The organism is Spirosoma rhododendri (assembly GCF_012849055.1).
GTDB classification, from domain to species: domain Bacteria; phylum Bacteroidota; class Bacteroidia; order Cytophagales; family Spirosomataceae; genus Spirosoma; species Spirosoma rhododendri.
In genome coordinates this window covers 288,357-403,699 of sequence record NZ_CP051677.1, presented here as the reverse complement: position 1 = coordinate 403,699, position 115,343 = coordinate 288,357, and the positions used below count along the sequence as shown (strand labels likewise).

General features: G+C 55.8%; 93 protein-coding genes, 3 pseudogenes and 1 riboswitch (2 of these 97 cut by a window edge). Of the genes and pseudogenes, 39 read left to right on the top strand and 57 right to left on the bottom strand.

Annotated features, from left to right (window positions below):
- Positions 1-1,086, bottom strand: the 5' portion of a protein-coding gene (locus tag HH216_RS26485; RefSeq protein ID WP_169549204.1) for a PKD domain-containing protein. Its footprint begins 36 nt before the window's first position; only the first 1,086 of its 1,122 coding nucleotides appear in the window; the start codon lies at positions 1,084-1,086; its stop codon lies off the left edge, out of view.
- A gap of 163 nt (positions 1,087-1,249) precedes the next feature.
- On the opposite strand from HH216_RS26485, the gene HH216_RS01610 reads away from it, so the two are divergent.
- Together HH216_RS01610 and HH216_RS01605 are read left to right on the top strand one after the other, a co-directional pair.
- The gene (locus HH216_RS01610) at positions 1,250-4,261 is read left to right on the top strand and encodes a sensor histidine kinase (RefSeq protein WP_169549203.1); all 3,012 of its coding nucleotides are present in this window, start codon (positions 1,250-1,252) and stop codon (positions 4,259-4,261) included.
- A gap of 78 nt (positions 4,262-4,339) precedes the next feature.
- On the top strand, positions 4,340-4,975 hold the full coding sequence (locus HH216_RS01605) for a response regulator (protein WP_169549202.1): 636 nt from the start codon (positions 4,340-4,342) through the stop codon (positions 4,973-4,975).
- A 2-nt stretch (positions 4,976-4,977) separates the two neighbouring features.
- Here HH216_RS01605 and HH216_RS01600 read toward each other — a convergent pair whose 3' ends face one another.
- The gene (locus HH216_RS01600) at positions 4,978-5,469 is read right to left on the bottom strand and encodes a low affinity iron permease family protein (protein WP_169549201.1); all 492 of its coding nucleotides are present in this window, start codon (positions 5,467-5,469) and stop codon (positions 4,978-4,980) included.
- A 95-nt stretch (positions 5,470-5,564) separates the two neighbouring features.
- Positions 5,565-6,041 (bottom strand): RidA family protein, encoded by a 477-nt coding sequence (locus HH216_RS01595; RefSeq protein WP_217371891.1) that lies wholly within the window; start codon positions 6,039-6,041, stop codon positions 5,565-5,567.
- Positions 6,042-6,203: 162 nt separating this feature from the next.
- Between HH216_RS01595 and HH216_RS01590 the strand changes: the two genes are divergently transcribed.
- Positions 6,204-8,588 carry an outer membrane beta-barrel protein gene (locus HH216_RS01590; protein WP_254448637.1) on the top strand — a complete coding sequence of 795 codons (2,385 nt, stop codon included), beginning with the start codon at positions 6,204-6,206 and terminating at the stop codon, positions 8,586-8,588.
- Positions 8,589-8,695: 107 nt separating this feature from the next.
- Here the strand turns inward: HH216_RS01590 and HH216_RS01585 are convergent, their stop codons facing one another.
- The 5 genes from HH216_RS01585 to HH216_RS01565 form a co-directional block, all read right to left on the bottom strand.
- Complete coding sequence (locus HH216_RS01585) at positions 8,696-9,631, bottom strand: thioredoxin family protein (protein WP_217371890.1); 936 nt, start codon at positions 9,629-9,631, stop codon at positions 8,696-8,698.
- A 308-nt stretch (positions 9,632-9,939) separates the two neighbouring features.
- Positions 9,940-10,227 carry an antibiotic biosynthesis monooxygenase family protein gene (locus HH216_RS01580; RefSeq protein WP_169549199.1) on the bottom strand — a complete coding sequence of 96 codons (288 nt, stop codon included), beginning with the start codon at positions 10,225-10,227 and terminating at the stop codon, positions 9,940-9,942.
- Positions 10,228-10,351: 124 nt separating this feature from the next.
- Complete coding sequence (locus HH216_RS01575) at positions 10,352-11,701, bottom strand: thioredoxin family protein (protein WP_254448803.1); 1,350 nt, start codon at positions 11,699-11,701, stop codon at positions 10,352-10,354.
- A gap of 125 nt (positions 11,702-11,826) precedes the next feature.
- Positions 11,827-12,429 (bottom strand): hypothetical protein, encoded by a 603-nt coding sequence (locus HH216_RS01570; RefSeq protein ID WP_169549197.1) that lies wholly within the window; start codon positions 12,427-12,429, stop codon positions 11,827-11,829.
- 67 nt (positions 12,430-12,496) lie between these two features.
- Positions 12,497-13,351, bottom strand: coding sequence for a helix-turn-helix domain-containing protein (locus HH216_RS01565; protein ID WP_169549196.1), 855 nt, complete (start codon positions 13,349-13,351; stop codon positions 12,497-12,499).
- Between the two features lie 222 nt (positions 13,352-13,573).
- On the opposite strand from HH216_RS01565, the gene HH216_RS01560 reads away from it, so the two are divergent.
- Positions 13,574-14,704, top strand: a complete 1,131-nt coding sequence (locus HH216_RS01560) for an ATP-binding protein (protein ID WP_169549195.1) — start codon at positions 13,574-13,576, stop codon at positions 14,702-14,704.
- Between the two features lie 28 nt (positions 14,705-14,732).
- Positions 14,733-16,594: pseudogene (locus HH216_RS01555) on the top strand (ABC transporter ATP-binding protein).
- 79 nt (positions 16,595-16,673) lie between these two features.
- On the opposite strand, the gene HH216_RS01550 reads toward HH216_RS01555, so the two are convergent.
- The 13 genes from HH216_RS01550 to HH216_RS01490 form a co-directional block, all read right to left on the bottom strand.
- On the bottom strand, positions 16,674-21,779 hold the full coding sequence (locus HH216_RS01550) for a putative Ig domain-containing protein (RefSeq protein ID WP_169549194.1): 5,106 nt from the start codon (positions 21,777-21,779) through the stop codon (positions 16,674-16,676).
- 1,047 nt (positions 21,780-22,826) lie between these two features.
- The gene (locus HH216_RS01545) at positions 22,827-23,357 is read right to left on the bottom strand and encodes a ferritin (protein WP_169549193.1); all 531 of its coding nucleotides are present in this window, start codon (positions 23,355-23,357) and stop codon (positions 22,827-22,829) included.
- A gap of 119 nt (positions 23,358-23,476) precedes the next feature.
- Positions 23,477-23,836 carry a hypothetical protein gene (locus HH216_RS01540; RefSeq protein WP_169549192.1) on the bottom strand — a complete coding sequence of 120 codons (360 nt, stop codon included), beginning with the start codon at positions 23,834-23,836 and terminating at the stop codon, positions 23,477-23,479.
- Positions 23,837-23,942: 106 nt separating this feature from the next.
- Positions 23,943-25,085, bottom strand: a complete 1,143-nt coding sequence (locus HH216_RS01535) for a PepSY-associated TM helix domain-containing protein (RefSeq protein WP_169549191.1) — start codon at positions 25,083-25,085, stop codon at positions 23,943-23,945.
- A 94-nt stretch (positions 25,086-25,179) separates the two neighbouring features.
- Positions 25,180-27,654, bottom strand: a complete 2,475-nt coding sequence (locus HH216_RS01530) for a TonB-dependent receptor (protein ID WP_169549190.1) — start codon at positions 27,652-27,654, stop codon at positions 25,180-25,182.
- A 262-nt stretch (positions 27,655-27,916) separates the two neighbouring features.
- Positions 27,917-29,353 carry an amino acid permease gene (locus HH216_RS01525; protein ID WP_169549189.1) on the bottom strand — a complete coding sequence of 479 codons (1,437 nt, stop codon included), beginning with the start codon at positions 29,351-29,353 and terminating at the stop codon, positions 27,917-27,919.
- Positions 29,354-29,480: 127 nt separating this feature from the next.
- Positions 29,481-31,256 (bottom strand): glycoside hydrolase family 9 protein, encoded by a 1,776-nt coding sequence (locus tag HH216_RS01520; protein WP_169549188.1) that lies wholly within the window; start codon positions 31,254-31,256, stop codon positions 29,481-29,483.
- Between the two features lie 257 nt (positions 31,257-31,513).
- Positions 31,514-33,553 (bottom strand): plastocyanin/azurin family copper-binding protein, encoded by a 2,040-nt coding sequence (locus HH216_RS01515; RefSeq protein ID WP_169549187.1) that lies wholly within the window; start codon positions 33,551-33,553, stop codon positions 31,514-31,516.
- Positions 33,554-33,668: 115 nt separating this feature from the next.
- The gene (locus HH216_RS01510; RefSeq protein WP_169549186.1) at positions 33,669-35,423 is read right to left on the bottom strand and encodes a hypothetical protein; all 1,755 of its coding nucleotides are present in this window, start codon (positions 35,421-35,423) and stop codon (positions 33,669-33,671) included.
- Positions 35,424-35,533: 110 nt separating this feature from the next.
- Positions 35,534-37,816 carry a GH92 family glycosyl hydrolase gene (locus HH216_RS01505; protein ID WP_169549185.1) on the bottom strand — a complete coding sequence of 761 codons (2,283 nt, stop codon included), beginning with the start codon at positions 37,814-37,816 and terminating at the stop codon, positions 35,534-35,536.
- Between the two features lie 266 nt (positions 37,817-38,082).
- Positions 38,083-40,314, bottom strand: coding sequence for a xanthine dehydrogenase family protein molybdopterin-binding subunit (locus HH216_RS01500; protein WP_169549184.1), 2,232 nt, complete (start codon positions 40,312-40,314; stop codon positions 38,083-38,085).
- Positions 40,315-40,323: 9 nt separating this feature from the next.
- Positions 40,324-41,319, bottom strand: coding sequence for an FAD binding domain-containing protein (locus tag HH216_RS01495; RefSeq protein WP_169549183.1), 996 nt, complete (start codon positions 41,317-41,319; stop codon positions 40,324-40,326).
- A gap of 3 nt (positions 41,320-41,322) precedes the next feature.
- Positions 41,323-41,844 (bottom strand): (2Fe-2S)-binding protein, encoded by a 522-nt coding sequence (locus HH216_RS01490; protein WP_169549182.1) that lies wholly within the window; start codon positions 41,842-41,844, stop codon positions 41,323-41,325.
- Positions 41,845-42,193: 349 nt separating this feature from the next.
- Here HH216_RS01490 and HH216_RS01485 point away from each other — a divergent pair, with 349 nt between their 5' ends.
- Entirely contained in the window at positions 42,194-43,081 is an 888-nt protein-coding gene (locus HH216_RS01485) for a sugar phosphate isomerase/epimerase family protein (RefSeq protein ID WP_169549181.1), read from the top strand.
- A 63-nt stretch (positions 43,082-43,144) separates the two neighbouring features.
- Here the strand turns inward: HH216_RS01485 and HH216_RS01480 are convergent, their stop codons facing one another.
- The 18 genes and pseudogenes from HH216_RS01480 to HH216_RS01395 form a co-directional block, all read right to left on the bottom strand.
- Positions 43,145-43,750, bottom strand: a complete 606-nt coding sequence (locus tag HH216_RS01480) for a DUF5683 domain-containing protein (RefSeq protein ID WP_169549180.1) — start codon at positions 43,748-43,750, stop codon at positions 43,145-43,147.
- 325 nt (positions 43,751-44,075) lie between these two features.
- Complete coding sequence (locus tag HH216_RS01475; RefSeq protein ID WP_169549179.1) at positions 44,076-45,335, bottom strand: glycosyltransferase family 4 protein; 1,260 nt, start codon at positions 45,333-45,335, stop codon at positions 44,076-44,078.
- Between the two features lie 251 nt (positions 45,336-45,586).
- The gene (locus HH216_RS01470) at positions 45,587-46,951 is read right to left on the bottom strand and encodes a nucleotide sugar dehydrogenase (RefSeq protein WP_169549178.1); all 1,365 of its coding nucleotides are present in this window, start codon (positions 46,949-46,951) and stop codon (positions 45,587-45,589) included.
- 50 nt (positions 46,952-47,001) lie between these two features.
- Positions 47,002-49,035, bottom strand: a complete 2,034-nt coding sequence (locus HH216_RS01465; RefSeq protein WP_169549177.1) for a heparinase II/III family protein — start codon at positions 49,033-49,035, stop codon at positions 47,002-47,004.
- 468 nt (positions 49,036-49,503) lie between these two features.
- Positions 49,504-50,114 (bottom strand): annotated as a pseudogene (locus tag HH216_RS25675) (polysaccharide lyase).
- 870 nt (positions 50,115-50,984) lie between these two features.
- Positions 50,985-52,109, bottom strand: a complete 1,125-nt coding sequence (locus HH216_RS01450; protein WP_169549174.1) for an acyltransferase family protein — start codon at positions 52,107-52,109, stop codon at positions 50,985-50,987.
- A 228-nt stretch (positions 52,110-52,337) separates the two neighbouring features.
- Positions 52,338-52,850 carry a class I SAM-dependent methyltransferase gene (locus tag HH216_RS25520; RefSeq protein ID WP_217371889.1) on the bottom strand — a complete coding sequence of 171 codons (513 nt, stop codon included), beginning with the start codon at positions 52,848-52,850 and terminating at the stop codon, positions 52,338-52,340.
- Positions 52,850-53,305, bottom strand: a complete 456-nt coding sequence (locus tag HH216_RS25515) for a hypothetical protein (RefSeq protein WP_217371888.1) — start codon at positions 53,303-53,305, stop codon at positions 52,850-52,852. The genes HH216_RS25520 and HH216_RS25515 overlap by 1 nt, the downstream gene beginning before the upstream one ends.
- A gap of 5 nt (positions 53,306-53,310) precedes the next feature.
- Positions 53,311-54,456, bottom strand: a complete 1,146-nt coding sequence (locus HH216_RS01440) for a glycosyltransferase family 4 protein (protein ID WP_169549173.1) — start codon at positions 54,454-54,456, stop codon at positions 53,311-53,313.
- A gap of 14 nt (positions 54,457-54,470) precedes the next feature.
- On the bottom strand, positions 54,471-55,004 hold the full coding sequence (locus tag HH216_RS01435) for a serine acetyltransferase (RefSeq protein WP_169549172.1): 534 nt from the start codon (positions 55,002-55,004) through the stop codon (positions 54,471-54,473).
- Positions 55,001-56,113, bottom strand: a complete 1,113-nt coding sequence (locus HH216_RS01430) for a glycosyltransferase family 4 protein (RefSeq protein ID WP_169549171.1) — start codon at positions 56,111-56,113, stop codon at positions 55,001-55,003. Before HH216_RS01430 ends, HH216_RS01435 begins: the two co-directional genes overlap by 4 nt.
- On the bottom strand, positions 56,052-56,921 hold the full coding sequence (locus HH216_RS01425; protein ID WP_169549170.1) for a glycosyltransferase family 2 protein: 870 nt from the start codon (positions 56,919-56,921) through the stop codon (positions 56,052-56,054). Before HH216_RS01425 ends, HH216_RS01430 begins: the two co-directional genes overlap by 62 nt.
- On the bottom strand, positions 56,902-58,197 hold the full coding sequence (locus HH216_RS01420) for an O-antigen ligase family protein (protein WP_169549169.1): 1,296 nt from the start codon (positions 58,195-58,197) through the stop codon (positions 56,902-56,904). Before HH216_RS01420 ends, HH216_RS01425 begins: the two co-directional genes overlap by 20 nt.
- The gene (locus HH216_RS01415; RefSeq protein WP_169549168.1) at positions 58,175-58,735 is read right to left on the bottom strand and encodes an acyltransferase; all 561 of its coding nucleotides are present in this window, start codon (positions 58,733-58,735) and stop codon (positions 58,175-58,177) included. The genes HH216_RS01420 and HH216_RS01415 overlap by 23 nt, the downstream gene beginning before the upstream one ends.
- Positions 58,736-58,777: 42 nt before the next feature.
- Complete coding sequence (locus tag HH216_RS01410) at positions 58,778-60,229, bottom strand: lipopolysaccharide biosynthesis protein (protein ID WP_169549167.1); 1,452 nt, start codon at positions 60,227-60,229, stop codon at positions 58,778-58,780.
- 18 nt (positions 60,230-60,247) lie between these two features.
- Entirely contained in the window at positions 60,248-60,952 is a 705-nt protein-coding gene (locus tag HH216_RS01405; RefSeq protein ID WP_254448635.1) for a sugar transferase, read from the bottom strand.
- Entirely contained in the window at positions 60,952-63,288 is a 2,337-nt protein-coding gene (locus tag HH216_RS01400) for a GumC family protein (protein WP_169549166.1), read from the bottom strand. Before HH216_RS01400 ends, HH216_RS01405 begins: the two co-directional genes overlap by 1 nt.
- A 39-nt stretch (positions 63,289-63,327) precedes the next feature.
- Entirely contained in the window at positions 63,328-64,116 is a 789-nt protein-coding gene (locus HH216_RS01395) for a polysaccharide biosynthesis/export family protein (protein WP_254448634.1), read from the bottom strand.
- Between the two features lie 480 nt (positions 64,117-64,596).
- Between HH216_RS01395 and HH216_RS01390 the strand changes: the two genes are divergently transcribed.
- The 5 genes from HH216_RS01390 (at position 64,597) to HH216_RS01375 (ending at position 67,780) form a co-directional block, all read left to right on the top strand.
- The gene (locus HH216_RS01390) at positions 64,597-65,646 is read left to right on the top strand and encodes a dipeptide epimerase (RefSeq protein ID WP_169549164.1); all 1,050 of its coding nucleotides are present in this window, start codon (positions 64,597-64,599) and stop codon (positions 65,644-65,646) included.
- A complete protein-coding gene (locus tag HH216_RS26525) occupies positions 65,643-66,341 on the top strand; it encodes an aminotransferase class I/II-fold pyridoxal phosphate-dependent enzyme (RefSeq protein ID WP_332871446.1) in 699 nt (232 codons plus the stop codon). Before HH216_RS01390 ends, HH216_RS26525 begins: the two co-directional genes overlap by 4 nt.
- Positions 66,332-66,727: a PLP-dependent aminotransferase family protein gene (locus tag HH216_RS26520; RefSeq protein ID WP_332871445.1), complete on the top strand. Its 396-nt coding sequence runs from the start codon at positions 66,332-66,334 to the stop codon at positions 66,725-66,727. The genes HH216_RS26525 and HH216_RS26520 overlap by 10 nt, the downstream gene beginning before the upstream one ends.
- Before the next feature lie 99 nt (positions 66,728-66,826).
- Positions 66,827-67,255: a hypothetical protein gene (locus HH216_RS01380; protein WP_169549163.1), complete on the top strand. Its 429-nt coding sequence runs from the start codon at positions 66,827-66,829 to the stop codon at positions 67,253-67,255.
- Positions 67,256-67,324: 69 nt separating this feature from the next.
- Complete coding sequence (locus HH216_RS01375) at positions 67,325-67,780, top strand: hypothetical protein (protein WP_169549162.1); 456 nt, start codon at positions 67,325-67,327, stop codon at positions 67,778-67,780.
- Between the two features lie 82 nt (positions 67,781-67,862).
- Here HH216_RS01375 and HH216_RS01370 read toward each other — a convergent pair whose 3' ends face one another.
- From HH216_RS01370 to HH216_RS25665, 4 genes and pseudogenes are all read right to left on the bottom strand, one after another.
- Positions 67,863-68,702 carry a sugar phosphate isomerase/epimerase family protein gene (locus HH216_RS01370; protein WP_169549161.1) on the bottom strand — a complete coding sequence of 280 codons (840 nt, stop codon included), beginning with the start codon at positions 68,700-68,702 and terminating at the stop codon, positions 67,863-67,865.
- A 107-nt stretch (positions 68,703-68,809) separates the two neighbouring features.
- Positions 68,810-69,708 (bottom strand): annotated as a pseudogene (locus tag HH216_RS01365) (2-oxoadipate dioxygenase/decarboxylase family protein).
- A gap of 239 nt (positions 69,709-69,947) precedes the next feature.
- Positions 69,948-70,691: an acyl-[acyl-carrier-protein] thioesterase gene (locus HH216_RS01360; protein ID WP_169549160.1), complete on the bottom strand. Its 744-nt coding sequence runs from the start codon at positions 70,689-70,691 to the stop codon at positions 69,948-69,950.
- 570 nt (positions 70,692-71,261) lie between these two features.
- Entirely contained in the window at positions 71,262-71,591 is a 330-nt protein-coding gene (locus HH216_RS25665) for a transposase (protein WP_254448802.1), read from the bottom strand.
- Between the two features lie 357 nt (positions 71,592-71,948).
- Between HH216_RS25665 and HH216_RS01350 the strand changes: the two genes are divergently transcribed.
- On the top strand, positions 71,949-72,350 hold the full coding sequence (locus HH216_RS01350; RefSeq protein WP_254448632.1) for a hypothetical protein: 402 nt from the start codon (positions 71,949-71,951) through the stop codon (positions 72,348-72,350).
- 74 nt (positions 72,351-72,424) lie between these two features.
- Here HH216_RS01350 and HH216_RS01345 read toward each other — a convergent pair whose 3' ends face one another.
- Positions 72,425-72,664, bottom strand: coding sequence for a hypothetical protein (locus tag HH216_RS01345; RefSeq protein WP_169549159.1), 240 nt, complete (start codon positions 72,662-72,664; stop codon positions 72,425-72,427).
- 88 nt (positions 72,665-72,752) lie between these two features.
- Positions 72,753-72,995 carry a type B 50S ribosomal protein L31 gene (locus tag HH216_RS01340; protein ID WP_169549158.1) on the bottom strand — a complete coding sequence of 81 codons (243 nt, stop codon included), beginning with the start codon at positions 72,993-72,995 and terminating at the stop codon, positions 72,753-72,755.
- A gap of 553 nt (positions 72,996-73,548) precedes the next feature.
- On the opposite strand from HH216_RS01340, the gene HH216_RS01335 reads away from it, so the two are divergent.
- The 3 genes from HH216_RS01335 (at position 73,549) to HH216_RS01325 (ending at position 78,147) form a co-directional block, all read left to right on the top strand.
- Positions 73,549-76,029, top strand: a complete 2,481-nt coding sequence (locus HH216_RS01335) for a ribonucleoside-diphosphate reductase subunit alpha (RefSeq protein ID WP_169549157.1) — start codon at positions 73,549-73,551, stop codon at positions 76,027-76,029.
- 93 nt (positions 76,030-76,122) lie between these two features.
- Complete coding sequence (locus HH216_RS01330; protein ID WP_169549156.1) at positions 76,123-77,487, top strand: ATP-binding protein; 1,365 nt, start codon at positions 76,123-76,125, stop codon at positions 77,485-77,487.
- 3 nt (positions 77,488-77,490) lie between these two features.
- Positions 77,491-78,147, top strand: coding sequence for a hypothetical protein (locus HH216_RS01325; RefSeq protein WP_169549155.1), 657 nt, complete (start codon positions 77,491-77,493; stop codon positions 78,145-78,147).
- Between the two features lie 307 nt (positions 78,148-78,454).
- On the opposite strand, the gene HH216_RS01320 is transcribed toward HH216_RS01325, so the two are convergent.
- Positions 78,455-78,763 (bottom strand): hypothetical protein, encoded by a 309-nt coding sequence (locus HH216_RS01320; protein ID WP_169549154.1) that lies wholly within the window; start codon positions 78,761-78,763, stop codon positions 78,455-78,457.
- Positions 78,764-79,212: 449 nt separating this feature from the next.
- Here HH216_RS01320 and HH216_RS01315 point away from each other — a divergent pair, with 449 nt between their 5' ends.
- The 3 genes from HH216_RS01315 (at position 79,213) to HH216_RS01305 (ending at position 83,380) form a co-directional block, all read left to right on the top strand.
- Positions 79,213-81,888 (top strand): ATP-binding protein, encoded by a 2,676-nt coding sequence (locus tag HH216_RS01315; RefSeq protein ID WP_169549153.1) that lies wholly within the window; start codon positions 79,213-79,215, stop codon positions 81,886-81,888.
- A 32-nt stretch (positions 81,889-81,920) separates the two neighbouring features.
- Positions 81,921-82,322 (top strand): hypothetical protein, encoded by a 402-nt coding sequence (locus HH216_RS01310; protein ID WP_169549152.1) that lies wholly within the window; start codon positions 81,921-81,923, stop codon positions 82,320-82,322.
- Positions 82,323-82,393: 71 nt separating this feature from the next.
- On the top strand, positions 82,394-83,380 hold the full coding sequence (locus HH216_RS01305) for a transglutaminase-like domain-containing protein (protein ID WP_169549151.1): 987 nt from the start codon (positions 82,394-82,396) through the stop codon (positions 83,378-83,380).
- Between the two features lie 11 nt (positions 83,381-83,391).
- Here HH216_RS01305 and HH216_RS01300 read toward each other — a convergent pair whose 3' ends face one another.
- From HH216_RS01300 to HH216_RS01290, 3 genes are read right to left on the bottom strand one after another with little or no spacing between them, the layout of a single operon-like run.
- A complete protein-coding gene (locus tag HH216_RS01300; RefSeq protein WP_169549150.1) occupies positions 83,392-83,850 on the bottom strand; it encodes a MarR family winged helix-turn-helix transcriptional regulator in 459 nt (152 codons plus the stop codon).
- Positions 83,843-84,283 (bottom strand): EVE domain-containing protein, encoded by a 441-nt coding sequence (locus tag HH216_RS01295; protein ID WP_169549149.1) that lies wholly within the window; start codon positions 84,281-84,283, stop codon positions 83,843-83,845. The genes HH216_RS01300 and HH216_RS01295 overlap by 8 nt, the downstream gene beginning before the upstream one ends.
- Positions 84,280-84,651, bottom strand: coding sequence for a VOC family protein (locus HH216_RS01290; protein ID WP_169549148.1), 372 nt, complete (start codon positions 84,649-84,651; stop codon positions 84,280-84,282). Before HH216_RS01290 ends, HH216_RS01295 begins: the two co-directional genes overlap by 4 nt.
- 211 nt (positions 84,652-84,862) lie before the next feature.
- Between HH216_RS01290 and HH216_RS01285 the strand changes: the two genes are divergently transcribed.
- On the top strand, positions 84,863-85,699 hold the full coding sequence (locus tag HH216_RS01285) for an endonuclease/exonuclease/phosphatase family protein (protein WP_169549147.1): 837 nt from the start codon (positions 84,863-84,865) through the stop codon (positions 85,697-85,699).
- A 93-nt stretch (positions 85,700-85,792) separates the two neighbouring features.
- On the top strand, positions 85,793-86,272 hold the full coding sequence (locus HH216_RS01280; RefSeq protein WP_169549146.1) for a nuclear transport factor 2 family protein: 480 nt from the start codon (positions 85,793-85,795) through the stop codon (positions 86,270-86,272).
- A gap of 113 nt (positions 86,273-86,385) precedes the next feature.
- Here the strand turns inward: HH216_RS01280 and HH216_RS01275 are convergent, their stop codons facing one another.
- Together HH216_RS01275 and trxA are read right to left on the bottom strand one after the other, a co-directional pair.
- A complete protein-coding gene (locus HH216_RS01275; protein ID WP_169549145.1) occupies positions 86,386-87,726 on the bottom strand; it encodes a D-arabinono-1,4-lactone oxidase in 1,341 nt (446 codons plus the stop codon).
- Between the two features lie 200 nt (positions 87,727-87,926).
- A complete protein-coding gene (trxA, locus tag HH216_RS01270; protein WP_169549144.1) occupies positions 87,927-88,238 on the bottom strand; it encodes a thioredoxin in 312 nt (103 codons plus the stop codon).
- A gap of 96 nt (positions 88,239-88,334) precedes the next feature.
- On the opposite strand from trxA, the gene HH216_RS01265 reads away from it, so the two are divergent.
- A complete protein-coding gene (locus HH216_RS01265) occupies positions 88,335-88,940 on the top strand; it encodes a DUF1684 domain-containing protein (RefSeq protein WP_169549143.1) in 606 nt (201 codons plus the stop codon).
- Between the two features lie 199 nt (positions 88,941-89,139).
- Here the strand turns inward: HH216_RS01265 and HH216_RS01260 are convergent, their stop codons facing one another.
- On the bottom strand, positions 89,140-89,928 hold the full coding sequence (locus tag HH216_RS01260; RefSeq protein ID WP_169549142.1) for an SDR family oxidoreductase: 789 nt from the start codon (positions 89,926-89,928) through the stop codon (positions 89,140-89,142).
- 113 nt (positions 89,929-90,041) lie between these two features.
- On the opposite strand from HH216_RS01260, the gene HH216_RS01255 reads away from it, so the two are divergent.
- The 5 genes from HH216_RS01255 (at position 90,042) to HH216_RS01235 (ending at position 97,288) form a co-directional block, all read left to right on the top strand.
- Positions 90,042-91,382 (top strand): M16 family metallopeptidase, encoded by a 1,341-nt coding sequence (locus HH216_RS01255; protein WP_169549141.1) that lies wholly within the window; start codon positions 90,042-90,044, stop codon positions 91,380-91,382.
- A gap of 163 nt (positions 91,383-91,545) precedes the next feature.
- The gene (locus HH216_RS01250; protein ID WP_169549140.1) at positions 91,546-92,922 is read left to right on the top strand and encodes a M16 family metallopeptidase; all 1,377 of its coding nucleotides are present in this window, start codon (positions 91,546-91,548) and stop codon (positions 92,920-92,922) included.
- 224 nt (positions 92,923-93,146) lie between these two features.
- A riboswitch (cobalamin riboswitch) is annotated at positions 93,147-93,348 on the top strand.
- 111 nt (positions 93,349-93,459) lie between these two features.
- A complete protein-coding gene (locus HH216_RS01245; protein ID WP_169549139.1) occupies positions 93,460-95,361 on the top strand; it encodes a TonB-dependent receptor plug domain-containing protein in 1,902 nt (633 codons plus the stop codon).
- Positions 95,358-96,416, top strand: a complete 1,059-nt coding sequence (locus tag HH216_RS01240) for a YncE family protein (RefSeq protein ID WP_169549138.1) — start codon at positions 95,358-95,360, stop codon at positions 96,414-96,416. The genes HH216_RS01245 and HH216_RS01240 overlap by 4 nt, the downstream gene beginning before the upstream one ends.
- Positions 96,417-96,649: 233 nt before the next feature.
- Complete coding sequence (locus HH216_RS01235; RefSeq protein WP_169549137.1) at positions 96,650-97,288, top strand: hypothetical protein; 639 nt, start codon at positions 96,650-96,652, stop codon at positions 97,286-97,288.
- A 240-nt stretch (positions 97,289-97,528) separates the two neighbouring features.
- On the opposite strand, the gene HH216_RS01230 is transcribed toward HH216_RS01235, so the two are convergent.
- The gene (locus HH216_RS01230) at positions 97,529-99,124 is read right to left on the bottom strand and encodes a Na+/H+ antiporter (RefSeq protein ID WP_169549136.1); all 1,596 of its coding nucleotides are present in this window, start codon (positions 99,122-99,124) and stop codon (positions 97,529-97,531) included.
- 166 nt (positions 99,125-99,290) lie between these two features.
- Here HH216_RS01230 and HH216_RS01225 point away from each other — a divergent pair, with 166 nt between their 5' ends.
- The 7 genes from HH216_RS01225 to HH216_RS26840 all read left to right on the top strand — a co-directional run bounded on the left by HH216_RS01225 (position 99,291) and on the right by HH216_RS26840 (position 107,400).
- Positions 99,291-99,821: a gluconate 2-dehydrogenase subunit 3 family protein gene (locus HH216_RS01225; RefSeq protein ID WP_169549135.1), complete on the top strand. Its 531-nt coding sequence runs from the start codon at positions 99,291-99,293 to the stop codon at positions 99,819-99,821.
- A gap of 21 nt (positions 99,822-99,842) precedes the next feature.
- The gene (locus tag HH216_RS01220) at positions 99,843-101,555 is read left to right on the top strand and encodes a GMC oxidoreductase (protein WP_169549134.1); all 1,713 of its coding nucleotides are present in this window, start codon (positions 99,843-99,845) and stop codon (positions 101,553-101,555) included.
- A 168-nt stretch (positions 101,556-101,723) separates the two neighbouring features.
- Positions 101,724-104,801, top strand: a complete 3,078-nt coding sequence (locus HH216_RS01215) for a PVC-type heme-binding CxxCH protein (protein ID WP_169549133.1) — start codon at positions 101,724-101,726, stop codon at positions 104,799-104,801.
- A 243-nt stretch (positions 104,802-105,044) separates the two neighbouring features.
- The gene (locus HH216_RS01210; protein WP_169549132.1) at positions 105,045-105,965 is read left to right on the top strand and encodes a hydroxypyruvate isomerase family protein; all 921 of its coding nucleotides are present in this window, start codon (positions 105,045-105,047) and stop codon (positions 105,963-105,965) included.
- Positions 105,966-106,145: 180 nt separating this feature from the next.
- On the top strand, positions 106,146-106,475 hold the full coding sequence (locus HH216_RS01205; protein WP_169549131.1) for a hypothetical protein: 330 nt from the start codon (positions 106,146-106,148) through the stop codon (positions 106,473-106,475).
- A 23-nt stretch (positions 106,476-106,498) separates the two neighbouring features.
- On the top strand, positions 106,499-107,110 hold the full coding sequence (locus tag HH216_RS01200) for a DDE-type integrase/transposase/recombinase (protein WP_169549130.1): 612 nt from the start codon (positions 106,499-106,501) through the stop codon (positions 107,108-107,110).
- Positions 107,107-107,400 carry an integrase core domain-containing protein gene (locus HH216_RS26840; protein WP_169549129.1) on the top strand — a complete coding sequence of 98 codons (294 nt, stop codon included), beginning with the start codon at positions 107,107-107,109 and terminating at the stop codon, positions 107,398-107,400. The genes HH216_RS01200 and HH216_RS26840 overlap by 4 nt, the downstream gene beginning before the upstream one ends.
- 223 nt (positions 107,401-107,623) lie before the next feature.
- Here HH216_RS26840 and HH216_RS01190 read toward each other — a convergent pair whose 3' ends face one another.
- Complete coding sequence (locus tag HH216_RS01190; RefSeq protein ID WP_169549128.1) at positions 107,624-107,932, bottom strand: isoamylase early set domain-containing protein; 309 nt, start codon at positions 107,930-107,932, stop codon at positions 107,624-107,626.
- A gap of 217 nt (positions 107,933-108,149) precedes the next feature.
- The gene (gene pnuC / locus HH216_RS01185; protein WP_254448631.1) at positions 108,150-108,830 is read right to left on the bottom strand and encodes a nicotinamide riboside transporter PnuC; all 681 of its coding nucleotides are present in this window, start codon (positions 108,828-108,830) and stop codon (positions 108,150-108,152) included.
- A gap of 259 nt (positions 108,831-109,089) precedes the next feature.
- On the opposite strand from pnuC, the gene HH216_RS01180 reads away from it, so the two are divergent.
- Positions 109,090-109,833, top strand: a complete 744-nt coding sequence (locus tag HH216_RS01180; RefSeq protein WP_169549127.1) for a dioxygenase family protein — start codon at positions 109,090-109,092, stop codon at positions 109,831-109,833.
- 104 nt (positions 109,834-109,937) lie between these two features.
- Here the strand turns inward: HH216_RS01180 and HH216_RS01175 are convergent, their stop codons facing one another.
- Complete coding sequence (locus HH216_RS01175; protein WP_169549126.1) at positions 109,938-111,668, bottom strand: DUF885 family protein; 1,731 nt, start codon at positions 111,666-111,668, stop codon at positions 109,938-109,940.
- Between HH216_RS01175 and HH216_RS01170 the strand changes: the two genes are divergently transcribed.
- Genes HH216_RS01170 through HH216_RS01160 form a run of 3 tightly spaced genes read left to right on the top strand, consistent with a single transcriptional unit; the run spans position 111,667 to position 113,520 of the window.
- Positions 111,667-112,545, top strand: a complete 879-nt coding sequence (locus HH216_RS01170) for an SDR family NAD(P)-dependent oxidoreductase (protein WP_169549125.1) — start codon at positions 111,667-111,669, stop codon at positions 112,543-112,545. The genes HH216_RS01175 and HH216_RS01170 overlap by 2 nt on opposite strands.
- Before the next feature lies 1 nt (position 112,546).
- Positions 112,547-113,065: a GNAT family N-acetyltransferase gene (locus HH216_RS01165; RefSeq protein WP_169549124.1), complete on the top strand. Its 519-nt coding sequence runs from the start codon at positions 112,547-112,549 to the stop codon at positions 113,063-113,065.
- 32 nt (positions 113,066-113,097) lie between these two features.
- Positions 113,098-113,520: a hypothetical protein gene (locus HH216_RS01160; protein WP_169549123.1), complete on the top strand. Its 423-nt coding sequence runs from the start codon at positions 113,098-113,100 to the stop codon at positions 113,518-113,520.
- Positions 113,521-113,607: 87 nt separating this feature from the next.
- On the opposite strand, the gene HH216_RS01155 is transcribed toward HH216_RS01160, so the two are convergent.
- Positions 113,608-113,934, bottom strand: a complete 327-nt coding sequence (locus tag HH216_RS01155) for a HesB/IscA family protein (protein WP_106136848.1) — start codon at positions 113,932-113,934, stop codon at positions 113,608-113,610.
- Between the two features lie 79 nt (positions 113,935-114,013).
- Between HH216_RS01155 and mce the strand changes: the two genes are divergently transcribed.
- Both mce and HH216_RS01145 read left to right on the top strand, forming a co-directional pair.
- Positions 114,014-114,421: a methylmalonyl-CoA epimerase gene (gene mce / locus HH216_RS01150; RefSeq protein ID WP_169549122.1), complete on the top strand. Its 408-nt coding sequence runs from the start codon at positions 114,014-114,016 to the stop codon at positions 114,419-114,421.
- Positions 114,422-114,611: 190 nt separating this feature from the next.
- Positions 114,612-115,343, top strand: partial view of a 2-oxoglutarate dehydrogenase E1 component gene (locus HH216_RS01145; protein ID WP_169549121.1) — the 5' end (the start) only. Its footprint extends 2,046 nt past the window's final position; 732 of the gene's 2,778 nt are visible here — the first part of the coding sequence; it begins with the start codon at positions 114,612-114,614; the stop codon falls past the right edge of the window.

Below are 115,343 nucleotides of genomic sequence, written 5' to 3'. Positions count from 1 at the left end.
CTGACGCCGACTGGTTGACGTCTCGTTGAAGACGTCAAGTGTAACCCCCTGTGCTCCAATGTATTTATAAGCGGGCGGGGTTTCCAGCGTCGATGTCTGCCCTGAGCCGTAGTACCATTTGTAGGATGTAGCATCGCGCGACTGATTGATGAGCTGGATGTAAGTACCATCGGCCCGGTTTACTGTCTGGTACGTGAAGATGGACGTGGGAACGGGTGGACGAATGGTAATGGCCTTCTTCACGGTCGCCGTGCCGCCCGGCCCCGTCGCTGTTAGCTCAGCCATATACCCCAGCCGACCACCGTTGACAAACGGAGATACGGCGTCATACGGCTGACTGGGACTAACGTCCGTGGCAGTCCGGTAGAGGGCCGTCGCATTGGGGTAGCTCGTCAGAATGCGCCACGAATAACTCGTCGCATTGGTCGACTGGTTTTGCAGTACGACGGTACAGGGTACGATGCAGTTATCGTTCTGAATCAGGAAGTTGGCGACTGGTGGCGGGGTTTTGATCGTAACGGTCTGGGTGGCTGAGCCACTCTTACCCTGATCGCCGTTTGCCGTGAGTTTGACGGTATACGTGCCACCCTTCGTGTAGGTATGTTTTGGGTTCGCATCGGTAGCCGTACCGCCGTCGCCAAAGTCCCAGGCGTAGGTGTTGCCGTAGGTCGACTGGTTGGTGAAGCCGATTTCGCAGGCGGCTGTGCAGTTGTTGTTCTGCACGGTAAAGGCCGCTACCGGCGTCGGGCTCTGGAGCGACACCGTAATCGTCGTGTCGGCCTGCTGATTTTCTTCGCCCGTAACAGTCAGTTTGATGGCGTAGCTGCCGCCTTTGGTGTAGGTGTGCTGGGGTGTTTCCTGCGTCGATGTGCCGCCGTCGCCGAAGTCCCAGCGGTAGCTGACGGCGTACTGCGACAGGTTGGTAATGCCCGGGTCGCAGGGGGCGGTGCAGTTGGGGCTGGCAACCCGGAAGCTGGCTTTGGGAGTGAGCGGAGCCGGGGTTTTGGTCTTACAGCCGACCAGCATAAAGAGCCCGATAAGTAGGATGTAACCCGTGTGGAGGGAAGCCTGATTGGTAACGTTCATGGCATTGGATGAGGAAAGTTTACGGCTGTAAAATTCCCGCGTAGCCATACGGAGGGCAATAACCCTTTACACCCATTGAGGAAGTGGTAAACGCATACCCGGATTTGTGTAAAAGAATCTAACTTGCTGACCGACAGCGTTACACCTAAATCAGGGCGAGGGTATGGGAAAACGGCTATCTATACTTGTCGTGGTACTGGTGCTGCACATCGGTTCCGTTGGGCGGCTCCGGGCGCAGGCACCCAACGTGTGGTTCGACCAGCTGACCGAAGCCGACGGACTGCCCGGCGGGGCCGTCTATAGCATCACCAAAGACCGGCAGGGATTCATCTGGTTCGGCACGCGCCGGTGTCCGGTCCGCTACGACGGGTCGACGTTTCGCCCCTTCCTGCTACCCGAAACCTACCTCGTTACGGGGCTGGCGGCTGATTCGGCCAACCGGATGTGGCTGGCCAGCGACCGACGGGGTATCTGCCGGATCGAACCCAACGCGCTGCACCTGACGCCCGTACCGAATACCCCCACTGCCACGGGTCGCTTCTACCGCAGTACGGCCAACGAAGGCTGGTTTGGCGATACCAGCGGCATTGGCCGGATCGACCTGCGAACGGGCGTAGTCCGGCATTATCCGTTGCGGCATACTACCTACCGGGGTATCAAGGTGCAGGATTTTCTGGAAGACAGCCAGCGTACACTCTGGGTCGTCGGGAGTGATAACGGCCTGTTCCGGTTCGACCGCCGGGCCAACCGGTTCGTCTGCGTACTTGGCCCCGACTGTGCCGATCCGGCCCGGCGGCTGTCTGTTTACCTGAGTCGGGGCTGTGTCGATGCGCAGGGGATTCTCTGGATTGGTTCGTATGACCACGGCCTGCTCCGGTTCGACCCCCACACCAGTCAGTTTACGTTTTTTACACAAACCGGTCGACCGGCCGGTATCAACTGCGTGGCGGAAGGGCAGGATGAAACCGGGCGTCGGCTGCTGTGGGTGGGTGACGAAAGCGGTCTGCTGGCGTTCCGGCCCGAACAGCAGCGGTTCGTAGCGGTGCCCGTCACCTGGCCCGATCCATTCGCCGTTTACGCGCTGTTTCGCGACCCCGGCAGCGGTATGCTGTGGGTCGGTACGTCGGATGGCGTGCTCAAATACAACCCGCAGGATAGCCGCGTTGAGCCCGTTACCCTGCCCCCCGCGCTGGTTCGGCAGCCCGTGCTGGTCAACGTCATCTGCCCCGATCAGCGCGATACCACCGGGCAAACGTTCTGGCTGGGGTTATCGCACACGGGCCTGATTCGCTGGCACCGGCCGACTAACCAGTTTACGCTGGTGCGGTATCCTGAGTCGCAGGCCGAAACGATGTGGGTGCAGCAAACCGGCGACGGGCGGCTCTGGATTGGCCTGCGCAACTGGAGTTACCGGGGCGATGGTGTGCTGGTTTACGACCCATCCGCCGGTCGGTTCGTACCCGAACCGGCGGCACAGCGGGCGGGGCGGCTGTTCTCGGTGCCCTTCGTGGATCACGGCCTGATCGACCGGCAGCAGCGGCTGTGGGTGGGCAACAACGACGAAGGGCTGCGGGTGCTGGCCATCCAGACCGGGCAACCCCTGCACTACTGGCCGGAGGCCGAGATTCGGGCCATGTACGCCAACAATAATTTCCTGACTGATATCAAAGCGGATAAAGCGGGGCAAATCTGGCTGGCTACGTATCGGGGGCCGTACTGCGTGACCGAACCCGGCCACCGGTTCGTACCTGCCGACCACCACAGCCGCCGACAGTTCGACGATCCGGCGACCAACGCGCTGCTCGTGGCCCGGAGTGGGCACGTATGGGCAGCGCGTTGGGGGAGCGTCACGGAGAGTGCGCCCGACGGCACGCTGCTCACCGTACTGACGTCACGCAACGGCCTCTACGACCGCGAAACCCGGCGGCTGGCGGAAGATGGCGCGGGCCGTATCTGGATCGGTACGTGCGATGGCTTGCAGGTTTACGACCCCCGCACCCGGCAGATCAGGCGGTTCACGGTTGGCGATGGGCTGAGCCGTACCAACGTAACAGCCGCCCTCTACATTCACCGGGGGCGCGAACTGTTTGTGGGGCAGCAAAACGGGTTCGACTACATCGTCACCGACCGGCTGCTGCACCGGGAATCACTGCCGCCGGTCGTTGTCAACTCGTTGCGTATCCAGGAGCGGGAGCGGTCGTTCGATGCGGCAAAACCCATCCGGCTTAGCCCCGCCGATAATGCGTTCAGCGTCGGCTTCAGCGTCATGACCTACGACCGCATGCCAACCAGTCAGTATGCCTACCGGCTGGACGGGTTCGACACCGGCTGGAATTACAGCGGTACGCACCACCGCGCCTATTACACCAACCTCGCGCCGGGCCGCTACGTGCTGAGCCTGAAAGCCGCCAATGCAGCCGGGCAGTGGTCGCGGCAGGTCACGCAACTGGCTATCGATGTGCTGCCGGCCTACTACCAGACGTGGTGGTTCCGGTTACTGATCGGGCTGCTGTTTGCCGGGGGGCTGTACGGGCTGTACCGCTACCGGATCAATCAGATTCTGCGGGTGCAGCGCATCCGTAACCGGATCTCGGCCGACCTGCACGACGAAATCGGTTCGTCCATCAGCGGTATCGATATTCTGGGGACAATGATTCAGCGTGGTCTGCCCAAAAACCACCCGTCGGAGCCGATGGTCGAACGCATTGTGAGCGAAGCACGGCAGGTAAGCAGTGCGCTGGACGACATCGTGTGGAGTATCAACCCAACCAACGACGGGCTGGGCAGCCTGATCGCCCGCATCAATCGCTACGCGGCCGAACTGTTTGAAGCGTCGGGAATTCAGTACGAAATCGCCATCCCCGACGGGCTCGACCGGCTCAGCCTGTCGATGGAGAAGCGGCAGGATTTTTACCTGATCGCCAAAGAAGCCGTCAACAACATGGTCAAACACGCGCAGGCTACGCAGGCCCGGCTGCTTATCAGCTACGCGCACCCGCAGCTGCATCTGACGGTCTGGGACAACGGCCGGGGTTTCGATACCAACGCCGATACCGACCGCAATGGCCTGCGCAACATGCAGACCCGCGCGCGGCAGCTTGGCGGTACGCTACAGATCAGTTCCGCGCCGGGGCAGGGCACATCGCTCCGGCTGACGTTCCCGGTTTCGGCCTGACCCGAAAGGGTTATTGACAAACCCGTACCGATGCCGGTACTTTGTTCGGCCACCCGTTCACCCCGGCCTCTTTCGACCATGACAGCGGTTTCCATCTACGAAGACAACGACGAACTCCGGTCACTGCTCCAGACAATGATCGGCAGCACCGACGATCTGCTGGTCGTAGGAGCCTACGCCAACGGGCAGCAGGTAGTGGAGCAGCTGAAGCGCGACCGCCCCGACGTGGTGCTGATGGATATCGACATGCCGGGGCGAGACGGCATCGAGTGCGTCCGGTTGCTGAAAGAAACCGACGTACGAATCAAGGTGCTGATGCACACCGTCTTTGAAGACGACGACCGGCTGTTTGCCTGCCTGAGCAACGGGGCCGACGGCTATCTGCTGAAAAAACACACCGCTACCCACCTGCTCAATGCGCTGACCGACGTGATGGAAGGCGGTGGACCGATGTCGCCCGGTATTGCCCGGCGGGTGCTGAAAACGTTTTCGCAGGTAGCCCCGCCCAAACAGCAGCCCTACGGCATCACCGATCGGGAGAAAGAGATTTTGCAGTTGCTTACGCAGGGGTACACCTACCGCATGATCGGGCATCGGTGCAGTATTTCGGTCGAAACCGTCCGGCGGCATTTGAAAAATATCTACCAGAAACTCCACGTACAGTGCGGCACCGAAGCCGTTGCCAAAGCCCTGCGCGAACAGCTTATCAATTGATCTCAGGCCGACGTTCGGGCCGTTTTTTTATCCTGCCTGCGCCGGTGTTTTTCCTCCAGCTTCTCCACGTGTATTTCCTCCGCTTCTTCGACGGAATGCGACTCCGCGAGGTTGTTTTCCTGCTGGGCTTTGTCGGCCAGCCGACCGAAAAAGTTATGGAGTGCCCGAAGCTCATCTTCACTGAGATCTTCCAGATTCAGCAGCCGGTTGCTGGCTTTCCGGTTGACCGCGATCAGTTCGTTGAGCTTGATCTGCATCGCCATTGAATCTTTGTTCTGCGATTTCTGAATCAGAAACACCATCAGGAAGGTCACGATGGTCGTGCCAGTATTGATGACCAGTTGCCAGGTGTCGGAGTAGTGAAAAATCGGCCCCGTCACGATCCAGATGAGTACGGTAGCGAGGGCCAGCAGAAACGCGGTTGATGAACCCGTTGCCTTCGTCGCGCGCTGGGCAAACGATTCAAAAAAGCGGGAAAAAGCGGTTTGATTCATGATCGTCGGTAGGGGATGAGTATGTGCATGTAGAACGAACCGACCCGGCTTTCGCCTATTAATTATGGGTTAAGGTAAGCCGGTAAACCGAACACTTACTTCTTCAGCGGTGCGTAGGCAATACAGTCGACTTCGAGGGCTGCCCCCATTGCCAGCCCGTCGGCACCAAAGGCGCTGCGGGCCGGGAATTTACCCGTTGGGAAATAGGTGCGGTAGATGACGTTGAAGGCGGGCCACTGCGCCATATCGTCGATCATCACCGTACACTTCACAATGTCAGCCGTTGTCAGATTCTGCTCCTTCAGCGCAGCCACGATGTTATCCATCGTTTGCCTGGCTTGCGCGTCGAAGTCACCGGCCAGCTTGCCATCGGGCGTTGCGCCGATCTGCCCGGAGATATATACGAAGTCACCGGCCCGCATGGCGCGGGAAAATGGGTAGTCGGGTGGTGTTTTTGTCGCTTGCGGAAAGTCGGCCATACCGGCCGTACGGTCGGCGGTGGTTGTCGATTTACCGGCCAGCAGGGTGATGGTGGTGGCCAGCAGCAGCAGAGAAAGAAACTTGTTTTTCATGGTCGTAATGGTCTTTTTACCCTAATACTACTGATGGGCAACTAGCTATCCAAATGCGTCACCGTTCGTATACAATATGTACACTAGTATATTGTTCTTCGCCATATTGCAGTCCCACCAGTTAATTTGTCACCTTCTTTTACGAACCATAACTTCATGTTTTTGCGTACTACACTTCTACTACTTACGAGCTTATGTACTATCACGTTACGTTCATCGGCACAGTCGCTTCGTATTCGGTTGCAGGATAAGCAGGCGCAGCCCGTTATCGGCGCAACGCTCCGCCTGACTGATCCGGCCGACACGACGCGCCACTTATACGAACTCACCGACACGCTGGGGCTGGCCACCTTTCAGGCAACTACAGGAAAAACATACTGGCTACGAGCCACGTCAGTCGGCTTTATACCGCTACAGAAGGTTGTGCAGGCGGGACCGAAAGCGCTGACGTTCAGAATGGATCCTGAAAATATTATGCTTCAGGGGGTATCGGTAACGGCGGCCAGACCGCTCGTAAAACAGGAAGACGACAAAACGATCGTGGACCCGGAGCCGATTGCCGCCACCAGCACGAGCGCCTACGAGATTATGGAAAAAACGCCGGGCGTATTTCTCGATCCCGACGGCAACGTGTACCTCAGCAGCACAAACCCCGCAACGATCTACATCAACGGGCGGGAGCAGAAACTGAGCGCGTCAGATATGGCGTCGATCCTGAAAAGCCTGCCCCCGAACAGCATCAGCCGGATTGAAATTCTGCGAACGCCTTCCGCCCGGTACGATGCCAGCGGGAGCGGAGGTATCGTTAATATCGTGCTCAAAAAAGGCGTTAACATCGGGCTGACTGGCTCGGTCAATGCGGGCGTCAACCAGGGGCGGTTCGGGAATCAGTTTGCCGGGGTCAATATCAACAGCATGCGCAACGGGCGTACGGCTTACCTGAACCTCAATTTTACCAACCGCAACAGCTACGAGCAGATTCAGACCAACCGGCGTTTCTCGCCCGACTCGGTGCTGCGGCAGGACGCCTACACGACTACACCCGGTCAGGTGCTGTATGTGGGCTACGGGCTGGGTTTTGCCCCCTCCCGCCGGTGGGACATCAACTTCGACGGGCGGTTTTCGTGGAATCAAGCCAATGCCGAAGCGACCAATGCCAACCAGATCAGCCGGGTCAGTACGGGGCGGCTGATCGCCGACAACCTCAACACGGTCGATAACCGGAACCGGATTCTGTCGTTCAATCAGGGGTTTACGACGAGCCTTAAACTGGACACGGTCGGTTCGGAACTGACCACCGATGTATCGTATGGTTTCATCGGTACGCGTGGGGTGCAGGACTTTTCGACGCGCTACATCCAGCCCGAAGGGCAGACGACGGTTGGCGATGGTTCGTTTACCAATCAGCGGCACCTTATAGCCGCGCAGGTGGATTTGAAGTATAAACTAACCCCCGACCTGACGCTCGAAACGGGGGCCAAAACAACCGTGCAACTGTTCACCAGCGACGCGGCTTATTTCAACGTCGTGGGGCAAACGCGCCTGCCCAGCCGCGCCCGCACCAACCAGTACGACTACCACGAAAACATCAACGCGGCTTACGTGCAGGTGTCGAAACCGTTCGGTGCCTTTCTGCTCAAAGGGGGCGTCCGGCTGGAGAATACCAACATGGACGGGCGGCAGTACGTACCGGCCGATACCACCTTTAAAATTCGGCGGACCGATCTGTTTCCGTACGTGTTCCTGAGCCGGAAACTGGTGGAGATTGCGGGCTACGAACTGCGCAGTTACCTCGTCTACCGCCGGTCGATTACCCGGCCCGCCTACGAATACCTGAACCCCTTCGCCCAGTACGTCGATCAGTATCTGTATCAGGCCGGGAACCCCAGCCTGCGGCCCCAGTTTACCGAAAATTTTGAAGCCAACATCAGCGTGGAAGACCGGCCCCTGTTTGCCATCGGCCGCAACTACACCACCGATATTTTTACTAGTGTCGTCTATCAGGACCCGGCCAACCGAAGCATTGCCTACCGCACCTACGACAATCTGGGCACCAATCGCGAAACGTATTTCCGGGTGCTGGGCGTCATTCCGCCGGTGGGTCGTTACTTTTTTCTGGCGAGTGCGCAGTACAATTACAACGACTACATGGGTACCTACGAAAACCAGCCGCTGCGTTTTCAGCGGGGCAGCTGGTCGTTTTTCACGTTTCACTCCTACAAAATCGATAAACGATCGACGGCGACGCTGAACGCTTTTTTCCGCACCAGGGGGCAGCTTCAGTTCTATGAACTCAGTAATTTCGGCGCGCTGAACCTGAGCGTGAACCGAAAATTCATGCAGGATAAACTGCTGGTGACGCTCACGGCCAACGACCTGCTGTTTACCAACTACTATCAGTTTGCGCTGCAACAGGGCAGCGTTCAGGCCAACGGGCTGCGCCGAAACGATACGCGCCGGTTTGGGCTGACGGTTCGCTACAATTTTGGTATGCGGAAGCGCGAGGAACGAACCAACATGTTCAACGTCGACACGCCTACGCAATAGTCCACAAAAAACGCCCGCTGATCCATCAGCGGGCGTTTTTGCTTCGATACTTGTTTCGTATGCTGATTGAGACCGGGCGGTGCCGAAGCCTTTTCGGCGTGGTCATTTCACTTATCACTGCCTGTCGTTTGCTGGCGGAAGTGATTTCGGTAGCCGTTGGCAATTTGCTCCGCCCGATCTGGTGGTATTGGCTTACCACGCATGGCTTCCAGATAAGCTTCGTTTACCTTAATCACCTCAGCCAGTATTGTTTCGTCTTTTTTACTGATCGCCTGTTTGAAATGGTCCTCGTTCATGGCACGTACACCACGGCCGATTGTGCTGTGCAGCGATACCGTTTCGCCATCAGTAGCGGTTACCAGCTGAAGCATTTTCGGGAAGAGTACCGCCATCAACGGTTCGCTATAGCGCTCCACATTACCGGCAATGATATTCAGCGCTGCATTTGATGTCCAGTCGGTTTTCGGAATCGCTTTAAGATACACCATCAGCGCGTCGTTGTCTGGCTTCTGTTCTGACGCACGCTTTTTCAGGTAAGCGGCCAGGAAAGCGGTGTCACGTTTGCCCGCAGCATAGTCCTGCTCCATCATAGTCAGCGTGTACGTATCCCGCTTACCCGTCAACGCCCTGTCGGCTTCTTCCATCATGACTCTGATACCTTCGTAGCCGACAGCCCGGTAGATCAGATCACCGCTTGCCGACACATAGAGGGCCGTTGGGTAGGCGTCGACGGCGTATTTCTTCGCCACCTCGATACCCTCACCTTTTTCCGCATCGAGCTGGTAATTAATGAAACTACTGTTGAATTTTTCGCCCACCTGCGGGTTGGGAAAGGCTTCTTTGGCCATCAGCTTACAGGGGCCGCACCAGGTCGTGTAGATGTCGACAAAGACGGGCTTGTTCTGCCGTTTGGCTTCGGCCAGCACGGCTTTCCACGAGCCGGTGAAGAACTTAATACCCGCCGGTTCGTCGGTGCGGGGGGCGGCTGCAAACGTAGCCGTGACGGTCAGGCAGAGGCTGAACCAGTGCAGAAATGTTTTCACAGTAATGAGCCGGGTTGACGTGAGGAGCTTGAATCGTGTTAATGGTAATTAAAGGACAAAATATAACTATATAGTTTGTATGTGGCGGTGAACTTTATGGATTGGTAATCAAGGTTTTCGGCCGGGTATACAGCGGTGTAAATGGTGGTGATTGGTGTGTGAGATGGGAAAAAAATAACCAGCGTGACGAATGAATACGTGTTTGGCTGTACATACCGGCACTGTCAAACACAAACGCCCGCTGATCCATCAGCGGGCGTTTTATTATGTACCGATCTAGGTTTAACGGCTAGTTTATGCGAGCCGGTCTAAACCGTTACCTGATAATAGTCCACGGTGGGTTTGCCGTTGAAGTAGTTGCCTAGGTGACTGACCGCCTGGCCGAGTAAACCGCTGGTTTCCGCACTGTGGCGGGCTTCTTCCGACTCCCAAACCGACACCATCAGCGCATGATGGTCTGCCGGCGCGTAGAAGCAATACCCGGACGCAAACCCGGCATGTTGCTTGAGAGCAGGCAGTATGGTGTCCTGAAAATACGTAACAGCTTCCTCGTCCGTCTCGGCCGTTAGTGAAGCGCGAACAATACGTGCGTACATAGTAGTAACGTTTATGGGAAAGTAGACTGGTGTACTGTGAATTATCGGGTAGCAGGTAAGCCGTAGCGTGTTTTGACGATAAAGCGCGAGATGACTCGTGCTTCAGGTTTATGCTGGCCTACCACTATTTCATTTCGGCGATGCCTTTTTCGTAATCGGCCACGTCTTCACCGGCCGCTTTGGCTTTGTCGAGTGCTTCCTGCTCCGTTTTTAAGGCTTCGTCTTTACGGCCCAGCTTGCCCAGCAGATGCGCGTAGGTGTCCAGATATATGGGTATGCGCTTATACTCGAGCGATTTCGCCGACCAGCTCAGGGCCTGCGCCAGATCCTTTTTGTCGGGCATCGACTGATAATACGCCCACGCCAGGCTGTTGAGCCCCATCGCTACGCGCTCGGTTTCGGCGGCTTTCATACTCTCGGCGTACTTTTTGAAACCGGCGCTGTTTTTAACCGAATCGGGCATCATCGCGGTCTGCAACTGGAATCGTTTCAGCCCCAGTTCGTTACGCGCTTTCACCGAATCGGCCGGAATATCCATCAGTTTGGTAGCCTCCGCAACGGCCAGCGGGCGGTACTTATCGTAGTTGCCGGTTTGCTGGTAAAAGCGCATACGCTGACTGTCGGCGATCTGTTTTAGGGCTGCTTCTGACTGCGGACGCATCGCGTTCATAAATTCCGCATTGTGCTTAATCGTCTGCTCCAGCTGCGTTTCGTCTTTCTGCTGGGCTGCCTGACGAAAATCGGCCTGTACGGCTTTTTGCAGGCTCATCATCAGCGGTCGGCCTGCCGGAGACATTCGCATCGAGGGTAGCCGACTCAGCAGGAAACTGTAGCCTTTTGCGTTGGCCGAGGTAAGATTCCCCATGATGATTTCCGTATTACGGTCTGACGACCAGTCGGATTCAGGAACGGCTTTCAGATAAGCGTCGAGGGCTTCGGGGCTGGGCATCCCCACTTTAGCCCGCTTTTGCAGATAAGTCGCCAGAAAGTCGGTGTCACGTTTCCCGTCGGCAAACTGCTTATCCATTTCGCTGATCGAGCCACTCTCTTTACTGGCCGATACGGCTTTCTCCGCTTCTTCCATCATGCCTTTGATACCGCCGTAACCGACAGCCCGGTGGATCAGATCACCGCTTGCCGACACGTAGAGGGCCGTTGGGTAGGCGTCGACGGCATACTTTTTCGCCACCTCGATACCCTCGCCTTTTTCGGCGTCGATCTGGTAGCTGACAAAGCTGGTGTTGAACTTCTCACCAACTTTTGGATTAGGGAAGGCTTCTTTGGCCATCAGCTTGCAGGGGCCGCACCAGGTCGTGTAGATGTCGACAAAGACGGGCTTATTCTGCCGTTTGGCTTCAGCCAGTACGGCTTTCCACGAGCCGGTAAAAAACTTGATACCCGCTGGTTCGTCGGTGCAGGGAACGGCCGACCGGGCTACGGTCAGGGCAAGGCACAGGCCAAGCGAGAGCAACATGGTTTTCACGGTAATGAGTCGGTTTGATGTGAGGATATTGTGCTATCAGTACGGTTGCAAAAGGTACGGATTCTGCGGAAAACATAGCACATTACCAGACACTTAATTGCCGATTCTGCTGTGGGTCAGGTGAGTTGAACCGGTTTTATCTCCTTCGATCGTAACCACGAAGCGACGCCCAGTAGTATCCAGGCAAATCCCCATAAACCGATGACGGCGGCTGGCCGGGCACCCGTCAGGAATCGGAGCGGAAACATGAACACAAAAGGGAAAAGGCCCGCGATGAGTGGTGCATAGCGTTTCCAGTCCGTCCAGATCGCGGCTTTCAGGCTCGCGTACCCGACCAGAATCATGCCCAGCCCGTTCAGAAAAGCACCCATTGGTGCAAAGGGAAGCAGAATCCATACGGCCAGCAGATACGACAGGGCACCCGCCATCGGTACGATAAGCAATGTTCGTTTCGGGCCAGACCCGATTGGCTCGCCCGCCTGCCAGAACGAGATGGCACCAACCAGTAAACCCAGGCTCGTCAGCACCTGCATCCAGCTCGCCCGGAAAGCTGCCAGTGGGTCGTCGAGGACAAAGAAGAAGGGCAGAACGAACCGACCGGCGGGCATTCTATCGACGGCGTGTAAAAACCAGAACGGGAAGCCAAAGACGAGAAAGGCAGCCCCGGCCAGCAGATAGCCGATTGCCGCCCGGCGGAGATACATAGCCGATTGTTCCATAGTTGTGCGATTGTCGGGCAAAATTGAGCAACGCACGTATGGAGTGCATAGTAAAAAAACGACGACTTCAGCGCAGGTGGGGGCGCAGGGCCGATGGCGCGAAAAACGCCCGATGGGCCAGTTCGTCGTCGAACAGCTGGGTCGGACTGGGACCTGCAAACTGCTGAAAGTCTTTGATCAGGTGATTGGGGTCGTAGTACTGGCAGTCGTAGGCAATGTTGAGCCACGAGCGGGTCGGGTTCAGCTCCCGGAGTCGGTAGGCTTCGCGGAAGCGGGTAATCCGGAGAAACAGTTTCGGGCTGATCCCCAGTCGTTCGCGAAACTTACGCTCAAACTGGCGGACACTCAGACAGGCGTCATCGGCGAATTTATCGAGCTGATGATGACCCATCGGCTGGAGCATCTGCCGGGCCACCCTGTCGATCGGTAATTCCGGCTGGCGGCACTGAGCCGCTTTCTGTCGAAGAAACGTATCGACGAGCCGGATCATGGCTGCGTAGCTGTCGGCTTCCGGCAATCGGTCGTGTAGGTCCCGTACGGTGTTGCCCGTAACTGCTTCCAGATCAGCGTGTCCGTCGACCAGCAGGTGCATGGGCACACCCAGCAGCCGAAACAAGCCGCCCGGCTGAAAGCTGACTTTCAGCATCAGGTAGTTTGGGTTGATGGTGATATTCATCCGGGTAAGCGGTTGCCCCACGATAATAGCCGGAGCGGCACCTTCTGGCAACGTATGGCCTGCTTTGACACTGTGCGGCTGGTCGTAGGGGTAGAAATACAAGCACTGCTCCGTCGCCGGTGGGTATGGTTTGACTGGCAGCGCGCTGCCTGCCGTGCGTGCATCTAGGCGGACATGAAGAATATGGTAGTACCGGATGAAGGATTGCAGGGACGGGTGCGGAGTGTACAAAGACGAGAAAACCATAGCCTCTGGTAGTGAACAGGTTGCATTGCGGGAATATACGTAGTTGAAACCCCTGATGCCAGCGCTGAAGCTCAGAATACTAATACCAGCAAGCGTATGATCAGCAGTCTAACCGAGTTCGAAAATCAGTCAGCTTAGCATCGGCTGAGTGCTAGGAATAGTGCCTAATCATAAATTATAGCTTATTTTTACGAGTATAGTCTGAAAAATAAGCTATAATTTATGATTAGACGGCTAATGATGAATGCTATCGAGTTGGCATTATACAAAGGAAAAGCAATTATAGTGACGGGACCCCGACAGGTCGGCAAAACGACGCTACTACGGGAAATAGCCCGACAGGCTCAACAGGCAGTTCTCTGGCTGAACTGCGATGAACCCGACGATCGGGCTGACCTCGATAATGTGAGTAGTACGCAGCTTCGGGCGTTGGTTGGAGCGAGTAAACTGGTGGTTATCGATGAAGCGCAGCGCGTGCCCAGTATCGGGCTGACGCTAAAACTGCTGGTCGACCAATTGCCCGATGTGCAGGTTATCGCCACCGGCTCATCGGCACTCGAACTGTCCGGGGGGATCAAGGAATCCTTGACAGGCCGAAAATTTGACTACCGGCTGTTACCGTTTTCAACTGCTGAACTGGCCGCCGAAACATCGGTTCGGGAGGAAGGGCGGTTGCTGGAACGACGCCTTATTTACGGTTTTTACCCCGACGTCGTGCTCAATCCTGCCGATTCCGATCGCCGACTTGCTGAACTGGCTGACAGCTACCTATACAAAGACATTCTGAAACTACAGGATATCCGCAAACCAATGGTCTTGCAAAAGCTATTGCTTGCGCTGGCATTGCGGGTAGGAAGCGAAGTGTCTAACTACGAACTGGGGCAAACCGTAGGAACCGACCCCGCAACGGTAGATCGATACATCGGCTTACTGGAGCAGGTATTTGTTGTGTTTCAGGTGCATGCGCTGAGCCGTAATCTGCGCAATGAGTTGAAAAAAAGTCGGAAAGTGTTTTTCTACGACAACGGCATTCGCAACGCTATCATCAAAAATTTCAATCCGTTGGACCTGCGCGCTGACACGGGCGCGCTGTGGGAAAATTTCATGATCTCCGAACGGATAAAAGCGAATCTGAATGCAGGGCGAAAGCCTAACTATTATTTCTGGCGAACGACACAGCAACAGGAAATTGACTGGCTGGAAGAAGAGCAGGGCAAACTAACTGCATTTGAGTTTAAGTGGAATGTGCGCGCCAAAGCACGCTTCCCAGCTACGTTCCAGCAAGCCTATCCGGGAACGGATATGAACGTCGTTTCGCCCGATAACTACATGGCCTTTCTGCTCCCGAACTAATCCCGATTGGGGCTTGTCTTTCTAGTATATGGCAAGACAAAATAAATCGACAAATACAACTGACAAAGAAGACGTTAGCTGGCGCGAGCGGTTTGCGGCACTGGGAAATCTACCCGCCTTTTTTCGGCTGGTCTGGCAAACATCGCCGGGCCTTTTTTTAGGCAATGCAGTACTGAGACTGGTCAGGGCGGCCGTGCCCGCCACGACCCTGTACGTCGGCAAGCTGATTATCGATCAGGTAGTACTGCTGAGTCGGCAATCCGGCCCCGACGATACGACGCAGCTCTGGTGGCTGGTCGGGGCTGAGTTTGGGCTGGCAATTCTATCGATGGCGATTGGCCGGGCGGTGTCGCTGCTCGACGGGCTGCTGGGCGATCTGCTCGCCAACCGTATCTCAGTGCAGCTGATGGAGCACGCGGCTACGCTCGATCTGGAACAGTTTGAAGACGCGACTTTCTACGACAAGCTCGAACGCGCCCGGCGGCAGACCTCGGGCCGGACGGTGCTGCTCTCCGGCGTATTCGGGCAGGTGCAGGAGCTGATCTCGATTGGTTTTCTGGCGGCTGGTCTGGCGGTGTACAACCCCTGGCTGCTGCTGCTGATTCTGCTGGCCGTGACGCCTTCGTTTATCGGCGACAACTACTTCAACCAGCGAAGCTATTCACTCACCCGCTCCTGGACGCCCGAACGGCGCGAACTCGATTACCTGCGCTACGTGGGGGCTAGCGATGAAACGGCGAAAGAGGTCAAGATTTTTGGCCTGTCAAATTTCCTGATCGACCGGTTTCGGTCGCTGTCGAACGAATTTTTCCAGAAAAACAAAGCGCTGGCACTTCGCCGGGCCAGTTGGGGAGTGTTGCTCACCGGACTCGGTACGGCGGGCTACTACGGGGCCTACGTCTGGATTGTGTTGCGGGCCGTGACCGGGCAGATTACGCTGGGCGACCTGACGTTTCTGGCCGGTTCGTTTCGGCAGGTACGGTCGTCGCTCGAAGGGATTCTGCTTCAGTTCAGTAGTCTGACCCAGGAAGCCATTTACCTACAGGACCTGTTCGACTATCTGGCGATCAGACCACTGATTCATTCACCCAAAACGACACGTCCGTTTCCCAATCCGATTCGGGACGGGTTCGTTTTCGAGAACGTCGGGTTCAAGTACACCAACTCGGATCGGTGGGCGCTGCGTAACCTGAGCTTTACGCTGCATGCGGGCGAAAAGCTGGCACTGGTGGGCGAAAACGGCGCGGGAAAAACAACGCTCGTCAAGCTGCTGGCCCGGCTCTACGACCCCAGCGAAGGCCGGATTCTGCTCGATGGCTACGACCTGCGTGAGTACGATCTGGACGAGGTGCGCCACAACATCGGCGTTATCTTTCAGGACTACACCCGCTTCAAAATGTCGGCCGGGGTCAACATTGCGGTGGGGATATCGACGAGCGAACCAATCAGCCGCGCATCGAAACATCGGCGGAGCGAAGCCTGGCCGACACGGTCATTGCCAAGCTGGCCGGGGGCTACGATCAGCAACTGGGCCGTTCGTTTGGTAAAGGCGTTGAACTGTCGGGTGGGGAGTGGCAGAAAGTCGCGCTGGGGCGGGCCTACATGCGCGATGCCCAGCTGATTATTCTGGACGAACCCACTGCGGCTCTCGACGCCCGGGCTGAGTACGAAGTGTTTCAGCGATTCGCGCAGCTCACGGAAGGGCGATCGTCGGTGATTATTTCGCACCGCTTCAGCACCGTCCGGATGGCCGACCGCATTCTGGTGCTGGGAAGCGCCGGGCCGTCGTCGGGCGGCACGTTGCTCGAAATCGGTAGCCATTATGAGCTGCTGGAAAAGGGTGGCCGCTACGCCGAACTGTTTGGGTTGCAGGCGCGGGGGTACCAGTAAGCGGTTCCGGTAGTATATAAACAGGGAAGGCCCGACTCAGTAGTGAGTCGGGCCTTCCCTGTTTACTAAGCAGACTACATTACTGCTTCAACACTTTCACCGTTTGCAGCTGAGTCGGAGTCGAAACGCGCAGCAGATAAATACCCGCCTGACTTCCCAGCTTAAGCGTCTGGTGCTCAACAGCGCCAGCACTCTCAACCGTGTGCTCGCTAACCGTGAAGCCCTGCGTATCGGTAATCATCAGGTGCAGGCGCTGGCCCTCGGCATGCTGAATATCAACCGATATCGACTCGTCGCGGGTTGGGTTGCCCAGTACCCGAACGTCGAGTGGCGTTTTCGCTTCGGCAGACACCCGAGCGGCTCCGCAGCCAGCTATTGGGCAAACCTGACGAATGTTGAACACATACGAGGTACCGTAGACGTAGCTACCGTTGACCAGTTGCCGGACCTGAATCTCAATCGGCGCGGCATCGCAGGCGGTGCGGGTTTCGCGGTCGATGATCTGCTGGCAGTTGGTGGTCCAGTCGGTAACGCCGATGGCTCTGAACTCGATAGCTCCACCGTTTGGATTACCACCGGTGGCGGTAAACTGAATGTTGCCCGAGGCTTTGAGCTGCTCGCAGTTAACGTTCGGTGCCGTAGCCTGTAGAGCGGAACCGTTCAGGTTGGTGCTGCCGCAGGTTTGTGGCTGTGGCGTCGTTGGTGGCTGCGTCGACGGATTCGGGTTGACCGTGATCGTGAAGCTGGTCGATGCCTGGCCACCACTGTTGTCGTAGGCCGTTACCGTTACCGAGATCACTTCCGCCGTGGTTGGGTAGGCCCCGAAGAAACCACTACTGAACGTGAAACTGTCGGGCAAGCGGCTCGCCGTATACAGCAGCTCGTCACCGTCAGGATCAACAAACGCGTTGGCCGGGATAGCGTACTTGAATTCCTGACCAACCGTTGCTACCTGATTTGGGATACCCGCGCTGACAACTGGTGCACGGTTTGGCGTTGGCAGGCCACCGCAACCGGCTATCGGACACTCTCTGCGGATGTCGAACACATACGAGGTACCGTAGATGTAGCTACCATTGACCAGCTGACGAACCTGAATCTCAATCGGCGCGGCATCGCAGGCGGTGCGAGTCTCACGGTCGATGATCTGCTGGCAGTTGGTGGTCCAGTCGGTAACGCCGATCGCCTTAAACTCGATGGCTCCACCCGTCGCGCTACCACCGGTGGCGATAAACTGGATGTTACCCGAGGATTTCAGCTGCGTGCAGTTGAAGCCTGGCATGATCGCCCGTAGGGGTGAGCCATCCAGATTCGTGCTGCCGCAGGCTGTCGTCGGTGCCGTCGGATTGACCACGTTCAGCACGAAGCTGGTGCTCACGCTAGCCTGTTGCGGATCAGTCGCTGTCACGATGACGGTGAATGGCGCACCAACCGTTGTCGAAGCCGTACCCGAGATCACACCCGTTTGTGGGTTGATAGTGATCCCCGCTGGCAGCGGACTAGCTGAGTAGGTCAGCGTGCCGCCGTCCGGATCGCGGAAGGCCTGGGCCGTTGGCGTCGAGAAGCTCGCGCCCACCGTAGCTGTCTGCGGACTGGTGATACCTGTACCCGTCAGCACCGGAGCCTGGTTACCAGCCGCCGGGTTGACCACGTTGAGCACAAAGCTGGTGCTCACACTAGCTGACTGGGGGTCCGTTGCCGTCACCGTGACGGTGAATGGCGAGCCCACCGTTGTCGAAGCCGTACCCGAGATCACCCCCGTCTGTGGGTTGATGGTGATCCCCGCTGGCAGCGGACTAGCTGAGTAGGTCAGCGGTCCACCATCCGGATCGTTAAACGCTTGCGCCGTTGGCGTGGTGAAACCGACACCCACCGTTGCCGTCTGCGGACTGGTGATACCTGTACCCGTCAGCACCGGTGCCTGATTGGTTGGCGTGGTGTTGCCACAAGCTGCCAGCCAGTTGTAGCTGAAGCTAGCCTCGTTCGAGCTTCCAGCCTGCGTAGCCCGCAACTGAATGGTCGGGTTGTCGGTGTATAGCCGCAACGTGTAAGGACCGGCAGCGGTGGTTGGCATAGTCTCGTTGACTACCCGGAAGGTAACCGTCTGCCCATTAAGTCCAGCGTAGTTCGGCGTAAACGTTACCTGACGTTCCCCGGCAAATATCACCTGACAGTTGTTCGTTGTCACGCTCGTGATGCTAAACGGAGCACCCGGATTGACAACCGCAGGGTTGACTACGTTCAGCACAAAGCTGGTGCTCACGCTGGCTGACTGGGGATCGGTTGCCGTGACGGTAACCGTGAATGGCGAGCCTGCCGTTGTCGAAGCCGTGCCCGCGATCACCCCCGTTTGCGGGTTGATGGTGATACCAGCAGGCAGCGGACTAGCCGAGTAGGTCAGCGGTCCACCATCCGGATCGTTGAAGGCGTAGGCGGTTGGCGTCGAGAAGGCCGCACCCACCGTGGCCGTCTGTGGGCTGGTGATGGGCGTACCCGTCAGCACGGGTGCCTGGTTTGGCGCTACCGGATTGACTACGTTCAAGACGAAGCTGGCACTGACACTGGCTGACTGTGGATCGGTCGCTGTCACCGTGACGGTGAAAGGCGCACCCACCGTTGTCGAAGCCGTGCCCGAGATCACCCCCGTCTGCGGGTTGATAGTGATACCAGCAGGCAGCGGACTAGCTGAGTAGGTCAGCGGCCCACCGTCGGGATCGTTGAAGGCGTAGGCCGTCGGCGTGGTAAAGGCTGCACCGACCGTGGCCGTCTGTGGGCTGGTGATGGGCGTACCCGTCAGCACGGGTGCCTGATTTGGCGCTACCGGATTGACTACGTTCAAGACGAAGCTGGCACTGACACTGGCTGACTGTGGATCGGTCGCTGTCACCGTGACGGTGAAAGGCGCACCCACCGTTGTCGAAGCCGTGCCCGAGATCACCCCCGTCTGCGGGTTGATGGTGATCCCCGCTGGCAGCGGACTAGCCGAGTAGGTCAGCGGCCCACCATCCGGATCGTTGAAGGCGTAGGCGGTTGGCGTCGAGAAGGCCGCACCCACCGTAGCCGTCTGTGGGCTGGTGATAGGCGTACCTGTCAGCACCGGTGCCTGGTTGGGCGCCACGGGGTTGACCACGTTGAGCACGAAGCTGGCACTGACACTAGCTGACTGCGGATCGGTCGCTGTCACCGTGACGGTGAAGGGTGAACCGACCGTCGTCGAAGCCGTGCCTGAGATCACACCCGTCTGCGGGTTGATGGTGATGCCAGCAGGCAGCGGACTAGCCGAGTAAGTCAGTGGCCCACCATCGGGATCGTTGAAGGCGTAGGCGGTCGGCGTCGAGAAGGCTGCACCGACCGTTGCCGTCTGCGGGCTGGTGATGGGCGTACCTGTCAGCACTGGCGCCTGGTTGACTGGTGAGACGACAGATACACTGACGACCGTAGCCGCACTAACGCAGGGTGCGTTGGTACAGACAACCGAGTAGTTGTATACGCCAGTCGCTGTAGTTGCGACAGAGAAGTCACCGGAACCGGTAATTCCTCCCGTGCCTGTATAGCTCGACGTACCACTGGCGCAGCTTACTGTGAATAATACGCTACCCGTGTTCTGAGTAACCGACAGTGAGCTTACCCCTGCTGGATAGGTGCCACCCGTAGTTGTGACAACCGTCGGCGGCTGTACGGTATTGACGCTTACGGGAACCTGGACAGACGCTACCGGCGCGCCCGCAACACTGGCCGTGACGGTCAGGTTCTGGTTACCGGCTGGCAGGCCAGTGATCGTAATGACACCGTTGTTGTCGATCGCGCTGGCCGATATACCAACCGGTCCGGATACAGCAATCGAAACGATGCCATCAGCCAGATTGAAGTTAGCCGGTAATACGGTAAGCGACAGGGGCTGACCCAGGCAGATAGCTGCACTTGCCGATGCTGAAATGATCGGCGTGACGACGTTCACGTTGACGATGGTCGGCAGGCCCAGACAAGTGCCATTCGAACACAGCACCGTCAGGCTCTGTGTACCAGCGGTGAGGGTGGGCACAGAGATGATGCCGTTGCCGATGAGCGCCCCCGTAGTGAGGGTAGTACCCGTTGGGCACAGGCCTGTCAGCGAAAGCACGCTGCCCACCGTCGTGGTGATGGTGCCGGGCTGGGCGGGTGCCGCTGGCTGAGCCAGTACATTCACGCCGACCGTGGCGCTAGCCAGCGGAACGTTGTTGAGCAGGGCAGTAACGGTGACCGAGGTGGGGTTGCCCACGGTGAGGTTACCCCCGCTGACGGTGAGCACACCGTCGGGTCCCAGGGCACCGACCGTCAGGGCACCCGATGGGGTAGCGGCCGTCAGGGTGATGCCGGCTTGCGTCAGGTCGATGCCCGTTGGCAGCAGCGTCAGCGAGAGGGGTTGACCCACGCAGATACTAGCCGTTGGCGCAGCGAGCGATAGGCCAGCGATGTTAGGCAAAGCCAGAGTAGTTGGCTGTCCGGCGCAGGTACCATTACAGGCAATACGAACAGATTGGCCAGCTACGCTGGCGTCGAGTAATAGCGGAGCTGTGCCGCCAGTCGCAATGACCGCGCCTGTGCCGCTATTCGTAACCGTATAGCTAAGTGCACTGCCAATCGGACAACTACCCAATGTCAGCAGTGAGCCAACGGACGCAGCAACCGGCTGTGTAATGGCCGATACCACGGGTAATCCGGTAACAGTAATAGGAACATCGACCGTCAACGTAGGTATGCCCAAGAGCGATGCCGTTACCGACAATAACTTGGTGCCCGTCGTGAGGGTAGGTGATGTGGCAACACTAATCGTCGCACTGGTGTTGCTTGTCAGCGCGTTAACCGTAGCGGTCAGCCCGGCTGGGGCTGTTGCCGTGATTGCCAGCGCATTGAGCGATGTTCCCACCGGAAGTTTAATCGCAACATCCAGCGTCGTAGATTGCCCTGCGCAGATGGACGTCGGCGTAGTAACGCTGATAAGCTGCGCGTGGGCTCCCATCGGCAGGAAAAGCAAGAGCGCGAAGCCAATCGCATAGAGCCGGTTTTTGGTAGCTATCGATACGTAGAGAAGCTGATGCCACAACCGCAGTTGTGTTGACTGATAAACTGAACTAGCCGTAGGCCAAAGAAGACTACGCACGTAGCTTCGTAGCTGGCCTACCAGCAGAAGTAAGAACTCAATCATAGCATGTGTGGTAAAAACAGATTAGCCAAAACAGAGAGAATTGGTAGTGCTGAACCCTGGAGCCGCAGTCATATGCGGTACTGCCCGAAGCAATGGGCATAGCTGTATCCGGCGGTTAATCGCGGACGTTTTTTGAAAACGTACCGGACTAACCGGGGCTGCTCCATTCGATAAGCCGACGCATGAACGACTCGCTATCCCACCGGGCCTTTATTGGCGACGTAAAGGGGGCGTCACTCGGATAGCCAATGAGTCGGGGAGGGTGTCTGGCAGTCATTGCCATACCCGGGCATAAATCAGTGGGCTGATTTCTAATAGTCTGGAAACCAGTAGGTGTTAACTTAGTCCACCTGAATACTGACTTGCCTGATCGCGGATTAAGTAATTTTTGTTGTCATAAGAAGTTGATCTGTTTTGATAAAAGAAGAGTACATGTTTATCGATCTGTAAAATCGATATCATCATATATACGCTAAGCTATGTGCAAGGTTTTATGTATACCTGATAGGGAATAGATAAATAAAGTATTGGCAATAAGTGTCGGGTAGAAAAAATTTTATTGTTTGTTTTTTACGATTAATAATAAAAAGCCCCTGCATTATTATAGGCATACATTGAGACTATCAGGGTTCGATAATTACTGGCTGCTACAGCGGAAAAGTTATATTTTTATGCCGCTCGCTAAGAATAGAGAAAATCACAAAATCGATTCCTTTTTCGTGGTAAGTCGGTAGTAAAATGATTAATAAATCGAGTATACTTGTATAGTTAAATTATTGCAAATCAGTAAGTTGTGATGAATTTTTAAAATTTTTTATAGTTATTAATAATCAGGCAATTTTTTGATACATTAGTATATAATGGTAATAAAAATGTATACTTGTAAATGCGTAATATTGGAATAGTTTTATCAAAATAGTTGAGTATTTGTACTTAATAAGGTGTTTGATTGGTGATATTTTATGTGTCTTTTTATTTTTTTATGGTAACAAAAAAGGGGCCGGTAAAACTCAGTTTCACCGGCCCCTTTTTTGTTAGTCTGATTGGCTACTCAAACGGATTACCGTCGTACGTAACGCTGGCAAGTTGCTTGTCGAGTTCGAAGATTTGGTCGGCCGGAATTTGGTCGAACAGGTCGAGGCAGCGACGGGCGATGTATTCCTCTTCCATTTGCTCTTTCACATACCACTTCATCAGTTCGTCGGTAGCGAAATCATTTTCCCGGCGACAAACCATGATAATGCGGTTGATCGAATCCGTTACAGCGACTTCCTGCTCCAGCGCGCCCTCGAATACGGCCCGCAGCGAGTCGAACTCCTGCTCGACGGCCGGTACTTCGGGCGAATGCGCCGTACCGCCCTGATCGCTCAGGTAGTGGAAAATTTTCATGGCGTGGTTCCGCTCTTCGTCCGACTGTTTGTAGAAAAAGCCCGCGCTGTAATCGAAGCCGTTGCGGTCGCACCAGCCTGCCATCGCGAGGTATTTCGAGGATGAAACCATTTCCATCTGAATCTGCTGATTCAGGGCCAGTTCGACGCTCTCCTTAACCGACGAACGGAGTCTTACCAGGTCTTTCATTTGTTTTCTAGCTTAGTGGGTAACTGCGGTTTCGCCCTGTAAAGAAAGCACGATACGGCAGTCGTATGGATGGAATTGACTGATTGTAAACAAAGATAGAACTAGTCCAGTCGTAGCTGTCAGGCCAGCGAGCAGCCGCATTCGCGGAGCATACTGTTCAGCTCCAGCATAAGCTGGGCACCGTTGAGCAACTCGCGCAGATGAACGACTTCGCACAGCGTCAGTACGTAGCAACGCTCCGAACGGGGGGGCGTCAGAATCTCCACGTCGTACTCCGAATCGGTGCTGAGGGCCATTTGCCGCACATCGACGGTGTCGACCATGCGCCGGAACTGAGCGAAATCGCGCGCCGAAAACGCCGTATGCGTGTCCCAGAATTCGAGAATCAGTCGGCTGGTACGGTCGCATTGGTAAACGCTTCCCTTGTCGGTTCGGAAAATCTCAATCCAGTGGGCAGAGGGCGTAGCAACGACAGGCACGATAACGAACTGATTACGGGTGAATGCTGACTATGACCCAAAGTAACCGATTAGATCGATTCTAAACAAGCTATTTAGAAAGATTCTTCACTGTCAAGTCGCTGGGCTACACCGGCGCGATCTGTTGCGGGCGTATGCGTATGGGCTTCGGCCTGCTTTTCCGGTTGCGCTTTTGCCACCACATGTAAGCACCGGAGAGGGGGAGGGTCGCCGTCAGCAGGGCCACGAGCAGGGCGATGAGTTTGGTGGGCCAGCCGAACATACTACCCGTGTGAACCGGGAAAATGAGCCGCCGGGCTTTGAAGCCCCGCGTTTCCTCGTCGTAGAGCCGCTGCCCGGTGGGGAGGCCGGTGCGCAAATCGAAATACAGAAAATCGACGATGTTGCTGACCGCGGCTGTTTCGTCGACTTTCGCGACGGTCAGCGACAGGCTGTCGGTTTCGGGAAATGTCAGCGTAATACGGCCGGGGTGGGGGAGTTGCTTGTCGGTCTGGGCCAGCACCTGCGTTAGTCGCCCGGTAGCTGCTTCGCCCGGAGCAGATGCGTTGGCTGGGGCTTCGCGTTTGGTCTGTGGTTTACCGTCGAGGGCCAAAAACAGCAGGTTATTAACCCATTTGTAGCTCCAGATCAGCCCGGTCGATGCGATCAGGAAGATGAACGGCAGCACGTAAAAACCCACGACCGCGTGCAAATCCCAGTTGAGCCGCTTGAACGATGCGTTCCACTTAATCCGAAACCGCTGCGCCCGGTTTTTGCGGTTCGGCCACCACAGCACCAGCCCCGTCAGCATGATAACCAGGAACAGGCTGCACGAAATGCCGGTGATGACTTTGCCCGTTTCACCCAGACACAGGTACCGGTGCAGTCGCAATACGGTCGGGAAAAAGGCTGATTCTTCCACCCGCGTCGCCACCACCCGCCCGGTGTACGGGTCGAGCGCGACGGCCAGCACGTCCTTTGCTTTTTTGCTTTGCTTCAGCTCAACAATCACCGTCCGGTCGGGCTGGTCTTCCACGATCACCTTACTAACTGGCTTGCCCGGAAACTGCGCCGTCGCTGTCGCTACCAACAGATCGAGTGGTCGTCGCGGCCCGTTCGTCGGTGACGACACCGTAAAAAACCGGGCGTTGGTCAATGGTTCGAGCTCGTCCCGAAACGCGAGCATTGACCCCGTCAGGGCCACGATAAACACGACCAGCCCGGACGCCAGCCCCAGCCACAGGTGCAGTTTGATAGCGAGGTGCTTCATGGTATGGGGTTCAAGGTTCAATGTCTACTGTTTAAGGTTGCCTGTCAACTGGTTAATAACCTTAAACGTTAGACGTTAAACATTGAACTAGCAATTAGAAGGTATATGATACGGTTGTCATCAGGTTGCGGGGGGCACCGGGGAACAGGCGCAGGTAGTCGTAGCCGCCTACCCAATAGGTTGCGTTGGTCAGGTTGTTAACGTTGAGCTGAAGCTGAAACTTGTCGATGCGGTAGTAGGCGGCTGCGTTGAGCAGGGTATAGGCAGGGATCGTCTGCGTGTTATTGAGCGACAGATTCCGCTGATCGACAAAGTTGCCACCGAACCCGATGCCCAGTCCCTTCAATGCTGGCGCGGTGAAAACGTATTTCGTCCACAGGCTACCCTGATGCTTTGGCGCGTTGGGCTTTTGCAGGTTCACCAGTACCTGATCGGTCGACCGCGTACCGGCGTCCGTGATTTTGGCGTCGTTGTAGCTGTAGGTTGCAATCAGATTCCAGTTGGGTAGCAGGTTGCCGGTCACGTCGAACTCAACGCCCCGCGCCCGCTCCTGCCCGATGGCGATCATCAGGTTTGGGTTGTTGGCGGCATTGGCCGAATATAGCGTGTTGCTCTGCGTGATGTCGTACAGGGCCAGGTTGGCAACCAGTCGACCATCGAGCCACTCGGTTTTCAAACCGGCTTCCAGCAGGCTGCTACGGATCGGGTCGAACGGGCCGCCCGACAGTGGGTCGCTCTGCGTAGTGGGGTCCTGCGGATTGTAGCCTTTCGTGTAGGTGCCGTACACGTTTACGTTGGGCGTCAGCGTGAACACCGCGCCGATGCGGGGTAGCAGGGCGTGCTGCGTTACGGGCGTTTCGGCGGTCGTCGTGTAACCTTTTTTGTCGATGTACGTGTCGAAGCGCAGACCGAGCAGCAGTTGCAGTCGGCTGATTTTCAGTTGCTCCTGTACATACAGACCATGCAGCGAATAGAACGTTGCCGACGTCGCGTTGTTGGTAACGGATGCGTAGGTGTACTTGGTCGGGTCTTCGAGAATGTTGTTTTGCAGGGTCAGATCGTACGACGGCACGTTGGGTCGTGGAATGCTGCGGCTGACGCCGTTGCTGGTGTAGGTGTAGAACTGGTACAGACTGGCCTGTCTCGGGTTGTAAGCCGCTGACCCGCCCGCTTTGAGCAAGTAGCCGCTCGCCGTTTGCTGCCCGGCCCCCTTCGGCGTTGTCGACTGAATGTAATCGTACCCAACCACCAGCTTGTGTTCGGTCTTGCCCAGCGTGGCGTTGTGGTTCAGGAACACCGACAGATTATCCATGAACGACTTCGTTTGCCGCACGAATACCTGTCGACCCACCAGATTCTCAATAGCGACCCCTGCTGAATCAACGGCGTTGACGTTGCTGCTCCGGTGTTCGAGCAAGTCTTCCGTGTAGCCCGTCCGCAGATGCGCCAGATTGATCGATGTGCGGGGTGAAAACTGGTGGTTAAGCGAGGTCGTAATCAGGTATGTATCCTGATTTAGATAGTCGTTGACGGCGTTGAGCGCGGTAGCTATCGAACTCGAATACAGGTCGTTGCCCCGGACGGACTGGCCCCGGTCGAGTCGGCTGTTTGATTTGTTGTAGACCAGATCGACGTTAATCCGGGTGCGGTCGGTGGGCAGAAACGATACCGACGGCGCAATGACGAGGTTTTTGTCGAACTGCAAATTGCGGAACGACTGGGCATCGACGTAGCCGATATTCAGGCGGTAGAGCAGCGTTTTGGCGTCGTTCATCGGCCCCGTAAAATCGGCCAGTACACGGGTCGTATTGAAGCTGCCCATGGTAAACATCAGTGATTTCTGCGGGGTGGTCAACGGCTTTTTCGTTACCCGGTTGATCGTTCCGCCCGGCGACGAGTTGCCGTACAGTGCTGACGCTGCCCCCTTCACCACTTCGACCCGCTCCAGGTAATTGACCGGCGACTGTTTCCAGAACCCCGAGAACGTCCGCAGCCCGTTGAAGAGTTGGGTAGTGCTGCCACCATTCATGCGAAAGCCCCGGATAGTCAGGTCGTCGTAGAACGTAAACTGGTTGACGCCACTCATATTTTTCACCGCGTCGCCCATCGTGAACACACCCTGATCGCGCATAACCTCCTTCGTTACGTAAGCGATAGACTGCGGAATATCTTTCAGGGGCGTGGCCGTTTTGCTGGCAATGAACGACACGTCGTTTTTGTACGTCGTTTCTTTCCGACCGACAATCTCGACCGTTTGTAACTGCTGCATCGACTCGCGCAGGACCAGCTTAATCGTCGCTTCTTTGCCCTCACTAACGGTTACGCTGTGTTTGATTGTCTGATAGCCGACACCCGTCACGATAAGCTGATATGAACCGGGCTGAAGATTGCTAAGCTGAAAATCGCCCGTTGCTGAAGTTGATGTTCCTTTGTCGGTACCACCGATCTGAACGTGTGCCGACTCGATTGCTTTTCCCGACTCGTCGGAGATGGTGCCGGTGATGACACCCCTTTGTGCAAATAAGGTTGTGCCGTAAAATAGAAGACAGACGGTAAAAAAATGCTTCATTATGAACAGGTTGTGCTTGAATGGTTACTTCGGCACAAACCTATTGCATATTTAGATTAATTACAAATAGTGTTATTGGAACAGCGTGTTAACATGAATTGAGGGAATGCTGGGAAGTGTAGCCTGGACCTCTAGGTCCGGGTGGCCGTCAGGCCAACAATGTAAGGCGGCAGCTTCTTGGTCGCTATCGCGCCCACCCGGACCTGGAGGTCCAGGCTACACAGCTGGAAGCTGCCGGGGACAATGTAACCACTCAAGACAGCTACACGTTACCCAGCTTGCTTTTCTTCCGGCCGTAGGTGTAGTAAATAGCCAGACCGATTGCCAGCCAGATGATAAGCCGCAGCCAGGTTTCGCCGGGCAGCGACACCATCATCACCAAGCAAGTTAGAATGCCTAGGATTGGCACGACAGGCACCCAGGGTGTGCGAAACGAGCGGGGGGCGTCGGGCTGCTTTCGGCGCAGAATCAGTACGCCGAGACAAACCATCACGAAGGCAAGCAGCGTACCGATACTGGTCATTTCCCCAACGACGTTAATCGGGACGAAGCCCGCAAACAGGCCGATAAACGCGCACAGCAACAGGTTCGACTTCCAGGGCGTGCGGAAGCGCGGGTGAACCTCGGAGAAGGCAGCGGGCAGCAGACCGTCGCGGCTCATTGAGAAAAATACGCGTGACTGCCCCAGCAAATCGACCAGAATTACCGACGTGTAGCCGATCAGGATAGCGCCGATAATGAGTTGCCCCAGCCAGCGGTAGGGCGTTTTCTCGATGGCGATGGCGACCGGGGCCGCGCTGTTTTTAAACTCGGTGTAATTGGCCATGCCCGTCATGACGTAGCCGAACAGCACGAACAGGATTGTACAAACGATCAGCGACCCCAGAATACCGATGGGCATATCGCGTTGGGGCTTTTTGGCTTCCTGCGCCATTGTCGCCACAATGTCGAAGCCGATAAAGACGAAAAAGACGACGCCCGCCCCACGCAGTACCCCGCTCCAGCCGAATTCGCCAAACGTGCCGGTGTTGGCGGGAATGTAGGGTTGGTAATTCGCTGGATCAATGTATTGCCAGCCCAACGCAATGAATACAAGCACGACCAGCACTTTCAGGGCCACCACGATGGCGTTGAACAGGGCCGAGCCCGACGTACCCCGGATGATAATGGCCGTAATGGCTACAACGATCAGCACGGCGGGCAGGTTGACGAAACCCGATACTACGTCGCCATTAGCCGCCGTTGCCGTCTCGAAGGGCGACAGCATCAGTTGAGGTGGCAGGTGCAGGCCGTAATTGCTCAGAAACCGGTTGAGGTACTGCGACCAGCTAATGGCCACCGTTGCCGCCCCAACGGAGTATTCGAGCACGAGGTCCCAGCCGATGATCCAGGCAAACAGTTCGCCCAGCGTGGCATACGCATACGTGTACGCGCTGCCCGACACGGGGACCATTGCCGCAAATTCGGCGTAGCAAAGGGCACTGAACGCGCAGCCGATAGCGGCTATGACAAACGACAGCGTAACGGCAGGACCGGCGTGGTTAGCGGCTGCGATGCCGGTGAGTGAAAACAAGCCCGCGCCGATGATAACGCCAATGCCGATGGCGACAAGGTTAAACGCGCCTAACGACCGTTTCAATGAGTTCTCGCCACTCTGCGCGGCTTCCTGCCGAAGCAAGTCCAGGGATTTAATACGCATGATACGGTAAAAAGCCAATCACGCGTATTGGTTCCATGCGCCCGGCTGATTTGTCTTGTCTCAAACAGCATCCTGCTGTTTGCCAATTGCTAGTGACAGCAAACAGCAGGATGCTGTTTGAGACAAATTACTTCTTCCGACTACTTGTCGTTTGTTCCTCCTGAAGGGCTTCGAGGGCCGTCGTCAGGTAGACGAGTGGGGCGTTCCAGTTAATGGCGATTTCGTTGGACGCGTAGGAACAGTCGGCGTCGAGGTAGACTTCGTCGGGGGCGGTGCTGGTGTAGCCCGCGCACTTGTCCTGCTGCGCGGCTTTGGCGTTGGTACCACCCGACAGCAGCCCCGGCACGGGCGCGTCGATACCGTCGGCGATGGATGGGCGGTGGTGGGGGTGAAGCGGTGTTTTGGTGCCGAAGCCCGTTACGAACGAATAGCCAATGGCGTTGCGACCCAGCAGGTAGTCGAGGTTGCTCAGGGCCGAGCGCAGGTACTGCTTTTTGTTGGGGCCGCTGGTGTATTTGTAGGCAACCAGCAGCGCAATGCCCTGATTGGCCGCTTCGGCGCTGCTACCCCAGATGAAGTCACTGGCCGACTGCCCCATTGCCGTGCCGTACGGTTGCCGCTCGGTACCGTTGCTGATCCGGTCGGCGAGTTCCATCAGGTGCCGTTTCACCATCGGCAGATCGCGCTTGCCCAGTTGCGTCAGCGAAGCCGCATTCCGCACCAGCGCGTAATAGGCCAGCGTGCGAACCTGCGCCCACGATGGCAGCGGGGTTTTATCGTCGGGAAACAGTTTGACGGCTTTGTAATAGGCATCGTCTTTGGTCGTCACGTACAGTTCGGTAGCCGCCCACATGCGTTCGTCGCTGGCATCTTTATCGCCGTAGGCACCGGTCACGACGTCGGGTTTGAACCGCTTGTTCATGGCATCCTGATCGTAGAGCGTGTTGGGATTGGCTTCAGCCCACTGCCAGGCCAGCTTAGCCGCCTGCAAGCATGAATCAGCCAGGCCGGGCAGTTGCTTTTCGTACGGTTTCAGCACCCGGCTGGCCTGCGCCATAACGGCCGTAAAATCAAGTGCGGCCGTCACGCTTTTCTGCACCACGTAGCGCGTCGAGGTGGCTTTGTCGGGCATAATCATCCCGTCGAATTTGGCGTTGGTCAGCTTGTGGTAGACGCCCCCGTCGTTGGGGTCCTGCATGGTCAGCATCCAGCGCAGGTTCCAGAGCGTTTCGTCGAGCAGGTCGGGCAGGGCGTTGTCGGTTTCGGGAATGGCGGTTTTCAGCGCTTTGGCGGTCGTCGGGAAATCTTCCAGCACCGACAGCAGCGTCCCGACGGTAATGCCCGAATTGACGATGTATTTGTTGTAGTCGCCCGCGTCGTACCAGCCGCCCGGCGACGAAATGATGGTTCCTTTGGGTCGCTTGTCGGACGCGGCCGAGGGGTGAATCTGCACCTGCGTGTCGGGGTGACCGGCGGGCCGCGCCCATTCGCCCGCAAACTCAGCAGGCAGGGGCGTTGAAACACGCTGGTAGTAGAAGCCTTTCAAACTGCCAATCGCCAGCGGGCGGTACACATTGGCTTTGATTGCGAACGGCTCCGACTGCGTTTGTTTGCTCAGCGCGAACACGTACTTACCGGGGCGGGTAAAAGCCGAGAAATCCGCGATCTGCACTGACTTCCCCGACAACGAGTCTTTTCGGCCGTCCTTGAATTTACCGGAGAAAACGACCTGCTTACGGTCGGCCGTCATGATTTTGAATGTCTTGGCCGAGTCGCTCAGGACAGCGATTTGTTTAGTGGCATTGGGGTAATAGCCAAGCTGATTTAATCGGATGCTGTCGGACTGGCCGTAAATGATGTGTGTGGTGAGTAGGGAAATAGAGAGGAGCAGGTATCGGGTCATAAAAGAGGAAATGGAAACGTCCGGCATTAGCTAAGTAGATAATGCCGGACGTGGAGAAAAATTGTGTTGAGGGGTTTACCTCACCCCCAGCCCCTCTCCTAAAACAGGAGAGGGGTGCATCCAATCGCTATTCGAGTGGATGCTATTTTAGTCCGCAGATAAATCTGTACCATAGACTCGAAGCAACGAAACGGTGCCTGTCGTTAACGACACCCCTCTCCTGTTTTAGGAGAGGGGCCGGGGGTGAGGTAAAACCCCTACTTCACTACCTTGATCGTGCCGCGCATGAGCGATGCGTGGCCGGGGAAGCTACAGATGTACTGGTAGTCGCCGGGTTCCGACGGGGCAACGAAGTAGATCGCTTCCGATGATTCGGGTTGCAGGATGTTGGTGTGATAAACCACGTTGCCCGTCATCGGTACGTAGTTGAGCTTGGGGCCGTTCAGGTTCAGCTTGAGAGCTGCGTCGCCCACCGCGTCGGCCATGCCGGGTTTGGTGATGACGCAGTTGTGCAGCATGTCGTCGTTGTTGTTGAACACCCACTTTACACGGCTACCGGCTTTCACCTCGACGCTCTCGATGTCGAATTTCAGGCCCGGCTTGGTGCCGATGGTCACGGTCTGATCGGGGCCGTTAGTCCAGTCGGCGGGTTGCTCGGTGATACGTTTTGCGCTGGCAGCGGCACGGGCGGTTTTCGTGGAAATGATGCCTTTACCACCTTTCCCCGCCATGCTGCCCGGCCCCGCTTTGGTCGACGCCATCGCGCTCATGTCGTGCTGGTGTTTAACCGGTGCGGCAATCGCCAGTTTCTCACCGGTTGCAATGTTGTTCAGTGTGTAATAGCCGACCGTGTGCAGCAGCGGTAACCCCGACGCCGACTTGACGCCTTCAGCTTTCAGTTCGTGGATATACCCCAACCGCAGCGTCGTATCGGCCACGATGCGGGCTTTCAGGCCGTCGTCCGACACAACCACACCCCGGATAGGGACGGGCTTCGCGTCTTCGATGGGACTGCCATAGGCGCGGTGATACTGGTAGGTGAAGCTATTCATCGCGTAAGACGCCGGATCAGCTGCCGTTTTCTTGTCGACGGGCATCGTAAATTCGACTTCAAAGCCGTCGGGCATCGACCGGATGGCTTTCATCTCGAAGGGCGTTTTTCCCGTCCAGACTAGGCGTTGCACACCGTAGGGCGATTTACCCGTTGCCGACCAGCCCCGGCTCGTCATGCCTACGAACATCGATCCGTCGACACCCCACGCCATGCGCAGGATACCCGACTGGAAGCCTTCGCGGAACGGGAAACACACGCCCTGCAATTTGCCGCCAACCGTTTCGGTGAACACGCGCATGACCTTGCTGTGACCCTGATCGCCGACGAACAACTGCCCATCAAACGGGCCGAAGCGGTTGGCGGTGGTGTCTTCCACGATGTCGGCCGTCGAGATGCCCATGATCGTGTGCGGAAACCAGACGACCGGGTTTTTCAACGCGGGAATCGTTTTGGCGACTTCGTACAATGGCTTATCCGTGCTGGGAACGTCTTCCGGCTTAAGCGTAAGGGGCGAACCCGGCTCGCTTGTCCATTTCAGACCGGCGGGGTTCCCGGCGAACGTGCCCTTGTCGAGCTGGGTGATCCGGCCCGAACCAACCCAGTCGCCCTGGTTTTCGGAGTAAAGAATTGCGCCGTTGCGAAGCTGCGTAAAGCCCGACGGCGACCGCAGGCCCGTTGCCCAGGGAGTCAGTTCGCCCTTGTCGTTGAGCTTCAGCATCCAGCCGCGCCACTTCGATAGACTGGCGCCGTAGCCAATCCAGCCGAGGTTGAGCGTCACGAGCATATCGCCGTCGGGCAGGGGAACCGGGCCGTAGCTGTATTCGTGGTAGTTACCCGCCAGCGGCCACTTCACCAGCGACTGGTAATCGTCGGCCACACCGTCGCCGTCGGTATCGATCAGCTTGGTCACTTCACCGCGCTGCGTCGCCAGTATTTCGCCCCGGCGGTATGCCAGGCCCAGCGGTTCGTGCAGGCCAGTAGCGTAGCGCTTATACTGCGGCTGCCGCGACCCCTGCATGTACGGGTTGCTAATCATCCAGACATCGCCCCGGCGGGTCGAAACCCCCAGGCGTCCGTCGGGCAATACAGCCATGCCGCCCACTTCCAGCAAAACGCCTTCGGGAATGGGTAGGGTGACCATGTGGTAGTAATCGTCTTCGGTCATCGGCCGGCTGCCTTTGGGCTGGGCCAGCAGGCTGCTGCCGCCAAGCAGCAACAAACCAAGTAAGCTAAGTCGGGACATTTTACAATGGGTTTAAGGTTTGTGGTTTAACGTTTAATGTTCCTTCGGATGGAAGTAGCCGCTGTGAATCAGGGTTATAGCCTTAAACTTTGGACGCTAAACGTTAAGCCCGCCCCTACCAGATTAGTGCGTAGTTGAGTGTGGTGTTGCCTTTCATGGGCATGACGAGTTCCTGCTTGCCGTTAACGGTACGGATGCTCACTTTCTGCTTCGGATCGAGCCGGACGTAGTAGCTGTGGTCGTCGATGGCGTACAGCCCTTTGCCGAGATCGTCGATGGCTTTGCCAGCCGCCAGTCGGCAGTAGAGCGGGTCGTTGCTGCTGCCGTTGACGGTTACGGTGCGGGTCAGCGACTTACCGTCAGCGTCGGGTAGGAGCGCGTCGGTGACGGCTGTGCCCCGGTAAGTGTAGCGCATCGTCGGGTTACCCTGCTTATCGAGTTTGTAGCCGCCATAACGCAGGTCAGCATCCGACACACTGTCGGGCCATGCCTGCTGCGCGTTGGCGAGTTGCGCGACAACGGGCGTCGGAGCTGTGCGGACGGGCGCACCCAGCGGTTCGAGTAGTTGCGGTTCACCCCGCTCGTACCACATCTGCGTGGCGTCGGCGAAGCTGCCTTTCCACACCTGCACCAGCGCGTCCTGATTCAGGTCGACGGTATAGTTCAGGCCCGATGGCGTACCGACCGACAGACAGTGGGTGCGCTTGCGGGCTTCGTCGGGTAGTTGGATGAACGAACGGATTATCACCGGCTCGTTTTGCACGGCCACGTCGATGGCTCCCACCGGGTCGGGTTCGGGCAGTGACGTGGGTGTGTGCAGCGCCTGCGGCTTGGTGTCGGGGGCGGCAATGAACAAGCCAAAGCCGGGCCGGGGCCACGACCGACCGAAAAACAGCGTGAACGGATGCGAACCCGCCGTCAGGTTGATCCGTGCGCTTTTAAGTTCGCCCAGATCCATGCGGCTATTGGCCAGTACGGGTTTCTGGTCGACCTCCAGCGAGCCGAAGCCACCGTGCTGCATCGTGAGCGTATATATGCCGGTTTTGTCGACGATCAGGTTACCGGTATACAGAATCGCGTGCCAGCGGGGTTGCCCGTACGACACTTCGTATGTCAGCGCGTTCAGCGTATCTTCCTTGAATAGCTTCAGATTCTTGATCGCTGCGGGTTCGGTCGTTTCGGTTTTGGCTTCGTAAAACTGATACCGCAGGTTCGCCAGCCGCGCGACCTGACGTTCAGAAATAAGCTGGTAGCCGACGTTACGCACGGCCACCGTACCCGCGTTGACGTTTAGCACCACCGAACCAACTGCCGACGCAGGTAGGCTGGGCAGCACCAGATTTTCCTGCACGAGTACCCCGTTGATTTTCAGTTGCGCCAGTACGGCCGGGCTTTTTCCGGCTTCCATCGACAGGTCGATGCGCTGCCACAGGCCCGGTGCTTTGCCGACGCTACGGCTGGGTAGTTCGGCGCGGGGCGTCAGTACGGCCCCGGTTGTATGGTCGTTGATGGCGCTACTGCCCCAGTTGTCGGCCAGCCGGATTGTGGCTCCGCTGACGTTCAGGCTGGCATCGGTGCCGGGGGCCAACATCACGTCCATCAGCAGGTGAATGTCTTTGCTGCCTGTCAATAGCGTGATGGGCTGACCGGGCGTCCCGACCAGTACGGTAGTACCCGATTCGCTTTTGACACCCGATTCCAGCCCAATACGGACGTTGCCAGCGGTTTTCCAGTTGGCCGGTGTGCCGGTCAGCTTGTCGGGCGTAATGCGGGTAATTGATTCGTCGGTCGACTGGCTGCGGGCCAGCGTTCCGGTAGCGATCAGACCGGCAAGCAACAGCCGACTGACTACATTCGATTGTAGGCGCATTGAGGGTTTACGGTTTACTACTTAACGTGCTGTTTCGTCGCCGGTATATGTCCCACTGCCGGGAGACAGATGTCAGAACTACGCACAAGTACAAAACCCAAATTTACCCATTATTTACCGCTTCCCCACCCGAAATTCGGCGATGATCCCATCGTCAGCGTGAGGGTGCCACCCCGCTGAATCGTCGCGTGGTCGAGGGTGGGCTGCGTAAACGGTTTGCCGTTGAGCGTGGCCGACTGAATGTATACGTTCTGCGGGCTGTTGTTCCGCGCTTCGACCACGAACGGCTTCGCCCCCGCCCGGATCGTGACGCGGTCGAGGGCGGGGCTGCCCAGCACGTAGTCGGTGGTGCCGGGGCAGACGGGGTACAGCCCCGCCATGCTGAACACCAGCCAGGCCGACATCTGCCCGCCGTCTTCGTTGCCGCTCAACCCGCCGGGGCTGGTATCGTATTCGTCGGTGATAAGCTGCCGCACGCGGGCCTGCGTTTTCGGGGCCGCACCCGCCAGCGCGTAGAGGTAGGCGATCTGATTATTGGGTTCGTTGCCGTGCCAGTAGTGCCCCCCGTCGAAGAGCGTGTCGAGTTTGGCGACGAACTGGGATTTACCGCCCATCAGCCCGATCAGGCCCGGCACGTCCTGCGGAACGAAAAAAGTGTACTGCGCCGGTGAGCCTTCCGTAATGAACGACGACCGCTGCGCGAACGGCTTGAAATCGGCAATCCAGCGGCCGTCGGCGTAGCGGCCCCGCACATAAGTCACGGCCGGGTCGAACACGTTGCGGTAGTATTGGCTGCGTTGCTGAAGCTGCTGCGCGTCGGTGGCATGGCCCAGTGCGATTGCCAGTTGGCCGAGACAGAAGTCGTCATAGGCGTATTCGAGCGTGCGCGACACCTGCTCCCGCTTGTGAAACGCCTGCCAGACCGAGTCTTCAAGCGGTATGTAGTGGTACTTCTCGTACGACGCCAGCGCCCGCCGACCCTGCCCGTTGGCGTAACTCTGCGGATCGGTATTGACGTCGAATGCGTTCTTGCGGAGGTATTCGTAAGCCGTGGGCACGTCGAAATTGCGGACGCCTTTCACGTACGCATCCGCAACGGCCGATAGCGCATGGTCGCCGACCATAGCCGCCGTATACGAGTTCCAGCAGGGAAAAATGGGCATCCAGCCGCCCTGCTCCGCTTTTTTTACCAGCGACTGCATCATCTCCCCGTTGCGTGTCGGGTCCATCAGATTCAGCAGCGGGTGAACGGCCCGGAAGGTGTCCCACAGGTTGAAATCGCAGTAATAGGCGAAACCGTCGGCCTTGTGGATGGTGCTGTCGTCGGCAAAACCGGGGTAACGACCGTCGACGTCCGAGAAAATGCGGGGTGTCAGGCGGGTACGGTAGAGGGCCGAATAAAACAGGGCTTTGTCGGTGTCGCGCCCCTCGACGGTCATCTTGCTGAGTTCGTGGTTCCAGGCGGCTTCGGTTTGCTGACAGAGGTTGGCCAGATTCCAGTCCGGGATTTCGGCGCGGAGATTCTGCCGGGCACCGTCGAGACTGACGAACGACGTACCCACGCGCACCCGCACAACCTGCCCCGGCTTCCCCGTCCAGCCCACGTAGCCGCCCATCGATTCGTTGCGGGCTTTTCCCTGCGCTGATCGCTGATTGGGTGTCGGAGTATTCTGCTGCCAGGTGCCGAACGTTGTAAAGGGCGTGTCGAACTGCACGACGAAGTAGCCGCTGAACCCGGCCGATTGGCCCGCGCCCTGATAGATGCGATACACCGGGTTATAGCCCACGATCTCGCGCCGGGCCGGGTCGATGGACACGAAACCCTGCCCTTCGTCGCTGTTCGGCTCGACCAGTACGTAGTTGTCGCCACCCCGTTCAAACGTGAACTGCATCAGACCAGCCCGCGTGTGGCCCGACAGTTCGGCCCGGATGGCGTAGTCGGCCAGTCGGGTGCGGTAGTAGGCGGGGGTTGCCTGCTCGTCGGTATGCGAATAGGTCGAGGCACGGTCGGCGGGGCGGGTTTTTAGTGGTCCCGACAGGGGCATGATCGTCACGCTGCCGTAGTCCTGTACGCAGCTGCCGTTCATCCAGTGCGAGCCGCGAAAGCCGCTGATGCGCGTGTCGTTGTAATAGTAGGGCGGGATGCATTTTACTTCGGTAGCCTGCGTCTGCGGGGTCCAGTTGGTCATCGCGTGCGGCCGCCCGACCATCGGAATCGTCTGCCCTTTGAGTTCGCTGCCCGCTTCACTGTGGCGCAGGGCCGTAGGCGTCCGGCTGGGTGCCGACCCAATCAGCGGGTTGACGTAGGAGACGGGTGTACGCGGCTGGGCAAGGGTGGTGAGGTGAGAGAGAAGCAGCGCGGTTAAGTAGAACGGTAGAAAACAACGGGTCATGGCGGTTGTATCAATTCGCCAAAGAAAGGGCGATTTGGGCAAAACCTACCAGCGTGGATTTACCCCCCGTCCCCCTGAAGGGGGTGAGGACTCGGCACAAGCCGTTTCATTAGGATCCTCACCCCCTTCAGGGGGACGGGGGGTAAAAACGCAACTACAAAACCGCCTAACGGTCCGCGTTAACTCAAAAACAAAATCCCCCGGCCACTCGACCGAGCAACCGGGGGACTACCGTATACCGTAAACTGAAAACCGTATACCGAATCTTACAACAACTTGTCCAGCGTGATGGGCAGGTCGCGGACGCGTTTGCCGGTGGCGTGGAAAATGGCGTTAGCAATAGCGGCCGGTACACCGACGATACCAATTTCGCCCAATCCTTTTGCGCCCAGCGGGTTGACGATGTGATCGACTTCATCGACGAAAATAACGTCGAACTCGTGGATGTCGGCGTTGACGGCGACGTGGTACTCGGCCAGGTTGTGATTCATAAACCGGCCGTAGACATTGTCCATTGCCGTTTCCTCTTCCAGGGCCTTGCTAAGTCCCCAGACCATACCGCCCAGAATCTGGTTGCGGGCCGTTTTGGGGTTCAGCACACGACCACCCGCGATAGCCGACACCATGCGCGCTACTTTTACGCTGCCCAGCTCTTCGTCAACCATCACCTCGACAAACACCGCAGAGTGCGTGTTGCGGGCGTATTTGCGCTGTTCGAGCAAATCGGGCAGGGCCGTTGCGCTTTCGGTGACGGCCTTACCACCGTTGGCCGCTACGATGTCGACGTACCGCACCCCGGCACCCGGATTGCTTTTCAGGCGAATGCGCGAATCGGCAAATTCAATATCTTCCAGCTTCGCTTTTTTCAGCGGTGACTCAGGCATCTGCTGCGCCATCTTGAACAGCTTCTTGCCCAGATCCTGACAAACCAGTTTCACGGCGGACCCCACCGACGCGGCCGTCCATGAGCCACCGGAGATCAGCGAGAATGGCATCTCGGTGTCACCCAGGCGGAAAATAACGTCTTCCGTGGGCATACCCAGTGTTTCGGCCGCGATCTGTGTCATGATCGTGTAGGTGCCGGTACCGATGTCGGCGGTGGCACTGCTGACGCGCAGCTTCCCGTTGACGGTCAGCACCGCTTCGGCCGAGGCAAACATCTGGTTGGCGTCCCACATCCCCGTTGCCATACCCCAGCCAATCAGGTTATGATCTTTCTTCATCGACCGGGGTTCGAGCGGACGATTCGACCAGCCAAACCGCTCCGCCCCCTGCTTGAAACAGGCTTTCAGTTCCTTGCTCGAATACGGCAGGTCTTCAGCGGTGTTGCGGTCGGAGTAGTTTTTCAGCCGGAAGTCGAGCGGGTCGACCTTCATGTTGTAGGCCAGTTCATCGACGGCGATTTCCAGCGCGGCAAAACCCGTAACGCCACCCGGTGCCCGCATGTCGAGCGGGGTGTACGTGTCGAGGTCGACCAGTTTGTAATCGTACTTCGTGTTGGTGACCGGGTAAAGCATGGCACCCCAGTTCACAACCACCTCAGTGTAGTCTTCAAAGCGCGACGTTTCGGCGTGCGCGTCGTGGTAGAGCGCGTTCATCGTGCCATCCGTCGTGCCGCTAAGCGCAATGTTTTGAACGGTAGCCGGGCGGTGCCCAAACGTAAACATCTGCTGCCGGGTCAGCACGAGTCGGACCGAACGCTTCAGTTCACGGGCCGCCATCACCGCCAGAAACAGCTGATATTGGGGCCGCAACCCCGATCCGAAGCCCCCGCCCATGTACGGCGAAATGACCCGTACATCGTCGTTCGACATGCCGAACACCTGCGTCACGTACATTTTGCTGTTCGTGACGCCCTGCGTTTTGTCGTAGATCGTCAGCTTACCGTTTTTCTCGTACACCACCGTCGACGCAAACATCTCCATCGGGTTGTGGTGCTCCACGGCATGAACGTACGTGCCGCGCATCTTCACCGGCGACTCGTGGTACACCTTGTCGAAATCGCCCTGCGGCTTCGGCGGTGGTGGCTTCAGTAGCGACGCAATACCCGTCGATGGCTTGTGGCCCCGGTCAATGTGTTTTTCCAGCCCGGTTTCGTGCGGTTCAACGTCGTACGTTACTTCGACCAGCGATGCAGCGTAGCGGGCCAGTTCAAACGTTTCGGCGACGACCAGCGCAATCGGCTGACCGCTGTACTTGATTTTGTTATCGTAGAGGGGCCGAAAAGGCGAGCCCGGCGGGGCGTCCTGATCGTTGTACGAAATATCGAACCAGGCTACTTTGGGCCGGTTTTCATAGGTGAATACCTCCAGTACACCGTCGAGACTTTTGGCCGCGCGGGTGTCGATGTGGTTGATTTTTCCTTTCGCTATAGTGCCTGATACGACGTAGCCGTAAGTCAGGCCGGGGGTGTTGAATTCGGCTGCGTACTTAGCTTCCCCGGTTACTTTGGCCCGGCCGTCGACGCGGCTCAGGGGTTTTCCGATTGCATTGCTCATGGGTCGGGTTTATTCGGTTGGCTCCTGTTTGGCGGCTATGCCCAGTGCCCGCACGATGGCGCGGTGGGCCAGCTTGATTTTAAAGCTATTGTGTTCGAAACCGCGTGCTCCTTCGAGCAGCGCGTCAGCCAGCTTTGTGTAGTTTTCTTTCGTCGCTTTTTGCCCAATCAGCAGGGCTTCGGCGTCGGGCTTGCGCCAGGGCTTGTGGGCCACGCCACCCAGCGCCACGCGGACGTCGGTCACGGTGTCGCCGTCGAGTTCGAGGGCTACGGCAACCGACACCAGCGCAAAGGCATAGGACGCACGGTCGCGCAGTTTCAGGTAGGTGTGGTTCTCCGAAAAGCCTTTGGCTGGCAGATCAATAGCCGTCACCAGCTCGTCGGGACCGAGCGTGTTGTCGTACTGTGGGTCTTCGCCGGGGAGCCGGTGAAAATCCGCAATGGGTACGGTGCGCTCGCCGTTGGGCCCTTTCACGCGAATGGTAGCGTCAAGAGCCGCCAGCGCGACACACATATCCGAGGGGTTAGTCGCAATGCAGGAATGGCTCGTGCCCAGAATCGCGTGGATGCGGTTGTAGCCGTTGAGGGCCCCACAACCCGACCCCGGTTCGCGCTTGTTGCAGGCCGTAGCCAGATCGTAGAAATAGTAGCAGCGGGTTCGCTGAAAGAGGTTGCCGCCATTAGTGGCCATGTTCCGCAACTGGGGCGATGCACCGGCCAGAATGGTTTGCGATAGCAGCGGATAACGAGCAATGACCCGTTCGTCGTAGGCGGTGCTGGCGTTTGTTACCAATGCGCCCAGCCGCAACCCACCGTCTTCGGTGTCGGTGATTTCGGCCAGCGGCAGGTGATTGATGTCGATGAGCCGTTCGGGACGCTCAACGTTTTCTTTCATCAAATCGAGAATATTCGTGCCCCCCGCGATGAATTTGGCCGCTGTTGACTGTTGCTGATCGTCGATGGCCTCGGCAACGTCAGTGGGCCGGGCGTAAGTGAAGCTGTTCATAGGTCAAGGTTTTTCGGTCACGTGCATAACTTCCTGAATGGCATCCACGATGTTGGTATACGCACCGCAACGGCAGATATTACCGCTCATCAGTTCGCGGATGTCAGCGGTCGTTCTGACCTTGCCTTCGCTGATCATACCCACCGCTGAGCAGATTTGTCCGGGCGTGCAGTAGCCGCACTGGTAGGCGTCGTGGTCGATGAATGCCTGCTGAACAGGGTGCAGTTCGCCGTTTTCAGCCAGCCCCTCGATGGTTGTGATCGACGCGCCTTCTTTCATGACGGCCAGCGTCAGGCACGAGTTGATTCGTACACCGTCGACCAGTACCGTGCAGGCCCCGCATTGGCCGTGGTCGCAGCCTTTTTTGGTGCCGGTCAGGTGCAGGTGTTCGCGCAGGGCGTCGAGCAGGCTGGTCCAGGGAGCCAGCATTAGTGTGTGTTCGGTGCCGTTGATTGTCAGCCGAACCGGCTGGGGCGTTGGCACCGACGGGGCCCGGTCGATGCTGATAGGGGCCAGTGTTTCCATAGGGCAGGAGTTATAGAGTTGACTCAACCATCGGACCACCGAAGCGGCACCATGCCGGTTGAGGCAGTATGGCGTGAACCACTGCTTGCTCACAAAACATACTAGCTACTCTAGTAAACTACTGGAATTTTGCTTTGTCTGACCAAACCCATTTTTGTCTAGTAAATGGGTATAAATAATCCCCTTTGTGCCTGATTATCAGCTATCGACCTAATTAATACAGAATGGATTTAAATAAGCTGTTAAACCAATGTCTGTCTATATCACCTAATTTACAGCCCGAAACGCGTTGAGTACTTGTCGCAAGGCACGGGCAGGCGTTACTCACTATTTTAATTGATTGATTCCAATGACCCTTATCAACCAAAACTCCCGGCGCGACTTTCTGAAAGTTGGTGCGCTGGCTACGGCGGCTGCGCTGCTGCCCCGGACGAACCTGCTGGCGGCACCCGCTACGCAACACGCTGGCCTGCAACTCTATACGCTCCGCAACGAACTGACGAAAGATCTTGAAGGAACGCTGCGTCAGGTAGCAAAGATTGGCTACAAAGAAGTCGAGATGTTTGCTTACAACGGCAAATTCTTCGGCAAATCAGCGGCTGAAATGAAAGCGTTGCTGAAAAGCCTGAACCTGTCGGTGCCGAGTGGTCACTACACGGTTGGGAAAGCCATGAAAGGCAAGGGTACGCTGCTGGATGGCTGGAAGGAGGCCGTCGACGATGCGGCAACGCTGGGTCAGAAATACATGGTCTGTGCGTACCTGTTTCCCGATGAGCGCACCAAACTCGACGATTACAAAGAGTACGCCGACCTGTTCAATAAGTCAGCGGAAGTGTGTAAGTCGGCCGGTATTCAGTTCTGCTACCATAACCACGACTTTGAATTCAAGGAAATGGACGGTCAGCTGCCGTACGACCTGTTGCTGAAGAACACCGACCCGAAACTGGTTAAGCTCGAACTCGATCTGTACTGGGCGACCTTTGCCGGACAGGACCCCGTCGCGCTGTTCAAGAAAAGCCCCGGCCGCTACCCGCTCTGGCACGTAAAAGACATGGAGAAAGAGGGCGATCATACGTTTGCGCCCGTCGGCACCGGCTCGATCAACTTCCAGCGCATCTTCGACGCCAAGAAAATTGCGGGTATGACCCACTACTTCGTCGAGCAGGATCAGACTAAAGGCCCCGCGCTCGAAGCGATCGCCACGAGCTACAAAAACCTCGGCAAGCTGAACGTGTAAAGGTGCCGGTAAGATAAACACCCGCCGATGAAGCCAGTACCCTACGGGTGCGTAAAGTGGGCTTCATCGGCGGGTGTTCATTGTCAGGCGGATGCCCGGCGCAAAGCCAGTGACGCCGGTTGGTAGTAGCGACGGGGCAACGCGCAACGACAAATCATCCGACAGATCGAAACTCATCAGGTGGGCCGCAACGTTGGCTTCGACCGCATTTAGCGCCCACCCGACAACGGTAAGAATAAGCGTCAGATCGCGTTGTTGCCGGTACTGGTCGCTGGCGCGTTTCAATTGCTGTACACTCAGCACATACCCGTCTACGACGGCAGTCTTCGTACCAGTGGTGGTAGACAAATAAGCCGCCCGGTAACCAGCCAGGTACTTGTCGTACAAGTGCTGATTGGTTTGAAAAAAGTAAAAGGCCGCACCAGCCCCGCCATAAATCAGCCCCAGCTTCCAGGGCTGACGATTGTAAAGCTGCCCTAATCCGGGAAGTAACAGCGAACGCACTGTTGCGCTACGAGGATCACGCTTCGTGGTGGTATTCGGTTGCTTTAAACTATCCCCAATCAGGCAGTGATAAGCTGACGCGGACATAGTCACCGGGCGCGCTCCCAGTACGCCGATGGGACTGGCAAGCGCGCCAAACAGGACAAACAGGAAATAGTGCTTCATGCGAAGACAACGCACACCCGCCTGTCTATCTGCCGAATAGCAGTCGCCTTTTAAGATGCTTTAACAGGCTGTAATCCTGCCCAAAAAAAACCACCAAATAGAACCTCCCCAGATGTAGCCGTCAAACGTGCGTAGGGGATGGCGATAAAGTAGTACTACTATTTTATAAGACAAATTTAAAAATAGTAGTACTATTTTAAAAATGTTGGGCAGGATTACAGCCGGGCCGCCGTCGCGGATTGACAGGATTTAACCATTTTTCTAAATCCTGTCAATCCGCGACGGCGGCCCGGCTGTAATCCTGCCCAAAAAGTCAGCGTGCTGGCTACTCCTGCAATCCTGTCGATAGTACCGGTTGCGGAACCGATTGCCGTTGCCGGAATGTGCTGAGCAGTTTATCATACACGCCCAGCAGTTTACCCCGCTCGTGTGACCACGACAGTTCATTCAGGACGCGGTTGTAGCCGAATTCGCCCATCTGCTGCCGTACCGCTTCGTTGTCAAGCAGGTACGTGATCTTGTCGGCGAAGTCGGTGATGTTGTGGGGCTCGGCGTAGAGCGATGCCTGCTGCGCCGAGAACCGCCCTTCCTTCAGATCGAACTGAACAACCGGCTTTTTCAGGGCCATGTACTCCATGATCTTGTTCATGGTCGAAAGGTTGTTCATCTCGGTGGGCCGGTCGGGGTTCACGCAGACGTCGGCTGTGTTGAGCACCTTCAGCAGTAATTCGTCGGGTACGCGGCCGTAGAAATCGACGTACTCGGTCAGGTTCATGTCGGCCGACAGCTTTTTCATGTCGTCCAGACTGGTGCCACCCCCTACGATGGCGAACTGCACGTCCTGCCGCTTCGCCACGATCTGCTGCACCGCTTCCAGCAGGAGGTCGATGCCTTCACTTTCGCAGATTACCCCCAGATAGCCGACCAGGTACCGACGGCCCTTTTTACAGGCTTCGTCGCCGGGCATAATCCGCAGCCGGTCGAGTTTGGGGCCGCTGCGCACGATGGTCACATCGTCGGGGTGCATCTTACCCCGCTGAATGGCGATCTGCCGGTACGACTCGTTGGTGGCAATACTAACATCGGCGATGCGGTAGGTGATCCGCTCGAAGAGCAGCATGAGCCGGTAGAAAAAGTCTTTCCGCTCGAACTTGGCGATGTAAAACTCGGGGTTGATGTCGTGGTGATCGAACAGGTATTTGACGCCCAGTAGCTTGAACGGTAGTGCGACGGTGAAAATCAGGTCGGGCGGGTTGCAGCCGTGGATGACTTGAAACCGCTTTTTTGCAAAAATCTTGATGGCGTACCAGTACCACCAGAAAATCGACGTGCCGTATTCGATCAGATACCCTAGCGGCCCCGATGCTTCTACGGGCAGCGGATGGCGATAGATCTCGATGCCATCGAGTGTTTCGCGGGGCGTTGTAAAGCCTTTCATCCGGGGGCAGATGATGCTGACCTCGGCACCAGCTTCGCGCAGGGTGGTGGCTTCCTGCCAGACCCGCCGGTCGAACGGCACCGGCAGGTTTTCCACGATAATCAGCACGTGTTTTCCGATAATGTTTGAGTAGGGAGTTGTATGCATAGGGAGGGAGATTATGGATTGGGGGGCTGTTGACCTCACGGTTGCGGTTGCCCTCACCCCCGGCCCCTCTCCTAAAACAGGAGAGGGGTGACGTTAACGACAAGCAACGTTTTGTTGCATCAAGCTTATAAATTTATCAGCGGGTTAAACCGGTATCCGCTCAAACAGCGATTGGATGCACCCCTCTCCTGTTTTAGGAGAGGGGCCGGGGGTGAGGTCAGCCGCTATCATGAGGTCGGCCGCTTAAACCCCTACCGGTACAAACCCATCGTGGGTACTTCAGCCGCGTCCTGCGACCAGTTGATGCCGATGTACTGACTGCTGGCGTCGATGTCGATGGGGAGCCGGACGAGGTCGAGCACGACTTTGCCAACGGCTTCTTCGGCGAGGGTGATGAACTCGGTTTCTTTCGTGCAGATCACCAGTACGTCGGCCCAGTTCATCAGGTCGCGGGCATCCTGCACCATCAGCCGCGACAGGTGCGGAATGTGCTGATCGATGTACTCTTTGTTGGTACCCGTCAGCTTGGACGTGTGTACGTTACGGTCGTAGATTTTCAGCGTGAAGCCTTTGCCCAATAGCGTTTCGGCCAGTTCGACGGCGGGGCTATTGCGCAGGTCGTCGGTGCCCGCCTTGAAGCCAATGCCCAGAAAACCGATGTTGCGATGACTGTAGCGCATCAGGAGTGCAATGGCCCGCTGCATCTGAATCTCGTTGGTCCGGTGAATGCTGCTGATGACCGGCACCTGCAAATACAGGTCGTGGGCCAGCGTTTGAAGTCCTTTCAGATCCTTTGGCAGGCACGATCCGCCGTAGGCAAAACCCGGTTTGAAGTAGTAGTTCGAGATGTTGAGCTGCTTGTCTTTGCAGAAAATATCCATCACCTCGTGCGAATCGATACCCAGCGACGAGCAGATATTGCCGACCTCGTTGGCAAACGAAATCTTCAGCGCGTGGTACGTATTGTTGACGTACTTCATGATCTCGGCCGTCTTGGTTTCGGCCACAACGACCTCGGCAGGCAGCTCGTCGTATAGCCGACGTAACAGCTTACCCGCCCGCTCCGACTCCGTGCCGATCAGGGTAAGTGGCGGGTGGTAATAGTCGTGAACAGCGGTGCCTTCGCGCAGAAATTCGGGGTTGCTCACCACCGCAAAATGAACGTCACGGATCAGGCCCGACCGGCTTTCGATCATAGCCGCGATCTTGGCGCAGGTACCGGGCATGACCGTCGAGCGGAGTGCCACGACGTGAAACGCGCCGGGTTGCTGTTCGCTCTTTTCGCGCAGTACGTCGCCAAAATGGGTGGCTACCCCCATGATATAACTCAGGTTCAGATGCCCCTGCGCCGTTGTCGGTGTTCCGACGGCGATAATCGACAGGTCGGTATTGAAAATAGCTTCTCGAAAATCGGTTGTGGCCCGAATACGTCCCAGCAAATGTTGCGTCGCGATGATCGCGTCGATATCCTTTTCAATAATCGTCGGGCGACCCGTGTTGATCTGGTCGACTTTCGTCTGATTGACATCAACCCCCACGACCTGATGTCCGTTCTGCGCCAGACAACCCAGGCTGACGCAACCCACGTAGCCCAAACCAAAAATGCTGATGTTCATACCGAAACCGGTTGTAGTGGTTATAAAAAGTTGGATAAAGTAGTTGACTGTCAGTGGCGTAACTCAACGGAGTCGGTAGCCTGAAGTGCCGGGGCCGCCGTCGGCAGGCCAACCGTAAGGCGATGCCGCAGCGTAATCGACTGGCCGGGCAGCAGTGTCAGCCAGGTACGTAGCGTCGGGCTGGGTTCGCGATGGTAGAACCCGTCCGAATACCAGCCCAGCGGTACGGGATCGATCTGCCCAGCTACACATTCAGTGTTTAGGGCGGAAGCAACCGTAAGCGTTAGCCGACGCGGTGTATCGGGATGAATCAGATTGAACGTTTGCCCGGCCTGCCCGATCCGGATGGCGGGGCCAAAGTGAAACACAATCTCGACCTGCCGGGCCTGCTTGCCCAGATTCGAGACGTAGTCGATGATGAGCAGCGTGTCGGTATCTTTCTCGAAGCGCAGCGACCGCGTATGCTGGCAGCGCATGGCCCGGTAGCCGTTGTGGGTGGCCGTCAGCTCGTCGGCCTGCTCGTCCGACTGGCTGTTGAGTACGAGCGGCTTGTATTGGTCGAGCCAGAGCATAGCCCCCGCCTGCCGCGCCTGATTCTGCCCGTCGAAGCAAACCGTGTTGTGGGCGCGGGTGCTGATAAAGTAATTGCGCCAGAGTGGATCGGTCTGGTAGCTGTAGGTGCCGGGGTCGGCCAGAAAGACACAGCCGTCGATGTGTAGCAGAAACGACAGCGCATCGGCGTGGCCGTGGGCTGCGATCGACAGGTAGCCCAGCGGGGCTGCGTCAGCATGGATGTAAATCTCGTCGGGGAGTGGCCGGGCGGGGTTGTGCGTCTGTTTCCGAAAAATAAAATGGCCTTCGCCAGGGTACAGCACGCTGCCCAGCAGCGCCGTCGTCGGGAGTACAGCGTCGTACCGGTCGCGCCCCGCTTTACCGAATAGAACGTAGTTTTTCAGATCGAAACCGGGCTTGGCGCTTTCCTCGGCCCGCTGTTTTAAAAACGGGTCGCCGAACAGGACGACACCCGACGCCAGCAGCGATCGGAAATTGTTGAACGGACGATACTCATCGAGCATTAGCACCCGGCCGTCGTCTTCGTCGCCGTAGCGCGGAAACGTACCGTTCACGTCCAGAAACTGCGCGATGTACGTCAGGACTTTGTGCAGCGTAGACTGATATGTTGCGGAGAGCGGTTTGCCCGCCCGGTCGGCCGTGACCTGCGCCAGCAGAAAAAAATCGGTGATAAACTGGATGTATTCGGCCGCTTCTTCGCGGTTAATACCCTGCGCGCTGTGCTGCCGGACAATCTCTGTTTCAAGCCCTTTGCGGGCGTAAGCTTCCCAGTCGGCCGACTCCGGAAATTGCCAGAACGTAGCTGCAACGAACAGACCCGCGTACTCAGCAATCAAATGGTTATTGGCCGATGAGAAATACGACGGGTTGGCCCGGCTGTATGTGCAGTGCTGGTAAATCAGCGGCACCCAGCAACTGTCGACAAACGTGCCGAAGGCCGGGTCGGTCTTTGCCAGCGCCGACGCGTCGAGGATATTCCAGCATACAAACCAGTTCAGCAGCCGAATATTTACTTCGATGTTGCTGTACCAGTTCAACCCCGTCAGGTACGGGTTTTCGACCTGCCACGATATGGTAGTCGCTACCAGCTGATCGAGAAAACGCCGGTCGCCGGTCTGCCGGTACTGTACGGCCAGTTGTGGCAGGAACAGCAATCGGTTGATTTCCCAGGCGTATTTGGCACTACCATTGTTGCCCGTTCTGACGTCGACGTCGTGGGCGTAGAGCAGCGGAAACCGCTTACCGGTACTGATATCGAGGTGCCAGTCGATGGGCTGGTCTATTGATTGCGTATGGCGAAAAACGGGCTGGTCTGGCGAAAAATGCACCGGGGGTGTCTGCGCCGGATCGAAGGGTAACAGCGGTGGCGGCAGCGCGTCCAGCCGAACAAACGGTAGCCAGCCCATACGTCTGCGCGCGTGTCGCTTCTGCATCGACTGCTGCGCCCGAAATGCCAGCTCGGCGGGTGACATGGAGCGCAAACGGTTGTAAAACCAGCGTAGCGTAGTCATATCAGCAGGCTATCGTTTATGGGGTGAGCAGTAGCTGGTTGCTTGCGATACTGGCTTTGTGAATGATCCGGCTGGCTGCCTGCCGAAGCGTGCCATTCCGTAACGGCGGGGCCTCCAGGACTTAGCAGCGGAGTTATCCCGCCAACTGTTTTAGGTAGGTACAGACTGTTACGCATACGTTCATAGGGTTAGAACCGTATGAGGAAATACGGTCTTTATTAATTCTTATTAATTTACCTTTTTGTAAAAGTGTTTACTAAAAGATGAAATTAGTTTTCAATATGTTGAATAGTAAAAACTGTGCCAGTAGACTAAGTCGTACCTGCAAACCGTGATATAATCGGATAATAATCAGGCTGTCACACGTGGGTAAATGCATAAAGCGGCTGTGGCCAACTCTGTCTCAGAGTTGGCCACAGCCGCTTTACTATATAAGTGTAGTTACGGTGGGTACTGATTTTTAATGGCTTAGTTAGCCTGACCTGGTTTTACCGTGTCGTAGGTGGCTGAAGCGTTGCCGATTGTTACGTCGTCGTAGTACAGAACCCGCTCAGCGTACTTCGACTTGCCCGTCCAGGCGTAGATACCGGCTTTCCAGTAAGGCTTATATTTCTGGGGGTAACCGATGTTAATGTTTTGCTCGTTGGCCACCTTCTTTCCGTCCTGCCAGATCTCTAGGATGCCCGTATTGCCGCTTGGATCCCACTTGATGTGCACTACGTAGTCAACCCATTTGTCGTAGGTGGCCGTGCCTAGGCGCAGGATCTTCTGGGCGGTTGGCAGCTGCTGGGCTTTGGTGATGGCCACGTCCGACGAGCGGTAGTAGGCTTTGATCTGGTTGTTTGGCTCCAGGTAGAAGGCCAGCGGGGGTAGGTATCTTCTTCGCCGGGGTTGGCTACACCGTGCCACTGGCTGAAGACGATGGTTTCGTTGTCGTTGGCCATCTTGTCAGACGGCATGTAGACACTGTAGCCGTACCAGCGCTCAACTTCACCATTCTTCAGCGCGTCGGTGCCCAGCTCAGAGTGCATCGACGTGTTGGTGCCGTCGTACTGGCTGGGCATCCAGCCAAAGCGCATCGACTGCTTGCCCGAGCGGGCGAAATCGGTGCTGATCGTACCGGCGGTGGCGGTGCGCAGTTCAGGAATCCAGAAGTTAGAGAACCAGCTACCCTCGAAACCATCGGCGTTGATGAGGTGGCTGTTGGTGCGGGCGGTCGACTGGGTTATTTCGTTCTGCGGAGCGATCGTATCCGACTGCGAGCAGCTCGTCAGGCTAAGGTTGGCAAACAAGGTTATCAGAGCCAGCATGATCGTTACGCGAACCGATTTTACAGCGGTGAAGGTAGCGTTTTGAACGGTTTCGATGATGGAATTGCGTTGCATAACTCTGGTCTTTTCTGCGTTTGCTTGACCAAAGTTGGCTCATCGGAGGGGGGTGGATTGGGCTAATTCGATGAACGACGGGGAACGCCGGTTTTTCGGTAGGAAAAACCGGTTTTTAGGAAAAGTGTAAATTCATTGTTTTCGATAAGAGATTTTATGAAAACAAAAGCACTACATCGGTGCAGTGCGATGCGCGGCTTATTGTTGACTTAATTGTTTTATAAATTATTGATAATCAATATATTGAAAGGTAAATAGATGGATTTTTACAGTCCGAAAATCTGTAATTTATCACATAAAAAGTAATAGCGGAGAGCGAATAATCGTATCTGAAGCTCTAAATGTGAACAGGTACTATTGGTAAAGTTATACTTTGTGTAGGAGCGGTTCGATACCCTGAAGCGGTGCGGTTTCCGGTTGCACAGCCCGTCGCTGCTTCGATAAGCGGTCTGCGAAATCACAAACAACCTCGCGAACCTGCCGCAAAAAAAGCGTCCTGTTTCGGGGTGTCGATCAGCCGATCGATAGCCCGAAACAGGACGCATTGATGAGGAGCAGGCTGGCTTAACTGACAGACGGCTGCGACCCGATTGGCGGGTCGGCGGTGGGTACGGTTGTATCAACCGTTGAGCCGAAGCGCCGACGAAGGCCAGCGGTGGGTTTTTCAACGTACTGATAGCTCAACACGCTGAGCAGCAGCCCCAGCGGTACGGCCACCAGCAGCCAGGTTGAGTTCAGCCGTTCGCTGCCGACCAGTTGGTCGGCTACGCAGACGCCCAGCCAGTGAAACAGGTAGAGCGAGTAACTTAGTTTGCCCGTCAGAACCAGCCAGGGGCGGCACAGACCCTGAGCCAGTCGGGTATAGGCGGGGTTGTATACGATGGCCGGTATCAGTACACTCAGCGACAGGCCCTGTAGCGTGTACCGCCAGCTCTCGCGGAAGGTACCGTCGCGGAGCAGGAATGTGCTGAGCAGCAGGAGCAGCGCCCCGGCCGCAATGATTGGCTGGGTACTCTGGCGCACCCAGTACCCGGCCCGGTCCTGACTGACAAGTACGCTGACCAGACAGCCAAACATAATGGCGTCGAGCCGGGTATCGGTCAGGTGGTAGATGCGGTACACGGTCAGGTCGTTCAGGCCGTGAGTCGCGATCAGGTAGAGCCGCCAGGCCGCCACCGCCACGATCGTCAGTACCATCAACCCGATAAACACGCGCGGGCGTCGCCAGGCCGCCATAAACAGCAGCGGGAAAAACAGATAAAAGTGCTCTTCGATCCCCAGCGACCACGTAATGTCGAACACGTGCCGACACAGGTGCGAGGCCGGACTGTCGCCGTAGAGCATATAGTAGTTGCGGTAATAAAACAGCGTCGACAGCAGGTCGCCGGTTAGCAGGCCACAGCCGGCCAGCAGCGAAAAGCCGATGGCCAGTGCCGCCATAAACAGCAGGGCCGGGTAAAGCCGCAATAACCGCCGGAGGTAAAAGCCGCTCAGGTCGATACGCCCGGTTTTGGCCCATTCGGCAATGAGCAGCCGGGTAATGAGAAAGCCACTGATAAAGAAAAACAGCGTTACGCCGAACCCGCCCGGAATCCACCGCCCAAACCCGTAGTGGCTGACAACCACGACCAGAATGGCCAGTCCGCGCAAGCCATCGAGCACGGGGAGGTAACTTTTATGAGGAAGCATATAGGGATTTGATTAGCGGTATTCGGTATTCGGTTTACGGTTTTCAGTTTTCGGTGTAGCCTGGACCGGCCCGCCGGCGCGGCTCCAGGTCCGGGTGGCCGTCAGGCCAACTACGTAAGGCGGCAGCTTTCTTGGTCGCTATCGCGCCCACCCGGACGTGGATCGCACCGGCGCACCGGTCCAGGCTACAGGTCCATCGTAAACCGTGAACTGTAAACTGTAAACCGGTTACAGTTTTTCGATCCAGAATGAGCCGGGTTCGCGGTGCGGCTGAGTAGCCAGAATCGGGCAGTTGGCCAGTAGCAGATCGGGGTAATGGTGCTTCAGGTAATTGACAGCCCCGATGATTTTGAAAGACCGGTTGAAGCTCAGGAATGCTTCGAGCAGATACTGTTCGTTCCAGAGAAAATGCTCTTTGTAGACCCACTCGTGCAGGTAATCGCAGGGGGTGAAGATGTCGTGGATATGCACCCGGACGCCCACATTCAGGATCGGCAGAATTTCCAGATACTCCGTCAGTACATCGCCCTGTGGCCGGATAATGTGCGATGAGTCGATGAACAGAATATCACCCGCCTGCAAGCTGGTGAACACCGACCGGTCGACATCCTCAACCTTCGCCCGCTGCACGGTCACGTTCGTCTGCTCCAGCCAGGGCATTTTGTAGGGCTCGATACAGATGTGTTCGCAGCTGTAGGTCGGGTCGTCGTGGTGGTTCCGGGCAATGGCGTTGATTGCCATCAGGGTTGAGTTGCCGCTGCCGATTTCCACCAGCCGCCGGGGCGGGTGTGCCGAATCATGCTGTACAGGTACTCCGAATCGCCCGACGCAAACGAACCGTTGTTGTAGTAATAGGCCAGTTCGGCTGGTTTGTTCATTGGAAACTGGCGCAACTCGTCGGCGTAGTGAAACTGCCGCAGCAACGTCAGCTGTTCCGCCGTGTTGAGGTCGATACCGGGCAGTGGCCGTTCCTGCCTCAGCGACTTGGTCAGGTGCTTACCGGGGTTGATGAGTGGCTGATAGAAATGGTCGCGAATGGGCAGAAAACCGAAACGGAGAAACGTCGATTTCGTGAGGGGCATGGTCACGAAGCTCTTCCGCACCACAAACGCCATCCAGATACTGCACAATAACGTGAAGGGTAGCAGCAGCACATCGGCTACCTGCCGGGACCGGTTGATGAGAAGCGCTTTCATGAGAACTAATCTGGTTTTTTCGTCAGCAAGTCATTATACAGTTGATTAAGGCGGGGTAGTACGACTTCGGGCTGGTAACCGGCGATGAGCCGGGCCGATTCATCGCCCATCTGATTGACCAGGTCGGGGTCGTCGATGAAGCGCATCAGCCGCTGGCAAAGTGTTTTTTTGTCACCGGGCGTTACCAGAAAACCGTTGACGCCGTCGTGGACCACCTCGGCCGTACCGCCGACGGGTGTCGCGATAATGGGCAGGTGATAGTTCATGGCTTCCAGAATTGAGAGGGGTAGCCCTTCGTTATACGACGGCAGGATAAAGACGTCGCAGGTGCTGAGGAGTTCGTGTTTGCGGATACCCGACACCCAGCCCTCAAACCGCACGATTGACTCCAACCGGTGCTGCGCGATGTAGCTTTCGAGTCGTTTGGTGTCGCCGTTGCCACCCACATACAGCAGCAGCCGCCCCTCAAACGAGTCGCGATACTGTTGGATGCCGTCGAGCAGATCGAAAATGCCCTTGCGCTGCCCGATCGCCCCCAGAAACAACAGCCGGACAGGCAGTTTTCCGGCGGGCCGGGTCGGGAAACCCGCCGACAGGTCGCGCTGATGGATGATGTTGCTAAGAATTTCCAGCCGACGCACCCGAAACTGCCGGTTGAAGTAATCGCGCCAATATTCCGACAGCACAATCACAATATCTGCCCGCTCGACCAGAAACCGGATCAGCCGCTGACTGAGCGGACCGCTCTGCTCGTAAAACTCCACGAAGCGAGAGCCGTGCATGTGGTAGATGGTGCGTTTGCGGAAGGCGTAGCGGGCCGTTAGAAACAGGACAAGCTTCCGGTAAAAACTGCCGTGCGACGAGGCCTGAATATGCACGATGTCGATGGCCGGGTCGCGCAGCAGCGTTTGAATGAAGCGCAGGTACTGCCGCAGAAAAAACAGGATCAGCTGGCCCTTGCCCATCACCCGGTGGGTCGTGATGCACTTGTAGGTGGCAAAATGCCGGGCGTAGACGTTCATGACGCTACCGATACCACCCCGGTAATTGATGTGATCGGGGCCCACCGTCAGCACCCGCTCGGCCGTATCGAGGGGAATGAGCCAGTCGGGAGGGGCGGATACAGCAGTAAAAGGCCGGGAGTCGAGCATAACGTTGGTGATAACTAAGGCGCGGGGCTAAACGAGGAAATGAGGTCGGTATGGGCCGGATGACGGCGCAGAATCCGGGCGGGGTTGCCCACGACCGTGCAGCCCGTCGGGATCGATTTTGTCACAACACTTCCCGCGCCAATCACAACATTATCGCCGATGTGTACCGGGCCGATGATGCAGACGTTGGAACCGATGTCGACGTTGTTGCCGATGATCGGACAGTCGTTGCCCCGGCCTGCATTGCCGATCGTGGTCGATTGCCGGAGAATGCAGTTGCGGCCGATGCGGACGTGCTTATGTACGACCAACGCCTGCCCGTGGTAGATGCGCAGGCCGGGGCCGACTACTGTGTTGTAAGGCAGTTCGACGCCCAGCGTCCACTCGACCAGCAGGCGGTACAGCAGCTGGTAGGGGGTTAGCAGCAACCGGGCTACGGCGCTACCCGCCCCGAAGTTGGCCAGCCGGAACAGTACCCCCAACAGGCGCCCCTTCGAGTTGCTGGTGTTGGCCGACCAATCCTGAAAAATAAATGAAACAAGCTTCATGCCGGAGAAAAATAAGTGCTCGGATCGAGGGCTTCAGCGGGTGGTGCCGTTCGGTTGGTAAGCAGCTGCTGGTACAGATCGACGTACTGGTTGGCCATCGCCCGGATCGAGTACGCCCCATCGTTGGTCAGCGCTGGCACACCCACCAGGTCGGTAACGGTTTGGGTTCGGTACGCCCGGATCAGCCGCAGCAGCGCGTCGACGCACGAACCGGCATCTTCGGTCGTAAAGAGCAGCCCACCCGCCAGCGACCGGACAATCTCGGCCGGTCCGCCCGCGTCGGACACCAGCACGGGCAACCCCGCTGCAAGCCCCTCAACAACAGTCAGGCCAAACCCTTCATAGATTGATGGTTGAACCAGCAGATGATACGTCGAGAGGTTAGCCTGTAGCCATGTCCAGTCGCGATGGCCCCGGAAACGCACGTAGCTGTCGAGCCGCAGCGAGCGGGTCAGTTCGTTGAGATAGGTCAGGGAGTCGCCTTCGCCGATGAAGTCGAGTTGCAGCCGCGTTTCGCCGTGCTGATGTACCAGCAGCGACAGGGCTTCGAGCAGGATATGCTGGCCTTTCTTTTCGTGCATCAGTCGCCCCGTCTGCACAATGCGGATCGGCTCATCGGGGCCCAGGCTGTACTGCGTCCGGCGGCTGAACCGCTGAATCGGCACACCATTGTGAATAACCCGGATGGGCAGGTCGGTACGCTGACGGACGTCGTCGGCAACGGCCTCGGAAATGGCGACCAGCGCGTCGTAGCTGGCGAAAGTGTCGGCCGGAATACGGACGTCGTGGACAGTATAAACCGTTTTGGCCCGGCTGGTTTTCAGCAGCTGAACCATCTTGCGCTCATGGCAGTGGACGATGTCTGGTTTGAGCTGATGCAGCAGCCAGTTGAGCCGCAGGATAGGCAGGGGGTTACGGCTTCCTTCCTGCCGTTCGAGAAAATAAACCTGTACGCGGTGATCGAGCCCGACCAGCAGCGACGACATGTACTGATCGTTGACAACAATCAGCGACACATCGTGCCCGTCGACCAGTTCGTTGAGTAGGTTAAGCGTCAGGATCTGCGCTCCGCCCGTGCGCAGGGTGAACAGACAGTGAACGATATGCATGGCGTTGGTTGAGTAGTGGGCGCAGCCCGGTTAACAAGCGATAAAGAGGAGTATAGCGAAGTGCTTCACGCAGGGATCCGTAGTGGGTCCGCAGTACCGTTGGGGCATACGGCCCCGCCCCGTTCCGCCGGAGCGTCTGTCGGATATCGCGCAGAAACCGGCGACCACCCGTACTGGTTTTTGAGGCTTCCCACCGCCGGAAGGCCGCCATGGCCGGGCCATTGTCGTAGTAGATCGGGCCCTTCGTCAGCAGCCGCAGCCACAGGTCGAGGTCCATGCAATAGTGAATGGTATCGTCCAGATAGCCCACCTCGCGCACCTGCCGGGTTGCGTAGAACGAACCCTGCTGTACGATGTCGGTGCACTGATTGAGCAGAAACGCCCGGTCGGGAATGGGCAGAAAGCGGTGCCCCGTGACCTGCCCGTCGGCATCGATCCAGTCATTGGCAGCCCCGTAAAAAATCGTGCCATCGGGATGCTGCTGATATAGCTGTACGATGCGCGCGACACAATCGGGATAAAGCAGATCGTCGGAGTTGAGCCACCCTACCAGTTCGCCCGTTGCCAGCCGGAATCCTTTGTTGATAGCGTCTGACTGCCCCCGGTCGCGCTCATGCACGACGATGTCGATGCGGTCGCGGTACTGCGCCACCACCGCCATCGTTTCATCCGTCGATCCGCCGTCGATCAGGATGTATTCGATGTTGGGGTATGTCTGCGCCAGCACCGATTCAATCGTCGCGCCGATAAAAGCACCCTGATTGTAGGAAGGGGTGACGATCGAGACTTTAGGCAGGCAGGCGCTCATACGACAGCGGAATGGTGGTTAGGGGTTGTGGCTGAATGGGTTGACGGCGCGGTTCGGGCCGGGACTCGTAACAGCCGGGGTGGAGCAGGCTCAGAAAGAAGGTGAGCGGAAACAGTATCTGGATAAATCCGGCCGCCCCGTTGTAGACCGTACCCCACAGGAAGGGAGCGAGTAGCCAGAACAGGCCCACTGCCAGCATTGGCCGGCTGTTGCCCGCCCCGAACCGGTTGTAATGGCGGATTATTTTGCCGTACAGCCAGTAAAACAGCACCACGGCCACTAAGCCACTCTGCAAGGCGAGGGAAAGCGTCGCCGAGTGAGGGTCGCGCAGTCGGTCGTCGGTTGCCATGGCTTTCTGGTTGTGGGCAAAGTAGTTTTCCGTGCCGTAGCCCGTCAGTGGCTGCTCGCCGATACCTTCGACCGCAAACCCCCAGATCGCCATGCGAAACAGCATATCATCGCTGGTGTGGTAGTCGCGGTTAGCGTGGATCGTCTGCCAGCCCTCGTTGACGTAAAAGCCAACCACCAGCAGCCCCACCAGCGTACCGAACTTCCAGCGGCTCGCCCGCGACAGGTGCAGAAAAATCAGGAGTGAGTAGGAGAGCCCCACCCCGCCCCACGAACTCCGGCAGTCGGTCAGCAGCAGAAATACGTTCAGCGTCAGGAAGATAAGTCCGTAGTACAGCCGCACACTTTTCGACCGGCTGACGATCAGTTGCTCCAGCGCAAACAGGGCACCTATACCCAGCAGCATGGCCGTGTGGGCGTAGTAGAGAAGCCCGCCCAGCCGGAGGTTGTTTTCCTGAAGCCGGTCGGGAAACAGTACCAGCGGCCCTACTTTGGTCAGGTGAATGTAGGTAGTGAGGGGCAGGAAAATAAACGCAATAAACAGCACGAGCAGCGCCATTGTCCGCCGGAAGGGCAGTGAAAAGCCCAGCATCGTCAGGCCCAGGATAATGCTGTACGTCAGCGTGATCGACGCCATATTGTTGATGCCCGCGCCCACGTCACCCCGAAACAGGCCCACCCCCGTCAGGACCAGCAGAAAGCTGATAAACACGCCCTTAAACGGTCGGAAAACCTTTAGATAGCCCATCAGGCCACTGACATAAACGGTACCGAGCAGTAGTGGTACGTACAAAAGCAGAAACTGCGAGTTCGATCCGCTTTCGGCGGCCTGCTCTTCGTTGATCTGCCCCTGCCACCTGCCAAACTGAGCCAGCAGGGCGGTCAGGAACAGCAGAAACAGGAAGCTACGTTGTTGCTGGTGTTTCATAAGGATGGTTGCTAATGGGGTAAGCGGATTCGGGGCGGTAGCGGACGATTCGGGCGGGTACGCCCGCGACGATAGCGAAAGGTGGTACATCGTCGCGCACGACGGCTCCGGCACCGACCACCGCGCCCCGGCCGATGGTTACACCGGGCACGATGACCACGTGCGACCCGATCCAGACGTCGTCTTCGATCACGATGGGGCCGCCAATGGCCGGTGCAAAGCGCATATCCGGGCGGGTATAATCGTGGGTCAGCGAGGTGATGGCCGTGTGGGAGGCAATCATCACCCGGTTGCCGATCCGAACACCATTGTGCCCCCAGATGTGGGTGTACGCATTGATGGCGGAGTATTCACCAACCTGCACTGACTTGCCGCCCAACACGGTCACGTACCGGTCTATGGTGGTGCCCCAGCCGCAGCGGCCCAGTCGAAAGCGGTAGAGCCACCCGCGCAATTTCATCGTCCGCATCGGGTAAAAAGTGTCGATCTGTGCGTTGGAAAGCCCCAGCCGACGGAGGATAGTACGTGCGTAGCCCATTGATTGATGGATAAAGCGTGATGGTCGTTTTGCCGACCGATGTTAGCTGAGCCAGGCTTTGAAGCGGTGGCGTAGCCGGACCAGCAGCAGCAGGTAAATCAGCAGGGCTCCGCCGATAGCCAGCCCGATACGGATCTGCGGCACGTGCACCTGCAACAGCGCGACGAGCAATAGCCCGGCAACGAAACCAATGCCCAGCCAGACCGGCCACTGCCGCCCATCGGCGGGTATGCGCAGCCAGCCCAGGTACCGGTGCTGATACAGCAGACTCAGCGTGAGCGACCCCAGAATCGCCAGCACGTTGGCCAGGATGATGCCGTAGAAACCCAGCGTGTTGTATGTCGCCAGAATAACCAGTCCATTGACGATCACATTGGTCAGCTGGAGCCAGACGGTTTTACGTACGTGGTGCTGACTGAGCAGGTAGTAGTAGAACGGGAGCGCCAGCGAACCAACCGTGTGAGCTGTGCAGATGGCGATTGTGGCTACGACAACCAGTTGGTTTACCCCCGGAATCCAGAGGGGCATCAGGTCGGGCATAACCAGCGCAAACAAACCGAGAAACGGAACCAGCAGCACCAGCATACTGGTCTGGTAACCACTCACCAGGCGGCTGATCTGCCGGGTGTCGATCTGCCGGGCGATGCGCGGATAGATGGGGTAAATAGCTTTGGTCGCCAGTGTCCAGAGCTGCGCCCTGACCCGGTAGGCAATTTCCAGATAACCCACTTCCCGCACGCCGATCAGCCGCGACACCAAAATTTTTGTCATCGGCTCAAACAGCATGTTAAGCAGCCCGGCCGCGTACAGATTCAGGCTGAACGCCAGCTGTTTCCTGACCAGCCGATGCACGTTGCCCCGCAGCCCGGTCAGGTCGAGCGACCCCCACGAACGGCGGGCGGCTACCAGCACGAGGCCAAACCAGATCAGGGCTGCCAGCAGAATCACCCCACCAATCATCGTCAGGTCGTACCCCAGGCTGACAACCGTAATCAGGCCACCCCAGTAGAGTACGCTGTAAACAAACTGGTAGCCGTTGGTACGGTAAATCTGCTCCTGCGCGTCGAGCACCGTCGTGAATGTCTGCCCCAGCATCAGGACCAGATTGGCCGCAATGACCAGCTTATAAAGCGTAGCGACCCGCTCGTACAGCCCGCCCGACAACCCCAGCCACTGCGTCAGGATATGTTCTTCCTGACTGATGGCCAGTGCGCTCAGCGGCAGCAGGATGCTCAGCAACAGACCCAGCGTCACAACGATGTCGTGGTCCGACTCGCGCGTTTTCCCCTGCTCCGATAGCAATCGCAGCAGCGACGTATTCAGCCCCAGATTGGCCAGCAGATTAAGGTTGCCCGCCAGCGTGACGATGGAAAACGCACCGTAGGCTTCTTCGCCCAGCACCCGGATGAATACGGGAATGCTGACGAAGGTGAGCAGTCCTGTCAGTACCAGCTGTCCGATCCCACTCAGCGAATTTTTGTAGGTCAGCTTCATAGACGTGTGCGGTTGGTACTACCAGGCTTTATCGTCGCCCCCGATCATGTTGAGCACCGTCCAGATGCAGATCTGTATGTCGAGCCGGAACGACTGCTTGCGGATGTAGAGCAGGTCGTACCGGACCCGGTGCTGCATCTGAATCAGTTGAGCCGTTTCGCCCCGGCACCCCCGCGACTGGGCCAGCCCCGTCAGGCCGGGCCGGATGGCATAGCGGTCGATGTAACCCGGCATCGTGTGCCAGTGCTGGGCGTCGAGCCGGAGCGGGTGGGGGCGGGGGCCAACCAGACTCATCTGCCCCAGCAGGACGTTGATAAGCTGGGGCATTTCATCCAGGCTGGTCCGGCGCAGAAACGCGCCCAGTTTCGTCACCCGTGAATCGTTGCGTACGGCCTGCCGGAACTCGGCGTTCCTGGTGTAGGTCATCGTCCGGAATTTCAGGCAGCGAAACGGAATTCCGCCCCGGCCCATTCGTAGTTGCATAAACAGCGCTGGCCCCGGCGACGTCAGTCTGACCAGCAGGCTAACCAGGGGCATCAGCCAGCTAAGAATCGCCAGTAGCAGCAGGAACGACACAACAATGTCGAATGTACGTTTGGCCCAGGCCGTCCGGTCAGGCATTGGCACACGGACGGGTGGCTGACTGTAAGGGGCATCAGTAAAAGAAGGAAATGAGATGTCCATCATAAAGCGGGGAGTTAGGGCAATTACGAATCGACGCATCAGCGAATAGTCCGGGTTGGGCGTTTGTCGGGCTTATCCGCTTCTTCGTAATAGCCGCCGTAACCGTAACCGTACTGGTACGATGTTCCCGCACCCACCGCGTTGAGAACCAGATTCAGGCGATGGAACCGGTTTTCGCGGTACAGTACATCGATCATTTTCAGGTATGACTTGGGGGTGTGCTCCTGGCGCACCATAAACATGGTGGCGTCGGCATGGGGAGCGATAAGTTGCGCGTCGGTGACCAGCCCGATTGGGGGCGAATCGACGATGACGTAGGCATACCGCGCCCGCAGTTCGGTCAGCAGCTGCTCCAGCATCGGGCTGCTGAGCAGTTCCGACGGGTTGGGCGGAATCGGCCCGCTGGTAATGATGTGGTAGTTCGGGAAGCCCGGAATCTCCTGAATGATATCGTCCAGCGTAGCTTCCTGAATCAGGTAGTTGCTGATGCCGACCGAGTTCCCCATCTTCAACACTGAGTGCAGCTTGGGCTTACGCAGGTCCATCTCCAGAATCACCGTCGGGCGGTCGACCAGCGCGAGGCTCGCGCCCAGGTTGAGCGACATGAATGACTTGCCCTCTCCGCCAATGCTCGACGTGAACAGAATCACCTGACTGTCGGTGGGGTGGCTGCGCAGAAATTGCAGGTTGGTCCGCAGAGCGCGAATCTGCTCGGCAATTACCGACCGCTTCCCCGACACCATGACCAGCGGATCGACGTTACGCGTAGCTGCCACTTCGCCGATGATGGGTACCTGCGATGCGGTTTCGACGTCCGACCGGCGGCTTACCCGGTCGTTGAGCGCATCCCCGGCGGCAATGACGCCCACCGGCAGCAGCAGGCCCAGCAGGCCGAACAAAATAAACACGGTACTTTCAACGGGTTTTACCGGCTTGCGGCCCGTGCGGGGCGGGTCGATGGTGCGGCTGTCGGCTACCGTCGATGCATACGACAGGGCCGTTTCCTCCCGCTTTTCGAGCAGGTAGGTATACAGGTTGTTTTTGATCGACTGCTGCCGGGTGATGTTGACCAGCGCCCGCTCCTTACCGGGGATGGTTCTGATCTGGCTTTCCAGCCGCCGGTTGGTCTGCCGGAGTTTGTTCTGCGTGTTTTGCAGGCCCTGCTTGATACCGGCAATGTTTTCCGACAGACTGGTTTTGGTGGCCCGAATCTGCGAGTCGAGGCTTTGCAGGATCGGGTTGTTGGTGGCCGTTGTCCGGGCCAGCTGATCGCGCTGGAGTTCGAGTTCACTGAGCTTGCCCACCAGCCCGATCAGGACGGGGTCGTTCAGGCCGAGCATGGCCGGTGCCGCTCCCCGGCTGTTGCTCTTGCTCTCAACGTACGACTCAATGCCGTTGATCGAGCTGAGCTGTAGCGAAGCCTGATTCAGTTGCGTGTCGTTGTCCTTAACCGTTTCCAGAAACAGCTGCGCCTGCGAACTCAGGTCGGTAATGCCCTCCGACGATTTAAACGATTCGACGCCTTTTTCCACCGTTGTCAGTTCTCCCGCGATCAGCCGAAGCCGGTCGTCGATGAAGTTCAGCGTGTTGGAGGCTACCACATTTTTGTCGACAATAGCGGCCCGGTTGTATTCACCGATCAGGTTGTCGAGCAGGGCTTCGCCTTTGCGGGGTACCGCGTCGAGCAACGTCATCTGCAATACCGTCGAGGCTTTGCTGCTGGGTTCAACGGTCAGGTTTTTCAGGTACTCATCAACCGCCACGGCGCGGGGCAGCACCTGCACCACGATAGGGTCGGTAGCGACTTTAAGCGGCTTGCTGGCGAAAACACGCAGCTGCCCAAATGCCGTTTTGATGCTTTGGTTGGTGGCATACAGCTCGTCGTTGATACGGACACGATTGGGGCCTACCGCCAGCACTTCCAGTTTGGTGTCGTAGATAGACGGGTTGGCCTTTTCCACGATCAGCCGAAAGGGCGCGGTGTTGTAGATTTCGCGGTTGCCGGTACTGGTGGGGCGGAAATACTGCACGTCGAGCCCCATGCTACCCACGACTTTGTTCATCAGGGCATACGACTTCAGGATCTCCATCTCGTTCTCGATCACCTTCTTGGGCGAGAGAATGTCAATTTCTTTCAGGATGCTCTCTTCGCTCAACCCTTTCTTATCGTCTTTGATAAGCAGGCTGGTCTGCGTTTTGTAGATCGGCGTCTGGAATTGCAGGTACGCATACGCCCCGACGCCCGCCAGCAGCAGCGAGCCTAAAAACCATTTCCACTGTCGCACATAGCGCATCAGTACCAGCCGCATGTTCGGGCTGTTTTCCGCTTCGTACAGTTGGTACGAAGTGTAGGTGTACGAGTTCTGATTCGACATAGTTGTGTCGTTGGATAAAGGATGACTGGTTGTATTCGGCTAAAAACGGGAGACGAGGATGGCCACAAACGACAGGGCGCTGATGGCGATGGGGGCCAGCTGCATCGTCCGGTCGGCTGTTGCAGCCCGCACTTTGCTGGGCTCGACGTACACGACGTCGTTGGGGTGCAGGTAGTAGTAAGGCGAAGCAAACAGATCCCGGCGGGTCAGGTCGACGTGCCCAAATTTGCGCTGGCCGTTTTCCTCGCGAATGACCAGCACATCGGTCCGGCGGCCGTAGATCGTCACGTCACCGGCCAGGCTGAGCGCTTCCAGCAGCGTCATTTGCTCGTTGGGAACCGTAAACAGCGAGGGCCGACTTACTTCACCCATTACCGACACCCGGAAGGTGAGGTTGCGTACGTTTACGGTTGGCTCCTTCAAGTATTCGCGCAGGGGCTCCCGCACGCGTTCCCGAACCTGCGCCATCGTTAGTCCTTTCACCGACAGCTTGCCAATGACGGGCAACTCAACCGCCCCGTCCGGATCGACCATATAGCCGCTGACGGGTTGCAGGGGAGAGGTTGTCGTGGGAGTAACGGGCTGACTGGCGCGATCGGCAACGGCGAACGAGGTGTACGGATTGAAGAACGTCGACGCTTCCGGGTTCAGACTGCTGATCTGAATCGAAAGGATATCGCCCGCCTGCACGGTTGGTGTGTAGCGACTCAGCGTTGCCACCTGATCCGGCGACCCGGCACTTTTCTGGAAGTAAGACAGGTCTTTGGTTGATGCACAACCTGTTAGCAGCCCAATAGTGCCCAGTACCAGCCAGACACGAGATAGCATAGAAAATTGGCTCATACGAAGCGATTGATCAAGTTGGAAGAAAGCAGATGTGATGGATACGGATGAAAGCGACATGGAAACGTTGTGTGTAGCCCGGCCATTCATCAGATGAGGCAGAACGCCTTCTTGACAAAGATACTGAGCTTTATGTTTACGAAATGCTTCAAACGTTAATTTATAGTATAAATATACAGTCTCGGGAGAACCAATTTTTGTGCCATTGTTGGCACTGATGCATGTCATGAAATCTAACGTATGTACACTGATTAGCACTTATTTATATCGAATAAACATTGTTTTGAACTATACAGTACTCTTTGAAACGTTTACTAAAAATGAGTATACTTAAATTAATTTCTTGATGATGTTAACAGTAATCGCAAAGCAACTACTTAATAAAGTCGGTTGGCTACGGCTCGATTCTATGCCCGAGTTGCCCGGCCGGTGGTAACTTGCGGGTATATATCAGATGAAGTGGTTATGCACCTACACCTGCACCCGGTCGACCTGCGGCTGCGGCACACCTTTACCATTGCCCACGACAGTCGTGATGTGCAGCCGTCGCTGATCGTGTCCCTCAGCGACGGTCCCGGCGGGCCGGTCGGGCTGGGCGAAGCAACAGCAACCAAATACTACGGTGTCACTATAGCGTCGATGACGCAGGCGCTCGAAGCAATCCGGCCCATTATCGAAAGCCATGACCTGGCCGACCCCGCCCGCTTCTGGTCGCTGGTACAGCCATACCTGGCAAACAATCCATTTGCGCTTTGTGCCCTCGATCAGGCCGCCTGGGATCTGTGGGCCAAACGGCAGGGCAAGCCGCTCTACCAACTCTGGAACCTCGATCCCGCCCGCGCTCCGCTCACCAACTACACGATCGGTCTCGACACGCCGGAACGCATGGCCGATAAGCTGCGCGAATGGCCGTGGCCCCTCTATAAAATCAAGCTGGGTCGGCCCGACGAAGACCTCGAACTCGTGCGTACCCTGCGGAAGCAGGCTGATGCTATGTCTGGCCCAGCTGGCCCGGCCCGTTTTCGGGTCGATGCTAACTGCGGCTGGACGGCCGAACAAACGCTGGCCTTTGCGCCCGAGCTGGCTCGTTTGGGAGTTGAGTTTATCGAACAGCCCCTGCCTGCCAGCGACATCGACGGTGCGAAACGGGTGTTCGAGCGAAGCGAGCTGCCTATTATAGCCGACGAAAGCTGTATCGTGGAAAGCGATGTCGACCAATGTGCAGGTCTGTTTCACGGTGTTAATATCAAGCTTACCAAGTGTGGTGGACTGACCCCTGCCCGGCGCATGATTGATCGGGCGCGTGAACTGGGCCTGCGCGTGATGGTTGGCTGTATGACCGAGTCGAGCGTCGGGATTTCGGCCATTGCGCAACTGCTGCCCCTGCTCGACTACGCCGACCTCGACGGGGCTCTGCTCATCGCCAATGATCCGGCGACCGGCGTTACGTTTGCCAATGGGCGGGTACACTACGCCAGCGAAGCCGGTACGGGCGCACGACTTATCAACGCATGAATTCGATACTCACCATTGATCGGCTACCCGACCGACAGATTCGGTACAACGACCGCGACTACCTGTTTTTCAGCGGAACGGCTTACCTCGGTATGCAGCAACTCCCGGCGTTTCAGCAGCACGTTGCCGATGCGCTCCGGCAATACGGCACCGCGTTTGGCAGTTCGCGCAACGGAAATCTGCGATTAGGTATCTATGAGCAAGCCGAAGCACAACTGGCCGCGATGCTCGGCGCACCCGACCACCAGCCCGAAATGGCCCTGACGCTCTCGTCGGGGATGTTGGCCGGGCAGGTGATGGTCGACCGGCTGCGGCAGCAATCCACGCAGTTGCTGTACGCGCCGGGTGCGCATCCCGCGCTGTGGGACGGTCAGGCTACGCAGCTACCCAACCAGTCGTTTGCCGACTGGAGCCGCCAGATTGCCGAACAAATTCGGGCGATTCAAACGCCACAGCCCATCGCTATCCTGACCAATTCGCTGGATGCCGTCCGGTCGGAAGCGTACCCGTTCGACTGGGTTCACGACTTACCCGACGATCGGCTGATTACGCTGGTTGTCGACGATTCGCACGGGCTGGGCCTGCTGAACGACGGACGCAGTATCTGGCCGCAGTTACCCCGGCGTGATAACCTCCGGGTAGTGGTGACGGGGTCATTGGCGAAAGCGATGGGCCTGCCGGGGGCGTGGTGCTGAGCGATGCCGACACGATTGGTCAACTGCGGCAAACGGCTTATTTCGGTGCCTGTTCGCCCATGCCACCCGCTTATCTGGCCGCGTTCATGCAGACGGTTCCGCTGTACGCCCGGCAGTACCAGCAACTCCGGCAACGCGTCGACACCGCAGGGGCATTGTTACTGCCAACGGGCCTGTTTCAGCAGGCGGCTGCTTACCCTGTTTTCTACACCAGACACGACGATCTGTACGCGTTTCTGCTCGACCGAAACATCCTGATTTATTCCTTCGCCTACCCAACTCCCACCGACCGGCCCAACACGCGCATCGTTATCAGTGCTTTTCATGAAACTACTGACATACAGCAGCTTGCCGATGCTGTCCATGAGTACGCATATACCGTTTAATACAGAAATAGGATTAAAAAACGCCGGCGCGGGCTGGTCGTTTGAGCAATCGGAATGAATTTTGACAACAGTCGTTCAGCGCAAACCAACTAGACTGTAATGAAACGATTTCTTGCTTACCTGCCCCTGCTGGCGTTGATGGCCTGCGGAGGTGGGGCCGACCCCGAACCCGATATATCAGGTACCTACGAAATGACTGAATATGTCACGCCCGGTGCGGGTGGATCGGGTACCGTTACGTACACATTCCCGTACACCAATCCGCAAAATAATCTGGTTTATACCGGCAAGGTAAAAGTAGTCAAGAGCACAGAAAGCCGCCTTGGCATCGTCTACACCATCGGCGTTGAGGGCCGCACGTCCCTGACTGACTCGTTGACCCTGTCGATTCGTTCGGGCGGGGGGCAATTCCAGATGTACGACGGCAACACAAAAGTGGGAACAGTCGACGCAACCAGTTTCCTCTATGATAGCCGTACGCAGGTCGGCACGCAAACGCTCCAGTTCATCATTAAAGCAAAGAAATAAGCAAAGTTTCAGGCTTTCTGACACAGTGGCTCGTTCATCAGCGTATCTGAAGAAAATAGACACTGCGTTATGAAAAAAGCGTTTCCCTTCTTTGCCTTCATCGGCCTGATGCTGGCTTTTGCCGCCTGCTCTAAAAAAGACGACGTCGCACCCGCTATCGATTCCGCCACGCAGATAGCCGGTACGTACGTCATGAACAATTTTCGGTATGATTCGGCCAGTGTCAGCGTTTACAACTACACGTTGCCGGTGTCTTCCGGTAGTAATACCTTGTCAGGTACGATAGTAGCCCGGCGGGATTCCGCCAGCGTAGTTTACACGACTTACACGCTCAAACTGACGGGCTACCCCGACGATAACGAAACGATTGGGCAGCTTAAACTGCAAGGGACCGCTGCACCGTATGACCTCTACTACGGCACTACTAAAGTTGGTACCGCCGATGGAAGCAATTTTACGATTGATTTTTCGTACACCGATGGGGGAATAACGTACCGTCAGGTAATCAGCGGGAAAAAGCAGTAGGTCCAGACGAATCTCAGAAGGGAGCGCAATGAAATGAACGCACCGCTTTTCGGTTCGCCATCCTCCCTGATGGATGGGTGATCTACCGCAACCCCTCCAGATACGACACGCTGGCGGGTACCTGCTGCAACGCCCTCGACGATTCATCTTCGATAAAAAAGTGCTTCACGCCCGACTTGCGAGCCTGTTTCATAATGGCCGCGATACCCACGTCGCCCTGCCCCAGCGTCACGTTTGATTCGACGTCGGCATGGCCGGTATTGCTGTCGGGCGTGCCGGGTTTGCGGTCTTTGAGGTGCATGAGCAGAAACCGCTTCGGGTACTTTTGGAGCAGCGCGACGGGGTCGTAGCCGGGCTCTTTCACCCAGAACACGTCCATCTCGAAATTGACGAATTTCGGGTCCAGATTCTCGGCCATGTAGTCGAAGAACGTACCGTCTTTGTAGGTCTGAAACTCGTAGCCGTGGTTGTGGTAGCAGAACGTCAGGCCGTTTTCGGCCAGCAGGCTCCCCGCCGTGTTGAACACATCGATGGCTTTCTCGACATCGAACGCGGTAAACTGATCGCCGTAGTGCGGTATCCAGGTGCAGACGACGTACTTCGCCCCAACCGCTTTGGCTTCGTTCACGACTTTCGGGATGTTGGTGGCCAGATCCTCGAAACTAGCCCCCGTGCTGATGGCCTTCAGCCCGTTCTGATCGAGCAGTTGCCGGTAGGCCGGTAGTGATAGGCCGTACGTGCCCGCCGTTTCAATCTCCCGAAACCCCATCTGCCTGACCTTCGCCATTGTGCCCGGCACGTCTTTGGCAAACGCGTCGCGGAAGCTGTACAACTGCAAGCCAACCGGAGCGGCCTTCTGGGCAACCGTTGGCAGGCCCGGCAGCAGGGCGATGAGCAGGAGAAAACTACGTACGTGTTTCATCGGTAGTGAATGGTTATTACATGCCTGGATCGGGGAAATCAGAGTACCGCCGATGACAGAACAGCTTGACAACAGCAGACAAGTATAAATCGAAATCCGGTACGCTTCTACCGGTTCGTTTGCGTCGTGAAGGTGCTTTCAAAAATTTTATCGGCGTTGGCGGCTTCGAACCCGTCGCGTCGCTGCGCCCGGCCAATCTGATCGGCGGGCAGGTCGGCAAACTGGGGCAGTACGCGCCGTTCGGCAAATTCGACGTACGAACCGGCAATGCGGAAGGTCTGTCCATCGGCGAAGTCGGCGTTGGTCATCTGCGCTACCGTCGATGCCTGCCGCAACCCCCCGTCGGGACTGACTTTGATAACGCCCCCGCCGAGTTGAGCCGGATGCCCTGCTGCTCCAGAAAAGCGACGAACTCGTCGATCGTATTGTAGCCCGGCTTCAGGTTGTGCACGCTGATCGTGAAGTGATTCAGGTAGTACCGATTGTAAATGACCCAGGCGGCATACTCGCTTTCGGCCAGCAACGTCTGGTAATCGGTCAGCGTTGGCAACGGCCACAGCGACTGGTGCAGAAACCGGTCGACAGCCGCGCCGTCGTTTAGGTCGAGCGCATCGACCAGATCGCTTGTTACGGCATCGGTATACTTGTGAATGATTTGCTGCGCCTGTTCAGAGAGTTCATGAACGCGCAGTTCGCTGGCGAAGATGCGGGGCAGATTGCGCCCATCAGCGGGGGGCGCATACCAGTAAGCCGACAGCTTTTTCTCGGCAAAATTGTACGGGTCGCGCTTCTCGTAGCCGTAGTGCTGGAAAATCTTCTCGAACGACGCTAGTCCCAGGTTCGGCACACCCATCGTCCGAAAAGCTATGTGGTCGTTTTCAATCTCGTCGGGCGAGTTGATGATACTTTCGGTCAGCATCGCGTCGATGATGCGCTGCACGTCGGGAACGCGTTCGCTGTACCGGCGCATCAGGCCGTTTAGTACGGTGTCGAGGGTAAGGTTCATAAACGGTATCCAGTTTCGGTTTTCAGTTCTCGGTATACGGTTGGATCAACTGTAAATCAGTATCGGTAATTAGCAGCAACGCCGTAAACAGTAACTGTACTGAGCAGTTGTCCCCGGCAGCATCCTGCTGCCGGAGCCGACAGGCTAACGTGCTGAGATTATGCTAGCCGCTATCGCGGCTCCGACAGCAGGATGCTGCCGGGGACAGTATCATCAACACTATATACAGACTACCGCATTTATCGCCACGTACTCCGTGCCAGCAGCACATCCTTGCCCGATTCGGCCTGCTCAATGCGGTGGAGCAGCGCGTCGGGCGCTTCGATGGCCTGACTCATGCGAAGCCGGTCGTGCCAGTGACTTTCCGTACGGAAAACTAAATCAAGTTCGGCAATTTCCCGCGTTTGTAGCCGGTCGTCGCCCGCGTTTTCCAGCAGCCACTGCACATAAGCCACGTTGTTGACATGCTGATTCTGATCGATGCTGAACCAGCCGACTTCGACCTCGCCCGTTAGCGTATAGGGTAGTGCGTGCGCCAGGAAATCGGGCTTGGTCGCCAGTTTCGGCAGGGGTTCGACGGTGGTCGGCGGGGTAAGCTGCCGGATAAACGGGGGCAACGGAATCATGGTGCGGGCTTCCTTCGAAAACACCAGCCACGTGCTCGACGCATCGGCCAGCAGCGTGCCATCGTCGGCCAGCACCTGAAAATCGCGGTAGATGAAGTATTTCTCGACGCTCGTCGGGTAGGTTACGACCCGAATTTCCTGCCCGTAAGTAGGGTAGTGGTGCATCCGCAGCCGAAACCGCATCAGCATCCACCCGACACCGTGAGTTGCCAGATCGGCGATGCCGATACCGTAGTCGAGTGCATTGCGGTTTGCCGATTCCTGCATCATATTCATCAGCGCCGGGATGCTGAGCCGCCCGTTAGCGTCGCAGTCGTAGCCGCGCAGCACGTAGGTATCCGTCTGGATAAATGTCATGCAGCAAAGGTACGGCTGTGTACAAAAAAACGTCCCGGAAACGGCTGGCGTTTCCGGGACGTGTCAGTTGTTAAGGGCTTTCCATGTCATCTTGTTTCGTTACGAAACAAGATGTAGCTTTACCTGCTTACACCCACCATATAATGACGCGGAAACAAATCGGACAGCTGATATCCCTGCATCAATCAAGATTGCAACGAGTTATGGCTATTCTTAGAACGTGTTTTGAAATTATGTTTGGTTTGTGGCTGGCAAACGCTGCAACATAAGCTGAATGTTGGCTAAATAAAGCCAGCATACCGAAGAAGATGTGGTGTACTCATAGTCCTTCACCAACCGACGGAAAAAATTAGTCCACGCGATGGATCGTTCTACGACCCATCGTTTGGCGATGGGAACGAAGCCACGGACCGATTCGGGTCGGGAAGCTTTCTCAAATTTAATGCTCCAATCAGCTAACGCTTCTTTGAATACGCCATTGTAAGCCTGGTCGCCACAGATTACTTCTAATCGTTCACCGCATCGCCACAGCACATGGCTAATTAACTCGACTGCCGCCGATCCGTCGGCCTAGTTTGCTCCGTGTACCCCAACCACCCAAAGCCGCCCCTGGGCATCAACGACCCACTGCCGCTTGCGTCCATTAACGGCCTTGTGGACATCTAAGCCGCGTGCTTGGCTGCCCATTGGGGCTAGCTTAACCGATTGTGAATCAATGCAAAGTAACGAAGGGAATGCTTCCCGGCCAGCTCGGATTCGGTCGTCCTGATTCAAGGCGGCATTGAGTTTTTCGATGGTTCCGTCCAGTTTCCAGCGATGGAAGTAGTAGCAGATGCTCTGCCAGGGCAGGGACTCGAATGGCAGATTGCGCCATTGACAGCCCGTGCGGAGTTGCCACAGCAGAGCGTTGACAATAGGGCGGAAATCATGTTTTCGTTTGCGCTGAAGCGGTAAAAAAGGCGAACCGGGTCGCCGGAGCGATTGCCGCCCACTGAGAGTCAGTTAGTGGGCTCCACTGATGAGTCATTGTTTGTAAGCTTGGTCGCTACAAAGATGACCTGACTCTCAGATTTCAACTATTCCAAAACACGCTCTTAAAATTAATTACGAAGAACTTGAGCAGGACGACGTGCAATATGATTACTGGATAGACGAACTCAGGAAAGAAAAACAAATAATGGAGTGGCTCACCAACCAAACACCCGATGATTAGCCGAACAAAAGTCTCGGCTCGTTACGGTAAAAATCTATATAGCTATGATCACTGAAGCAAAAACCCTGTCTTACTTACTCGACCTGATTGGTCGTATGAAAACGGCTGACGAAATTGAACACATCGGTAAACTGAAAGAGGAGTTTTATCAACATGCTACTACTGATGAAGCCGTTCAGATTGGCGACGCTATCCGTGACCGGTCCAAAGAACTTATCGAAACGGCCCGGCGGGAGTCCGATGAGAGTTTAAGGATATTGACAGAAGCCGGAATAACGCTTGATACATCACAATGGCTAACGATAAAGCGGTATGCCGAACGATATGGTATCACCATGCAGGTCGTAACCAACTGGATTAGCCGTGGGATCATCCCCGCTGACTGTACGATGACAGTGCCGGAATTGAACGATCTGCGTCTGGTGAAAAATCAGGCCTATCGATGAGAAGCTGTCGTCCGTTAGTGACGCGATACGCTACGAATGAGTAAGTATTTTGGGCACTGAAATAGTGGCTGAGATCATAATGCCTCCCTACGCTCTTCAATGGCGGCATCGCTGAATGAACTCTTGTAGTCTTTCAACGCTTCCTGCGACTTTCGAAATGAAAAGTCGTCCAGCGTCAATCGCTTTGGGATAGGCTGTGCTACGCGTTTCTCGTTCAGAAACGTGACAATGACTTTCGTGTCGTTCTGAACCGATACGGTATCATCCAGGCGAATTTGCCCGTCCTGATACACTCCTTCAACGGATACCAGCATAGCGTTTATGTTTTGGTCAAATATAACAAAAAACACCCCCGACACGTCAGCCGTATCGGGGGTGTATGAATGCCTTGCGGGACGTTCCTTACTTGGTGCCGTAGCGCTTGCGGAACTTGTCGACGCGGCCAGCCGTGTCGAGCAGTACGTTCTTACCGGTGTAGAACGGGTGCGACTGCGAGCTCACTTCAAGCTTAACGAGTGGGTAGGTTTTGCCTTCAAACTCGATCGTGTCGCGGGTCTGAACGGTCGAACGCGTCAGGAACTTGTAATCGCTCGACAGGTCGTGGAATACCACCTCGCGGTAGTCCGGGTGAATGCCCTTTTTCATAATCTTAGTATCAGTTTCTTGTCATCTTCTCGGTTTCCGACCGAAAAGGACTGCAAAGATAATGGATTAGGATGGGTCAGTCAAATTCTTTTTGTCGTTCTTTTTCGGCTTGATAATCAAGTGACTACCACTGTCCCGTTCCCTAAATCGGGCAAAAAAAGCGTGCGAAATAGCTTGTTACTAATTACTCTTTTTTGCAACTTACCCCGGTCAGTTATGTTGGCTACCCGCCCGGCAGGTCATGAACGGCTCCGGGTGACCGGTCTGTAAAATCACCGATTTTTTTATTCCACTTTTTACGCGTCCCCCTCGAATTGTAAGTCGCTAAGGATTACGGCTTAACAATTTAGTAACGTATTTTCCTGATTGGATCTTTTCCAGATAAGGCACTATGAGCGAACCTTCAACCTTGGTTTTTCGTCCAATTGAAGGCAACTTTAACTCGCCATCCTGATTGTTTACACCCCGCGAAATTCGTGCTGGCTGTCTGAATAAAAACCTATTGATTATATAGTTTACTAATTAAAAATCAACGCTTTAACCCCAATCGATCATGTTTGTAGTCAAACGCGACGGTCTTCGGGAGTCGGTGAAATTCGACAAGATTACCGCCCGGATTGAAAAACTATGTTACGGCCTCGACCCGGCCTATGTTCAGCCCGTCGATGTCGCCATGAAGGTTGTCAGTGGCCTTTACGACGGCGTGAAAACGACCGAACTCGACAACCTGGCTGCTGAAACGGCCGCGTCGATGACTACCCGGCACCCCGACTACGCCATCCTGGCCGCCCGGATTGCTATTTCCAACCTGCACAAGGAAACCAACAAGTCGTTTTCGGGTACGATCAAAAAACTGTACCACTACGAAGATCCCAAGACGGGTGAAAATGCGTCGCTGATTTCGAAGGAAGTTTACGATGTCGTGCGGACCCACGCAGCACTGCTTGACTCGACCATCATCTACGATCGCGATTACGGCTACGATTATTTCGGCTACAAAACGCTGGAGAAGTCGTACCTGCTGAAAACCGAAGGGCGGATCGCCGAGCGGCCCCAGCACATGCTGATGCGCGTAGCGGTGGGCATCCACATGGACGATATCGACGCTGCCGTTGAAACCTACAATCTGCTGTCGGAAAAGTGGTTTACCCACGCTACACCGACGCTGTTCAACGCCGGTACGCCAAAGCCGCAGATGTCGAGCTGCTTCCTGCTGACGATGAAAGACGACAGCATCGATGGTATCTACGACACGCTGAAGCAGACCGCCAAAATCTCGCAGTCGGCGGGTGGTATTGGCCTGAGCATTCACAACGTCCGGGCAACGGGTACGTACATCAAAGGGACCAACGGTACCTCCAACGGTATCATCCCGATGCTGCGCGTATTCAACGACACCGCCCGGTACGTCGATCAGGGTGGTGGCAAGCGCAAAGGCTCGTTTGCGATCTATCTGGAGCCGTGGCACGCCGACGTGTTCGACTTCCTCGATATGAAGAAGAACTCGGGTAAGGAAGAAGCCCGCGCCCGCGACCTGTTCTACGCCCTCTGGACGCCCGACCTGTTTATGAAGCGGGTGGAAGACAACGATGTATGGTCGCTGTTTTGCCCCCACGAGTGCCCCGGCCTGTCGGATTGCTACGGCGATGAGTTCGAGGCCCTGTACACGCGCTACGAGCGTGAAGGCCGCGCCCGCCGGACGATAAAGGCGCAGGAACTGTGGTTCAAGATTCTGGAATCGCAGACCGAAACCGGCACGCCGTACATGCTATACAAAGACGCGGCCAACAAGAAGTCGAACCAGAAAAACCTCGGTACGATCAAGTCGTCGAACCTGTGCACCGAGATCATCGAATACACCGCCCCCGATGAGGTAGCGGTTTGTAACCTTGCGTCGATTGCGCTGCCCAAGTTCATCACGCGCGGTACCGATGGCGTCATGCGGTTCGATCATCAGAAGCTGTACGAGGTAACGAAAACCGCCACGCGCAACCTCAACAAAATTATCGATCTCAACTACTATCCGGTCGAGGAAGCCCGGCGGAGCAACATGCGTCACCGGCCGATTGGTCTGGGGGTGCAGGGGCTGGCCGACGCATTCATCATGCTGCGGATGCCATTTGAGTCGGACGAAGCGCGCCGGTTGAACGAAGATATTTTCGAGACGATTTACTTCGGTGCCATGACGTCGTCGATGGAGCAGGCGAAGGAGTCGGGCCCCTACGAAACCTGGAAGGGATCGCCCATTTCGCAGGGTATCTTCCAGTTTGATATGTGGGGCGTGAAACCCAAGTCGAACCGCTGGGATTGGGAAAGCCTGCGTAAAGACGTGATCGAGCACGGCGTTCGGAACTCGCTGCTGCTGGCTCCTATGCCTACCGCATCGACCTCGCAGATTCTGGGTAACAACGAGTGCTTCGAGCCATACACGAGTAACATCTACACCCGTCGCGTACTGTCGGGCGAGTTCGTTGTCGTGAACAAGCACCTGCTGCGCGATCTGGTAAAGCTGGGTCTGTGGAACGATACGATGAAGAACAACCTGATTCTGGCCAACGGCTCGGTACAGGCAATTCCGGGTATTCCGCAGAACATCAAAGACCTGTACAAAACGGTCTGGGAGATCAAGCAGAAGCACGTGATCGACATGGCTGCCGACCGGGGTGCTTACATCTGTCAGTCGCAGTCGCTGAACATTCACATTCAGGATTCTAACTTCGGCAAGCTGACGTCGATGCACTTCTACGCGTGGAAGGCGGGGCTGAAAACGGGTATGTACTACCTGCGCACGAAGGCCGCTACCGACGCCGTGAAGTTCACCGTCGTACAGCCGCAGGCCGAGCCGCAACTGGAGCCGGTGATGTCCGAGGCCGCACCCGTTGAAAAACCACTCGACTATGTGCAGTACGCCAAGGAGCACGCAACCAACGCCCAGCCGGCCCCCGTACCGATGGTCACCGACCTCGAACAACAATACGCAGCGATGACCTGCTCGCTCGACGACCCCGAAGGTTGCGAGATGTGCGGGAGTTAAGATTTTGAAATAGCAAAAAGAAACCCTCCGCTGGAGGGTTTCTTTTTGCTATTTCAAAATCTTAACTTTTACTTGCAATAAATTTTTCATAAAATGAAGCTAAAAAGTGTAACAATTAATGACTATCATCAATTTGCAAGGCTCAAACTTGATCTGACGTATCCTATAGGTCACAAAAAAGCGGGACAGCCTTTAGAAAAAATTTGTATAATAGGGCAAAGTGGAACGGGAAAAACAAGTTTACTATCGTTGATTAAAAATTTCATTAAGCAATTTCCATACATAGGCTTTCCATTGCATGATGCTGTTGATCTACCAGAAGGAGAGTATAAATTTTGTGGATCCGATAACTATAAAGATGAGGTAAAAGTTGTCATAAACCCTAAAAATTCGAAAGAAACGTTTCGCACTTTTAGCGTGCTATATAATGATAAACCGTTCATAACCACTAGTAGTCGAAGTTTCGAGGATATGTACAAGATAATGTACGACAAGAAAATTTCGAAAGCTACAAGTGATAGTAATTATAAGTTTATTTACTATCCTGCTGATGTGGCTACCATTGGTAAAAAAAGAACTAAGAAGGTTACTAAAAACTTAGAAAGCGTTGACTTTTCGGAAATAGATGCCTTTCAAATGTGGGCAAAAGTAAAAGAAAAGCTTACTCAATACAGAGAAGTTGAGATACAGAAGAATTTAGAAATATCCAAGGTAGCTCTAAGGGAAAGTGTAAGTATAGAAGAAATAAACAATGTGCAAAAAGAATTTTTAGAATGGCAAAGGGAGCATCCATCGCCAGTAAAAATACTTGCTGAAAAATATTTGAATAAGTTTTTAAATAAGTTCGGATTAGCAGTAAGGACATCTCTTGATTTCGAGCGTAAGGATGACATAGAAGGTATAAAGATAGAAACTCTTAACGGCGAGGAAGTCCCTAACCTTTTCTGGAGTACAGGGACGCAACAAGTAGTAATAACTACTATTCCCCTTTTTACTTTATCTCCCGTCAACAGTGTAATATTTTTTGATGAACCAGAAAGATCTCTTTATCCTGATGTGCAGACAGAAATTGTCGATTTTTACACCTCAATGGCTCCGTCGTGTCAATTTTTCTTTGCAACACACTCTCCTTTGGTAGCTTCATCGTTCGAACCTTGGGAAGTGATTGAGTTAAAATTCGATGCGGGTGAGGGTATAGTCTATCAAGAACAATACTTCGAAGGAGAGAGGCATGTTGATAACTATTTTGTAAATCCTCGTCTTCTGCCATATGAGGGCATACTCACGAAAATATTTGATCTAGACCAAGAAGCAAGTCCAGCGAGAATAAAATCTTTGATGCGTTTGGCTCAATTGGAAAAGCAACTTAAGATGACAGATCTTAGTCATGCGGATAAACAAAATAAATTAAATGAGTACAGGAAATTGGGGCAACTTTTGGGGAAGTTTGAAAATTGAAAGGTGAGAAGGATTGATAAATCAAAAATCCCATCAACAGATTATAAAAAATGGGAGAAAGAGTTGGAGAGTAAAAATAGAATACACCCTAAATATTCTGCAAATCACAGATTTTATTTAGATGTAATAATGAGTTTGTATAGTTGCCAAGATGGCTTGTGTGCATATACAGAAAGACGTATATGTGAGGTTAAAGACTATAAGGTTAGCTGTTGGAACCTGCATAAATTCACGGGTGGGAAGCCGAAACATTACGGAGAATTAGACCATTTCGACGCTAGCTTGAAGGTTGAGAAGGGGTGGCTTTGGAGTAATTTCTTCATGGTAGATGGTAGAGTCAATCGGTTAAAGTCGGAAAAGAGTATAGGAGATATTCTTAAACCAGACCTGTCTAGCTATGATCCATTCGAGATTTTTGAATATGATTTTGAGACTCACATGTACATAGCGAACACAAATAAGTTTGATGAAAAAAAGCAAGATGAGATTAATGAAATGATTTTTGAATTAGGGCTTAATTATGTTGTAGGGCCTAGATCGAGATACTTGAACGAAAAAGTACAATTGATAGAAGATTTTGGTATAGAGACTTGGGATACAATTAAGATCGATGAATATCCTACAGCATTCGCTTTCATCAGAGCAGAGCGTAGTAAATGATGAAAATAATACCATACCCATGCAACCACGTTTAGACCGCACTGCTTTTCACGCGGGGACACATATGGAAACTGAGTTATACCATATTCGTTGTCAACCGGCAACATACAATGACAGATTGCGGATGGCTGCTTACCTGAATAGTGTTGCATTCAATTACGATCAGTCGAATCCGCCACGCTTGGATAGAGAAATTTTTGCTACTCGGAGACACGAGCACCGAGATAATCGCGAGATGTGCGGTAGCTAGTTTGCTCGTACGTTGATATAAAAAGCGGGTTTCGTGATTGGCACGGAACCCGCTTTTTTATTGGGGCTGATTGGGCTGGTAAGAGAACTGGATAATCACCTGTTGCTCGTCGTCGGGGTCGATGGGGAGATCGAGGAGGGGCGGGTTGGTGAGTTCATCAATGTCGACGGTCGGGGTAGGTGCGCCCGGCTGCTGTACCGCATCGATGGCAAACTGTTTGGCAGTCTGATGAATCAGCGACAGCCGGGAGTGCATAGACGGCTGACCGGATAGCCCCGCAACCCGAACAACCTCGCTCATCCGGGTGCTGAACTGACCAAGAGGGACACTGATCGTGTGGTAGCGGGACTGTTCGGAATCGGTCATGCAAACCTAACCGGTCAATTAGCTGAACAGTTTATGGGCAACCGCTTGATAGATAAACGATATGGCGGAAAAAGTTTAATTAGATAGTAACACGCTGGCACGATATAGGTACAAAAATCATAACGCAGCCGTTAAGTCAACAGAGTAGCCGAAAACCAGTACTAGTACATTTGTAAATACTGGGATAGACCAAAACTGATAGATAGTTTAATACGTACTTATACAAAGTGATATAATGTAATCTGTGGTTACATTCTTGATAAGTAACTAGTAACTTGCCGAAAAGCAACCTGGTCGGAGATCCCGGCTAAGAACCGGGTTAACGAATGAACAAATTTTGCGGGGGGAATCGCATGGATTGGCCCGGTAGGTACTGCTTACCGACTGGAAGCTGGTATCGATACTGGTTAAGTATCGTGCTGCTGTTTGGGTGTGGTATGAGTCAGCTGATGGCAGCAGCTACACCAACCGCCCAGCGGGGCGTACTCGACCTGCGGGGTATTGACGTAGATCGGCGGAAAATAATTCTGGATGGTCAATGGAAGTGGTACTGGCACCAGCTCAGAACCCCCGGTCAGCCCGAATCGAGCTTCGAGTACATCGCATTTCCGAAGCTGTGGTCGGCTAGTGAGTGGCGTGGAAAACCGGTTTCAAGCCAGGGATACGCTACCTACGCGCTCACCGTATTGTTGCCACCGCACGAGGAGCGGATGGGGCTGGAGCTAGGAACTCAGTACACTGCTTACAAACTGTTTGTCAACGGGGAGGAAATTACGGAAGACGGACAACCGGGCACGACACCCGCCACGACCACTCCCTACTGGTCGACGCAGCTGGTTATGTTGCCGGAAGCCGATACGCTACAGATTCTGTTTCAGATTGCCAACTTCGACCACAGTAAAGGGGGGCCCAACGAAGCGCCACGGCTGGGTGGCGTAAACGCGCTTCGTGGTCAGCGATACACGGCGCTGGCACTCGACATTCTGCTGACCGGCTGTTTGTTTATGAGCGGTCTGTTCTTTCTGGGACTGTTCAGCTTCAACCGCTACGACCGGTCGATGCTTTATTTCGGGCTGTTCTGCCTGCTGTACAATTACCGCGTCATTGGCGTCGATACCTACGCGCTGCACGTATTATTCCCCAATATACCGTGGTTAGTCACGACCCGGCTGGAATACGGGTCGCTGTACTTATCCATAGCTGCCTTCGGCCTGTACACCCAGGCACTGTACCCCAAAGACACTCACAAGTGGTTTGTTCGAGCGGTGTACGGCTTGTGCCTGCTGTTTACCGCCACGCTGGCGCTGCCGTCACTGGTTTTCACCCGGTTCATGCCGTTCTTTCTGGTGCTGTCGGTGCTGTGTATCGCGTATGTGGTGTACGTGTACTGGCTGGCTGCCCGTCGGGCCCGGCCCGGTGCAACCTATTCACTGATGAGTACGGTCGTACTGATGGTTGTCTTTTCGATGCTGTTGGGCAATTACCTGCACGTGCTCAATGCCCCCCGGCTGCTGCTGACGGCGGGCTATATGACGTTCTTCTTTTTTCAGTCGCTGGTACTCTCGTATCGGTTCGGGTTCATCATCAACGAAGCAAGGCGCACGGAAAAGCAGTTTCTGGCCAATATGAGCCACGAAATTCGTACACCCCTCAACGCAATTCTGGGCTTTTCCAGCATGCTCGAAACAACCCCGCTTGATAAGGAGCAACAGGAAGCGGTGGGCTTCATCCGTTCGGCGGGGCGAAATCTGCTGACTATCGTCAACGATATTCTCGACATCTCGAAAATCGAAGCGGGCATGTTATCGCTGGAATTGATTCCATTCAGCCTGAGCGGGTTAGTCGATTCGCTGCGGACGATGATGAACCCGGTAGCGTGCGAAAAAGGATTGCAGCTGATCGTGGAAACCGACCCGATGCTGCCCAATGTCGTGCAGGGTGATCCTACCCGGCTGACGCAGATTCTGCTGAATCTGCTCAGCAACGCCATCAAGTTTACGAAGCAGGGACGTGTTACCGTGACGATGCAGCTGGCCAGCGAAACCGATGATACCATTCAGGTACGCATCGTGGTACAGGACACGGGCATCGGTATCGACAGTGATGCGCTGCAACACATCTTTGAACGCTTCCGCCAGGCCAGTGATTTTACCACGCGCTACTACGGTGGCACCGGGCTGGGGCTGAACATCGTCAGGTCGTTGATCGAGATGCAGGGAGGATGGATTAAAGCGGATAGTAAACCGGGTGAAGGGTCCCGTTTTACGCTGGAGATTCCGTACCAGAAAACCGATGAAAAAGTTGCCAGTGCCGACTGGAGCGAGGCTGTGCAACTGGCCGACGCTGAGCCACTAACGATTCTGATTGCCGAAGACAACATGATGAATCAGAAGCTGGCGGTACAGGTGTTGAAGCGCCTGGGCCATGTGGGGGTGGTTGCTGAAAACGGGCAACGGGCTATCGAGCTACTCCAGCAACAGCCGTTTGATCTGGTACTGATGGATATTCAAATGCCTGTACTGGATGGGTACACGACAACGCAGCACATCCGCTCGGTACTGCACAGCCAGGTGCCCATCATTGCGATGACGGCTCATGCGCTGGCCAGCGAACGGGAGCGCTGCCTACAGGCTGGTATGAACGACTTCCTGCCCAAACCGTTCCAGATCAATGAGCTTCAGCGAATTATTCGTAAATACGCTCCTTCATCGGTGCAATCTGCTCCGGTGATAACGCAACCGATGGCCATAGCGCATAATCAGCCAACCAATTTTTCATTTGACTACCTCGTACAGTCTCTGGATGACGACCTGCCATTTGCCATCGAACTACTCGACCTGTTTCTGATGCAGACACCCGGCGAAATCGATCAGATCCGGCAGGCGCTGGCGCAGGGCGACGTGAGTACGATAAAGTATGTTCTTCACGCGCAGAAAGGGCCTATTCAGACACTGGGGCTGACGAAGACAGTAGCTGAGAACAAGGCGATCGAAGCGATACTGACAAGCGATAAGCCCACCATCGATCAGGCTTTGGTTGAGCAGTACCTTTGCACGCTGGAGGCCGAACTGGCTGTAATTAAAACCAGTGTAGCCGAGAAGCGCAACCACATCGTAACCGAATAAAAGCGTAGGTTTGGGGCCACAACTCAACTTCTATGCGTTCGTTATCAACCCTCCTTATCCTGCTGGTAACCATCAGCTTCACTGTTGCCCAGACGCCGGACCCGGCGGTCGAAAAAGAAAAATTCGCGCTGCTCAACAACGGAGCAACGGTGGGTATGGTCATCAAATCGGTGATCAAAGCCGATACGAAACGGCTGAGCCTGACCGAACAACAGGTGCCCAAAGCCCGGCAAATCATCACCGATGCGACGGTCAAGTTCAACGAAGGCGTCAAGAAACTGAAAGCGTCGGGGATGAACCAAAAGAAGCTGCGGGTACTGGCCGTCGATGTCGAAACGGGTAAACTGCTGGCGTACAAAGCCATTCTGACACCCCAGCAATACAGCATCCTGCTGGCGCAGCACAAGAAAATGTACCCCGAAAGTAAGGTGTAAACAGCCCTCTTTTCGTGAACGTTGAACCGCCAACACTGAACGTATTCTAGCAAGCTGGTGGTTTACTACCTATGCAGTTGATTCGTATTGCCCGGTGTACCGTTTCGGTTCTGACTATCTGTTGCCTCCTGAGTAGCCTGCTGGCCCTACGCCCGGCCGTCGCCCCGCGCGAGCGGACGGTGGCGTTCACGTACAGGGCGCTGATTCCGTCGGAGCCGGGGCAAACCGATCTCTGGTTGCCCATTCCACACGACAGCCCATTTCAGCGCATCACCGGACTGACCATCAGTTCGCCCGTTCCGTACCGGATCGATACGGGTGCTTACGGGAACCGTGTGCTGCACGTGAACATCCCCGCGAAAGCTGATACGGGCCGTATGGTAACGGTTCGGTTTACGGCGCAGCGGCTGGAGCATAGTCAGCCCACGACGCCACAGCCCGGCCGTAAGACGCTCAGCGCGGCCGAGCGTACCCGGTGGTTGCAACCCGACCGGCTTGTACCCATCGACGGAAAGATAAAGCAGTGGGCGGACGAAGTAGTGACAAAGGCCAACGCCCGAACCGATCTGGAAAAGGCGCGGGCCATCTACAACCACGTCATCAGCACGGTACACTACGATAAGTCGGGAACGGGCTGGGGCCGGGGCGACATCTACTACGCCTGCGACGCCCGGCGCGGTAACTGCACCGACTTCCACGCTATTTTCATCGGCTACTGCCGGGCGGTGAACATCCCGGCCCGCTTCGCCATTGGTGTGTCGCTCCCCACCGACCGGCCGGAGGGGCAAATCAGCGGCTACCACTGCTGGGCTGAGTTTTACCTGAACGGCGTCGGCTGGGTACCAATCGACGCGTCGGAAGCGGCCAAGAACCCGGCGAAGCGCGATTACTTCTTCGGTACGCACGACGAGAACCGCATCGAATTCAGTGTCGGCCGCGATCTGCGGCTGTACCCGGAGCAGGCCGAGCCGCTCAACTTTTTCGTGTACCCCTACGCCGAAACGGCTGGGCAGCCAGTAACTGGCGTGAAAAGCGTGTTTGCATACCGGGCCTTGTAACCAGGTAACACTCAGCCGCCCGATGCCGCGAGCAACTGGCGCAGTAGCTGGTTGAAAACGGCCGAGTCTGGCTCAATGGCCTGGAAAAAGCCCGCGTCGACCTGCCCGACCAGCGCGTATGCCTCCCGAAGTACTGCTTCGCCCGTCTGGGTCAGCTGGAGTCGTTTCGCCCGGCCGTCCTGCGGATTGTCGGACCGGAGCAGAAATCCCTTGCTTTCCAGCGTCTGCAACACCTTCGAGGTCATCATCTTGTCGGTATTGGCATACGTGGCCAGCCGCTGCTGCGTGACGAGTTCGCCCTGCCGGTCGAGCCAGTACAGCCCGGCCATCAGTGAGAACTGCGTCAGCGTAATACCCACTCCGCGTAACCGCTGGTTCATCAGCAGATGCCACCGCATACTGACCTGCCAGAGCAGGTAACCGTTGTTTTCTTCGGGCTGATTGTAGGTAAAAATCGGAGAATCAGGCATGGCTGTGGTTGGTCATTGCTGAGCGAATCAGATCGAAATCGGCTTTTGGAATGGCGAAACAACCAAACCGGAACGAGTACCCCCAACTGGCTTTATTCTGAATAAAACTCAACTGCTCGATCAGCGGCTGAACAGGCGTTGCAGTAACGGATTCGTCGTACGTAACCCGGCGACGGAACGGTTGGAAGTCGTCGGTTACCGTTATCTGATACACCGGTTCGTCGGCCACCGTTCCGACGGCAATGAACTGCTGAAGCGGCTCCTTTTCCCCGAATGTTTGCTTGGGTGCATAAATCAGCACACCATCGCCGGGCTGCATCCGACGCAACGGGGCTTCTTTGCCGTGATTGGCCTGCACGATACCCTGCTCAATGCCGGAACGGGCATGGTCGCGTGCCGCCACCACGACCCAATACTGCGTTTCACAATTCATCGGTTCGGCGATTCCTGTATGGTGAGCCAGTAACCATCGGGGTCGGCGATGATAGCCGTATTCCCAAAGGGCGTAGCCTGCACACCGCGTATCAACGTAGCCTGTCCGTCAATGCGTTGCAGGAAATCGTCGAGGCTATCGACCGCGAACCAAAGCCCGACACCCCAGCCAAGCTGGTCGGTCTGGTTGAGGTCGACCAGTGGTTTGCGAATGGCGAAGGTCGCTCCTGACTGCGTAGCGAAAATGCAGGCGTCCGGTGGGGACTGCGGCACGGGCTGGAACCCTAGCGTGTCCCGGTAAAAGAGGGTAGATGCAGCCAGGTCGCTGACCTGTACTGAAACGAAGCCGAGTTGTGTTGGCGTTGTCATGGTTGATAATTTAGTAGTCGTGACTACTAATTAACCGACGTGCCGCCCGGTTAGTTTCGCAACGGTGAAAAAATAAGGCTGATCAATGTCGCCTGGCAGCCGGTGATCTTTTCGTTAAGTCGTCCGAAACGCCCTGACTGGTCGCCCGTATTTTGTTGGTGCCCGGCTATCTTTGGCCCGCCCGCAGTGGGCCTGACTAAACTCAATTGTTATGCGAATTACGTTACTGCTGATCGCCTGTGTGATAGCTTATACCGCTGTGGCCCAGCCTGCCAACACCATGCGTGTTGCTTCGTACAACCTGCGATACAACACGCCAAACGACGGTGCCGACGCCTGGCCGAACCGGATCGAGATGGTGAAAAGTCTGATTCGTTACCACAAAATCGAGCTGTTTGGTACACAGGAAGGGCTGCGCGGACAACTGAATGACGTTGCCCAACTACCCGGCTGGGCGTTTGTTGGGAAGGGGCGCGACGACGGAAAGGAAGCGGGTGAGCACTCCGCCATTTTCTACAAAAAAGACCGCTTCGACCTGCTTACCACCGGCGATTTCTGGCTGAGCGAAACCCCCGATAAACCCGGTAAAGGCTGGGACGCTACCTGCTGCAATCGTATCTGTACGTGGGCCCGATTTCGCGATAAACAGACCAAAAAGGAGTTTTACTTTTTCAGCGCTCACTTCGATCATCAGGGCGTTGAGGCCCGGCGGCAGTCGGGGCGGCTGATGGTTGAGAAGATCAAAGCCATCGCCAAAAACGAACCCGTTATCTTCGTCGGCGACCTGAATTCGACGCCCGATACCGAGCAGGTCAAAACGATACAGGCGTCTCTACAGGATGCGTATCAGGCCACGAAGCAGCCGCCTTACGGCCCGGTAGGTACGTTTACCGGCTTTAAATCCGACGCCCCGCTCAACGACCGTATCGACTACATTTTCGTTAGCAAAAGCATCGACGTATTATCCTACGCAGCCCTGACCGACCGACTCGATCAACGCTTCCCCTCCGACCATCTGCTCGTTGTGGCTGATGTTGTAATCAAGTAGCGGGTGCTTGATATACTGGAAATAGTTTAAAAAATTAGTTGTTTAAGCTAATTTTAAACGATACCTTTCTTGTGTACTAACTCTCGCATTACTATGAAAAAATATCTGGTAATGACCGCTTTATTGCTGGCAGCAGTGACGGTCGGGTGGGCACAGTCGGAGGACAACGCGATCAAGCAGGTTCTCCGCAACGAAACGGAAGGGTTTTTTAAGCGCGACAAAGCACAGTGGTCGAATGCATGGGCACACACGCCCTACATCCACTTTGCGGCAAACCTCTACGGCGGTGATTTTATGCTGGTGAAAGGCTGGGATAAGCTGGAAAAGCATTTCGCCAGTCAATTCAAAAGCTCGAAGATAAGCGACAAAGTATCGGTGCAGAACGCCAACTATACGATCCGGCAGAAGGGCGACATGGCCTACGTTGCCTACGATCAGACGCTGGTCGACAGTCACGGCAAGACAACCTCGAAAGAGTCGAGGGTACTGGAGAAGATGAACGGGCAGTGGAAGATTATCGACGTCACGGCCCTGACGAACCTGAAAAATTTTGGGCTGGCTCAGTCGAAGTAGAGTTTGTGATTCACCCTCACGGCTGCGGCCGACCGTCCCAACCGAATCGTCGGACCGCCCCTCTCCCAAAACGGGAGAGGGGCTTTTTGTATCTCGGACGTCTACACGCTTACCTACACGTTACCAAACAGGTTCGTGTTTAGAAAGGCGTTGCGGAATTTGCCGCTGGGGTCGTATTGGGTGGCTAGCTGGCAGAAGGCGGGCATCTTTTCGTAAAGCGACTCAAGCCGCGAGGGGGCCATTGTAAAGAGCTTGCCCCAGTGCGGCCGGGCCTGAAACGGTGCCAGCTCCCGCTCGATTACGGGTAATAGCTGCCGAACGGCGGGCCACTCCGGTTTCCACGTAAAGTGAATCGCGATGCTCGGTTGCTTGTAGCACGGACTCATCCACAGATCGTCGCCGTCGATGGCGCGGATTTCGGAAATCAGCAGGTGCGGATTGACCTGAGCTTTCAGCTTCTCGACCGCCAGAATAGCGTCGACGGCGTGTTTGCGGGGTACGAAATATTCTGATTGCAATTCCTGCCCACTGCTGGGCGTAAAGCCCATTTTGAAGTGGGGCATCCGCTCGTACCACGGCCCCACGACGCCCAGTTGATCGGTGCAGTTTTCGGCCGATATACCCACAATAGGGTGCAGGTTCTTCGTAGCAGCTGTGGCACCGTAGAAGTCAGTTTTGGGCGGTGCTTCGTCGGCGCGGCTCTTTACCCACACTTCGCTGACGGTGTCGTTGAGCCAGTTGGTAAACAGACTGACGCTGTAGCCGCTGCTCATGATGGCGTCGAAATTTTCTTTCAACTGCGCCAGCGGCAGGTTTTCGTAGACTGTCTGCCGCATCGTGAACGTCGGCTGCACGGCCAGCGTCACCCGCGTTACGACGCCCAGTGCACCCAGATGCACGACAGCCGCCCGGAACGCATCGCCGTCGCGGTCAGCAGTGAGTGTACGGGTTTCGCCGTTGGCCGTGATAAACTCAATACCCCGTACTGCCGTCGACAGGTTACCGTTTTTCATGCCTGAGCCGTGGGTGGCTGTGCCGATTGCCCCGGCCACGGAGATATGGGGCAACGACGCCAGATTGTGCAGGGCAAACCCTTTGCTGTCGAGGTACGGTACCAGTTGGCCGTACTTCATGCTACCATCGACGGTAACGGTTTTGGCGGTGGTGTCCAGCGAGACAACCTCGCTCATCGGCATCAGCGATAGAAACTGATCGGTGCTGTCGGCGATGGTGTTGAAGCAGTGACGGGTGCCCAGCACTTTGAGTTTCGGGTATTTTCTGACCAGTTCCTGCACGTTGGCCACCGACGTACACTCGGCCAGTTTGTCGGTGCTGTAGGTTAGATTGCCCGCCCAGTTTTTGAATTTTTCACCGGGCACAAGACCCTCGAACGGTTTTAGAAAGGGAGTGGCAAGCATCGCCGACGATAGTTTGAGAAAGGTACGTTTTTGCATACAGCAGTAGGTTAAGACGCGAGTAGTCAACTGCTTACCCGTCTGCTCCCAAAAGCGCGGCTGCTGGGCGGTTTACTGTGTTGGGGATGTTTCCGTGGTGCTAGTTGATTTTTGTCATTCCGACGACAGGAGGAATCTTCGGTAGTTGGACTCTTCCAGTCTATTCCCGAAGATTCCTCCTGTCGTCGGAATGACAAAAATCAACCCCCAAATTGCTTAACCAGTCCTTCCAGCGTGTGCAGTGGTTGTACACCCGACTGACGCCAGACGATCTTGCCGCCTTTGAACATAATCATGGTCGGGATGCTGCGAATCTGGTATTGGTTGGCGGCTTTCTGCGCCTTGTCGACGTTTATTTTCACAACCCGTACCTTATCGCCGGCGCGGTCGGTGAGTTGTTTCAGAATGGGCGCCTGCTGCTTGCAGGGACCGCACCAGTCGGCGTAAAAATCGACCAGTACGGGTTTGTCGCCCTTAATAATGTCGCTGAATGATTCGGTTGGCTGGCTCATAGGTACTTGTGTTTACGAACCAATCGTGGTTCTTTGTGTAAAACAACACAGGGCTGACAACGGTTCGAGCCGGATCAATCAACACGCCATACACGCATGTTTACACGATTTTTGTTTACCATCGCTTGCCTGTGGTGGGCGGGCTCGGTCAGCGCACAGACCGCATTTGCCGATCAGATCGCCCGGCATCGCGATACCTACCGGAAGGACTTTCTGACCTCGACCAGCAGTCCGCTCCAATCAAAAGAAGCGGTCGACAAGCTCAGTTTCTACGCACCCGATTCTACGTACCGGGTCGTGGCCGACGTGCAGCGTATCGAAAAAGCCGAACCGTTCGATATGCCGACCTACAGCGGAAAAACGCAGCCGTACGTTGCCTACGCTACGGTATCGTTCGCGTTGCGTGGTCAGCTGCAGCAGCTCACCATCTACCGCAGTCTCAACCTGCAACGTATGCCCGAATACCGAGACTATTTGTTTCTCCCCTTCAAAGACGCGACTTCCGGCAAGGAAACATACGGCGGTGGCCGCTACCTCGACCTGCGGCTGGGTGAGATCCAAAACGGCAAGCTGACGCTCGATTTCAACAAAGCCTACAATCCCTACTGCGCCTACGCCGACGGCTATTCCTGCCCCATACCGCCGAAAAGTAACGTGCTGCCAGTAGCGGTGGCAGCGGGGGAGAGGGTGTACGAGCATTGACCTCACCCCCGGCCCCTCCCGCGACGGCGGACCGCCTAAAACAGGAGAGGGGTGACTAGCGCTCCCACCGGATGCCGTCTACACCGGACCATAGTGAGGGAAGCCAACGACGTGTGTATGGGGTGCTCCCCTCTCCCGTTTTGGGCGGTCCGCCGTCGCGGGAGGGGTCGGGGACGGTCGGCCGCTGCCGTGAGGGTACCTAATATCCCCAAGCCAGCATACCACCATCGACGGAGAGGGTTTGGCCGGTGATGTACGACGAAGCGGGCATGCTCAGGAACGATACGGCCGAGGCTACTTCGACCGCTTCGCCGACGCGCTTCATGGGTGTGCGGCTCAGGATACCGGCCAGCTTGTCAGGGTTGGTCAGGACGGGCTGGGCGAGTGGCGTGTTGATGTACCAGGGGGCCACGGCGTTGACCCGGATACCGTCGGCGGCCCATTCGACGGCGAGGTTGCGTGTTAGTTGGAGCATGGCCGCTTTGCTCATGCCGTAGAGCGACCCACTGCTCGTGTGCGTCAGGGCCGATACCGACGATACCATCACGATACGCCCGTTGCCCGACGCTTTCAGCAGTGGGTATGCCGTCTGGCAAAGTTCGTAGGTCGATCGCAGGTTGGTCGTCAGAATGTGGTCGTACTCGGCTGGGGTGTATTCGGCGGTCGGTTTGCGGATGTTGGTGCCGGTGTTGTTGACCAGAATATCCAGTCCGTTCCAGGCGTTCGTTACGGCGTCAATGATGCGCCGGGCCGCATCGGGTTGTCCCAGATCAACGGCCAGACCCTCGACGGTGTGCCCCTGCTGCCGGTAGTCGGTGAGTTGCTGTTGCAGCAGGTCGTTGGTGCGGGCGACGATGAAAACTGATGCGCCGAGGTCAAGAAATTGCCGGACGATGGCTTCGCCAATGCCTTTGGTGCCGCCCGTGACGAGGGCGCGCTGACCGCTCAGCGACCAGCCGACTAGTGAGGTGGGGAGAGTCGTGTTCATGCCGGGTCAACACGATTTCGCCGTTCATTGTCCGGTTTTCGCCGAATAAAAAATGGCGATTGCCTTTCCGGCGTGGCCGTCGTAGTTTACGATGTTCATTAACACGATCATCCATGAAAAAATCCACCGGGCTGCTGGTCGGTCTCTGCCTGTCGGCGGGGGCGTTGCTGGCGCAGAACAAACCCAAACCGGAAGACGTACACACCTTCACGCTCAAAAACGGCATGAAGTTCATGGTCCTTGAAGACCATTCGATTCCCAACGCCAACTTTTATACCTTCTGGAAAGTCGGGTCGCGCAACGAGGTGCACGGCATTACGGGTCTGTCGCACTTCTTCGAGCACATGATGTTTAACGGGGCGAAAAAGTACGGTCCCAAACAGTTCGACCGGACGATGGAGGCCAACGGCGGCTCCAACAACGCTTACACGACCGAAAACAACACCGTGTACACCGACTGGTTTCAGAGCGGGGCGCTCGAAACGATTTTCGACCTCGAAGCCGACCGCATCCGTGACCTGGCCATCGACCCGAAGATGGTCGAGAGCGAGCGCGGAGTGGTGCTGTCGGAGCGGAGCACGGGGCTGGAAAACTCGAATTACCGGCTGCTGGGCGAACTCGTACAGTCGACGGCCTTTACCGAGCACCCGTACATGTTTCCGGTTATCGGCTTTGAATCCGACATCAAACGCTGGACGCAGGCCGATCTGGAGCGGTATTTCAAAACTTACTATTCGCCAAACAACGGCGTGGCGGTGATTGTCGGCGACGTGACACCGGCGCAGGTCGAGAAGCTGGCCAAGCAGTACATTGAACCGATTCCGGCGCAGAAATTACCCGACAGCCTACGTACGGTGGAACCCCCGCAGAACGGCGAACGGCGCGTAACGACCTACAAAGACATCGCCACGCCCAACATCATGCTGGCCTACCACGTACCTGCCACTCGACACCCCGACTATTACGCCCTCGACCTGCTGAGCGGGGTGCTGAGTTCGGGAAATTCGTCGCGGCTCATCAAATCGCTGGTGCTCGATTCCACGATTGCGTCGCGCGTGTCGTCGAACATGGAAATCGCGCTTGATCCCACGCTGTTCACGATCTACGCCATTGCCGCCAGCAACATATCGGCTGAGCAGCTTGAACGGTCGGTCGAGAACCAGATTGAGAAGATCGTTGCGAACGGCATTACCGACGTGGAGTTGCAGAAGCTGAAGAATCAGAAGCTGATGGAGTTTTACCACACGATGGAAACCATCAACGGCAAAGCCAATTCGCTCGGCACGTACGAACTGTACTTCGGCGACTACAAAAAGCTCTACGAAGCCCCGTCGCTCTACGAAAAAGTCACCAAAGAAGACGTACAGCGCGTCGCGAAAACCTACCTGACCATGCGCAACCGCACCGTCGGCTATTTATTGCCGGAAACGAAAAAAGTGGCGGGCGCGAATTAAATATACCCTCACCCCCGGCCCCTCTCCCAAAACGGGAGAGGGGGGTGGCACGTCCTGCCAATTAGCTCCCTGTGGGTACCAATCCGCTAGTCACCCCTCTCCTGTTTTAGGAGAGGGGCTGGGGGTGAGGTCAATCGCAGCCGTGAGGTCAAACCGATATACCATGAAGAAACTCATCATACTCGTTACCACCCTGCTCGTGGCGGGGTTGGCGCAGGCACAGACGTTTAAGGTGCCGCCATTCCAGAAATTTAAACTCAAAAACGGGCTGACTGTCTACCTGATGGAGCAGCACGAAGTCCCGCTCATCAACGTGTCGGCGGTGTTCGACGCGGGGGCGGTGGACGACGGTACGCGCTACGGGCTGGCCAACATGACCGCCGATGCGCTGCTGTTTGGCAGTTCGCGCTACACGAAGGAGGAACTCGAAGCCAAAACCGAGTACGTCGGGGCCAGTATCGACACCTACGGCGGCAAGGAAGTGGCCAAACTGACGGCTTCGTTCGCGGTGAAAGATCAGGATCTGCTGTTTGACATTTTCCAGGACGTACTGACCAAACCGACGTTTAATCAGACCGAGTTTGACAAGTACAAACAGCGGCTGTTGCTTCAGCTGACTCAGCAAAAGGAAAGCCCCCGCTCGGTGATCGGCTCGTATTTTGGGCGGTTCGTCTACGGCGACAACCCCTACGCCAACCCGATTTCGGGGACACCTGCGTCGGTGTCGGCGATTTCGGCGAATGATGTTCGGCAGTTTTATCAGAAAAATTATACCACCGACCGGGCGGCTATCGCCATCGTCGGCGACTTCAACACGGCCGCGATGAAAAAGCGCATGACCGATCTGTTCAGCAACTGGAAAACGGCGGCTTCCACTACGCCCCGGCTGGACGAACCGGCGTTGGCGTTCAGCGGTCCTCGTGTGCTGCTGGTCAACAAAGACGACGCCCGCGAAACGACGTTTATCATCGGTGGTAAGGGTATCAAGCAGAGTAATCCCGATTTTATTCCCGTCACGGTTGTCAATACGATTCTGGGTGGGCGATTTACGTCGTGGCTCAACGATGCGCTGCGCGTGAACTCCGGCCTGACCTACGGGGCCAACAGTCGATTTGCGACGTATCGGAACAGCGGTACGTTTGTCGTATCGACATTCACGAAGAATAGTAGCACGATCCCCGCGATTGACTTGGCCGTTCATGTGCTCGACAGCCTGCACCGCACCGGTATCGACGAGAAGACGCTGACATCGGCCAAAAACTACGTCAAAGCCGATTTTCCACCTCGCTATGAGTCAGCGAGCGAGTTGGCCAACCTGCTGACGGATATGTTTAGCCTGGGGTACGATGAGTCGTTTATCAACAATTTTCAGAAGAACGTCGACGGGCTGACGGTAGCCAAAACGCGGCAGATCATCGACCAGTATTTTCCTGACAAGAACCTGCAATTCGTGCTGATCGGAAAGGCCGATGCGATTCGGGATAAGGTGAAAAAATACGGTGCCGTTACGGAGAAAGAAATCAAGGCAGAAGGCTTCTAAGTGGCCCTCTTTCGTGATGAGGTTACCGTTCGCGAACCCGTTTGCACCGCTCAATCAATAAACATAGGACGGAGTGAGGGGGCTACATACGTTTGACCATCTGGCAGGTAGTGGGTATTTACCCATGACTGACCAAGTAACGAGGTAGTCTTTCCGTTACTATTCCACCTGTTCAATAATTCAGCCCCGAGCAATCGGGGCTGTTTTTTTAGGTGATTCCCGTACCTTTGTCGCGAGTTATCGGTGCCTGATGCCGCTCCGTAGTGGCGTTCATGGCTTAAAAGGGAAGTTGGTGGAAAACCGACGCTGTCCCCGCAACTGTAAGTCTGTACAAACCCGGTTCAATCTGCATGGCCACTGCCTACGGGCGGGAAGGCCCGGACCGGGACGACGAGCCAGGAGACCTGCCGATGACCATCCGCTGCCGAATCGTTCGGAGGAAACGGCCCGGTCGCGTGCTGACGCAAACACGCACGAGAACTGAATCAGATTGTGAAAACCCACGGATGGTTTTGGGGGGCTGTTGGGCTTTCGCTGATGGCTAGCTGGCCTGTTGGCGCGCTCGCCCAAACCACCACAACCGTACCCGACTCCGCCGTGGCGCTGTCGGCGGTGACGGTGCGGGCTATCGCGCCTGAACGGTTTCTGGCGGGGCAAAAAATTCAGCGCATCGATTCGACCACACTGCTTCAGTTTCGGTTCAGCACCATCACCGACCTGCTGACGTACAATACACCCCTGGCGTTTAAGAGCTACGGCCCCGGTCAGCTGGCTACGGTATCCTTTCGCGGTACGTCGGCCAACCACACGGCGGTTCTCTGGAACGGCATCAATATTAACCAGCCGAACCTCGGCCAAACCGATTTCTCAACCGTGCCCGTCGCGGGTTTCGATAAACTGGCTGTGCAATATGGCTCAGGGGCCAGTGCCATCGGCTCCGATGCCGTGGGCGGTAGCATTCTGCTGGGAAGTCAGGCCGACTGGCAAACGCGGCTGGGCGTGACGGTGGGGCAGCAACTGGCGTCGTTCCGTAATAATCAGACGCAGTTGGGGCTTCGCTACAGCAGTGCGCCGGGGGCAAACTGGCAGGTGTCGGGCCGGACGTACCTGTACCGGAGTCAGCTGAACAACGACTACCCGTACCGCGAATTTCGTAACTACTTCGTCGATCAGGCCACGACGGCGCAACGGGGGCTGGTGCAGGATGTGTACGTGCGGCACCGCAACGGTCAGCAACTGTCGGTCAATGCCTGGTTGACGGATAATGATCTGATCCTGAGCCCGCAGGATGCCATTGCGCGGGAGCGAACCCGTACGCAGTCGGCGCGGTTGCTGACGACCTACGCAGCCGGGGCCACAACCGTGCGGCTGGGCTGGATCCGCGACGTGCTCGATTACGCCAAAAGCGACTTTACCCGACCCGATCATACCGAAACCGACCGGTTTATTGGTCGCGTCGAACGCGAGTTCCGGCTGTGGCCCGGCCTGACGGGGGCAGCGGTGAACCTACGGACGGGCGGGGAATGGTCGCACTACCGCACCCGGACGGACGGTTATGGCGGGCAGCTTATCACCGAAAACCGGCAGGACCTGTACGCGCTGCTGCGACTGCAAACGGCGCGTTGGCTCGTGTCGGCTAATGTCCGGCAGGCGTTTGTGACCCGCTTCAACCCCCCGCTGACGCCTTCGCTGGGTGCTGAATACAAACTGCTGATGCAGGGATCGACGACCCTCACGGCGAAAGCATCTGTCGGGCGGAGCTACCGGGTGCCGACCCTGAACGAACGCTACTGGATCGAACTCGGCGACCCGAATCTGAAACCCGAATCGGGCGTTAATCTGGAAGGTGGGCTATCGCTGGTCAGTGCACTGTCGCCCACGCTGAACCTAACCACCGACCTGACGGCATACCATAACCGCGTCGACAATTGGGTGCTCTGGAACCCCACGACCGACTACCACGTCGAAAACCTGCAACTGGTGGTGGCACGGGGTGGCGAACTAGCAGGCACACTTCGCTACGCGCAGTCGGGCTGGCAGGCGGGGCTACGGGTCGGCTATGCACTGACGCGCACGTCGCAGGAGCGGGCCTACGACAGCTACGCCCGCGACGTGATCGGTAAGCAGTTGCCTTACGTGCCGGTGCATACGGGTACGCTCAACGCCTGGGTGCAGCGCGGCCGGTCGCGGCTGTCGGTGCAGATGCAGACAAGTTCGCGCCGGTACATCACCGCCGACAACACGCAGTATTTTCAGGGTGTCCTGCTGGCGAATGTGCTGGCCGAAACGCAGGTGCGGGTCGCCAAAGCCGCTTTTCGGGTGCAGGGTCAGGTCAATAATCTATTCGACGCGCTGGTCATCAGCGTTCGGCGCAACGCCCTGCCGGGCCGAAATTTCGCCATCAACGTGCTTTTTACTTTACCATCCAATAATCTATGAACAAACACATTACAACCGGAATCGTCGCCAGCGTATTAACGCTTAGCCTGTGGAACTGTAAAACCACCGACCCGGAGGCATCGCCTTACGAATCAGGAGCTTATATTGCCAATCAAGGTAATTTTTCGCAGAATAACGGGTCGGTGACCTATATCCCGACGGGTAGTAATACGGCGCAGACCAGCATCTTCGCTACGGCAAATTCTGGGCTGACGATCAGCGGTGGCGTTCAGGATATTACGGATGTCAACGGCAAAATGCTGATTCTGGTCGATAACACGGCGGCCGGTCAGGACAAGGTCGAGATCGTGGAAGACGGTACGTTCAAAAGCCGGGCGACGCTGAAAACCCCCGACATTGAGAACCCCCGCCGGGTGATCTACGCGGCTCCCAACAAAGCGTATGTTAGCTGCTGGGATGTATCGGGTAGCTTCAGCGCGGGTACGTTCTATAAAGATCCCGGTTACGTGGCGGTCGTCGACGTGAACTCGGGTACGGTGACGAAGAAAATCTCAGCCGTTAAGGGAGCCGAGGGTATGGTTCTCGTCGGTAGTGAAGTATTCGTTGGTAGTGCCGGTTACAGCGGTGGGAATGCGTTGGCCATTATCAATATCAACACCGACGAGGTGGTTCAGAAGGTCGACATGGGTGGCGAAGCCGAACCGATTGCCGTCGATGCCAATGGTAAACTGTGGGTACTGGTCGGTCAGACGATGATCTGCTATAACGCCGGTGCCCGAACCGTTGAGAAGCGCGTACCGCTGAACGCAACCCCAACGGGCGTGGCCATCAGCCGCGACAAAAAGAGCTTCTACTTCTCGACCAGCAACCGTACCTACCGGTTCGCCATCACCGACACCAGTGTACCAACGACGGCCGTTCAGAACCGTTCGTTCAGCGCCATCGGTATCGACCCAAACAGCGGTACATTCTACGGTAGTCAGAACCCGGTCAGCTACAGTCAGGCGGGGTACGTAATCCGCTACCAAGAAAGCGGTGCCCTGATCGACTCGGTCCGCGCCGAAATCGCTCCGTCGCGGTTCTTTTTCCGGTAATGGGGCGGGTTTCCCTCACCCCCGGCCCCTCTCCCAAAACGGGAGAGGGGAGCGTTAAATGGTATGCAATAACAGGTTGGGTAAAGCGAACCGCTAATAATGTATAGGTAAACTTCCGCGCAACAGGTTGCCCGTCCCGAAACAGAGCGGGTTTTGCTCGTTATGCGGTTTCGGTTGACACAGCGAACGCCCCGGTTTGGTAGGTTTCTCTCGACATGATAAACTTGAGAGTTATGGAAAAAGAAATATTTGAAAAAGCTTTCAACGAAAGTCTAAACAAAAACTTCCAAAGACAATCAAAGTATTTCGAATTTGACTTTTATGTTTTCTCTGAGCTGGGTGGTTTGATATTTGAAATCAACAAATGTCTAATTCTTGATTTTTATCGGGCGTCGATAACTTTGACAAATAATCTTTTAGAGCGATTACTGAAGCTAGCTTTAATTTATAACGAGACTGGGATTGGCCCTCAACCAATTGAAGACTGGAGTTCTACTTTTTCTATACCTAATGAAAAGTATAGCTCTATTCCATTAGGTAATTCGATAGAGAAATGTAGAAAGGAAGGTTTAATTACAGAAATTGAAAAAGATATTTTATTCAATACAATTCGAGAATTAATGCGAAACGGATTCTCGCACGCAGACCCAAGCAAAATATTACAAGACCTCCCAGATGAAATGCCTCTTTTGCAGGGTAGTTTCTTAAATCCCACAGAATTGAAAAAAGTTGAAATTAATTACAAAGTTATCCCGATCTTTCAGTCTTTACAGATGGATACCTTTGCTAGAGAAAATGCTTCAAGCTATTTTGATTTCGTTTTCAGGCTTGTGAAAGAAATAGATAAAAAAATTACTGATAAAAATAAGTGAAAGCTGAAAGATTGCACTGTTAATTCGATCCACATGTGCAGCTTGTCGGGCGCAGGTCGCAGTGTCATGCACAGCAGCCTAAGTGTCCAAATTCACAGTGCCTTATGCCATTGGTAAACTTCTTCAGTAAGGGCGTCTACTAAGCCAAGAGAAGGGTACGATAGATAGTCCGCTAGTCACCCCTCTCCTGTTTTAGGAGAGGGGCGGGGGGTGAGGTCGGCCGCTGCCGGTGAGGGCAAACTACTTTTCTTCCAACTCCAGCCGCCCTTCTTCCAGATCCAGTTCGAAGAGAATCGAGCGGAGGACTTCGTCGTCGTGTTCGCCAGTGTGGCGCAGGCGGGTGGCTTCCTCGCGTTCGAGCTGGATAATGCCCAGTTGAATCCGGCGGGTTTCGCGTAGCTCCGATTCGTTGATGTTTTTCCGTTTGTTGCCGCCCTGCCGGAGCCGAAGCCGGTCGATCCGGGCTTCGTATTTGTGCTTCAACACGCTCAGCACTTCGTCGGACACCTCGTCGTTCATCGAGTGCTCGGCTTCCAGGTGTTCGATGGCCAGCGACGCCAGCCGAATCCGCAGCTTTATTTCGTTCTGCTCGGCCTGCAAATCGGGTTTAATGTTGAGGGTCCGAATCAGGAACGGCAACGCCAGCCCCTGCAAGACGAGCGTGACGAAAATGACGCAGTAGACAATGAAAATAATGAGGCCCCGGTACGGAAATGGCGACCCGTTGCTGAGGGTCAGCGGCAGGGCGAGGGCCGTTGCCAGCGACAATACCCCCCGCATCCCCGTCCAGGCCACCACAACGACCAGCTTGAGCGACGGTACCAGCACGTGTTTGTAGCGGCTTATAAACAGGCGCGGGGTGTAGTGAATCAGAAAAACCCAGATGAACCGGGCAATTACCACCGCCAGGCTGACGATGGTACCATACAGAATCAGCGTGCCGGGCGAATACTGCGCGTTGGAAAACAGAATCTCCCGCAGCTGAAGGCCCATCAGTACGAATACGGTGCTGTTGAGCAGAAACGTCAGTACATTCCAGACGCCCATCGTCTCCAGATGCCCCCGGCGCGACATATACTCCGACGACCGCAGCGTCAGATACAGCCCCGACGACAACACCGCCAGCACGCCCGACACGTGCCATTGTTCGGCCAGCAGATAGCCCGCGAAGGGCGTAATAAACGATAGCGTCGTTTCGACAACCGGCGTTTCTTTCGTCAGCTTATGCACCTGCCTGACCAGCCACGCCAGGCCTAACCCGATGGCGATGCCTTCCACCACGCTCAACAGAAAATCCTGCCCCGCTTCCATCAGCACAAACTGCCCCGTCGTGACGGCCAGCACGGCGTAGCGATACACGACCAGCCCCGTCCCGTCGTTAACCAGGCTTTCACCCTCCAGAATCACCACCACCCGCCGGGGTAAGCCCATCTGTTTGATAATGGCCGTACCGGCAATGGGGTCGGTGGTCGAGACGGTAGCCCCCAGCACAAACGCCAGCGGCCACGAGAAGCCGGGAACAAACGTATGCGCTACCCAGGCGACGCCCACCGTCGTGAAGATCACCAGCCCAAACGCCAGCAGGAAGATGGGAGTGAAACTGGCTTTAAAATCGGCCCACGACATATTCCAGGCCGACGCGTAGATCAGCGGGGGCAGAAACAGCAGAATAACGACTTCGGGGCTCAACGCTATGTTGGGCAGACCTGGCACCAGACTAATGGCGATACCGGCCAGCACCAGCACGATAGGCGAGGCAATTCGGACGCGTTCGGCAGCCGCTGCCAGCGCGGTGACGAGCGCCAATAGCCCTACGAAAAGAGGAAGTTCATGCATAGAATAGGTATAGGTCCGGTGGTTAAGGCAGATTTTTTAGCGAACATAGATGATAAACAGCCGACTGACGTCTTTATCTAATCGGTTTCAGGTTTGGGGTTCAACGTTCGACGTTGCTTGCGCACGAACTTTAAACATTGAACCTTAGACATTGAACTATAAACTGATGAATCGTAGAGAAGCAATACAACACGTGGCACTGCTGATGGGTGGTGCGCTGGCGGCTCCGAGTATAGCCGGGGCAATGGGGCAGGTGCTCAATACGGCACCCAGCCTTACCGTAACGCCCGAACAGGAAGCCCTGTTGGCCGAAGTCGCCGATGTGATCATCCCGACCACCGGCACACCGGGTGCGAAAGCCGCCGGTGCCCAGAAATTCATCATCCGCGTCATGCGCGACTGCTACCCGAAAGCCGATCAGGATGCATTCTACAATGGGCTTGCCAAACTCGATGCCGATAGCAAAACGAAGTTCGGCAAAGGGTTCATGGACCTCGACAACGCGCAGAAAACCGAGATGGTGAAGCAGACGACCACCGCCGACAAGCCCTTCTTCCTGCGCATGAAAGAACTGACGACGCTGGGTTATTTCACCTCCGAAATCGGCGCGACAAAAGCATTGGCTTACCTCCCCGTTCCCGGTCAGTTCGACGGTTGCAAACCGATGGAGCCGGGTCAGAAAACGTGGGCTTTGTGATAACTCTTCAACTCCAAGAAAATGAATTTAAACATAGATGCCGCCAAGGAAATGACTTACGATGCCATTGTAATTGGCTCCGGGGTGTCGGGCGGGTGGGCAGCCAAAGAGCTGACCGAAAAGGGATTGCGCGTACTGATGCTTGAAAAAGGGCATCAGCTTGAACACGTTACGGGCTACCCCAACGCGACCAAAGATCCCTGGGAACTCAAGTACAACGGGCGGCTGACGATGGAGCAGAAGGAAACGCACCCGAAGCTGATGCGCGACTACCCGTACAACGAAAACACCGAAACGTACTGGATGAAAGACACCGACTCGCTCTACAAGGAGGAGAAACGGTTCGACTGGTACCGGCCGAATATCGTCGGGGGGAAATCGATCATGTGGGGGCGTCAGTCGTACCGGCTCAGCGACATCGACTTTGAAGGCAACCTGAAAGATGGCATCGCTGTCGACTGGCCGATTCGCTATAAAGACGTCGCGCCCTGGTATTCGTATGTCGAGAAAGTGGTTGGTATTTCGGGTGAAAAGCTCAACCTGCCGCAACTCCCCGACAGCGATTTCCTGCCGCCGATGGAGATGTACTGCGTGGAAAAGGAAGTGCGGAAGCGCATTGAGAAAGATTTCCCCGGCCGTACAATGACCATCGGGCGGGTAGCCAACCTATCGAAAGCGACGGAAGCGCAGTTGGGTATCGGTCGGGCTCCGTGTCAGTACCGCAACCGCTGCGCGATGGGTTGCCCATACGGGGCCTACTTCAGCACGCAGTCGTGTACGTTGCCCTACGCTGGGAAAACCAACCGGCTGACGTTGCGCCCGGATTCGGTCGTGACGAATATTCTGTACGACGAAAATCAGAAGCGGGCCACGGGTGTACGCGTAATCGACGCCAAAACCTTGCAGGAGCGGCAGTATCAGGCAAAACTCATCTTCGTCTGCGGTAGTGCCCTCGGCTCGACGGCTATCCTGCTCAACTCCACGTCGAACCGTTTCCCCAACGGCTTCGGCAACGATTCAGGTGAACTGGGCCACAACCTCATGGACCACCACTTCCGCACCGGCGCGTCGGGCGTGTGGGAAGGCGACCTCGACAAGTACTATGTCGGTCGGCGGGCCAACGGTATTTACGTGCCGCGTTACCGCAACATCGGCACCGACAAACGCGACTACCTGCGTGGCTTTGGCTATCAGGGCAGCGGCAGTCGGCAAAACTGGCAGCGCGAAATCGCTGAACTGAGCTTCGGGGCCGACTACAAAGAAGACATGACCAAGCCCGGTCCGTGGACGATGGGCCTGAGCGGCTTCGGCGAAACGCTGCCGTACCACGAAAACCGGATGTTCCTCGACAAAACCACCAAAGACAAGTGGGGAATGCCGGTGGTCGTCTTCGATGCGGAGTTCAAGGACAATGAGAAGAAGATGCGGAAGGATATGCAGAACGACGCGGTCGAGATGCTGGAAAAGGCGGGGCTGAAAAACGTGAAAGGCTACGATAACGGCTCATATCCGGGCATGGCGATTCACGAAATGGGTACCGCACGCATGGGTCGCGACCCAAAAACGTCGGTTCTGAACGGCAACAATCAGGTACACGGCGTGAAGAACGTGTTCGTCACCGACGGCGCATTTATGACCTCAGCCTCCTGCGTGAACCCGTCGCTGACGTATATGGCAATGACCGCCCGCGCAGCCGATTTCGCCGTGAAGGAGATGAAGAAGCGGAATATCTAGTCACGGTGCTCGCCGGGGCGGTCGCGTGTAGGCATAAGCACACGCATATTCTCCAAGGTCTGTGTCTTCACAGACCCTCGTGCGTCAGCAAGTAATCAACCTGCCGGATATGGGTCTGTGAAGATACAGACCTTGGAATGAACAGAAACGGTTAACCAACCAAACCACATGAAAACGAACGCGCTGCGGATGTCGGCGGCCGGGCTACTGGCTGGGGGGCTGCTGATCGGAGCTTACCAGAATCACAACCTCAACCTCGCGTCGAGGGACTACCTTAAGCGGTTGTTTACCAGTCTGTCCGACGACGACAAACACGACCCGAAGTATGCCGTGGGTAGCTTGAACGTGGCACCGGGGCTGGAAGCGACGCTGTTTGCCGCCGAGCCGATGCTGGTGAACCCCACCAACATCGACGTCGACGCGAAGGGGCGTGTCTGGGTGTGCGAAGCGTACAACTATCGACCCGCCATCAACGGTAACCCCACCCGGCCCGAAGGTGACCGCATCGTGATACTCGACGACGAAAACCACGACGGGAAAGCTGACAATAGCAAGGTGTTTTTTCAGGACCCCGCCATCGAGTCACCACTTGGTATCTGGGTGCAGGGCAATCAGGTTATCGTCTCCGACAGTCCTAACGTCTGGCTGTTGACCGACGACAACAACGACGACAAAGCTGACCGGAAGGAACTGCTCTTCACCGGCATTGGTGGCGAACAGCACGACCACGGTATGCACACCTTTGTGGCCGGACCAGACGGTAAATGGTATTTCAACTTCGGCAACGAAGGGGGTCAACTGCTCGATAAGGATAAAAAGCCGGTTGTCGACATCGCGACGGGCAAACCCATTGACAGAGAACATTTCCGGCAGGGGCTGGTCTTCCGTTGCGATCCGGGCGGGAAAAACGTCGAACTGCTCGGGCAAAATTTCCGCAACAACTACGAAATCGCCGTCGACTCGTACGGTACGCTCTGGCAGTCGGATAACGACGACGACGGCAACAAAAGCACGCGTATCAATTACGTGATGGAGTATGGCAACTACGGCTACACCGACGAGATGATCGGTGCGGGCTGGCAGGCCAATCGCGAAAACCTGGAGAAGGAAACACCACAGCGGCATTGGCACCTCAACGATCCCGGTTCGGTACCCAACCTGCTGCAAACAGGCGCGGGGTCGCCAACGGGCATACTCGTGTACGAAGGAAAGCTGCTGCCGCCCGCTTTTCAGAATCAGCTCATTCACTGCGACGCCGGGCCGAACGTGGTGCGATCGTACACGGTGCAGAACGACGGCGCGGGCTACAAAGCCAGTATCGTCAACATCCTCGAAGGTGCCCGAGATCAGTGGTTCCGCCCGGCCGATGTGTGCGTCGCGCCCGATGGTTCGCTCATTATCGCCGACTGGTACGACCCCGGCGTGGGTGGGCATCAGGCGGGTGACCAAAGTAAGGGCCGCGTGTACCGCGTGGCTCCGCCCAATTCGCCCTACACAATTCCCAAAACTGATCTAACGACGGTCGAAGGAGCCATTGACGCGCTGCAAAGCCCGAATATGGATGTTCGCTATGCCGCCTGGAACACCCTGCACGGCATGGGTAAAAAATCGGAGAAGGCATTGGCGACCATGTACAAAAGCAACCCGAATCCGCGTATGCAGGCCCGCGCGCTGTGGCTGCTAAGTAAGGGCGAAAACGGGTCGAACTACGTAACGGCCGCGTTGAAAAACAGCAACCCCAACCTGCGCATCACCGCGCTGCGGGCGGCTCGTCAACTCGGTGCTGACCCGACGATTGCGGCTGTCAAGCAACTGGTTTCTGACGCTAATCCGCAGGTGCGCCGTGAATGTGCTATCGCGTTGCGTAACAGCAAATCGGCCGACGCGCCGGAACTGTGGGCGAAACTGGCCAGTAAGCACGACGGTACGGATCGGTGGTATCTGGAAGCGCTGGGTATCGGCGCGGACGGCAACTGGGACCGGTTTTACTCCGCCTGGATGAAGCAACAGGCCAACGACCCGACCACAACAGCCGCCGGTCGCGACATTATCTGGCGGGCGCGGACTAAGGAATCGGTGCCAATGCTGGCGAAGCTGGCTAGCGATTCGCGCACCGACCTAAACACGCGGCTACGCTATTTCCGGGCCTTCGATTTCAACCCCGGTGCCACCGAAAAATCGAACGCGCTGCTAACTATTTTGAAAGAAAACAGCGGGTCGACCGACGTGAGCCGCCTGGCCCTGCGCCACCTCGACCCCGACTTTGTCCGGCAAAATCAGATTGCGCAGCAGGCGTTGGCCAAACTGCTCGATCAGACCTACGGCAAACCCGAATACATCGAACTGGTCAGCCGGTACGAACCGGCGTCGGAAAACGAGCGGCTGCAAAAACTCGCGCTGGCGAAGTACGACGTCGGGATGGGCCGCGATGCCGCCCGGCAACTGCTGCGGCAAAAAGGCAGCGACCTGGTGTGGGCATCGATAAACGGTAGTAATGCCGACGATGCGATACACATGGTCACGGCTTTGCGGAACGTGGGCAGCAAATCGTCGATTGACATCCTGAAAACCGTCGCGCTGGACGGTAAGCGGTCTCCTAGTCTACGTACCAATGCAACCCGTTCGCTGGGCGGCAGTTCGGAAGGTGCCGATATGGTGATCGCGCTCCTTAAAACGGGTGACATCACCGGCGATTACAAAAAAGCGGCTGCGCAGGGTGTTAGTGGCGACTGGCGCAAAAACATCCGGGTACAGGCTGCCAGTTACCTCGACGGTGCACAATCGGGCGACGGCAAGAAGCTCCCCGGCCTGTCGGAGCTGATGGCGATGAACGGCGACGCAGCACGCGGCCTGACGGTGTTCAAAGCCAATTGCGCGATTTGCCATCAGGTCAACGGCGAAGGCATGGACTTCGGGCCGAAGCTGTCGGAGATTGGCTCGAAGCTGTCAAAAGAGGGAGAATACCTCGCCATTCTGCACCCCGACGCGGGCATCAGCTTCGGCTACGAAACGTCGGAAGTGAAACTGAAAGATGGCACAATGCTGACGGGTATTATCTCAAGCAAAACCGAAACCGATCTGCAAATGAAGTTCCCCGGCGGGGTTGTGCAGAACTACAAAATGTCGGACGTCAAATCAATCAAAACGACCGAAACGTCGATGATGCCGTCGGGCTTGCAGGAAAGCATGAGCACGCAGGAACTCGTCGACCTGGTCGATTACCTAAGCACGCTGAAGAGAAAATGATTCTGAACCGCCGGGCGGCCCCGTGTGATTTTTTTGATTACGCTGATGGACTATGATTCTTTTTTTGAAATCAGCGAAATCACATAATCAAATGAATCATAGTTCAGACAATCTTGAACTGTGATTCATTTGATTACACAGATAGGCTGTGATTCAAACAAAAAAATCAGTGCAATCAGCGTAATCATAAAAATCACAGTTCAAGACAATCAAGAAATAACCAAGAAAATCACTACTCAAAATATGCAACGACGCCATTTTGTAAAGTCTACAGCTGGACTCGCGGGGGTAGCCCTCGCCGATCAACTGTACGCCGAACCCATTCCACAGGCGAAGCACAGCTTCAAACTCAAATACGCCCCGCACATCGGTATGTTTGAGAATACGGCGGGTAAAGACCCCATCGATCAGTTGAAATACATGGCTGATATGGGCTTCACGGCGTTCGAGGATAATGGCATGATGGGCCGCGATGTAGCCATGCAGGAGAAGATGGGAAAAGAGATGGCCCGGCTCGGTATCACGATGGGCGTTTTTGTGCTCGACAAAGGCGGCAACGGTGCGAATACGCTGGCGGCCGGCAAACCCGAATATATCGATATTTTCCTGAACGGTTGCCGGAAAGCGGTCGAGACAGCGAAGCGCGTCAACGCCAAGTGGACGACCGTCGTACCGGGGGATTTCGAACGGCGACTACCGATTGGTGTGCAGACCGGTAATGTGATCGATGCGCTGCGCCGGGGTGCCGAAATCCTTGAACCCGCTAGCCTGACGATGGTACTGGAACCGCTGAGCGACACGCCGAATCTATTTCTGCGTACCTCCGATCAGACTTATGAAATCTGCCGGGGTGTCAACAGCCCGTCGTGTAAGCTGCTGTATGACATTTACCATATGCAGAAAAACGAGGGTAACGTAATCAGTAACATCGACTGGACGTGGCCTGAAATCGCCTATTTTCAAATCGGCGATAACCCCGGCCGGAAAGAGCCAACAACGGGCGAGATCAATTACAAGAAAGTGCTTCAGCACGTGTACAAAAAAGCCAAGGCCGAGAATAAAGAGTTCGTGTTTGGCATGGAGCACGGCAATTCAATGCCCGGCAAAGACGGTGAAACCGCCGTCATCAATGCCTACGTCGAGTCTGACAGCTTCGCAGTGTAGAACAGTAGGAAAGCACGGGAACAAAGTGCTCGCTTTATCCCGTGCTTAACATAAGACTGATTATACAACACATCGTATGCTACTGAATTTAGTCAACACTAAATCAGTAAGCCAATGTATATTAGCGTATTACAACGAAATAAGAAAACTAGAAAATCGCTCCATTTTAAGCGACGCGTCGTGTCAATCTACCGGGCCGAAATTGCTCAGCCGGCCGACATCCAGCAGTACCTGCATATTTCGCTCAAGGAATTGCGCCAGCTCAACCGCTGGTATTACAAACACCGACTAGCTCCTTTTCTGTATCCTTACCGGTATTTCAAGCGGATGAAAAAGCACAATCAGGAGGCCTACATCAAAGCACTTGAGCGACGATTGAGTGCTACCGAAGCCGAAAATCAGCACCTCAAACTCAAAGCTGAAGCCTTCGAAGCGGCTATCCAAATTGCCGAAGAACAACTCCAGATCAAGATCCTAAAAAAGTCTGGCACCAAACCGTCGACCAACTGACTCGTCGCTATCCCCTGGTGGGCATGGAGCAGTTGTGTGGGCTGTTTGGATTAACACGATACGCCTGGTATGCGGCTACCAGGCGACAGCAAAAAGCGGGTTTTCAGGCTAGCCTGGTGTTGGCCGAAGTGATGCGGCTACGCCGACAGGTACCCGGCTTAGGAACCACTAAATTACATGAAATGATGCAGGCTTTCTTGGCTGTTCACCAGATCAAGTTAGGTCGTGACAAGCTACATAACCTATTAAAAATCAATGGTTTGCTGCTAGTCAAGAAACGAGCATACGTGCGTACGACTGATTCTGGACATGGCTTGAAGACGTATCCTAATCGGGTTAAAGATCTCAAACCAACGGCTGCCAATCAACTTTGGGTAAGTGATCTAAGCTACGTTCGAGCGGGTACTAGCTTCGCCTATGTATCAATTATTCTGGATGCTTACTCGCGCAAAATCGTGGGTTGGTCAGTGCACAAAACATTAGAAGCCAAGGGACCGCTGGCGGCTCTAGAGATGGCACTGGGTGATCGAGGACAGACCAGCAAATCGCTCATCCATCACTCAGATCGGGGCGTTCAGTACTGTTCAGGGCTTATGTGGCCCGGCTTCGTCAGGCAGGCATTGTTATTAGTATGACCGAATCAGGTGACCCAAATGAAAATGCTTTAGCCGAACGGGTCTTTCGCACGTTGAAGTATGACTTTCGACTGCATGGCTTTGTCAACTTTGGCTTGGCCGAGACGACCGTTGGCCAGGCTATTCGGACTTATAATTCACTGCGTCCTCATGCGTCACTGAATTACCAAACTCCAAACCAAGCTCACCGGCAAGTTGGTCATCAGCGGTTAAAATGGTATCCTTACAAGCGAGTTCGGTTTGGAAATGTGCCACTGCAAATCGACAAGCCGTTTTGTTCCCCTTTGTAAACCTATTTCAGTAGCATACGCTTCTGAAAAATGTACAAATTGTGATTTTTCGTATCTATTGCATTCTGCTTATAATAGCGATTTAAAAATAAGGGGGTAAGGAGATTGCTATTATTACAGAAAGTACACTTATTTAACTGATTCGTTCAGGTTTGAAAGTGATCAAATAAAAAGTGGGCGGATAAACTTCTAAGTTTATCCGCCCACTTTTTATTTGATGTCCTTACAGAACAACTACTGAATTTTCGTCTCCCGAAACACCGCTGGCTACATACTTATCGGCAGCCCAATCGTTTTCCCATTTCGTACCGTCGAGGATGTACCGGTATTGGTACTCGCCACCAACGGGCAGTTCAACCGTCGTCTTGTACGAACCGTCCTTTTGCTTCTTTAGCGCTTGAGCTGATGCGTCCCAGTTGTTGAATTCACCGGCTACGGCAACCGTTTTCGCACCATTGACTGCTTCGGCTGACAATTCGAACGTTACTTTGGCAACAGGCTTACTTTTCAGAAATTGTTTGGCAACTGCCATAAGAGGTTTTCGTTTGGTTTTGTTGCAAAATTATATAACTTAAAAAATAAGTTCATAGTTATCAGTGGGTTACTGATTGAAATTCTTTAAATAGTTATAGTGGATGTATTTAGGGTTATACTCGTTACGCCAAGTCGAGTAAGACAAACGATACCGAAAATAACGTACTGACTACCAGATTAATAAGACAATTGCCTGACGAAATAGGCCACCAATTCTACAAATGAGCGGGTTGCCGATCTGTTTGGTACGACCGGTATTCGCGGGTCCAGTGCCAGGCTCCCTGAAACGCAATCAGGCAGAAAACAGCGTATTCAATCCCGACCAGTTTGACGCCCTTGATGAAGTAGATATAGGTGCTGATAAGATCGATCACCAGCCAGACCCACCAGCATTCCAGCTTTTTCTGGATCATCATAAACGTGCCGACGATGCTCATCACCGTCGTGAATGAATCGAGATACGGAAACGCGCTGGGCTGGCTGAACAGGACCGGAAACAGCCGGTGCAGGTTTTGCGCCAGTGCGCCCAGCCCCAGCGTAGCTACCAGTCCGCTTGCCAGCGTCAGGATCAGCGGGCGACCCGTCAGGCGGGTGATGCGGAGTTCGTTCTGTTTATCGGCTTCCCCGGTTTTGGGGTGTGTCCAGCGCCACCAGCCGTACAGGTTTGTGATGACGAAAAAGACCTGCAAAAACATGTCTGGGTAAAGCTGAATCTGGTAGAACAGAAAAAAGAACAGCGTTACGCTAGCTGCCCCGACCGGCCAGCTCCAGATGTTAGCGCGGGCCGCCAGCCAGGTTGCCAGTCCGCCCGACACGACGCCGAAGAACTCCAGGTAACTCATGGGATACCCCCAGACGGTAAACAGGATGGTATGAATGTCGAAGAAAGCAGCCACGTTGGGGGAAGGAGTCGATTGTGATGACGAAAATACGCGCTACCAACCGTTCTGTTGCCCTTTCAGCAACAGATCCCAATTAATGATGACTCGCTGCAACGCTTTGCGTCGGACATTCGTACTGCCTAACAAACCTATTTTCGGGTTCACCGACACATTCAGGGCATTAACCGCTTAGTCTGTAGTCGGCGCAACGGAGGGTGATACATGGGGCGTTATCCTGGCTGAAACAAGATCATTTATAACAAGAAGGCCAGGCATGGAACGGAAAGATTTTTTGAAACGCGGTTTTGGTAGCCTGCTGGGCATCGTCGCCATTAGTAGCTGCAACCAAACCGATATCGAACCCACGTCGACGACATCGACAGGATCAACGACCACGTCGGGTGGATCGACAAACGGGAGTTCGGCGAGCAACTGCACCGTGACCAACTCGGAAACGGAAGGGCCGTTTCCGACTAAATCACCGGCCAAGTTTGTCCGTAAAGACATTCGCGACGACCGGACCGGCGTAGCCTTTACGATGAACATTACCATCAAAAACGCGAACGCCAGTTGTGCAGCCCTGTCGGGTGCCTTGGTCGATGTGTGGCACTGCGATAAAGATGGTAACTATTCGGAATACGGCGGGACCGGCATGCAGAGTACCAACTATACCAGTGTCGATTTTCTCCGTGGCCGTCAGACAACCGACTCGAACGGACTAGCGTCGTTCACGTCAATTTTCCCCGGTTGGTACGGTGGTCGCGCTCCGCATATTCACGTCCACGTATACAACTCGTCGGGCAAGTCGCTGCTGGTAACGCAGATTGCTTTTCCGTACGACATCTCGAATGCGGTGTACACGACGGCCCAGTCGTATGGGTACACGAAAGGCGCGCAGGATACCCTGAACGAACGAGACAATGTCTTTGGCGATGGCTACACCAACGAACTAGCCACCGTATCGGGGAGTATTTCGAGCGGCTACACCCTGACGCATACCATCGTAGTCAGCGCCTGATCCGGCAAGACAGCAGATACGAAATGACCCTTCAGATTTTGTGGCCGCAAGGTCACACGTGTTGATAGAGTGCTACTGGATAAGCCCGGCTCCTTGGCCGGGTTTTATTTTTTCGGGCCATTCAGATCATAGAACCGCCAGCTCGTCTTGAAATCCCGGCGCAGCGGCTGATCAATCAGAATGGCGCGGATCATCTCGACGGGCAGCGCGTTCATCCGCATGATCGTGTCGTGAAATTGCTTGTTGGTCATTTTGCCACTACCGACGAGTTCTTTCTGCAAGGCGTAGAACTGAAATCCACCCGTCATGTAGGCCAGCTGGTACAGCGGAGGATAGCCGCCCACAAACGACCGGCGCACCTCGCCCTCAGCGTTGGCCCGCTCGAAACCTACCCGGTCGACCAGAAAGTCGATGCACTGCTGGGGTGACCACTGCCCGAGGTGATAGTTGAGCGAGAAAATAATGCGGGCGCAGCGGTGCATCCGCCAGAACAGCATCCCGATCCGGTCTTCGGGCGATTGCGGAAAGCCTTTGTCCCACAGCAGCATTTCCCAGTACAGCGACCACCCTTCGACCCAGAACGGTGTGTCGAAATTGCGGTAGGTCTTGTATCGGTTGTTCATGAAAAACTCCAGATGGTGCCCCGCGATGAGTTCGTGATGCACCGTCGAGCGGGAGAAATGGGGGTTGTTGCCGCGCATACTCATCAGCTTGTCGGCTTCGCTCATGCTGCCCGTGGGGTAGGAGATAATGATCTCTTCACCACCCAGAAAAAACGGATTGACCCGCTGCCGTTCGGGCGACATCATACTCATGCGCCACGTTTCTTCGGCCACCGGCGGAATGGTGATGAGGTCGTTCTTTTTCAGAAAATCAATCGATTCGTTGTAGAGCCGTAGAATCAGTTCGGGCTGGTGGCCGGGCGCGACATAGCTGTTTTTGACTTTCTCCTGTGCGGCTTTCCAGTTGTCGCCGAAACCCATCTCGCGCGACGCTTTTAGCAACTCCCGGTCACACCAGGCAAATTCACGGTTGGCAATCTGAATCAGCTCGTCGGGCGAGTAGGGGATGAGTTCGTACTGAAGCTGCCGCACCAGTTCGTCGCGCCCGACGGCCGTACCGACGATACCGCTGCTGTCGGTTTTGGCTCCCGAACTACGCTTCGCCCGCCGACCAAACAGAGCGGCATAATTGGCCAGCAAACTGTCGGCCCGTTGGTACGGCTGCGGTACCCACCACGTAAACTGCGGATCATATTCGTTGTAAAAATTGAACACCGATTCGAGGGCCGTTTTCAGCCCAACTGCCGTCCGGTTCGCGCGACGCGCAATGGCCGGATCAATCGGCCCTAGTTTCTCGACCTGCCGATGAGCGGCTTCAACCTGCGCCGATAGGGCTGTCAGGTCGGCGGCTACCTGCCGGGCGTCGAGAACCTTACCGCGTCGCCGTTCTTTTTCGAGCGTATACAACGTACCGGCAAAGGAAAACCACGGCTGAATCTGCTTCATCTCGGCTTCTTCCTGTTCCAGTTTGGTCAGGTCGTTGCGGAGGTTGCGCTGAAATAGTAAGTAATCGACCCGGCTGTCAGTGTTCATCTGGTCGAACGGCAACGCCTGTAACTGAGCCAGGTAATCGGTTCGTAGCTTCTTGAACCGCTCCCGACGTTCGGGCGAGTTTTCGATCACATAGAACCGATTCAGGCTACCCCGGTCGGCGTCAAATTGCACCATGAGCGGATGCACGGCGCTGGTTTCGTAGCTGATTGAGGGGGCAGGTTGTGCAGAAAGTGAACCGGCGGCAAACAGGAGAGCAAAACAGGTAGTCGTAAAACGCATGCAGGAAAGGGTTGCCAGGAGTATGAATCCTGTTGGGAGTAGACAGGCAATTTCGTTTCTTGCGCGCAAAGTTCCAGACGGGTCAACCAAACAAATGTGGTTAACAGATAAAAAAATCGTAGTTATTGGCGGTACAACGGGCATGGGGCTGGCAGCAGCACAGTCGTTTGTGGCCGAAGGGGCGCAGGTCGTAGTCGTTGGCCGCAACCCCGAAAACGGTGCCAAAGCCGAACAACAATTGAGTGGCAACGGTCTCGCTATGTCGGGCGACGCGGCCGATCCGCAAACGGCCCCCAAAGCAATAGGGCTGTGTCAGCAGATTTTCGGTGGCTTCGACGGACTCTATCACGTGGCCGGAGGCAGCGGTCGGCGGTTTGGCGATGGCCCCCTGCACGAACTAACCCTCGACGGTTGGCAGTATACGATGAACACCAACCTGACGGCCATGATGCTGTCGAATCAGGCGGCTGTGCGGGCCTTTCGCGCGCAGGAATCGGGTGGTACCATTCTGAACATGGGCTCGGTGCTGGGGCAATCACCATCACCGGCTTATTTCGCGACCCATGCCTATGCTGCTGCTAAGTCGGCCGTGATCGGCTTTTCGCGGTCGGTCGCATCGTACTACGCCAGTCAGAATATCCGGGTCAACGTGCTGGTGCCGTCGCTGGTCGAAACACCCATGTCGCAGCGGGCCGTCAACGACGATAAGATCATGGCGTTCATCCCGTCGAAACAACCACTTGATGGGGGACGCATCGGCCATCCCAACGATTTGTCTGGTGCAGCGGTCTACTTCATGTCCGATCAATCGCGCTTCACCACCGGGCAGGTGCTAACCATCGACGGGGGCTGGAGTGTGAGCGAAGGACAGTACTGATTTGTCAACCCGTTGCCATGCTGACTACCCCCGCCTGACGCTGCGCCCGCTGACGCTACCCGAACTACGGCTGCACATCGCCGATAGCTACCGGCTGGAGCAGGCGTTGCACCTGAGAACCGGCCCCCGCGTTGTGACGGAGCCGCTGCTGAGCATTATTCGGGGATATACCATCCCGCGCCTGCTCGACCCCCGCTTCGATCCGCTCTTCCACACGATCTGGGTCGCGATTGATGACGAGCGGCAGCAGATCGTAGCTGAAGCTAAATTCAAGGGGGAGCCCGACGAAACGGGTACGGTGGAGATTGGCTACGGCACCTACCCGTCCCGGCAGCGGCAGGGCTACATGACCGAAATGGTCGGTGGTCTGGTCGATTGGGTGCTGCAACAGCCGGGTGTGCTGCGGGTTACGGCCGATACCAATGTGGAAAATGTAGCGTCGCAGCGGGTGCTGGAAAAAAACGATTTTCACCTCTTCGACCGTTTTGAGAATATGCTGTGGTGGGAATATCCGGGCTGAACAGGTACATTGCGTGATCTCATAAAAACAGTATGAAACTCAACGCAAAAACTAGTCTTGCCTTCCTGCTGGTAGGCTGTTTCTCATGTGATATCTCAAATCCGCTTGGGCTGGATAGGTACGGGGATATGGGAACGTTCGATTCAAAGTTCGACGCGCAAAACGCAACGCTCAACCACATAGCAGGCCGGTTTAATCGACTACCTTCCGACGACTTCTACCGGGTGATGTATTCGTTCCGCGACAGTGACCCAGCGCAGGGAAACCGACACGCAATCTGGTACCATAAAACTGAACAACGCTTGGGCGTTGAAGTAGACGTAAACAGTGGCATGACTTGTACTTGGTACGAGGTAGATAGGGTAAAATTAGAGGAGATCGTAAAAACTGGAAAGGGTATAGCGGGTGTCGATTCGCTGGCCAAATCAGTGTATGATAATAAGCATTGCCGCTAGCTAGATCGCCCCGTAGAAAACAAAAAAACACCGTTGTCAGCGGTGTTTTTTCTGTCTCAAACAGCAAGACGCTATTTGACAGTCACTCTATACCGCGAAGCTTTCGCCACAGCCGCAGGTACGGCTCGCGTTGGGATTCTTGAATTGGAAACCTTTGCCGTTGAGGCCGTCGGAGAAGTCGAGTTCGGTACCGGCCAGATAAAGCAGGCTCTTCCGGTCGACCAGAATTTTGATGCCCTTGTCTTCGACGACGTGGTCAGTAGGCTGCTGCGCTGTGTCGAATTGCAGGTCGTACATCAGGCCCGAACAGCCACCACCCTGCACAGCTACCCGAATCGAATAATTGTCGGTATAGCCTTCTTTCTGGCGCAGTTCGATAATCTTGTCTTTTGCTATGTCTGAAACCGTAACCATGGTTGATTGTGCGTCTGCCGACGGCGAATTAGTCGTTACTTCCTTAACTTACCCCCAATCAGAAAAGTTCTTACCCGCTATGCTTACCAACATCGAACATATAGGCATCGCCGTTCGCGACCTGGCGCAGGCCAACGACCTGTTCGCCCGACTGCTCAATGTGCCGCCCTACAAGCAGGAAACCGTCGAATCGGAAGGTGTGACGACCTCCTTTTTTCGCATCAACCAGACCAAGCTTGAACTGCTTGAAGCCGCCAATCCCGACAGCGCAATTGCACGTTTTCTGGAAAAGCGGGGCGAGGGTGTTCACCATATTGCGGTTGAAGTCGATGATATTCAGGCGGAAATGGAACGGCTGAAAAGCGAAGGATTTACCCTGCTCAGCGATCAGCCAAAGCCCGGTGCCGACAATAAGCTGGTGTGCTTTCTGCACCCCAAAACCACCAACGGCGTCCTGATTGAACTGTGTCAGGAAAAACACAGCTGACGTCTGGAATTTCACGTCAGGCGGGAGTCGGAGCGGCCCCATTGAAATCTCAACTAAACGGTACCCAATGGCGTTATGCCTGTAAGCGCGCCGACAGCGGTATTTTATAGGATAAAAACCATAAATTTTGCGGTTAAGTATCTGAACGATACGCTACCTTTGCCCCTCAAAACAACGACGCGCCACCGTCATGGATCAGTACTCATATATCGCCAATTCTGATGTAGCCTATATCGATCAGCTATATCAGTCTTACAAAAAAGACCCTCAGTCGGTCGATGAAAGCTGGCAACAGTTTTTCAAGGGATTCGACTTCTCTTCGACCTACACCGATAAACCCAACGGGAACGGAAAAACCAACGGTGCCGCCGTCAATGGCGTTGCCTCGAACGGCGCGGCAACAGCGGCAAAACCCGTCGATGCGACCCACGCCGAGAAAGAGGTATCAGTGGCTAGTCTGATCAAAGCCTACCGCTCGCGGGGGCACCTGCTGGCAAAAACAAACCCGCTGAAAGAGCGCAAAGACCGGCAGCCCCGCGTCGACCTGCCCGACTACGCCCTGTCGGACGCCGACCTCGACACCGTATTTGAGTCGGGTAAGCTGCTTGGTATCGGACCCGCCACGCTTCGCACGATCATGGAATCGCTGCGTAAGATTTACGCGGGCAACATCGGTTTCGAGTACATGTACATCCGCGAGATGGACGTGAAAAACTGGCTGCGTAACAAGATCGAGAAAGAAGCGCTGGAGTTCAGCCCGTCGCTCGATGAGAAAAAGCGCATCCTGGAAAAGCTGAACGAAGCCACCGTTTTCGAAAACTTCCTGGCCACGAAATACCTAGGGCAGAAGCGATTCTCGCTCGAAGGCGGTGAGTCGACCATTCCCGCGCTCGATACGATCATCAGTCAGGCGGCCGAACTG

Excerpts from the sequence above, each read along its gene's own strand:
- HH216_RS01435 (WP_169549172.1), bottom strand. The coding sequence starts at position 55,004 with ATGAAGCTTGTTTCATTTATTTTTCAGGATTGGTCGGCCAACACCAGC.
- HH216_RS01390 (WP_169549164.1), top strand. The coding sequence starts at position 64,597 with ATGCACCTACACCTGCACCCGGTCGACCTGCGGCTGCGGCACACCTTT.
- HH216_RS01155 (WP_106136848.1), bottom strand. The coding sequence starts at position 113,934 with ATGGTTACGGTTTCAGACATAGCAAAAGACAAGATTATCGAACTGCGC.
- HH216_RS01255 (WP_169549141.1), top strand. The coding sequence starts at position 90,042 with ATGAAAAAATCCACCGGGCTGCTGGTCGGTCTCTGCCTGTCGGCGGGG.
- HH216_RS01400 (WP_169549166.1), bottom strand. The coding sequence starts at position 63,288 with ATGTCGAATCAGAACTCGTACACCTACACTTCGTACCAACTGTACGAA.
- HH216_RS01470 (WP_169549178.1), bottom strand. The coding sequence starts at position 46,951 with ATGAACATCAGCATTTTTGGTTTGGGCTACGTGGGTTGCGTCAGCCTG.
- HH216_RS01560 (WP_169549195.1), top strand. The coding sequence starts at position 13,574 with ATGATTAGACGGCTAATGATGAATGCTATCGAGTTGGCATTATACAAA.
- HH216_RS01230 (WP_169549136.1), bottom strand. The coding sequence starts at position 99,124 with ATGCATGAACTTCCTCTTTTCGTAGGGCTATTGGCGCTCGTCACCGCG.
- HH216_RS01275 (WP_169549145.1), bottom strand. The coding sequence starts at position 87,726 with ATGCAAAAACGTACCTTTCTCAAACTATCGTCGGCGATGCTTGCCACT.
- HH216_RS01605 (WP_169549202.1), top strand. The coding sequence starts at position 4,340 with ATGACAGCGGTTTCCATCTACGAAGACAACGACGAACTCCGGTCACTG.
- HH216_RS01200 (WP_169549130.1), top strand. The coding sequence starts at position 106,499 with ATGGAGCAGTTGTGTGGGCTGTTTGGATTAACACGATACGCCTGGTAT.
- HH216_RS01375 (WP_169549162.1), top strand. The coding sequence starts at position 67,325 with ATGAAAAAAGCGTTTCCCTTCTTTGCCTTCATCGGCCTGATGCTGGCT.
- HH216_RS01550 (WP_169549194.1), bottom strand. The coding sequence starts at position 21,779 with ATGATTGAGTTCTTACTTCTGCTGGTAGGCCAGCTACGAAGCTACGTG.
- HH216_RS01395 (WP_254448634.1), bottom strand. The coding sequence starts at position 64,116 with ATGCTATCTCGTGTCTGGCTGGTACTGGGCACTATTGGGCTGCTAACA.
- HH216_RS01430 (WP_169549171.1), bottom strand. The coding sequence starts at position 56,113 with ATGCATATCGTTCACTGTCTGTTCACCCTGCGCACGGGCGGAGCGCAG.
- HH216_RS25515 (WP_217371888.1), bottom strand. The coding sequence starts at position 53,305 with ATGAAAGCGCTTCTCATCAACCGGTCCCGGCAGGTAGCCGATGTGCTG.
- HH216_RS01565 (WP_169549196.1), bottom strand. The coding sequence starts at position 13,351 with ATGGTTTTCTCGTCTTTGTACACTCCGCACCCGTCCCTGCAATCCTTC.
- HH216_RS01320 (WP_169549154.1), bottom strand. The coding sequence starts at position 78,763 with ATGACCGATTCCGAACAGTCCCGCTACCACACGATCAGTGTCCCTCTT.
- HH216_RS01450 (WP_169549174.1), bottom strand. The coding sequence starts at position 52,109 with ATGCTTCCTCATAAAAGTTACCTCCCCGTGCTCGATGGCTTGCGCGGA.
- HH216_RS01410 (WP_169549167.1), bottom strand. The coding sequence starts at position 60,229 with ATGAAGCTGACCTACAAAAATTCGCTGAGTGGGATCGGACAGCTGGTA.
- HH216_RS01535 (WP_169549191.1), bottom strand. The coding sequence starts at position 25,085 with ATGAAGCACCTCGCTATCAAACTGCACCTGTGGCTGGGGCTGGCGTCC.
- HH216_RS01505 (WP_169549185.1), bottom strand. The coding sequence starts at position 37,816 with ATGACCCGTTGTTTTCTACCGTTCTACTTAACCGCGCTGCTTCTCTCT.
- HH216_RS01280 (WP_169549146.1), top strand. The coding sequence starts at position 85,793 with ATGAAAAAATATCTGGTAATGACCGCTTTATTGCTGGCAGCAGTGACG.
- trxA (WP_169549144.1), bottom strand. The coding sequence starts at position 88,238 with ATGAGCCAGCCAACCGAATCATTCAGCGACATTATTAAGGGCGACAAA.
- HH216_RS01160 (WP_169549123.1), top strand. The coding sequence starts at position 113,098 with ATGAAACTCAACGCAAAAACTAGTCTTGCCTTCCTGCTGGTAGGCTGT.
- HH216_RS01335 (WP_169549157.1), top strand. The coding sequence starts at position 73,549 with ATGTTTGTAGTCAAACGCGACGGTCTTCGGGAGTCGGTGAAATTCGAC.
- HH216_RS26840 (WP_169549129.1), top strand. The coding sequence starts at position 107,107 with ATGACCGAATCAGGTGACCCAAATGAAAATGCTTTAGCCGAACGGGTC.
- HH216_RS01480 (WP_169549180.1), bottom strand. The coding sequence starts at position 43,750 with ATGAAGCACTATTTCCTGTTTGTCCTGTTTGGCGCGCTTGCCAGTCCC.
- mce (WP_169549122.1), top strand. The coding sequence starts at position 114,014 with ATGCTTACCAACATCGAACATATAGGCATCGCCGTTCGCGACCTGGCG.
- HH216_RS01210 (WP_169549132.1), top strand. The coding sequence starts at position 105,045 with ATGCAACGACGCCATTTTGTAAAGTCTACAGCTGGACTCGCGGGGGTA.
- HH216_RS01240 (WP_169549138.1), top strand. The coding sequence starts at position 95,358 with ATGAACAAACACATTACAACCGGAATCGTCGCCAGCGTATTAACGCTT.
- HH216_RS01510 (WP_169549186.1), bottom strand. The coding sequence starts at position 35,423 with ATGCGCCTACAATCGAATGTAGTCAGTCGGCTGTTGCTTGCCGGTCTG.
- HH216_RS01220 (WP_169549134.1), top strand. The coding sequence starts at position 99,843 with ATGAATTTAAACATAGATGCCGCCAAGGAAATGACTTACGATGCCATT.
- HH216_RS26525 (WP_332871446.1), top strand. The coding sequence starts at position 65,643 with ATGAATTCGATACTCACCATTGATCGGCTACCCGACCGACAGATTCGG.
- HH216_RS01425 (WP_169549170.1), bottom strand. The coding sequence starts at position 56,921 with ATGAGCGCCTGCCTGCCTAAAGTCTCGATCGTCACCCCTTCCTACAAT.
- HH216_RS01420 (WP_169549169.1), bottom strand. The coding sequence starts at position 58,197 with ATGAAACACCAGCAACAACGTAGCTTCCTGTTTCTGCTGTTCCTGACC.
- HH216_RS01570 (WP_169549197.1), bottom strand. The coding sequence starts at position 12,429 with ATGGAACAATCGGCTATGTATCTCCGCCGGGCGGCAATCGGCTATCTG.
- HH216_RS01490 (WP_169549182.1), bottom strand. The coding sequence starts at position 41,844 with ATGGAAACACTGGCCCCTATCAGCATCGACCGGGCCCCGTCGGTGCCA.
- HH216_RS01190 (WP_169549128.1), bottom strand. The coding sequence starts at position 107,932 with ATGGCAGTTGCCAAACAATTTCTGAAAAGTAAGCCTGTTGCCAAAGTA.
- HH216_RS01350 (WP_254448632.1), top strand. The coding sequence starts at position 71,949 with ATGATCACTGAAGCAAAAACCCTGTCTTACTTACTCGACCTGATTGGT.
- HH216_RS01175 (WP_169549126.1), bottom strand. The coding sequence starts at position 111,668 with ATGCGTTTTACGACTACCTGTTTTGCTCTCCTGTTTGCCGCCGGTTCA.
- HH216_RS01475 (WP_169549179.1), bottom strand. The coding sequence starts at position 45,335 with ATGCATACAACTCCCTACTCAAACATTATCGGAAAACACGTGCTGATT.
- HH216_RS01610 (WP_169549203.1), top strand. The coding sequence starts at position 1,250 with ATGGGAAAACGGCTATCTATACTTGTCGTGGTACTGGTGCTGCACATC.
- HH216_RS01290 (WP_169549148.1), bottom strand. The coding sequence starts at position 84,651 with ATGACAACGCCAACACAACTCGGCTTCGTTTCAGTACAGGTCAGCGAC.
- HH216_RS01315 (WP_169549153.1), top strand. The coding sequence starts at position 79,213 with ATGGCAGCAGCTACACCAACCGCCCAGCGGGGCGTACTCGACCTGCGG.
- HH216_RS01305 (WP_169549151.1), top strand. The coding sequence starts at position 82,394 with ATGCAGTTGATTCGTATTGCCCGGTGTACCGTTTCGGTTCTGACTATC.
- HH216_RS01515 (WP_169549187.1), bottom strand. The coding sequence starts at position 33,553 with ATGTCCCGACTTAGCTTACTTGGTTTGTTGCTGCTTGGCGGCAGCAGC.
- HH216_RS01285 (WP_169549147.1), top strand. The coding sequence starts at position 84,863 with ATGCGAATTACGTTACTGCTGATCGCCTGTGTGATAGCTTATACCGCT.
- HH216_RS01180 (WP_169549127.1), top strand. The coding sequence starts at position 109,090 with ATGGAACGGAAAGATTTTTTGAAACGCGGTTTTGGTAGCCTGCTGGGC.
- HH216_RS01370 (WP_169549161.1), bottom strand. The coding sequence starts at position 68,702 with ATGAAACACGTACGTAGTTTTCTCCTGCTCATCGCCCTGCTGCCGGGC.
- HH216_RS01250 (WP_169549140.1), top strand. The coding sequence starts at position 91,546 with ATGAAGAAACTCATCATACTCGTTACCACCCTGCTCGTGGCGGGGTTG.
- HH216_RS01405 (WP_254448635.1), bottom strand. The coding sequence starts at position 60,952 with ATGCGTCGATTCGTAATTGCCCTAACTCCCCGCTTTATGATGGACATC.
- HH216_RS01330 (WP_169549156.1), top strand. The coding sequence starts at position 76,123 with ATGAAGCTAAAAAGTGTAACAATTAATGACTATCATCAATTTGCAAGG.
- HH216_RS01170 (WP_169549125.1), top strand. The coding sequence starts at position 111,667 with ATGCAGGAAAGGGTTGCCAGGAGTATGAATCCTGTTGGGAGTAGACAG.
- HH216_RS01495 (WP_169549183.1), bottom strand. The coding sequence starts at position 41,319 with ATGAACAGCTTCACTTACGCCCGGCCCACTGACGTTGCCGAGGCCATC.
- HH216_RS25520 (WP_217371889.1), bottom strand. The coding sequence starts at position 52,850 with ATGGCAATCAACGCCATTGCCCGGAACCACCACGACGACCCGACCTAC.
- HH216_RS01485 (WP_169549181.1), top strand. The coding sequence starts at position 42,194 with ATGACCCTTATCAACCAAAACTCCCGGCGCGACTTTCTGAAAGTTGGT.
- HH216_RS01520 (WP_169549188.1), bottom strand. The coding sequence starts at position 31,256 with ATGACCCGATACCTGCTCCTCTCTATTTCCCTACTCACCACACACATC.
- HH216_RS01260 (WP_169549142.1), bottom strand. The coding sequence starts at position 89,928 with ATGAACACGACTCTCCCCACCTCACTAGTCGGCTGGTCGCTGAGCGGT.
- HH216_RS01340 (WP_169549158.1), bottom strand. The coding sequence starts at position 72,995 with ATGAAAAAGGGCATTCACCCGGACTACCGCGAGGTGGTATTCCACGAC.
- HH216_RS01380 (WP_169549163.1), top strand. The coding sequence starts at position 66,827 with ATGAAACGATTTCTTGCTTACCTGCCCCTGCTGGCGTTGATGGCCTGC.
- HH216_RS01580 (WP_169549199.1), bottom strand. The coding sequence starts at position 10,227 with ATGTACGCACGTATTGTTCGCGCTTCACTAACGGCCGAGACGGACGAG.
- HH216_RS01575 (WP_254448803.1), bottom strand. The coding sequence starts at position 11,701 with ATGTTGCTCTCGCTTGGCCTGTGCCTTGCCCTGACCGTAGCCCGGTCG.
- HH216_RS01215 (WP_169549133.1), top strand. The coding sequence starts at position 101,724 with ATGAAAACGAACGCGCTGCGGATGTCGGCGGCCGGGCTACTGGCTGGG.
- HH216_RS01465 (WP_169549177.1), bottom strand. The coding sequence starts at position 49,035 with ATGACTACGCTACGCTGGTTTTACAACCGTTTGCGCTCCATGTCACCC.
- HH216_RS01310 (WP_169549152.1), top strand. The coding sequence starts at position 81,921 with ATGCGTTCGTTATCAACCCTCCTTATCCTGCTGGTAACCATCAGCTTC.
- HH216_RS01530 (WP_169549190.1), bottom strand. The coding sequence starts at position 27,654 with ATGAAGCATTTTTTTACCGTCTGTCTTCTATTTTACGGCACAACCTTA.
- HH216_RS01500 (WP_169549184.1), bottom strand. The coding sequence starts at position 40,314 with ATGAGCAATGCAATCGGAAAACCCCTGAGCCGCGTCGACGGCCGGGCC.
- HH216_RS01225 (WP_169549135.1), top strand. The coding sequence starts at position 99,291 with ATGAATCGTAGAGAAGCAATACAACACGTGGCACTGCTGATGGGTGGT.
- HH216_RS01545 (WP_169549193.1), bottom strand. The coding sequence starts at position 23,357 with ATGAAAGACCTGGTAAGACTCCGTTCGTCGGTTAAGGAGAGCGTCGAA.
- HH216_RS01345 (WP_169549159.1), bottom strand. The coding sequence starts at position 72,664 with ATGCTGGTATCCGTTGAAGGAGTGTATCAGGACGGGCAAATTCGCCTG.
- HH216_RS01595 (WP_217371891.1), bottom strand. The coding sequence starts at position 6,041 with ATGAAAAACAAGTTTCTTTCTCTGCTGCTGCTGGCCACCACCATCACC.
- HH216_RS01295 (WP_169549149.1), bottom strand. The coding sequence starts at position 84,283 with ATGAATTGTGAAACGCAGTATTGGGTCGTGGTGGCGGCACGCGACCAT.
- HH216_RS01525 (WP_169549189.1), bottom strand. The coding sequence starts at position 29,353 with ATGCGTATTAAATCCCTGGACTTGCTTCGGCAGGAAGCCGCGCAGAGT.
- HH216_RS01415 (WP_169549168.1), bottom strand. The coding sequence starts at position 58,735 with ATGGGCTACGCACGTACTATCCTCCGTCGGCTGGGGCTTTCCAACGCA.
- HH216_RS01440 (WP_169549173.1), bottom strand. The coding sequence starts at position 54,456 with ATGCTCGACTCCCGGCCTTTTACTGCTGTATCCGCCCCTCCCGACTGG.
- HH216_RS01235 (WP_169549137.1), top strand. The coding sequence starts at position 96,650 with ATGGAAAAAGAAATATTTGAAAAAGCTTTCAACGAAAGTCTAAACAAA.
- HH216_RS01600 (WP_169549201.1), bottom strand. The coding sequence starts at position 5,469 with ATGAATCAAACCGCTTTTTCCCGCTTTTTTGAATCGTTTGCCCAGCGC.
- HH216_RS01300 (WP_169549150.1), bottom strand. The coding sequence starts at position 83,850 with ATGCCTGATTCTCCGATTTTTACCTACAATCAGCCCGAAGAAAACAAC.
- HH216_RS01360 (WP_169549160.1), bottom strand. The coding sequence starts at position 70,691 with ATGACATTTATCCAGACGGATACCTACGTGCTGCGCGGCTACGACTGC.
- HH216_RS01265 (WP_169549143.1), top strand. The coding sequence starts at position 88,335 with ATGTTTACACGATTTTTGTTTACCATCGCTTGCCTGTGGTGGGCGGGC.
- HH216_RS01245 (WP_169549139.1), top strand. The coding sequence starts at position 93,460 with ATGGCTAGCTGGCCTGTTGGCGCGCTCGCCCAAACCACCACAACCGTA.